Source organism: Erwinia tracheiphila (assembly GCF_021365465.1).
Lineage (GTDB): Bacteria > Pseudomonadota > Gammaproteobacteria > Enterobacterales > Enterobacteriaceae > Erwinia > Erwinia tracheiphila.
Genome location: NZ_CP089932.1, coordinates 4839090 through 4920713, shown reverse-complemented (window position 1 = coordinate 4920713; position 81624 = coordinate 4839090). Strand labels below are relative to the sequence as shown.

The window sequence follows — 81624 nt, the reverse complement described above, 5'->3', positions numbered from 1 at the left end:
GGCGAACTCCACTCGAAAAAATTCGACAAGAAAAAAAGACGCTGAAGCGATAAATTCATCATTGTTGACGCATGCAGATGAAGCACATACGAACCGCTGTCTGCGGTTTCTCCGCCGCTGACCGATCGGGAGGATCGCTAACGGGAGGGCGGATCATAGCGCAAAGCGCAGCAGAGATCTTCACTTTCTGGCCTGTTTTGATCCAATTTATCCACAGGCCCATAATCGCAGGATACCTTTCTGACCACTTCTCTGCGGCAGGCATGAATATCTCCCCTGTCGACGTCCTCTGATAACACGCCCCGGCGTTTTATCGCACCTGCGCGAGAAGATCACAGGAAGATCGCGCGCGATCCTTGCGCTTTATCTCATAGTTCGTATAATTCGTGCCCCGGCGTGTTGCGCTCTGGCCCAGATCGGCTGGTTTTGCAGTCGAAAGGGATATACCAGACGCGGTTTATAACGCGAAGTAAATTGACTCCGGACTGTACACTTATTACAATCCCGCCTCTTTATTAAAGATACACTGAGGCGTCGGTCGGTTTACTGACCATCCAGCGCGTCAACAAGTGAAATTTTCCAGGTTTAGGTAAAAATCGCCATGAAACGCACTTTTCAACCGTCCGTACTGAAACGCAACCGTTCACATGGTTTCCGTGCTCGTATGGCAACAAAAAATGGTCGTCAGGTTATTGCACGTCGTCGTGCTAAAGGCCGTGCACGTCTGACCGTTTCTAAGTAATAAAAGCTAACCGCTGAGTGGTTAAGCTCGCATTTCCCAGGGAGTTACGTTTGTTGACTCCCACTCATTTCACTTTCGTCTTCCAGCAGCCGCAAAGAGCCGGTACGCCGCAAATCACCATTCTCGGCCGCCTTAACTCGCTGGGGTATCCCCGCATCGGTCTTACCGTCGCCAAGAAAAATGTTAAACGCGCACATGAACGCAATCGGATCAAACGATTGATCCGAGAGAGTTTTCGTCTGCGGCAGCATGATCTACCCGCCATGGATTTTGTGGTGGTAGCAAAAAAAGGCGTCGGCGACCTGGATAACCATGGACTGACGGAAGCGTTGGAGAAATTATGGCACCGTCACTGTCGCTTGGCTCGCGGTGCCTGATTGGGCTAATCCGCGTGTACCAGCGCGTTATCAGCCCACTTCTGGGACCACACTGTCGCTTTCATCCAAGCTGCTCGCAATATGGTATAGAAGCATTGCGCCGCTTTGGGTTGATAAAAGGCAGTTGGTTGACAATAAAACGCGTATTAAAATGCCATCCTTTAAACACGGGTGGCAATGATCCAGTGCCGCCAAATAACCCTTGATACCAGAGAACATTAACGATGGATTCGCAACGCAATCTTTTCCTCATCGCTTTTTTGTTCGTGTCTTTTATGCTCTGGCAAGCCTGGCAGACGGACCATGCTCCGCAGCCTCTGCAGACCCAGACCACGCAAAACACGACAGCAGCCGGTGATACCGTCAATCAGGGCGTCCCTGCCAGCGGACAAGGCAAAATGATCACCGTTAAGACTGATGTCCTGTCTTTACAAATCAACACCCGCGGTGGCGATATCGAGCAGGCGCAGCTGCTGACCTACCCGGATAAACTTGGTTCCGATCAGCCTTTCCAGCTGCTGGAAAACACGCCGGGCTTTTTGTACCAGGCACAAAGTGGTCTGACCGGACGCAATGGTCCTGATAATCCGGCCAATGGCGCACGTCCACTTTTCACCACGTCTCAGGACAACTTTGCACTGGCTGACGGTCAGAGCGAACTGCGTATTCCGATGACCTATACCGCAGAAAACGGCGTGACCTGGACGAAAACATTCGTTCTGAAACGCGGTGAATATGCGATCGGTGTCAATTACCAGATTAACAACACCACCCAACAACCGCTTGAAGTGGCGATGTTTGGTCAGTTGAAACAGACTATCGACCTGCCCAAGCACCGTGATACCGGCAGCAATAACTTTGCATTGCATACTTTCCGTGGTGCGGCTTACTCCAGCGGTGAGGCTAACTACGAGAAGTATAAATTCGACAAAATCAGCAGTGATGAGAATCTGAATGTCAGCACCAACAATGGTTGGGTTGCGATGCTTCAGCAATATTTCGCGGCGGCATGGGTGCCACGCACCAGCGGAAGTAACACGCTTTATACGGCTAATCTGGGTAACGGCATTGCCGCTATTGGCTACAAGTCAGCACCAGTTACGGTTGCCCCAGGCGCACAGCATAATCTGGCGGCCACCCTTTGGGTCGGCCCGGAGATTCAGGATAAAATGGCCGCGATTGCGCCTCATTTAGACCTGACCGTTGATTACGGCTGGCTATGGTTTATCTCTCAGCCACTGTTCAAGCTGCTGAAGTTTATCCACAGCTTTATTGGTAACTGGGGCTTCTCGATTATCATCATCACCTTTATCGTACGTGGCATCATGTACCCGCTCACCAAGGCGCAGTACACCTCAATGGCGAAGATGCGCATGCTGCAACCTAAAATTCAGGCAATGCGTGAGCGTCTGGGTGAAGATAAGCAGCGTATGAGCCAGGAGATGATGGCACTTTACAAGGCTGAGAAGGTCAATCCGTTGGGTGGCTGCCTGCCGCTGGTTATCCAGATGCCTATCTTCCTGGCGCTTTACTACATGCTGATGGGCTCCGTTGAACTGCGCCACGCGCCTTTCGCTTTATGGATCCATGACCTGTCAGCACAGGACCCATACTATATTCTGCCGATCTTAATGGGCATGACGATGTTCTTCATTCAGAAGATGTCTCCGACTACCGTCACCGACCCAATGCAGCAGAAGATCATGACGTTCATGCCCGTCATTTTCACGGTGTTCTTCCTGTGGTTCCCATCCGGTCTGGTGCTGTATTACATCGTCAGTAACCTGGTGACCATTATTCAGCAGCAGCTTATCTACCGTGGACTGGAAAAACGTGGTTTACACAGCCGGGACAAGAAGAAAGCGTAATTTGTGACGCGTTAATACAATCGTTATCATAAGGCGGTCTGTTGGCCGCCTTATTTTTTTACCTTAATAAGAGAGCTATTCATGAATCACAGCGAAACCATCGTCGCCCAAGCCACACCGCCAGGACGCGGCGGTGTGGGTATTCTGCGCGTTTCCGGGCCGCAAGCGGCCGACGTGGCTCGCTTAGTACTGGGAAAACTACCGCGCCCACGCCATGCCGATTATCTGCCCTTTATGGACAACCATAATGTGAAGCTGGATCAGGGAATCGCGCTCTGGTTTCCAGGACCGAACTCTTTTACCGGCGAGGATGTGCTTGAGTTACAGGGACACGGTGGCCCGGTCATCCTCGACTTATTGCTTAAGAGAATCACCTCTATTTCTGGTGTGCGTATTGCGCGACCGGGTGAATTTTCTGAGCGTGCCTTTCTCAACGATAAACTCGATCTTGCCCAGGCAGAGGCCATTGCCGATTTGATCGATGCCAGTTCAGAACAGGCGGCCCGCTCTGCGCTCAACTCATTACAAGGGGCGTTTTCACTGCGGATCAATGAGCTGGTGGAAGCACTTACTCACCTTCGAATCTACGTTGAGGCGGCGATCGACTTTCCAGATGAAGAAATTGACTTTCTGTCAGACGGTAAAATCGAAGCCCAGCTAAACCAGGTGATAGCGCGTGTTAATGACGTTCGGGCTGAAGCACGCCAGGGCAGCTTATTAAGAGAAGGCATGAAGGTGGTCATCGCCGGTCGCCCGAATGCAGGTAAATCCAGCCTGCTCAATGCGCTGGCAGGCCGGGAAGCGGCTATCGTTACCGACATTGCCGGAACTACCCGGGATGTACTACGAGAACATATTCATATTGATGGTATGCCACTGCACATTATTGATACAGCCGGGCTGCGCGAGGCAAGTGATGAAGTCGAGCGTATCGGCATAGAACGGGCGTGGCAGGAAATAGAGCAGGCCGATCGGGTTCTTTTTATGGTAGACGGCACCACCACCCGCGAAACGGAACCTGCCGTAATCTGGCCGGACTTTATCACGCGGCTTCCGGCTTCATTACCTGTTACCGTCGTTCGTAATAAAGCCGATATTACGGGTGAAGAGGCGCGTATCGAGAAAGTGAATGGTCACTCACTTATTCGGCTTTCCGCCCGCTCTGGCGAAGGAATTGAGGTACTACGCAATCATCTTAAAGCAAGCATGGGCTTTGCGGGAAACACAGAAGGTGGGTTCCTGGCCCGCAGGCGCCACTTGCAGGCTTTAGCGTTAGCCTCGACTCATTTACTTCAGGGAAAAGAACAGCTGACTGGCACCAAAGCGGGAGAATTACTGGCTGAAGAGCTTCGTGCCGCCCAGCTGGCGCTAAGTGAAATAACCGGAGAGTTTACTTCTGACGATCTACTGGGGCGCATTTTTTCCAGTTTTTGTATTGGCAAGTGATACGCCCACGTACAAGTATCACACTGGATAAAAAGGTCGACGATCTTTGCGTGGGCAGTGGCGGCCACCTGCCACTTTCCCCCTCATACGGGCGATAAATCATTCTTTATAAAATATTTCCTTGTGACCAGTAAGTGATAAAGCCAGTACGCTCTGCGCTAATATAACCTGTCGAAATTAACTCAATATTTTTAAACCCGCAAAGATATGCATTACTCGTCTTAATAAAAATCACCTGGCAATATATCCTTCAGAGGATACATCTCAATATCCTCCCTGAAATAACCAGAAATAATCAATCCTATCATCTGTTCACAGACATTGCGCCACTGTATTATCCTTCTCGAAAAATAATATACTGGCACTGAAATAATAATCTTGATGATTAAATTTTCTCATCTCACGGGAAGCAATTGTGACATTAAAAATTGCGCCATCAGAAAAAATTGGTCGTGACGCAGATTTATTGATAATGATGAAGAGTAAGATACCAACCGATGATCTTATCGTGCATTTCCTCTGACTTCGAAAAGCAAATTGTTCTGCGGGTCAGTCGTTTGATATGTGTGCGAAGATTAAGATTATGTCGTTCTGTCCGTTGGGTATATTTCTTGCTCACCACGTGGCCTGTTGCACTTAACAGAACTTTATAAACCGGCCACGCATCTGTCATATAAAAGGCAATGTTAAATTTGCTTAACAGGGCCAGCAATCGTCGCAGGGTCGGGGCATTTCTCGGGCCGAAGACGTGGGCCAGAGCACGTTTGCGGATACGGTCATAAGCATAGAACAACCACCGGGGATTGCTTTTACACCGCACGTAAGACCATTGTTCACCGGCTTCACAGCAGATAACAATCTCCGTTTCGGGGTCGATATTCTCAGCTACCTGCTTTGGCGAAATTTTTTTACGTGCCGCAGAACCGTATTGAGGCTGATACCGAGAACCCGTGCGGTATCGCGACATCCGTAACCATTCATGGCCATATTAACAATGGTCTGGTGTGTGTCTGGTTTGGCACCGGAGTAGCTAAAGTTGAGCTGAAAGGTCTTTGAACATAGCGCCCTTACAGGGCGAGCGTCACGGCTCTGCCGTTCCGAGGGTGTTCATGACCGGCTCACAGCTTTATACTCTGCGGTATGTTAATTTCTCAGGAAATCATTCACATGGCCCGTAGCAAAGCCCCCAGAAAGCGTAAACCCACGCCCTCGTCCCGACGCGCTATACCCGGATATCCTAAGCGTTTTCTGGTGTCCATTCCGCCCCGGAGCGATTATGACGACCCCGACGAGTTTTTTACGACACTCCGCAGGATGCCATTCGTCACTGTGTCCACCTGGGGCCACAGTTTTTCCTCGATACACACTTCGACCCGCCTCTCGTCTGCATCATCCGCGGCTTTGAGCCGCCTGACTCACCCGACGGCGATGTCGTCCTTGAGTCCATGCCAGCCGATGTGTTTATTATCGCCACAGAATCCGGCATGCTGCCGGTGACCTTCGCTCCCTGGGATAAACACACCGACAACTGGGCCGATGACTGTGACGACTGGCACTATAATACCGGTGCCACTGCAGAGCGATAATCCGCCGCATGTATATCCCGCGCCCGGCAAAACTGCTGTTCACCACTGATGACGCCTGGAACCGGTATATGGATAAACACGGGGACACCCTCAGCCCCTGGACCGTACTCTGCGTCGAGCGCATGCTCGCCTGCGGCACTGCTGCCATGGGGGTGAAGCGATACTGCTGCGCCTCCCCGGACTGCACCCACACCCGCTTCTTCTGCCAGACCTGTAAATCAAAAGGCTGCAGCTCCTGCGGACATAAGGCCACGGAGCAGTGGATTACAGAGCAACAGCAAATTCTGCCCGACTGCGACTGGCAGCATATCACCTTCACCATGCCCCATCTGCTGTGGCCCTTTTTCAACAATAACTGGCCTCTGCTCAATGCCCTGTTCCGCGCAGCCACCCGCGCCATGCTCCGCTGGGCCAGAAAACAGGGTGTGGAAGTCGGTATCTTCTGCGCCCTGCACACCTACGGTCGCCAGCTCAACCAGCATCCCCACATTCATCTCTCCGTCACCCGCGGCGGGCTTGATATTAAACACGGCGTATGGCGCGACCTCTTCTTTAAAAAGCATGCCGTGGAGGAAATCTGGCGCGGAGCCGTCATCCGGCTGCTGCGCCACAGCTATGACCTGATTAACCCCGGCAGGCTGCCGGGGCTGGGGCATATCCACGACAAAAAACAGTGGCTGCGCTATCTGCAGGCGCAGTACGGGCGCCGCTGGAAGGTCCACTTCGCGAAGAAGACCCGGGGGGCCTGGCGGAGCGTCAAATATCTGGGCCGGTACCTGAAACGGCCCCCCGTGTCGGCGGCGAAGCTGAGGCACTACAGCGGCGGCGCGGTGGTGCACCACTATTACGACCACCGTACGCAGCAGTACCGGCAGCAGACGCTGACGCAGGAAGATATGATCGGACGTTATATCAGCCATATCCCGGCGAAGCATTTTAAGATGGTGCGTTATTACGGTTTTTTATCAAACCGTAAACGGGGTAGCCTGCTGCCGAAGGTGTATGAAGCCCTGGAGATGGAAGCGCGGAAAAAACCGGAGAAGCCCGGCTTCGCCGCGCTGATGAAAGAATTTCTGCGCACGGATCCGTACAAATGCATTCTGTGCGGCAACCGACTGCGCTTCAGCAGTGCGCAGGCCGGGAGGCACGCGTCGGAGTTGGTGGCAGAAAGACTGCATAACATCGACCGGAAACGATGGCTTCTGGCACAGACTGCGGGATAAGTGCGTCTGAAAAACAGCTTTCAGGTTAAAAACGCGCCGCAAATGCCATTTTATGACCATAACGTTCCCGATGGCACATCATTACTGCATTACAGACACTGCTGCTCATGGTCAGGAAATTTTTAAAACGATGATTCAGTTTCCTAACCATGAACGATTTAGCCGCAGGGCCAGCCTCTGACCGCTCACAGACAAAACGCATTTTCGTCTGACAAATAACCTTGTCGTTCCGCCCCTGCCCATACCTGTATTTCCGGCGAACAACCTTAATTATACACAGGTAGATCCCATACTATTCACAGCGTACAATAGCTAACTTTATGAACAGGGATTTTACATGGCCGACATAACCTTAATCACCGGTAGTACCTTAGGTAGCGCAGAATATGTTGCAGAAATGCTCGCTGAAAAGTTAGAAGAAGCAGGTTTTTCAACGGAGCTACTACACGGCCCGGAGCTGGACGAACTAAAAACAGAAGGAATCTGGTTAGTAGTAACCTCAACGCATGGAGCAGGTGAACTTCCTGATAACCTGCAACCGTTTTTCGATGCTATCGAAGAGGACACCCCTGATTTAAGTAAGGTACGCTATGGTGCCATAGGCATCGGCAATAGGGAATACGATCTGTTCTGTGGCGCGATTGATAAACTGGATCGTCTGTTGAGCGCCTGTGGAGCAAAGCGGCTTGGTGATCGTCTTGATATTGATGTCCTTGAGCATGAGATCCCGGAAGATCCCGCAGAAGTCTGGCTTGCAAGCTGGAAAACGCTACTCAGGTAAGTGAACAGCAAAACGGCGGTTGATCGGTGCCGTCACCCCGGCCTTTTGTAAATTTTTATATTATTTGTCGATGTTTTAAGCAAAAGAATGTGTATAACTATGCTGTAAACCCGGTAATAACCGGTAGTTATCATAATAATAACGGTGATGGCTGCCAGTGCCTGTGAATAAAAGTGCATTTTGATCCCAGATTATACGCGACAGGATCACCGATCTTTCACAGCTAACGAGCCAGCTCAATTCAATGATCATTCTTAAGAAAAAGAGGTTATCCACAGAGATCGTGGATCCTAATAGAAGATCATATAAAGAGATCTTTAAATAAAAAAGATCTTCTTTTTAATACATGCCAGGCCCTGTGCTTTTACCTTCACGTAAAGTTAAGTAGAATCCTCGTCCCGGACAATTCAACCGCACAACCGCGAGGTTCAGTACCATGTTTTATCCAGATCCTTTTGACGTCATCGTGATCGGTGGTGGTCATGCGGGCACGGAAGCCGCTATGGCAGCAGCCCGAATGGGTCAACAAACTCTGCTTTTAACCCACAATGTTGATACGCTGGGACAGATGTCCTGTAATCCCGCGATCGGTGGTATTGGCAAAGGGCATCTGGTTAAGGAAGTGGACGCACTGGGCGGATTGATGGCACTGGCAACTGACCAGGCTGGCATACAGTTCAGGATACTAAACGCGAGTAAAGGCCCTGCTGTCAGAGCAACGCGTGCACAGGCCGATCGGCAGCTGTACCGCCAGGCTGTTCGTACCGCTTTGGAGAATCAGGCCAATCTGATGATCTTCCAACAGGCCGTTGAGGATCTGATTGTTGAGAATGATCGTGTTGTCGGTGCCGTTACCCAGATGGGATTGAAATTCCGTGCAAAGTCCGTGGTGCTGACCGTTGGTACTTTTCTGGATGGTAAAATTCATATTGGACTGGACAACTACAGCGGTGGACGTGCAGGCGATCCGCCATCCATACCCCTTTCCCGTCGTCTGCGGGAGCTTCCTCTGCGCGTCAGCCGCCTAAAGACCGGAACGCCACCGCGTATAGATGCCAGAACCATTGATTTTAGCGTTCTGGCACCCCAACACGGCGACGTCTCATTGCCCGTGTTCTCGTTTATGGGAAATGTAGCGCAGCACCCAAAACAGGTGCCTTGCTATATCACATACACCAACGAAAAAACCCATCAGGTGATCCGCGATAATCTCGATCGCAGCCCGATGTATGCAGGCGTCATTGAAGGGATTGGGCCACGTTACTGCCCTTCGATAGAAGATAAGGTGATGCGTTTTGCTGATCGTGATGCCCACCAGATATTTCTTGAACCGGAAGGGCTGACCAGTAACGAAATTTATCCTAACGGTATTTCGACCAGCCTTCCTTTTGATGTACAGATGCAGATTGTGCGTTCCATGCAGGGCATGGAAAATGCAAGAATCATTCGACCCGGCTATGCCATTGAGTATGATTTTTTCGATCCTCGCGATCTTAAACCTACCCTTGAAAGCAAATTTATTCAGGGCCTGTTCTTTGCAGGTCAGATTAATGGCACCACCGGCTATGAAGAAGCGGCCTCTCAGGGGTTGCTGGCTGGACTTAATGCAGGCAGATTTTCTGCTGAGAAAGAGGGATGGGCACCCCGTCGCGACCAGGCGTACCTTGGTGTGCTGGTGGACGATCTCTGTACGTTGGGCACGAAAGAACCCTACCGCATGTTTACTTCCAGAGCGGAATATCGGCTAGTGCTTCGTGAAGACAATGCCGATTTGCGTCTGACTGAAGCTGGCCGGGAACTCGGCCTGGTTGATGATGCTCGCTGGGCACGTTATAACGAAAAACGTGAAAGTATCGAGCAGGAACGCCAGAGACTACGTGATATCCGGGTTCATCCAAAATCGACCTCCATTGAGGAAATCAATAGCGTGCTGAGTACTGCGCTGACAAAAGAGGCAAATGGTGAAGATCTGTTGCGTCGTCCGGATATGACCTATCAGCAGCTGATGACGCTTGAGGTCTTTGCTCCAGCACTTTGCGATGCTGAGGCAGCAGAGCAGGTAGAAATTCAGGTTAAGTACGAAGGTTATATCGCTCGTCAACAGGAAGAGATCGCGCGCCACCTTCGTAACGAAAACACGTTATTGTCTTTTGACCTTGATTATCGACAGGTGAATGGTCTTTCCAATGAGGTGATTGCCAAATTGAACGATCACAAACCAGGATCAATTGGCCAAGCTTCGCGTATTTCTGGCATCACGCCTGCGGCCATTTCAATTTTATTAATATGGCTAAAAAAACAGGGACTTTTACGTAAAAGTCCCTGACCGTAAGGCCGTCCGCTGGCTGTGTATATTCGGAGGCAAGATGACTTGCCTCTTCTCTTAAGATAATCGGAATTTATTGTGATTACCGAACTTTCCTCTTTGCTTGAACAGGCTGGGCTCTCTCTGTCTGATCGACAGATTGCCCAGCTTGCTGGCTATGTAACTTTGTTATATAAATGGAATAAAGCCTATAACCTGACCTCTGTGCGGGACCCGCAGCAGATGCTGATTCGCCATATTCTTGACAGCATTGTGGTTGAGCCGCATTTGCAGGGAAATCACTTTATTGATGTGGGTACAGGACCTGGGCTGCCTGGGATACCGTTAGCGATTGTGCGTCCTGGTGCCCACTTTACCCTGCTGGACAGTTTGGGGAAACGGATACGCTTTTTGAAACAGGTACAGCATGAACTACAAATCGGTAACATTACCCTGGTGCAAAGTCGTGTAGAGGGTTTTCACGCTAACCCCCTTTTTGATGGGGTGATCAGCCGCGCATTTGCCTCACTTAATGATATGCTGAACTGGTGTCACCATTTGCCCGCGCAAAGAGGCGTATTTTACGCGCTAAAGGGAATGCTGCCCGAGGATGAAATCTCCGCGTTGCCTGCTGGATTTATCCTTAATCGCGTCATTAAGCTCTCTGTTCCTCGCCTGGAGGAAGAGCGGCATCTGGTGGCAATCAATCCTCCAGCCTGATTGCAGGCGTCCCTTCAGGCGGATTTATGCTGAGTTGAGTAATGGTGGAATCTTCGTCGGTAGTCAGTGACTTTTGCCACGAAGTAAGGAGTTATTAAGCATAACTATTTATTTTCAAAATATTCTGTGATGGATCTCACTCATCAGAGCCAGAAGAAAATTGGGCTTTCGTGCTTTTTTTTAACTTATTTTTACATTCAATATTCATAAATATCACGTATCAGGGACATTATCTTTTCTTCAGTAATCACGTAGGTAAATATTAATGCTTAATAAACCTGAAAACAGTCGTGCCATTAAAAAAGCGAAATAATTGTCAACACTGTCAATATGAATATAAACATGCATATAATAGTATTTTCATAAACTTAATATTATTAACTTTATGAAAAAATTTATCTTTATCAGATGCTTTTTCCTGTTTATAAGATTATTCTCAATTAATCGTGTGCACTGATATTGCTGGAAATGTGATCTTTGACACGCTTTGATTCCCGGATTTATCAAGGTTTGCCTTCGATTTTCTTCCGCTCCAGCGTAATGACTGTTTTGTAAAACAGTCATTACGAAAGAAATTTAAATAATTGTTCACCTTTTCGCTACTTATCCATTGAAATCGCAGGGGCGCACCGTATAATTTGCACGTTTTTTGCTGCTTGACTCTCATGAGCAAAGGCAGTTTTATACGACACTCGACACGTCCCCTAAGGGCAGGAGAGTTTCAGCATCATGTCAGTGTCTCTTTATAGTGTGAAATTCGTCAGAACCATGTTGCTGCTTCAGCTGGTGACTTTTGTCGTAATCGGCGCATTTTTTGCCTTTAAAGATCTGACCTGGAGCTTGTCCGCTCTTATCGGCGGACTGGCAGCATGGCTGCCAAACGTGTTTTTTATGATTTTTGCCTGGTGCCATAGAGCAGGACATGAAGTAAAAGGGCGGCTCGCATGGACTTTTGTGTTGGGCGAAGCGCTGAAAGTTATCGTCACTGTTCTCGTTCTCATCGTCGGGCTAAGTGTATTTAAAGCGGCGTTTTTTCCGCTGGGACTGACCTGGTTATCGGTGTTGATGGTTCAGATCATTGCACCGACTGTAATTAACAATAAAGGGTAAGAGGCATCATGGCTGCAGGAGAAATCTCTACGCCGCAGGAATACATAGGTAATCATCTGCATAACCTTCAGTTGGACCTGCGTACCTTCGAGCTGGTGAATCCAAACGACGCGCCCGCGACGTTCTGGGTATTAAATATTGACTCCATGTTCTTCTCTGTCGTCCTGGGGCTGCTGTTTCTGGTGTTGTTTCGTAAAGTCGCGAAATCAGCAACCAGCGGCGTTCCTGGCAAACTTCAGGCCGTCGTTGAACTGGTTGTCGGTTTTGTCGACGCGAACGTCCGTGATATGTATCACGGTAAAAGCAAAGTTATCGCACCGCTGGCACTAACGATTTTTGTCTGGGTTTTCCTGATGAACTTCATGGACTTACTGCCTATCGATTTGCTGCCTTATATTGGTGAGCATGTTCTGGGCCTGCCAGCATTGCGTGTTGTGCCTTCTGCTGACGTGAACATCACGTTGTCGATGGCACTCGGCGTATTTATTTTGATTCTGTTTTACAGCGTCAAGATGAAAGGCATTGGCGGCTTTACTAAAGAGCTGACTTTGCAACCCTTCAATCATCCTGTTTTCATCCCGATTAACCTGATTCTTGAAGGTGTAAGTCTGCTGTCCAAACCTGTTTCTCTTGGTTTGCGACTGTTTGGAAACATGTATGCGGGTGAATTGATTTTTATCCTGATTGCCGGTCTGTTGCCGTGGTGGTCACAGTGGGTTCTGAATGTGCCATGGGCCATTTTCCACATCCTGATCATTTCGCTACAGGCTTTCATTTTCATGGTCTTAACGATTGTCTATCTGTCGATGGCATCTGAAGAACATTGATTTTTTCTCAACACTACTGCGTTTTAACTGAAACAAACTGGAGACTGTCATGGAAAACCTGAATATGGATCTGCTGTACATGGCTGCCGCTGTGATGATGGGTTTAGCGGCAATCGGTGCTGCGATCGGTATCGGCATCCTAGGAGGTAAATTTCTGGAAGGTGCCGCGCGTCAACCGGATCTGATCCCTCTGCTGCGTACGCAGTTCTTTGTTGTAATGGGTCTGGTGGATGCTATCCCGATGATCGCCGTTGGTCTGGGTCTGTACGTGATGTTTGCTGTCGCGCAGTAATCGATTGTTCATCGTTAAACCTGTTGTTTGGCGATGAACGGCTTTTGCCAGTTTACTGGCAGAAAAAATTTAACTTAACAAGAGGCATTGTGCTGTGAACCTTAACGCAACAATCCTCGGTCAGGCTATCGCGTTCATCCTGTTTGTCGCGTTCTGTATGAAGTACGTATGGCCGCCTCTTATGGCCGCTATCGAAAAGCGCCAGAAAGAAGTTGCCGAAGGCCTTGCTTCCGCTGAACGTGCCAAGAAAGATTTGGATCTCGCGCAGGCTAATGCGACCGATCAGCTGAAGAAAGCGAAAGAAGAAGCTCAGGTAATCATCGAACAGGCTAACAAGCGTCGTTCGCAGATCCTGGACGAAGTGAAAGCTGAAGCTGAGGCTGAACGTAATAAGATCGTCACGCAGGCGCAGGCTGAAATTGAAGCCGAACGCAAACGTGCACGTGAAGAGTTACGGTCGCGCGTCGCGATGCTGGCAGTTGCCGGTGCCGAGAAAATTATTGAACGTTCCGTGGATGAAGCTGCTAACAGCGACATCGTTGATAAACTGGTCGCTGAACTGTAAGGAGGGAGGGGCAGATGTCTGAATTTACTACTGTAGCTCGCCCCTACGCCAAAGCAGCTTTTGACTTTGCTGTTGAGCATCAGAATGTCGATAGCTGGCAGCAGATGCTGGCGTTCACTACTGAGGTAGCCAGCAATAAACAGGTAGCAGAACTTCTTTCCGGCGCACTTGCGCCGGAAGCGTTGGCTGAACGGTTTATCGCTATCTGCGGCTCGCAACTGGACGAACCCGGTCAAAACCTCATTAAGGTCATGGCCGAAAACAAACGTTTACCAGTACTGAAGGATGTTTTGGCTCAGTTTATCCAGCTCCGCGCCGCATATGATGCGACCGCAGATGTTGAGGTAATCTCTTCCACAACATTGAGTGACGAACAGCTGACCAAAATCAGCGCCGCTATGGAAAAACGTCTGTCACGCAAAGTTAAGCTGAATTGCAAAATTGATAAGTCTGTAATGGCAGGCGTAATCATCCGTGCGGGTGATATGGTCATTGATGGCAGCGTACGCGGCCGTCTTGAGCGCCTTGCAGACGCCTTGCAGTCTTAAGGGGACTGGAGCATATGCAACTGAATTCCACCGAAATCAGCGAACTGATCAAGCAGCGCATTGCTCAGTTCAATGTCGTGAGCGAAGCTCACAATGCAGGTACTATTGTTTCTGTCAGTGACGGTATCATCCGCATAAACGGCCTGGCCGATGTTATGCAGGGTGAGATGATTTCACTGCCGGGTAATCGCTACGCCATTGCACTGAACCTGGAGCGTGACTCTGTTGGTGCCGTCGTTATGGGTCCGTATGCGGACCTCGCCGAAGGCATGAAGGTGAAATGTACCGGTCGTATTCTGGAAGTGCCGGTTGGCCGTGGCCTGTTGGGCCGTGTGGTGAACACCTTGGGTGCACCTATCGATGGTAAGGGCGCAATCGACAACGATGGTTTCTCGCCAATCGAAGTGATCGCCCCGGGGGTTATCGACCGTCAGTCCGTTGACCAGCCTGTGCAGACTGGTTACAAGTCGGTGGATGCGATGATCCCAATTGGCCGTGGCCAGCGTGAGCTAATTATCGGTGACCGTCAGACCGGTAAAACCGCTATGGCCATTGATGCTATCATCAACCAGCGCGATTCCGGCATCAAATGTGTGTATGTAGCTATCGGGCAGAAAGCTTCTACCATTGCTAACGTGGTTCGTAAACTGGAAGAGCACGGCGCACTGGCTAACACCATTGTGGTTGTGGCTACCGCGTCTGAATCTGCTGCGTTGCAATACCTTGCGCCCTATGCGGGTTGTGCCATGGGCGAATACTTCCGTGACCGCGGTGAAGACGCGCTGATTGTTTATGACGATCTGTCCAAGCAGGCTGTTGCCTACCGTCAGGTTTCGCTGCTGCTGCGCCGTCCACCGGGTCGTGAAGCGTTCCCTGGCGACGTATTCTACCTCCACTCCCGTCTGCTGGAGCGTGCTTCCCGCGTGAGCGCCAACTACGTTGAGCGCTTCACCAATGGCGAAGTGAAAGGTAAAACCGGTTCACTGACCGCGCTACCCATTATCGAAACTCAGGCTGGCGACGTTTCCGCATTTGTTCCGACTAACGTAATTTCGATTACCGATGGTCAGATCTTCCTGGAAACCAACCTGTTCAACTCCGGTATTCGTCCGGCTGTTAACCCGGGGATCTCAGTATCCCGTGTTGGTGGCGCTGCACAGACCAAGATCATTAAGAAACTGTCCGGTGGTATTCGTACCGCTCTGGCACAGTATCGTGAACTGGCGGCGTTTTCACAGTTCGCTTCCGATCTGGACGAAGCAACCCGTAAGCAGCTGAACCACGGTCAGAAAGTGACTGAGTTATTGAAACAGAGACAGTATGCGCCGATGTCCGTTGCGCAACAGGGTCTGGTTTTGTTTGCAGCCGAGCGTGGCTTCCTGAACGACGTTGAACTGGCAAAAATTGGTAGCTTTGAAGCTGCTTTGCTTGCTTTCGCTGATCGCGATCACGCCGAGCTGATGGCCGAAATCAACCAGTCTGGTAACTACAACAACGAAATCGAAGAAAAGCTGAAAGGCCTCCTCGAAACGTTCAAGAAAACCCAGTCTTGGTAATGTCTGGCGGCTTGTCTCTCACGGGGCAAGCCGCAAGGCTTTGAGGAGAAGCTTATGGCCGGCGCAAAAGAGATACGTAGTAAGATCGGAAGCGTCCAGAATACGCAAAAGATCACCAAAGCGATGGAAATGGTCGCCGCCTCCAAAATGCGGAAATCGCAGGAACGCATGGCGGCCAGCCGTCCTTATGCAGAAACCATGCGCAAAGTGATAGGTCACATTGCGTTAGGAAATCTGGAATACAAGCACCCTTACCTGGATGAGCGTGACGTTAAGCGCGTTGGCTATCTGGTCGTGTCTACCGACCGCGGGCTTTGTGGTGGTTTGAACATTAATCTGTTCAAAAAATTACTGGCTGATATGAAAGCCTGGTCTGACAAAGGCGTCGAAAGCGAACTGGCTATTATTGGTTCGAAAGGCCTGTCGTTTTTCAGTTCTGTTGGCGGCAATGTGATTGCACAGGTTACCGGCATGGGGGATAAACCTGCCCTGTCCGATCTGATCGGTCCGGTAAAAGTGATGCTGCAAGCCTATGAAGAAGGTCGTATCGACAAGCTTTATGTCGTAAGCAACAAGTTTATCAACACCATGTCCCAGTCGCCGCAAATCGTTCAGCTGCTGCCGTTACCGCCAGCGGATGAAAATGATGGTGCAGTTAAGAAAAGCACCTGGGATTACCTGTACGAACCAGATCCGAAAGCGCTGCTGGATACATTGCTGCATCGCTACGTCGAGTCTCAGGTTTACCAGGGGGTTGTGGAAAACCTGGCCAGCGAGCAGGCTGCACGTATGGTGGCGATGAAGGCGGCGACCGACAACGGAGGAAACCTGATCAAAGAACTGCAGTTGGTATACAACAAGGCGCGTCAGGCCAGCATCACCCAGGAACTTACTGAGATTGTCGGTGGTGCTTCTGCGGTTTAACCAGGTATACCCGGGCAATTGAAGTAGCGGGAAGACAGTAAGTGAATGGAGCCAACGTTATTGTGATGGCTAAATTACGGCAGTCAGCACCGCTAAATCTTTAAGTGTGCAGGGTGTAAACGAATTAGGTAGAGGATTCAAGATGGCTACTGGAAAGATTGTCCAGGTAATCGGCGCCGTAGTGGACGTCGAATTCCCTCAGGACGCAGTACCACAAGTGTACAGCGCCCTTGAGGTTAAAAATGGTGATGCTCGCCTGGTGCTGGAAGTTCAGCAGCAGCTGGGTGGCGGCGTGGTTCGTACCATCGCTATGGGTTCCTCAGACGGCCTTAAGCGTGGTCTGGAAACTGTCGATCTTGAGCACCCCATTGAAGTCCCGGTAGGGACGGCAACACTAGGCCGTATCATGAACGTGCTGGGTGAGCCAATCGATATGAAAGGCGATATCGGTGAAGAAGAGCGTTGGGCCATCCACCGTTCTGCCCCTTCATATGAAGATCAGTCCAACTCGCAAGAGCTGCTGGAAACCGGCATCAAGGTAATCGACCTGATGTGTCCTTTTGCGAAAGGCGGTAAAGTCGGTCTGTTCGGTGGTGCAGGTGTGGGCAAAACCGTAAACATGATGGAGCTTATCCGTAACATCGCGGCCGAGCACTCAGGTTTCTCCGTGTTTGCCGGTGTGGGTGAGCGTACCCGTGAAGGGAACGACTTCTATCATGAGATGACCGACTCCAACGTTATTGACAAAGTGTCGCTGGTTTATGGTCAGATGAACGAACCACCGGGAAACCGTCTGCGCGTCGCGCTGACCGGTCTGACCATGGCAGAGAAATTCCGTGACGAAGGCCGTGATGTTCTGCTGTTCATCGATAACATCTATCGTTACACCCTGGCCGGTACGGAAGTTTCGGCACTGCTGGGTCGTATGCCTTCTGCGGTAGGTTATCAGCCAACGCTGGCGGAAGAGATGGGCGTTCTGCAGGAACGTATCACCTCAACCAAAACCGGTTCAATCACCTCTGTTCAGGCCGTTTACGTCCCTGCGGATGACCTGACTGACCCATCACCCGCTACCACCTTTGCTCACCTTGATGCAACCGTGGTACTGAGCCGTCAGATTGCGTCTCTGGGTATCTACCCGGCAGTTGACCCATTGGATTCCACCAGCCGTCAGCTTGATCCTCTGGTTGTGGGTCAGGAGCACTATGATGTTGCCCGTGGCGTTCAGTCACTGTTGCAGCGTTATCAGGAACTGAAAGACATTATTGCTATCCTTGGTATGGACGAATTGTCTGAAGAAGATAAGCTTGTGGTCGCACGTTCTCGTAAGATGCAGCGCTTCCTGTCCCAGCCGTTCTTTGTGGCAGAAGTATTTACTGGTTCTCCAGGCAAATATGTGTCATTGAAAGACACTATCCGTGGCTTTAAAGGCATCATGGATGGTGAATTTGACCATATGCCAGAGCAGGCTTTCTACATGGTGGGTTCCATCGAAGAAGCCGTGGAAAAAGCGAAGAAACTGTAATAACGGTTTCCCCGGAGGTTAATCATGGCTACGACTTATCACCTGGATGTTGTCAGCGCAGAACAGCAGATGTTCTCAGGTCTGGTACAGAAAATTCAGGTGTCAGGCAGTGAAGGTGAGCTGGGTATTTTTCCAGGCCACGCACCGTTGCTGACTGCCATTAAGCCTGGTATGGTTCGTATCGTCAAAGAGCAGGGCGAGGAAGAGTATATTTATATATCCGGCGGCGTGCTGGAAGTGCAGCCGGGCGCAGTCACTGTGCTGGCTGACACGGCGATCCGCGGCACTGATCTTGATGAAGCCCGCGCACTGGAAGCAAAACGCAGAGCCGAGGAGCACATGAACAGTTATCATGGCGATGTGGATTTTGCTAATGCGTCGGCCGAACTGGCCAAAGCAATCGCTAAATTGCGCGTGATTGAGTTGACCAGAAAAGCGATGTAATTCAGGTTTTAGTTAGAAAAGCCGATCAGAACGCGGATCGGCTTTTTTTTACTCTTTTATCGCCCTTTGCCTTGATGGTTAAAAGATTGAATCGCTTCTTTTGATATCGCCTGACCATGAAAAATGACACTGTCTACTCCATTGCTGCTGCTGATCTGTGTGGGTCTTGATATAAAAATGCCATCTTCGCTGTATTTTCAACCTGAAACCCATTTTTCAGGCGCACCGATCCAGTTCCGGCATCCGCAGCCATCGTTTTTTCGCCATCTGATGCAGCCTGTCAGAGAGCATTTTTGTGGCGTGTTCACCCGCCACGGCTCCGGAAAAATGCAACCGGCCTTTACAGAGGATGCACTGATACGGATCTGTGCCCAGGAAGCCTTTCATCAGTACCGCGAACCCGGGGCGTTTAGGTTTTTCCCGTACCGTCATCTCAAGCGCTTCGTAAACCTTTGGCAGCAGCGTGCCCCGCTTTCGGTTGGCCAGAAAGCCGGAGTAGCGCACCATCTTAAAATGCCGCGCCGGAATGTGGCTGATATAGCGCCCGATCATCTATTCCTGACTCAGCGTCTGGCGTTTATGTTTTCCCGTGCGGTGATCGAGGTAGTGGTGGACTACCGCGCCTCCGCCGTAGTGTCGCAGACGGGAAGCCGACACCGGCGGGCGCTTCAGGTAGCGTCCGAGGTATTTAACGCTGTGCCAGGCTCCCCGGGTCTTCTTCGCGAAGTGTACCTTCCAGTGTCGGCCATATTGTGCCTTCAGGTAACGCCGCCACTGGCGCTCATCGCGGATGTGGCCCAGACCCGGCAGCATGCCGGGCATGATCCGGGCGTAGCTGTCGCGCAGCAGTCGGATAACAGCACCACGCCAGATTTCCTCAACGGCCTTCTTTTTAAAGAAAGAGGCTGCGCCAGACGCGGTGCTTAACGTCGAGACCGCCCCGCGTGACGGAGACGTGGATATGCGGATGCTGATTGAGCTGGCGACCATAGGAGTGCAGGGCGCAGAATATGCCGACCTCAATGCCCTGTGTACGTGCCCACTTCAGCATGGCGCGGGTGGCGCAGCGGAACAGGTCGTTGAGCAGCGGCCAGTTATAGTTAAAGAACGGCCAGAGCAGGTGTGGCATAGTAAAAGTGATGTGTTGCCATTCGCAGTCGGGCAGAATGTGCTGCTGCTCAGCAATCCACTGCCCAGTGGACTTCATGCCGCAGGCGCTGCATGCCTTTGACTTGCAGCTCTGGCAGAAGAAGCGGGAGTGGGTACAGCCCGGCGAGGCACAGCAGTAGCGGCGAACGCCCATTGCGCAGGTTCCACAGGCGAGCATGCGCTCAACACAGAGGCGGTTCCACTGGCTGACGCTGTCACCGTGCTTCCCGAGGTAGTAGTTCCAGCCGTCATAGACGGTGAACAGGAGTTTGGCGGGACGCGGGATATACATGATGCTGAGTATAAAGCGGTGCTCCGGCCATGCAAAGCATCGGAACGGCGAAGCCGTGACGCTCGCCCTGTAAGGGCGCTACGTTCATGGTTAGGAAACTGAATCATCGTTTTAAAAATTTCCTGACCATGAGCAGCAGTGTCTGTAATGCAGTAATGATGTGCCATCGGGAACGTTATGGTCATAAAATGGCATTTGCGGCGCGTTTTTAACCTGAAAGCTGTTTTTCAGACGCACTTATCCCGCAGTCTGTGCCAGAAGCCATCGTTTCCGGTCGATGTTATGCAGTCTTTCTGCCACCAACTCCGACGCGTGCCTCCCGGCCTGCGCACTGCTGAAGCGCAGTCGGTTGCCGCACAGAATGCATTTGTACGGATCCGTGCGCAGAAATTCTTTCATCAGCGCGGCGAAGCCGGGCTTCTCCGGTTTTTTCCGCGCTTCCATCTCCAGGGCTTCATACACCTTCGGCAGCAGGCTACCCCGTTTACGGTTTGATAAAAAACCGTAATAACGCACCATCTTAAAATGCTTCGCCGGGATATGGCTGATATAACGTCCGATCATATCTTCCTGCGTCAGCGTCTGCTGCCGGTACTGCTGCGTACGGTGGTCGTAATAGTGGTGCACCACCGCGCCGCCGCTGTAGTGCCTCAGCTTCGCCGCCGACACGGGGGGCCGTTTCAGGTACCGGCCCAGATATTTGACGCTCCGCCAGGCCCCCCGGGTCTTCTTCGCGAAGTGGACCTTCCAGCGGCGCCCGTACTGCGCCTGCAGATAGCGCAGCCACTGTTTTTTGTCGTGGATATGCCCCAGCCCCGGCAGCCTGCCGGGGTTAATCAGGTCATAGCTGTGGCGCAGCAGCCGGATGACGGCTCCGCGCCAGATTTCCTCCACGGCATGCTTTTTAAAGAAGAGGTCGCGCCATACGCCGTGTTTAATATCAAGCCCGCCGCGGGTGACGGAGAGATGAATGTGGGGATGCTGGTTGAGCTGGCGACCGTAGGTGTGCAGGGCGCAGAAGATACCGACTTCCACACCCTGTTTTCTGGCCCAGCGGAGCATGGCGCGGGTGGCTGCGCGGAACAGGGCATTGAGCAGAGGCCAGTTATTGTTGAAAAAGGGCCACAGCAGATGGGGCATGGTGAAGGTGATATGCTGCCAGTCGCAGTCGGGCAGAATTTGCTGTTGTTCTGTAATCCACTGCTCCGTGGCCTTATGTCCGCAGGAGCTGCAGCCTTTTGATTTACAGGTCTGGCAGAAGAAGCGGGTGTGGGTGCAGTCCGGGGAGGCGCAGCAGTATCGCTTCACCCCCATGGCAGCAGTGCCGCAGGCGAGCATGCGCTCGACGCAGAGTACGGTCCAGGGGCTGAGGGTGTCCCCGTGTTTATCCATATACCGGTTCCAGGCGTCATCAGTGGTGAACAGCAGTTTTGCCGGGCGCGGGATATACATGCGGCGGATTATCGCTCTGCAGTGGCACCGGTATTATAGTGCCAGTCGTCACAGTCATCGGCCCAGTTGTCGGTGTGTTTATCCCAGGGAGCGAAGGTCACCGGCAGCATGCCGGATTCTGTGGCGATAATAAACACATCGGCTGGCATGGACTCAAGGACGACATCGCCGTCGGGTGAGTCAGGCGGCTCAAAGCCGCGGATGATGCAGACGAGAGGCGGGTCGAAGTGTGTATCGAGGAAAAACTGTGGCCCCAGGTGGACACAGTGACGAATGGCATCCTGCGGAGTGTCGTAAAAAACTCGTCGGGGTCGTCATAATCGCTCCGGGGCGGAATGGACACCAGAAAACGCTTAGGATATCCGGGTATAGCGCGTCGGGACGAGGGCGTGGGTTTACGCTTTCTGGGGGCTTTGCTACGGGCCATGTGAATGATTTCCTGAGAAATTAACATACCGCAGAGTATAAAGCTGTGAGCCGGTCATGAACACCCTCGGAACGGCAGAGCCGTGACGCTCGCCCTGTAAGGGCGCTATGTTCTGAAACTGAAGTGTGTGATGGTATTGCCACGTGATACTCCTAGTGTGCCAGTTGGCTGAAACGTAGATATGACTATAGCAAATAAACATTGCCACATTATTGCTGTAGAAAACTATCGCTGCCAGCGGCGGAGCAGGCGGTTTTTTAGGCCAGTATCAAAGCGCCAGATATGGTCGAAGATACGCATAATGGCGGGTTTTCCATGATCGGACAGCGCAACGGCATGAAAGCGCTGCTGCTGTAGTGACTGGTGTTGTTTAATATTGTTCACCACTTCATCGGGCAGGCGCTGGGCAATAAAATCAGAGATAATTACCGCATCGGCATCAAACCACAGCGGGGTGGCCAGTTTTTTCAGTACCACGTCCACACAGGCTGCCAGATCGGTTCCGCCGCGAAAACGCTGGCTGAGAAAGCGAATGGCCTGAGCGATACCGTCAGCCGCGGTCAGCTCATAGCCCACCACGTCATGGGCAAACAGCATGGTGTAACAGCGGCGATTATCCGCCAGCGCCACTTTCAGCAGGGCCAGACAAAATGCTTTGGCGCAGCGTTCGTTAAATCCGCCCATTGAACCGGAGGTGTCGACGCAAACAATAAAGGGTCCGCGCGGCTGCTCATCATGCTGTTGGTGACTGACCGGACGCTGGGTGATTTTCTCGTGCCAGCCTTCCCCTTGCAGGCGGTAAGTGACCAGCCGTTTTTCCACCAGTCTGCGGTAAAACTCCATCTCCAGCTCGCTCATTCCCAGGGTTGCCAGCTCAGACGGCAGCAGGCGCAGAATGTCATCACTCTGATGCAGCCCGTCCACCTGCTCGGGTACGTTGGAAGGCTCGCGCACCAGCTGGTGGAACGCTTCCAGCGGTGCCTCTTTTGCCCGTACCGCTTTTGCTTCCCTGCTGTGTCCAAGCTGTTCGGCCAGTTTCTGCAACATGGGCTGTTGCACCAGAAAATCACCGTACTCCACCATCAGCTGATAGTCGCTGCGTTGTAGTGGACTGCGGGTTAAATCCCACAGTCGACCGACTGCAGTGTCATTATCCTCTGATAGCACGGGGACAAGCTGCCCGCTCATTGCCAGACGCTGCTGTAATTCCGCCAGCAGCGCTTCCCGTTCGTCGTCCAGCAGTTGCTGATTCAGCGACAAGGTTTGCAGCGTCAGACTCAGCCGCCAGCGTTGTAAAAACAGGATATGCTGCGGTGCACTGAGCGAATAAGCGGGAGCGCTATCTGCCAGCAGATCGCGGGCTTTTTCGGCAAACGGAGAAGCGTGATGATCCAGGTAGTCCATCACCTCGGGTAGCTTTATGCAGAATGCGTTCAGATCCAGTTTCTGGCACTGCTGAAACAGGGAAAATTCCCCGGCCATATTGTCCGGCACCGGGGTGGTTTTAAACTGTTGCTGAATTCTGGCTTTCCAGTTCGGCAGATCCTGCATTAGCGCTTTTTTCAGGCTGGGGAATTTTTCAAAGAAGATCGCCAGCTGTGGACTGGCCAGCAGCGCCAGCATCAGCTCCTCAATCAGATCGTTCTCGCTGACCGCCAGAAAAGCACTTAACGTATCCAGTGAGATCACTTACGAGCCTGCTTCAGCTGTTCCGCAACCTGTTGCAGGCTTTCTTCAGTTTTTGCCAGCCACTCATCACTGATAAACAGGCAGCGCTGATACTGACTGAACAGCGTGCGTTGATGATGCAGCTGACTTTCCACCTCATCCAGCGCCTGCACGATCTCGCCGGGCAGCTCGTTCACCTGCTGGTTGCCGGGCAGCGCCAACCGTGAAGCCTGCAGGCTGACATCCCGCACTGTCAGGCAGTCGTTGCTATCAATATGCAGATCGAGCGGCTGGGCAAACCCAATGCTGTTCAGTTTGCCGCGTATCTCACCACCTTTCTGTAACCAGTGCTGTAGCGGTTCTTTGGCGATAACCACATGGGTCACCTGCATATCATGCAGCAGCAGATTTTTTTGTAGCATGAGCGTCAAGGTTTCGCCTGAAAGGGTCGCGGGCAATTCGTAATGCGGTTTGCGGCTGAACATGCCACCATGTTTTTTCAGTCGTATGGCCTGCGCCATGCTTTTTTCCTGCTGAAGTGCGATACGGCGTGAACCAATCTGTTGCAGGGCGATAAGCATGGGTTGCTGTTGCCAGGCTTGCTGGGTGATCAAATTATCAATTTCAGTATCAAGAAGCTGCATGGATGCTACATCGTGCCACAGGCAGTCTTTCAGCAGAATCACATCGATAGGCGCGATGGCCTGGCGACCGCTGTAAAATGCACAGGCCTGCAACAGATGGATAGCTTTTTTCCAACGGCGATCAGAAATATAAGGCGCACCGGGTTTGTCTTCGAGCTGCTGGCGCAGATGGAAAATCAGTTCAAAAACATCATCCGGCAGGGCAACCTGCACAATACCCTTCTGCCATTCTTCATATTCTTCATCGCTAATACAAAGCGAATCCGTAACCGGATTACTGTCGTCCTGCTGGTGGGTCAGCATGCTTTTAAAGTTTTGTTTTTCGTGGATGTTATCCAGCCACAGGCGGATCAGCATGCGGTCATACAGCGCCTCAAGGCCACTTTCCGCTTCGGGTAGCTCGTTGGACGCGGTAACCAGCAGCCGCATGGGGATTTTTTCTTCAACATCACCGTTGCGGAAACGTCGTTCATTAATAGCCGTCAGCAGCGTGTTAAGAATAGCGGGGCCGGCTTTCCATATCTCATCGAGAAACACGATTTCCGCGTCCGGCAGATAGCCCCTGGTCAGGCGCTGATAGCGCCCCTCATCTTTCAGCGCCTGAATGGAAAGTGGGCCAAACACCTCTTCAGGCGTGGAGAAACGGGTCATCAGATACTCAAACGCGCGCGCGTGCCGGAAAGCAAACTTCAGTCGCCGGGCAATAAGGCTTTTGGCAATGCCGGGAGGGCCAAGAAGGAAAACGCTTTCACCACTGAGCGCTGCCAGCAGGCAGAGACGAATGGCGTGATGCCTTTCGTAAAGTCCCTTTTCTAACGCATTGCTGAGGCGAGCGATTCTTTCCGCAAGTAAGTGGGACTGAGACATGGTTAATCATTTATCCTTTTGACAGCAACAGTCTGACCGTGAATTAACAGGCAAGTGCCAACACCGCCGTTTATGATGCTTGAAAGTGCTGATCGGCGTCAGCTTTTTTCTTTACAAAGGGTGACGCAGGCTATTGAAGTTTGATTTGTCAGCGTAATTAAAGATAGGTATTCGTCATGAATCGTGCATACTGTGCGGTTTTGATGTGCAGTCCGGCGGTAAATAATCCGGCAATATCCAGTTCCAACAAAAGACTAGTCTATGAGTTCTGAAAAAAAGCAATCTCTTGGTACCGTCACCTTAGCCGCTATCGGTGTGGTGTATGGCGATATAGGCACCAGCCCGTTGTATACCCTGCGTGAATGCCTTTCCGGGCAGTTTGGTTTCGGTGTTGAGCACGACGCGGTATTTGGCTTTCTTTCACTGATCTTCTGGCTGCTGGTGGTGGTGGTTTCGCTGAAATATATCAGTTATGTGATGCGCGCTGATAATGCCGGTGAAGGCGGGATTCTGACGCTGATGTCTCTGGCGGGACGTAATACCGACGCCACGGCGACGGCGGTGCTGGTGATTATGGGGCTGGTAGGCGGCAGTTTTTTTTATGGTGAAGTGGTGATTACCCCCGCCGTATCGGTACTTTCTGCTATTGAAGGGCTGGAGATCGCAGCGCCTAATCTGGATGCCTATATCGTCCCGATGGCGATAGCGGTGCTGACTCTGCTGTTTATCATTCAGAAACATGGAACGGGTATTGTCGGTAAGCTGTTTGCGCCAGTAATGCTGCTGTGGTTTCTGGTGCTGGCGTTGCTGGGTGCCCGGGGCATTATGGATAATCCTCAGGTCCTTCAGGCGCTCAATCCTTACTGGGCGATGAATTTCTTTTTTGAATACAAAGAAGTGTCCTTTTTTGCTCTCGGCGCTGTGGTGCTGGCGATCACCGGGGTGGAAGCATTGTATGCGGATATGGGCCATTTTGGTAAGTTGCCCATTCGCCTGGCGTGGTTTTCCGTGGTGGTGCCGTCGCTGGTGCTGAACTATTTTGGCCAGGGTGCGCTGTTGCTGAAGAACCCCGAGGCTATCAAAAACCCGTTTTTCCTGCTGGCTCCCGACTGGGCGTTAATTCCGCTGTTGATCCTTGCTACGCTGGCAACGGTCATCGCCTCGCAGGCGGTCATTTCCGGCGTCTTCTCCCTGACGCGTCAGGCGGTTCGCCTCGGCTATCTGCCGCCCATGCGCATTGTGCATACCTCTGAAGAAGAATCAGGTCAAATCTACATTCCGGTAATTAACTGGCTGCTGTTTTTCTCGGTGGTGATCGTCATTGTCGGTTTCAGGCACTCCAGTAATCTGGCCGCCGCCTACGGTATTGCGGTGACCGGCACCATGGTGCTGACCTCTATTCTTTGTACGACGGTGGCGATTAAAAACTGGCACTGGAACCGCTATCTGGTGTTGTTGATTCTGGTGGTGATGCTGTGCATCGACGTTTCTCTGTTCTCAGCAAACCTGGTGAAAGTGTTTTCGGGCGGCTGGTTGCCGCTGACGCTGGCGCTGATGATGTTTATCGTCATGACCACCTGGAAAAGCGAACGCTTCCGCCTGCTGCGTCGCATGCACGAACACGGCAACTCCCTTGAGGCGATGATAGCCTCGCTGGAAAAATCGCCGCCAGTGCGCGTACCGGGTACGGCGGTGTATATGTCTCGCGCGCTAAATGTGATTCCCTTCGCCATGCTGCATAACCTGAAGCACAACAAAGTGCTGCATGAGCGCGTGGTGTTGCTGACCCTGCGCACGGAAGACGCGCCTTATGTTCACAACGTTCGTCGCGTCACCATTGAGCAGCTTTCACCCACTTTCTGGCGGGTAGTGGCGAACTACGGCTGGCGTGAAACGCCCAACATGGAAGAGATATTTCATCGTTGCGGGCTGGAAGGGTTGAGCTGCCGGATGATGGAAACCTCGTTCTTTATGTCGCATGAGTCGCTGATTATCGGCAAGCGGCCCTGGTATTTGCGACTGCGCGGCAAGCTGTTCCTGATGTTGCAGAAAAATGCCCTGCGCGCCCCCGACCAGTTTGAAATCCCGCCCAACCGGGTAATAGAACTGGGAACTCAGGTAGAAATTTGACCTGAACATAGCGCCCTTACAGGGCGAGCGTCACGGCTCTGCCGTTCCGAGGGTGTTCATGACCGGCTCACAGCTTTATACTCGGCGGTATGTTAATTTCTCAGGAAATCATTCACATGGCCCGTAGCAAAGCCCCCAGAAAGCGTAAACCCACGCCCTCGTCCCGACGCGCTATACCCGGATATCCTAAGCGTTTTCTGGTGTCCATTCCGCCCCGGAGCGATTATGACGACCCCGACGAGTTTTTTACGACACTCCGCAGGATGCCATTCGTCACTGTGTCCACCTGGGGCCACAGTTTTTCCTCGATACACACTTCGACCCGCCTCTCGTCTGCATCATCCGCGGCTTTGAGCCGCCTGACTCACCCGACGGCGATGTCGTCCTTGAGTCCATGCCAGCCGATGTGTTTATTATCGCCACAGAATCCGGCATGCTGCCGGTGACCTTCGCTCCCTGGGATAAACACACCGACAACTGGGCCGATGACTGTGACGACTGGCACTATAATACCGGTGCCACTGCAGAGCGATAATCCGCCGCATGTATATCCCGCGCCCGGCAAAACTGCTGTTCACCACTGATGACGCCTGGAACCGGTATATGGATAAACACGGGGACACCCTCAGCCCCTGGACCGTACTCTGCGTCGAGCGCATGCTCGCCTGCGGCACTGCTGCCATGGGGGTGAAGCGATACTGCTGCGCCTCCCCGGACTGCACCCACACCCGCTTCTTCTGCCAGACCTGTAAATCAAAAGGCTGCAGCTCCTGCGGACATAAGGCCACGGAGCAGTGGATTACAGAGCAACAGCAAATTCTGCCCGACTGCGACTGGCAGCATATCACCTTCACCATGCCCCATCTGCTGTGGCCCTTTTTCAACAATAACTGGCCTCTGCTCAATGCCCTGTTCCGCGCAGCCACCCGCGCCATGCTCCGCTGGGCCAGAAAACAGGGTGTGGAAGTCGGTATCTTCTGCGCCCTGCACACCTACGGTCGCCAGCTCAACCAGCATCCCCACATTCATCTCTCCGTCACCCGCGGCGGGCTTGATATTAAACACGGCGTATGGCGCGACCTCTTCTTTAAAAAGCATGCCGTGGAGGAAATCTGGCGCGGAGCCGTCATCCGGCTGCTGCGCCACAGCTATGACCTGATTAACCCCGGCAGGCTGCCGGGGCTGGGGCATATCCACGACAAAAAACAGTGGCTGCGCTATCTGCAGGCGCAGTACGGGCGCCGCTGGAAGGTCCACTTCGCGAAGAAGACCCGGGGGGCCTGGCGGAGCGTCAAATATCTGGGCCGGTACCTGAAACGGCCCCCCGTGTCGGCGGCGAAGCTGAGGCACTACAGCGGCGGCGCGGTGGTGCACCACTATTACGACCACCGTACGCAGCAGTACCGGCAGCAGACGCTGACGCAGGAAGATATGATCGGACGTTATATCAGCCATATCCCGGCGAAGCATTTTAAGATGGTGCGTTATTACGGTTTTTTATCAAACCGTAAACGGGGTAGCCTGCTGCCGAAGGTGTATGAAGCCCTGGAGATGGAAGCGCGGAAAAAACCGGAGAAGCCCGGCTTCGCCGCGCTGATGAAAGAATTTCTGCGCACGGATCCGTACAAATGCATTCTGTGCGGCAACCGACTGCGCTTCAGCAGTGCGCAGGCCGGGAGGCACGCGTCGGAGTTGGTGGCAGAAAGACTGCATAACATCGACCGGAAACGATGGCTTCTGGCACAGACTGCGGGATAAGTGCGTCTGAAAAACAGCTTTCAGGTTAAAAACGCGCCGCAAATGCCATTTTATGACCATAACGTTCCCGATGGCACATCATTACTGCATTACAGACACTGCTGCTCATGGTCAGGAAATTTTTAAAACGATGATTCAGTTTCCTAACCATGAACAATGCTTGCAGATGTAACGTTGGGCACCGGATGCTGAATGTCCGTTACATCGTACAGCATGAGTTTCATTGCACTGAGGGCAGACGACATCAACTTTAGCCATATGTTACATCCAAAGCGCAAAGCATACGTTATCAGCAAGTCTGCGTCACGACCGAATTTTTTATTACATCAGAGCATTTTGACTTATCAACCGATACAGCGTTATATAGGACAACTATTTTTAACTTATCCACTACCGCTCTATTGCATTCATATTCAATGTAGATTTTATTATCTATACTGTGTCCTCTTGCACAATATTGACAACGACCACTCCGCGCCGTTTTTGTGTTGGAGCAAACTATTAGGACAAATGTCTTTGATACGTTAGACCTTGTATTTAATGATGATTTAATACTGCAATTTAAGCTACCATCTCGTGCCTGGGTAAGATCGTGTGCATCTGTAAATGATAAGCTCAAATGTTTACTATCATTCCAGTCATGTAGTTTCTGAATGGCGTCCTTATCACCCTCCCCCTGCAATATAGGTTTTTGTACGATAATTCATTCTTTTTACTCTTTTAAATTATAAAAAATGAATTATCACTAAAATGAGATTTTATATACCCAAGTTTAACCTGGCAGTAATACAGGACTTTCTGGTGCCGTTCCAGATCGGCCTGTTTCCCCCGGTATTTGCCCAGCGTATGAACCCGTTCAATTCCCTGCTTCTGGCGCTGGCGGCGGTTCAGCCAGTCCTTATGCAACATCGCGGCCATCAGATCGATAAGCATGTTATTAATGGCAGTTATCACTGCGCGGGTAATCGGGTCGGCCTGCGAAGGGTCTTTATCTGACAGCGCCTGCCATGAGGTGGGAACATCCAGGCGGTCTATCTGCTCGACCAGTAAAATATCATTGCGGTGACTGTCCATCACTAAGCGGCCCAGTTCCGGGCGGTCAAGTTTTGTACCACTGGTATTCTCCCGGTAGTAACTGGCGATTTTATGCCCCCCGCTCCTGAACGAACTGCTCCAGCATCTCTTTTGCCCGATCAGCGAACTGATCTTCCATCGATGCCCTTAAACAAGCCCTGATGAACATTTTTTCACCATGTTATCGCATTTAGGTTCTTGCATTTATCCTATCGCATATAAGTTAATGTCATTCATCGTGTGCCGTCACGTTTTGGTTATGGCGTCAAGGTGTACCCCATTGCTATAGGTAAGCCTATTCAAAAAACAGGCTTACCGGACAATAATTCTCTATATCCAAACTGACCCCTATTACTACCATCCAGTACTGTGACAGACCAGCCAACCAGCCATGCGCATCAAGTGATGAGAGTAACCTGTTGAAAATAATGTTAATGACACCTGTTTTAAACCACCGATTAAAGCGCTTGTAAACGGTCTTCCACGGCACGTATCTCTCAGACAAATCGCGCCATGGAGCCCCGGATCACAGCACCCAGAACATGCCATTGATGATCTTACGATGCTCAACCCATGGGCGTCCGACCTGTGGTGCTGCGGGTTCAGCAGCGGCTAGCGGGGGTAGGCACTGTGCAAAATGCCGGCCAGTGCGCGATTAAGCTGAGTACAGTTTTCCGTTATGTCGCGATTGCTGACCAGATTTCCATAAAAAGACTCGCTGCGTTCGGTCAGTTGCGACTGATTGAGGTGCGCCACGTCCCATCCCTTGCGCTGGGCAAGGCTGACCACGGCGTTAAAGATATCTTTGTTCTCCCCCAGATCGCTGCGGTTGCAGTAGTTTTTCAGGTAGGTTGCGCCGGAAATGGTCGACGCCAGCTGCTCCAGCTGCTCGGAGGGCAGTGGCACCTTGCGCATGCTGGCTTTGGGTGACTGGTGGCTGCCGCATCCCAGCAGCGCGGCGGAGAGGCCAATTGCGGTAACTATTTTCCAATACATAGGTCGTGCCACACTCTCATCTTATGAACTGTGAGTCCCGGACCATTACAGCTGGACGGGATAATAGAGAAACACCAGCCCCGCAAGTGCCAGGCCGGGACCGAACGGAAACTCACTGCCCCTGTGTGCGCGCTTGCGGACAATGTGCCACAACGCCAGAGCCAGCGTAAACAGAGAAGCTAGCAGGAGCACCGAGGGCAGCGCCTGCCAGCCGAGCCAGGCACCAAGCGCGGCCAGACACTTCATGTCGCCCTGGCCCATGACCTCAAAACCATAGCGCCAGCGGCCCAGCCAGTAGATCAGAGCCAGGGTCAGGTAGCCAGCAATCGCGCCCACCACAGCATCCTCCAGCAGTACCCGATCGTCAACCAGGTGCCACAGCAGCCCCATCCACAGCAGCGACTGAGTCAGCAGATCGGGCAGCAGCCGATGCAGATAATCAATCCACGCCATCGCCATCAGCAACGCGCCGTACATCATAAAAGCCGCCCAGCTGAGACCCGGCGGCAGCCACCACGCGCAGAGCACTCCCCACCCCCCCAGGCTCAACTCCAGCAAGAGGTAGCGTCGGCCGATGGGCGCACGGCAGCTGCGGCAGCGTCCGCGTAACGCCAGCCAGCTAAACATCGGAATATTGTCATACCAGCGAATCCTGTGGTCGCAGCGCGGACAGTGAGAAGGCGGCCAGAATAAATTAAGCGCCGGTGCTGCGTGCAGCATGGCGGGTAGTCGGTAGACCACCATGTTCATGATGCTGCCGAGGCACAGGCCGATCAGCAGCGACAGGATAAACCAGCTCATTGTAGGCACAGGCATCTACTGCACCCGGGGCGGACGCCCCAGAACCAGCCGGGGCACGTTGACTTCGCCAACGGCGGCCGAGGTCAACTCCAGCTCCAGCACCTTCGTGCCATAGGTCTGCTGCAGCTGCTGCAACCACAAAATCAGCCGGTTAAACTCGACACTGGTGAGGGTAATTTGCACCGTCTCGCCGCCGCTAACCGGCGACGGCAGCGCAATCCCTGCCGAACTGGCGCTCTCCGTGACCGCCTCGACCAGCGGCATGCTAAAAGCGACGCTGTCGGGCTTGTGGTTTATCCAGTTCACAACATCCTGCTGCTTTTGCATCCACGCCAGCTGGCAGCGGGCGATCTGTGCATCGCCGCTGACGGTGGCGAGTAGCCAGAAGGCCGCGCCCTGCAGCACGATAAAGACGCAGAGGACGATAAGCGGCGTGCGCCAGCGGTGTAGATCAATTATCATTTGGCCCCCGCAGCGTAAAAGTGACGGTAATTCTTCCCTGCGCCGCCGCTCCGAATTTTACAGCAATGTTCGCCTGCTTCGCCTGCTCTGCGGCGCGCTTCGCGTCGGCTTCGCTCAGGTTCACTTCCACGACCAGTGCGCGCTTATCGTCAAATGCCAGCTTCTGCACTTTGGGAGCTTGCCACTGTCTCTGAAACTGGACGTACTGGCAGAAGGCGTTGAAGAAATTGATGCTACCGAACTGCTGTATAAAGCTGCGCCGATAGCGCCGGAGGCGATCCACTTCGTCTGTGTCTTCGCGCTTGTCCTGTGGTAACCAGTGCTTATATAGCGCGCTTATCTTCTGCTTGTCCTGGCTAGCCTGCAGGTGCAGGTGCAGGGCAGACGTAAGCGTTGCGCCCAAGGCCAGCACCATTGCTGCTGCGGCCAGCCCAACGGTCCAAGGCCAGTAGCGCGTGCGGCTGCGGGGCTGCAGCGATGTAGGCAGCTGCGAAAGCAGGTTTATGGCGCAGTCTGCGCTGCGGCGTGCGAGCAACGCCTCCCCGCAGTCGTCATGTTGAGCCGCCCAGCTGACACCAGCTATCGGTGCCGGGCCGTACAGCGTCAGCTGGGCAGGATCGCGCCACTGAGGCAAGATGTTGGCCACCCAGCTCGGATGCAGCCAAGCTCCCAGCCCGTCGCGCTCACGGTACAACCAGCGGCCGCCGGCGAAGGTTATCACCGCGTCGTCGTCAGGCAGGGCAGCCAGCTCCGGCAGCAGCTGCACGATGTGCAGGCCGCAGGCGTTTATCGCGTTCAGCACCTCGTTCAGCCACGCAGCAGGACACCCCAGCAGCAGCAGCCGGGATGCTTTTGTCGGTAGGCGCCACCATAGCCAGCCATCCAAATCTTCGCCGAGGCTTTCACCCAGCAGCTGTGCCAGCTGCGCCGGGCGCAGCCGCGATTTACCGCTGAAGGTTACCGGCTCCAGTACGCACTGTTCGGCAGGCAGCCACAGCACGGCAGGAAGCGAACGCATGCTATCCGGCAGTTCATTCAGCGCAGCGGCACTGGACAGTTCGCCGGACTGCGCCTCGTGCGGCGTCTGAGGATCACCACACCACCACGCCATCGGGCCGTCGTCCGTCAGCGGCAGGCGTAAAAAGAGGCGTCTGCCCGGCGGACGAGCTAGCAGAAAGCGCATCTTCATTCTGTGTTGTCATCAAACTGACGATAAACTACGTGCATTTTTTGTTTCTCATAATGAAGGTACGTGCGCAAAATCCAGTTGCCGCCCGGCGCTGCGCTCTCCAGCGAAAGCTGGTAATCATTGCTGCTGTAGCGAAACAGCGCCGTGATCGGCAGACCATCAAGCAGGGCCACCGGGATCTCTTTCTGATCTTTCCAGCCCTTATCGGGACGGCTGGCCAGCAGCTGTCGCAGTCGCCCATCGTCTACCGGCTTTTTAAGCGCCGCCTGCAGCAGCGGCAACTGATCGGATGTCAGGCCGTTGACGTTCAGCTTCGGGTTCTCGGCGAGCCCGCTGACGACACAAATCTGCCCCAACAGACGCTGCCAGGGGGCCGGGGGGATCACGGCAACTGCCAGCAGCTGGCTATCATCGCGAAACAAATATCCCTGCAACATGTCCCGCAGCCTCTGAACGCTGAGGCTTTGGCCAGCGCCGATGCGCACGAGCAACTGCTGAAACCAGGCGTCTGGCATCAGTATATCTTGGTTGCCTTCCTGTCCTTTTTTTACGCTTGCCAGCAGCCAGTTGAGATTGAAGCATGCGCCGAGATCGCGCAGGACGTAGCGCACATCGCCGCCGCTTACCCGCACCGAGCGCGACCGCAGCCAGCTGGCGGCGTCGGGCAGAATACCGCCGTTGCCGTCCAGCTGGAGCTGGAGCTCGGCGGCCACCGCCGCTTCCGCCCCCAGCAGCTGCCATTTGGCCTGCAGCCGTTGCTGTGCGCTGCTCACGCTCTGGCGCGTGGTTTGTCCTGTGCGGGAAAGGCTGGCGATCATCACCATGATCAGGCTGATGACCAGCAGGACCATCAGCAAAATCATGCCGCGCTCGCCAGCAGGGGCGGACGGGCGCACTACTGTTCTCCCATCAGCGTCAGCCGCTGTACTTCGCCCAGCCCGTTCACCGCCAGGGTGATTTCAACCGCCTGCGGTAGCGTATCGCCACTTAACAGCTGAGGTTGCCACAGCCCCTGTTGGTAAAAGCGCAGGTGAAATACGCTGACGCCGGCGAGCTGGCGCTGGTTAATGACCTGCACGCCTGGTGCCAGCAGCCAGCTCCGGCGATAGAGGGTGTTGTTTTGAAGATACCACTCCACCTGCTCCAGCTGTACTCCTGCGCTGCGCGGCTCTTTGCGCAGCAGGCGAACCAGTGAAACATCGCCGGTTTGCAGCTGAAGATCCGTCGCGCCTGCTTTTGCCCTGGTGCGCATCACCGCGTGGGAGAAGTCGTCCGACAGGATGTTGAACACTCGGTTAATGGCCTTGAGCTTTCCCCCCTTCGATAGCATCATCTGCTGGCTGCGGCTCATGCCGGCCAACAAATACCAGGCGCTGAGGGAGACAATGGCGATAAGTGTCATGCCGAGGAGCATCTCCAGCAGGGTAAAGCCGCGCTGGCGGTTCATTGTGCCACTACCAGCGTGTTGACAGAGACCAGCGAACTGCGATCACCGGGGCGAAAAACCTCAATTTCCAGCGTGTCCACGCCGCGCACGGAGCTGTCGGCGTAGCGGTAGCGCCAGCGCCAGCTGCGGCCGCCCATCAGGTTTTCGCCCTGAACCCACTCGCGGGTCCGAGGGCCGGGGGAGAGATGCAGCTGCACCAGCTGGTTATCCGCCACCCAGCCCGCGTACAATGTCGCTTTAAGCTGGCTTATAAGGGTAAGTTGCTGGGCAGCAAAGAAAATCACCTCACTGCCGGTGACCGCGAGGATCACCAGCGCCACCAGAATCTCAAGCAGCACAATGCCGCGCTGACCGGAGGCCAGCGTCGCTGTCGTGGCTGAACATTCCGTCACCCTAGGGTGACTCCGCGGCCCAGTTGCCGATATCATCTTCGGTATCTTCTTTACCGTCCGACCCAATGGAGTAAACGTCGATGCTGCCGTGCTTGCCCGGGTTCAGCAACTGGTAATCGTGGCCCCACGGATCTTTGGGCAGGTGCTTGATATAGCCACCGTCGTCATAATGGGCCGGGAGTGGATCGTCTACCGGCTTTTTCACCAGCGCCTGCAGCCCCTGCTCGGTGGTGGGGTAGCGATTGTTATCGAGATGGTACATCTCCAGCGAACTCTCGAGCATACTGATATCGGCTTTCGCCTTCTGCTGGTCGGCTTTGGCCTTGCTGCCCATAATGTTGGGAATAACCAGCATTGCCATCAGCCCTATAATCACAATGACTACCATCACTTCGAGCAGTGTGAAACCTTTTTGTCCACGACGCAGATAGCGCGAATGTGCCATACAGAGTACTCCTGTTAGGTTGTTATCCTACCATAGTATTGAGTTTAAGAATCGGTTGCAGAATCGACATGATGATGAACAGCACTGCCGAGGCCATCACGATGATCAGCGCCTGTTCAAAAATGCCCAGCGACAACGTCAGCCTGTGGTTGAGGATCTCGTCCTGCAGATCGGCGGCGTGCTCCAGCATCTGGTTCAGCTCGCCGCTGCGCTCGCCGGCGGCGATCATGTGGTTCATCATCGGTGAAAACAGACGAGTGGCGGACAGCGCTTGGTGCAGGCTTTTGCCTTCGTATACCTGCTCACAGGCGTCGGTCAACTGCTGGCGGGCATAGCTGTTGGCCAGCACTCGGGCGGCGATGCGCATCGACTCCAGCAGCGGCACGGCGCTGGCGGTAAGAATGCAGAGCGTTTTGGCGTAGCGCGCAGCATTAATCTCCCGCGCCAGCCGACCAGCGATGGGAATCCTGAGCATCCGCCGGTGAAAGCACAGCATATTTTCCGGCTTGCGCAGCGACCAGCGCCAGGCCATCAGACCGCCCATCAGAACCGCCACCACCGGCACACCGAAGTCGCGAATTGAGTCGCTGAGGGTCAGCAGCAGGCGGGTAGTCCACGGCAGCTCAACTTTCATCTGGATAAACTGGCTCATTACCTGCGGCACCACCGAGGTGAGCAGAATGGTCACGACGCCGATAGTCACCAGCGTCAGCAACGCAGGGTAGAGAAGCACCTGCACCAGTTTATTCTTCATGATCTGGCGCTTTTCGATGTACTGGGCAAGACGCAGCAGAACCACGTTGAGATAGCCGCTGGCTTCTCCGGCTGCTACCATTGCGCAGTAAAATCGCTCGAAGGTGTGGGGAAAGCTGAGAAGCGCCTGCTCGAAGCTCAGGCCGGATACGACCATTTCCCGTAACTGCTGGACCACGCGGGCCACGGCGGGCTTTTCCGACTGATGGGCCACTGCGTGAAGCGCTTCGTCCAGCGGCATCGACGAGGCGACCATGGTCGCTAGCTGGCGGGTCATAAGCGACAGATCGGCATCGCTTATGCGCTGCTGGCGGCGGCGCAGGCCTGTGGCGTTTTCCCGCTGCCGGGCAGCAAGCAGGGTCATTTTTTTCTCGCGCAGCAGGTCGCGCAGGTGTGATTCTGAATTCGCCTCAAGGGTGCCGCGGATCTCCTGCCCCTGCGAGTCGGAGGCCAGAAAGCTATATCTCATTGCCTTCAACCTCGCCGGTGGCGCGCAGCACCTCTTCAACGCTGGTAACGCCAACCAGGATCTTGGCAAAGCCGTCCAGGCGCAGCGACATGAAATTGTCGCTCAGGGCCACCAGCTCCGCCTCGTTGACATTCTGATGGATCCTGCTGCGCATGGTGCCATTGAGCACCAGAATTTCATGCAGCGAGGTGCGCCCCCGGTAGCCCGAGTGGTGGCAGTGTTCACAGCCGCCGGGCACCCACGCCGCGAGGCCGTCGCGCCAAGGGACACCCAGCGACTGGCACTCTTCTTTGATCAGGGTCACCGGACGGCGGCAGTGCTTGCACAACCGCCTCACCAGCCGTTGAGCCAGCACGCCGCTCAACGAGCCGGATAGCAAAAAAGGCTCTACCCCCATGTCCTGCAGGCGGGTGATTGCCCCCACGGAGGTGTTAGTGTGCAGGGTCGCAAGCACCATGTGGCCGGTCAGGGAAGCCTGCACCGCAATTTGTGCCGTTTCGTGATCGCGAATTTCGCCAATCAGAATCACGTCAGGGTCCTGGCGCAGGATGGCCCGCAGCCCGTGTGCAAAAGTCATCTCAACTTTCGGGTTTACCTGGGTCTGGGATATGCCGGCGATGTCGTACTCCACTGGATCTTCGATGGTCATGATATTGCGCTCGGCGCGGTTGAGCGCCGAGATGACCGCGTACAGCGTGGTGCTTTTCCCGGATCCAGTGGGGCCAGTGACCAGAAAGATGCCGTTAGGACGGTTTGCAAGCATCATTACCCGCTTGCACAGCGCCTCTGACATTCCCAGGTGGGAAAGTGATAGCGGCACCACATTTTTATCCAGCAGGCGCATGACCACCCGCTCACCATGGCTACAGGGGATCACCGAGACGCGTACATCGATAGCCTGATGGCCGAGGCGCAGGCTGATACGCCCGTCCTGCGGCATACGTTTTTCTGCGATGTCCAGCTTGGACATCACCTTAATACGTGAAACCAGCATAGAAGCCAGCCGCCGCTCGGGCTCCAGCATTTTGTGCAGCACGCCGTCGATGCGAAAACGCACCGCGATGAGCAGCCCGAATGGCTCAATATGCACGTCCGACGCGCGTTCTTTGATCGCCTGGCTGAGAATGGCGTTAATCAGCCGGACGATGGGCGCATCGCTGTCTTCGTTCATCAGCTCTTCGTGGTTCGGCAGGGCATCTGCCAGCTGATACATATCCAGCTCGCTGCCCAGCTCGGCCATCACTTCGCTGGCACCAGAGCTGCTATGCTGAAAGCGGCTAATTAGTCGGCTGGAGAAACTCTCATCGTCCAGATGCAGCAGTGGCGTTTCGCTCCCGATGCTGCGCATCGCGCTCATCAGCGCCAGAGGGGCAACACCGGAGCGGTAGAACAGCGCCGGGGTGCCATCCTGCTCGCCCAGCAATATTCCATGCTGCTGCGACCACTCGAGACTGAGCAGTTTCCCCTTCATTATTCCGCTACTTCCCGGGCAAATTCGGCAATATTGCTCTGGATATGAGCGATAGACTCACGGCTACTTGCGCTCCTGCCGGAGAGGTGAGGTTCCAACGATTTCACCAGCTCGGGGTTGTCTTTCTGCTGATCTTCCTTAAAGCTGGCATACTGACTGGCGGTGAAATCGTTATAGCGATCCTGAACACGAATAATGTGTGGGCGAATGAACAGCATCAGGTTGCGTTTGGTATCATTGTGGGAGGTATAACGGAACAGTCCACCGATCCACGGAATGTCCCCCAGCAGCGGCACTTTGCTGACTCGGTTGTTCTGCTCTTTGTCCAGCAGGCCACCGATCACCACAGTTTCGCCGTTTTCAACCTGCACCACGTTGTTGACGGTGCGGATATTAAAGACCGCGCCCAGCTTGCTGTCGATGTTGGCGGTGTTGGCATCGGTCAGGCTGGAGATCTCCTGGCTGATGTACAGCTGTACTGTATTACCCTGGTCAATCATTGAGCGAATTTTAAACTTGAACCCCACCGTGCGGCGCTCAACGGTGTTGAAGATGTTATCGCTGTTGGTGGTTTGAGAGCCAGTGAGGATCGGAATATCTTGGCCGACGTTGAACTCTGCCTGGCGGTTGTCGAGGGTTACGATGCTCGGTGTAGCCAGAATGTTGTTGTGCTTGTTGCTTTCCAGTGCGCTGAACAGAAAACCCCAGTTGCCGTGATAGAAACCTGCCACCAGCCCGCCGGACTCCTTCAGCGCCGAGGCAATCGGTTGGTTTTCGCCAAAGCCATTAGCCGCCCTGGTTACACGGTTGGAGTCGCCGTCGCTGTTATAGCCGAAGCCGCCGCCCAGGGCGTTGGCCCACGAAACACCTAGATTCAGGCCATCGGCATCCTGTATTTCAACAATGATTGCTTCCACCAGCACCTGATTGCGGCGGATGTCCAGCTTGTTTATGATGGACTCGATCTCACGCATCTCCTCTTCGGGGGCATGAACCACCAGCGCGTTATTGGCTTTGTCCGCGTGCACACTGGCTCCTTCAAATATCGGGCTACCACTGTTGAGCGAAGAGCCGTAGTCGCTGCTGAACTGGGTGCTGTTATTGGACAGGAACTGGTTCTGCTCGCCGAAGTTGCTGCTGCTATCGTTCTGAGCATGCTCACCATCGCTACTGCCAGTGCCAGTGCCTACATCACCTGCGTTTTGTACATTGTGATCGCTGTCGTTGTTTGTTCCTCCGTAGGAAGAGAGGAGTTTTGCCATGTCTACCGCATCGGTGTATTTCAGGAAGATAACCTTGGAATTGTCTTTCGCATTGGCGACCTTATCCAGCCGGGCAATAATGCTGCGCACCGTCTGGCGTGCCTTATCGGTGCCATTGACCAGCAGCACTTTTGCCTGATCCTCCGCCACCAATTTCGGACGCGAGAATTCACTGTCGGCGCTGCTGTCGTCGCTGCTGCTGTAGATATCGGTGACCGCTTTTTTAATGACGGAAGGTTTGGTATTGCGAACCGGAATAATGTCGACCGAGGTGCGGTTGCTGCTGTTTTTATCCAGATCCAACACGATGGCCTCAAGGGTCCGTACTTCATCGGCACGGCCGGTTATCAGCAGCGAGTTGCCTGGCTTATAGTAGCGGACGCTGCCCACACCCATGTTGTTGTTGAACTTGTCGAGGATCGGCGCAAGCGAATCGCCTGAGAGGTTTTGCATCGGCACGATGCGGACCACGATTTCTGCGCCATTGAGTTTTTTTTTCTGCGCGGTCAGAGCCGCGCGCTCGCCTTTTTCAGAAGGTACCACTTTCAGAATGTTATCGCTGTTGGTAATTACTGTATAGCCGTACACCTCCAGCACGTTGAGGAAAAACTGATAGTACTGATCGGCCGTGAGCTGCTCGTAGCTGTGCACCGAGACTTCACCTTGCACATGCGAATCAATGATAATGGTTTTATGCAGGTTTTTACTGACAATATTGATGAATTCACGAATATCGGTATTTTTAAACGCCGCCGTAAAGCGGGGAGTAACCACACTGTTTGCTGTGTTATCTGGCGATGGCCCGATCTCCATGGAGGCAGCTGCAGCTTCATTGCAAGCAAAATGCGTAAATAAAAAACATGAATAAAAGACAACGGATAAAAGACCGCGATTCTTTGAAGATATAATATTATCCATAAAAATCATATTCTTATACTGATATTGTGTATTAAATTTACTCGACAAAAATTAACGCAGTGCAGTGACCATCTTTTCTGATTATCACCCGATCGGAGAGGATCCTGGCAATTTTCTCACCACTGCTGTTAAAAGTGTCACCCTGGCTAAATAACTGCTGATGCCCAGAAATATCTATGATGGCAACTGAAAAACGTACCTGTGTACTGATTACCAGCGCGCGCACGCTGGCAACGCTCTCTGCTCTCGGTACAGTGAAATAGAATGTATCGGGTTCAGCGATGCGGCAAGCTACTTGCTTGTCGTTACCACTGGGTTTGATTGTCGGTGTCGCTTTGATGCCAAACAGATGCATCTGCGTAATGTGATTGACATCCTGTACCATCGGCCAACGCTTCTCATGCCCGGTTAAGACTGAAAAATTATTGGAAGTTGTCCGTAAAATTGATACGCCGATGCATGTTAAAACAATCAAAAAAGAAGCCAGCGAAATAAAAAAATTTTTTTTTCTGTCAAAAAGTATTAGCCATGTAAAACGTACCATATACCGTATAAATCGGTCGTGACTCATATTGAGTGTTGTTGAACACATTTAGTTTAATGTGGGCGTGTGCTAATTTTCTTTGCAGCTGCAATAGTAAGATTTTTATCCTCTGCGACCATTGCCACTGTAGCAGGAAGATACCGAACATAAAATAAACAGTGAAGAAAGATAAATTACCATAAAGGGCATAATTAATAAGCTCCGCCGGATTAAAAACTGGCATTAATCTACACTACGAAAGATAACCATGGTGTGATTATTTTGTTTACAAAATGTAAATATCCGTGATCTGTTGCAAAAACCTGTAGGTGATAAACTTATCGCCACCTTAATGCTGACGGAGCAGCACATGAACCCATTCAAAGGCCGGCATTTTCAGCGTGATATTATCCTGTAAGCCGTTCGCTGGCGGCCACCGAACCACTGATTTGTTCATGGTTAGGAGATTGAATCACTTCTTTTTTAAGGCTCTGTCGTATTAACAACGACAGACTGGCTAAAAGTCAACCTGGTGATTTTTTATGCAACCAGAAGATAAAACTGTTCTGCCGGGGACAAACCGTCCCCATGCGGATGCTGTAGCTGTCCCTTGCGCAACATGTGCATGATTTCGATGCCAGCAAGAATAGCCTGTGCCCGACGGGAGGATTTAAATCCTGTCATCAGTTTTATCCTCCGCTTGATATTACGGTGGCCCTGCTCAACGAGGTTATTCAGATATTTACTCTGTCTGCTCTTAATGCAGTCATCTTTCTCCCTACCAGCGTTCAACTCTGCAAGCGCGGCGGTGTTTGCACCGCTTTTATCAATGGTCACCACTTCAGGCTCACCATGCAGGCGGATAGCCTTGCGGAAGAAACACAGAGCGGCTGACGCGTCGCTGTCAGCAGGAAGTCGATGGTTTGCCAGTCGAGAGTCCACAGCCCGTTACAGGTATTTCTACCTGTCCCTCCACTCTGATGTATGTTTCGTCCATTCGCCAGCGCCCGCAGGAACGGTGTTTATTCCGGCGGAATACCTTATCCAGCAACGGCACCATGCGAATAACTCACCAGTGCAGGGTGGCATAGTCAACAGCAAGGACACGCTCAACCATGAGTTCTTCCAGATTGCGCAGACTGAGGGAATACGCCAGATACCAGCGGACACACTGAGCAGTAACAGGGGCTTTAGGGCCAACGGAACGAAAACGCACGCCTAAAGAGTAACTGACTGTTATTACGATTTTTTTTGATCTGACGACCTGTCGAAAGGGAACTCATGTTTAGATATGCTCAGATTCTACATTTTCAGTCAGTGCATCACATATCTGGTGAAATTTTTCCCTGCGAAGGGGAAGTTACTTAACATGAGCATGTCTTCTTCAGGAAAAGAAAGAGGGAGCAAATGAGTCAGATTTTTCCAAGTTAACGTTTGCAGGGGAGGACTGGCTGCCGTTACCTACCGTGTTAAATCCTTTGATGACAAAATATTCAGCCCCTGCCTTATCTGCGGATTTTGATATTTTGTCCATGTAGCTGTTAACCGTATCTTCCGTGACGGTAATGGTCTTTATGTAGTGGCACACTAAACCTGTCCACCTGAAAAGAGGTGATATCATCACCTCACAGTCAGAACAGGTGACATTATGACCGGACGAACCAGAAGAACTTTCAGCCCTGAGTACCGTCCTGAAGCTGCACAGCTCGTACTCGACCAAAATTATTCTGTTGCCAATGCTGCCAGAGCTATGAACGTCGGTGTTTCCACGATGGATAAATGGGTTCGCCAGCTCAAGGACGAACGGGCAGGGAAATCGCCTGATGCAATGCCCATGACACCGGAACAACTCGAGATGCGTGAGCTAAAAAAACAGATACAACGCATTGCAATGGAAAACGATATCTTAAAAAAGGCTACCGCTCTCTTGATGTCAGACTCCCTGAAAAATTCTCGTTAGTTGAGAAACTCAGGAAGCGGTTTCCTGTTGCCATTTTATGCAACGTGTTCGGGGTTCATCGCAGCAGTTATAAATACTGGCGTAAGCCGAAAACTCCCGATGCCTCACGTGTGGCATTACTGAGTCTTGTCCGGGAAGTTCACCACGCCAGCAATGGCTCTGCGGGTGCACGTAATATCGCTGCCATGGTCACGGCGAAAGGTACGCGTCTTAGCCGCTGGCGCGCAGGAAAACTGATGAAAGAACTGAATATTATCAGTTGCCAGCAGCCCGGACACCGCTATAAAAAGACATCAAAAGAACATGTTGAGATCCTGAACAACCTGCAACGTCAGTTTGCCGTGACTGAACCAAATCAGGTCTGGTGCGGCGATGTGGCCTACATCTGGACGGGCAAACGGTGGGCTTATCTGGCCGTGGTGCTGGCTCTGTTTGCCCGTAAACCGGTGGGCTGGGCGCTGTCGTACTCACCAGGCTCAGACCTTAATGCTGGTCACTTAAGGTGACCAGCAACCTTTTTATCCGGATATTTCCTGCTCTTTACCCTCAACTCTCTCGGGTAACTTCGCTCTCTTCTACCCGGTAACACAAGCCATTTCGCCTGTTCATACAGGGTTCTCAGTTCTCCCGGCATTTTTCCCGGCGAAGCCCAGGGCAGGGTTATCAGCATCCGGATTATTTCGCTTATCGCTCCACTGAAGCTCAGCTGGTAAGGCAGGTAATCTCCTTTCAGATGGAACGCCATCTGCACCATCTGATATCGCACCAGGTTATAAGCCAGCAGTACCCCCCATAGCTCCTGTCTCACCAGCTCCGGCAGGCGACTGCGTAATGTCCACCGGCTGTCCAGCATACCCTGCTTTGCTTCCCGGTAGCCCAGTTCTGTTTCCCAGCGGTGGCGATATAGCTCGCTGATATCTTTACCCGGATAGCGATTCGGGTCTGTCAGTGACGTCAGCACCTGCCTCTCTTTACCGTCTACCCTGCGGGTCAGCAGTCTTGCCACCATTTCTTCCGGGACCCCTGGCCATTGCTTCCTGGCTCGTGGACTGGTTTTCAGGCATATCAGTTCATCTCCACGCCCCAAACGGCGAACCACCTGATACTGTACGTGTTTTTTCAACGGCAACAACCAGTGACGGTGTTCTCCTGCTGTCTGCCAGTGATGAAGCAGACCCATCGAATAAAATCCCTTATCGAACAGGGTGATACTGTTATTCGGGGTTTTCTCCGTCAGGTGCTCAGCCAGCCGCATTTCACTGACTTTTTCACTGTCGAATGCACTGGCGGCGATCAGATGGCTGCTCAGCTCCATCAGACAAACCATTCGCACCTGAGGATAGCCGCCTTCGCCGTACTGGCTGCTGTGTTTACTGAAGACGGCTCTGTTTTCCGGCGTATCGGCGGTACGCCAGACCACGCCGTCGACAGCAAACAGATTCAGACCGTGCCATTTTGGATGTGCAGCCTGCTGATTCCAGTGCTGCTGTGTGATATCAAAAAGCTCCCGCACTGCATTTTCACCCAGAGTCTTACGGCGCTGAATGACAGCGCTGCGTGCGGTAAAAGGAGCTCCGGTCCGGTCAGTAATATCCATCAGATTGACGATTTCGGTCATCGGACGATCGCAAAAAATGGACATCCCAACGACAAGCCAAATCATGGATTCGAGGGAAAGTTTACGTTTACGCAAAGTAACGGTATCGGTCAGGGTGAGCGCCTGCTGAATAAGCTCGGGAGGAATAAGGTCGGCGAGACTACGGGCGCGCTCAGGAGTGGCGGCATTGATGATGCCGAGGGCCTGGGAAAGTTCCATTTAAAAAGGGTTCCATGATGAACATAGAACCCTTTTTACCGCATAAACCGGATCGGTCAACCGATCCTTAAATGATCGGCATTAGGCTCAGACCTCACTATAAAAGCACTTCAGATGGCATGGGAGCTACGGGGGCGGCCATCAGGCGTGATGTTCCACAGTGTTCAGGGGAGTCATTATACCAGTCGTCAGTACCGGCAGATGCTGTGGCGCTAACGGAGCACACAGAGCATGAGTCGCCGGGGAAACTGCCGGGATAACAGTCCGATGGAGCGGTTCTTCCGTAGTCTGAAGAGTGAATGGGTACCAACGACGGGCTACGAAAGCTTAGGGGAAGCACGGTTATCGATAATCCGATATATCACGGGGTACTACAGTGCTCTCAGGCCTCACTGGAATAACGGCGGCTTAACGCCAAATGAATCAGAGCGGCTGTTCCACGAACAGTCAGGTCGTGTGGACAAAATTAGTTGACCACTACAAATCACCCGATCCGGGTGGAGAGACTGCATCTCCGACAGGGTTTTAATCCACCCCTGACGACTGGCTTCCGTCTGGGTATCTGCGGCCCATACGTGAATACCCCAGGAGACACCTGTGCCGCCCAGAACAGGGCAGGCTGACGGCCGCAAATTGAAAACCGTGCCGTCAGCCTGACCCGGAGTTGCCATTCACTGGTTCGAATATGTATGATCTGGCTACATATTTTGCTCAGAGACCACCACCATGATGACACGTAAAAGTATCGACACCGTCCTGCTCTCCGTTGCCGCTGATAAGCTTTCCCAGCGTGAATGGGACTGGATTAAGCTGATGAAGCCCATGGCTCCACCTCCGGCAATGGTCGCCAGCGCCATACTTGAGCATCGTCACGATGCAGCAGCACTCACCCGACTACAGGAAGCCGGAAATTAATCTGTCCCGTGGTTTCTGATTTCAGCCCCCGTCCGCTCAAAAAGCTCTTCACCACCAACCAGTGCTGGGCTTCCTTTCTGGATACCGGCGGCCTGCGTGATATCGAAGTTGAAGCCGTCACAAAAATGCTGGCCTGCGGCACCCGCATCAGCGGCGTGAAAGAGTATGCCTGCGACAACGCGCAGTGTCCTCACGTCAGGTACATTACCAACGCCTGTCACAGCCGTGCCTGTCCGTCCTGCGGTAAAAAGGCCACAGACCTGTGGATTGCCGCGCAGCTTAACCGCCTGCCGGACTGCGACTGGCAGCATCTGGTCTTCACCCTGCCCGACACGCTGTGGGCCCTGTTTGAAGCCAACCGCTGGCTGCTCAACGACCTCTGCCGCCTGGCCGTCGACAACCTGCTGTATGCGGCAGGAAAACGCGGGCTGGATATCGGTATATTCTGCGCCATTCATACGTACGGCCGCCGCCTTAACTGGCATCCCCATGTCCACGTCTCCGTCACCTGCGGCGGTATTGATGAGCACGGAAAGTGGCGAAAAATCAGCTTCCGTAAGGACGCCATGCGCACCCGATGGATGTGGAATGTCCGGCAGCGCCTGCTGGATGCCTGGTCAGAAGGCATTGCGCTTCCTGTGGAGCTGATGCATATCACCACAGACTCACAGTGGCGGACGCTGATACTGACTGCAGGCGGACAATGCTGGTACGTATACATGTCGAAAAAGACGGCGGGAAGTAAAAACACCGTAAGATACCTGGGCCGGTATCTGAAAAAGCCCCCGATAGCCGGTTCCCGGCTGGCGCACTACGCCGGCGGCGCCACGCTGAACTTCCGCTATCACGACCACAATACGGGTCAGCAGGCCACGGAAAGGCTGACGCAGCATGAAATGGTAAGACGTCTGAAGCAGCATATCCCGGAGAAACACTTCAGGATGGTGCGCTATTTTGGTTTTCTGTCCAACCGGGTGTGCGGTGAAAGACTGCCGCAGGTATACAGCGCGCTGGGTATGGATAAACCGGATCCGGCGGTGAAGATATGTTACGCGCAGCTGAGTAAGCAGTTCCTGCGGCGAGACCCGTTCGAATGCGTGCTGTGCGGCGGGCGAATGGTTTACCGTCGTGCGGTAGCTGGTCTGAATGTGCAGGGGCTGAAAATCCACGCACGGGATATCAGTCTGATGAGGTATATCCCGGCCTGACGCAGGGAAGATCCGCCCCGAGCACTCTGATAGCCTGAAAAACAACCAGAAAGAGCGCAAATCATCACCAGTCAGTGGCTCGCCGACGCCCTCGCGGACACACAAATCAAAAATGATTAAATTTCAACCAATTCATTCCGGCGCTGAAATGGTTTCAATTTCCTATACGTGAACGCTGATATTAAGTCGGATCCAGCATAATTTTTACAGAGACGGCAAGCAGCTTTCCTCGCGCTTTGACTATGCGCCTTCAATCATCAAAATGACACTCCAATACGAAAAAGGTTGAGAGTTCATCGTTACCCTGCACACACAAGCAATGAATGATGACATGCACGTTTTCCCGATTTTCTAAATCGCTGCCACGCACCAGCGTCCGTATAAAAACAGGGACCAGAATACAAAAAAGCCGACGATTGTCGGCCTTGATGGTTAGGAAACTGAATCATCGTTTTAAAAATTTCCTGACCATGAGCAGCAGTGTCTGTAATGCAGTAATGATGTGCCATCGGGAACGTTATGGTCATAAAATGGCATTTGCGGCGCGTTTTTAACCTGAAAGCTGTTTTTCAGACGCACTTATCCCGCAGTCTGTGCCAGAAGCCATCGTTTCCGGTCGATGTTATGCAGTCTTTCTGCCACCAACTCCGACGCGTGCCTCCCGGCCTGCGCACTGCTGAAGCGCAGTCGGTTGCCGCACAGAATGCATTTGTACGGATCCGTGCGCAGAAATTCTTTCATCAGCGCGGCGAAGCCGGGCTTCTCCGGTTTTTTCCGCGCTTCCATCTCCAGGGCTTCATACACCTTCGGCAGCAGGCTACCCCGTTTACGGTTTGATAAAAAACCGTAATAACGCACCATCTTAAAATGCTTCGCCGGGATATGGCTGATATAACGTCCGATCATATCTTCCTGCGTCAGCGTCTGCTGCCGGTACTGCTGCGTACGGTGGTCGTAATAGTGGTGCACCACCGCGCCGCCGCTGTAGTGCCTCAGCTTCGCCGCCGACACGGGGGGCCGTTTCAGGTACCGGCCCAGATATTTGACGCTCCGCCAGGCCCCCCGGGTCTTCTTCGCGAAGTGGACCTTCCAGCGGCGCCCGTACTGCGCCTGCAGATAGCGCAGCCACTGTTTTTTGTCGTGGATATGCCCCAGCCCCGGCAGCCTGCCGGGGTTAATCAGGTCATAGCTGTGGCGCAGCAGCCGGATGACGGCTCCGCGCCAGATTTCCTCCACGGCATGCTTTTTAAAGAAGAGGTCGCGCCATACGCCGTGTTTAATATCAAGCCCGCCGCGGGTGACGGAGAGATGAATGTGGGGATGCTGGTTGAGCTGGCGACCGTAGGTGTGCAGGGCGCAGAAGATACCGACTTCCACACCCTGTTTTCTGGCCCAGCGGAGCATGGCGCGGGTGGCTGCGCGGAACAGGGCATTGAGCAGAGGCCAGTTATTGTTGAAAAAGGGCCACAGCAGATGGGGCATGGTGAAGGTGATATGCTGCCAGTCGCAGTCGGGCAGAATTTGCTGTTGCTCTGTAATCCACTGCTCCGTGGCCTTATGTCCGCAGGAGCTGCAGCCTTTTGATTTACAGGTCTGGCAGAAGAAGCGGGTGTGGGTGCAGTCCGGGGAGGCGCAGCAGTATCGCTTCACCCCCATGGCAGCAGTGCCGCAGGCGAGCATGCGCTCGACGCAGAGTACGGTCCAGGGGCTGAGGGTGTCCCCGTGTTTATCCATATACCGGTTCCAGGCGTCATCAGTGGTGAACAGCAGTTTTGCCGGGCGCGGGATATACATGCGGCGGATTATCGCTCTGCAGTGGCACCGGTATTATAGTGCCAGTCGTCACAGTCATCGGCCCAGTTGTCGGTGTGTTTATCCCAGGGAGCGAAGGTCACCGGCAGCATGCCGGATTCTGTGGCGATAATAAACACATCGGCTGGCATGGACTCAAGGACGACATCGCCGTCGGGTGAGTCAGGCGGCTCAAAGCCGCGGATGATGCAGACGAGAGGCGGGTCGAAGTGTGTATCGAGGAAAAACTGTGGCCCCAGGTGGACACAGTGACGAATGGCATCCTGCGGAGTGTCGTAAAAAACTCGTCGGGGTCGTCATAATCGCTCCGGGGCGGAATGGACACCAGAAAACGCTTAGGATATCCGGGTATAGCGCGTCGGGACGAGGGCGTGGGTTTACGCTTTCTGGGGGCTTTGCTACGGGCCATGTGAATGATTTCCTGAGAAATTAACATACCGCAGAGTATAAAGCTGTGAGCCGGTCATGAACACCCTCGGAACGGCAGAGCCGTGACGCTCGCCCTGTAAGGGCGCTATGTTCTGGATAGCCGATCTTCTCCTGGCGGTCATAGTACGCATCAGTGCGCCAGCGGAGGATCAAATTGTAGACGAAACGGGTCGTGACGCAGATTTATTGATAATGATGAAGAGTAAGATACCAACCGATGATCTTATCGTGCATTTCCTCTGACTTCGAAAAGCAAATTGTTCTGCGGGTCAGTCGTTTGATATGTGTGCGAAGATTAAGATTATGCCGTTCTGTCCGTTGGGTATATTTCTTGCTCACCACGTGGCTTGTTGCACTTAACAGAACTTTATAAACCGGCCACGCATCTGTCATATAAAAGGTAATGTTAAATTTGCTTAACAGAACCAGCAATCGTCGCAGGGTCGGGGCATTTCTCGGGCCGAAGGCGTGGGCCAGAGCACGTTTGCGGATACGGTCATAAGCATAGAACAACCACCGGGGATTGCTTTTACACCGCACGTAAGACCATTGTTCACCGTCTTCACAGTAGATAACAACCTCCGTTTCGGGGTCGATATTCTCAGCTACCTGCTTTGGCGAAATTTTTTTAAGTGCCGCAGAACCGTATTGAGGCTGATACCGAGGACCCGTGCGGTATCGCGACATCCGGAACCATTCATGGCCATATTAACAATGGTCTGGTGTGTGTCTGGTTTGGCACCGGAGTAGCTAAAATTGAGCAGAAAGGTCTTTGAACAATGCTTGCAGATGTAACGTTGGGCACCGGATGCTGAATGTCCGTTACATCGTACAGCATGAGTTTCATTGCACTGAGGGCAGACGACATCAACTTTAGCCATATGTTACATCCAAAGCGCAAAGCATACGTTATCAGCAAGTCTGCGTCACGACCATTATCTGCTGCATTGACATTTGAACGTCCTCAATATGTTTAGTGTCATAGGTATCAGGCTGTTCCAGCAACCTGATACCTCTCCAATCAAATCCTTTTTTCCTCCCCGGTTAATGCTGATATTATTTCATTTTTAGCCTTCTCCTGTTCCGCCGGACAATAAGCAAAATCAAACCAGTTTTTCACATTACTGATAACCTGCTCGTTATTGCACCCACAACATTCAAACCAGAATTTCACATTCCGTTTCAGGGAAGCCACTGCGCTAAATTCTCTTTCCATTGTTCTTCCGTTCTCTCCGATAGATGGAGGGGCATCCCCCTCCATTTAGTTTCAATAATAAGAAGTAAAGCGGTGTTTTTTTCCTTGTGCTGTTTTATAAGCAGTTTCAAAATCTTCAATTTTAATCGCTAACTCATCGCCACAATCTTTAATCTGGCGCTTAAAACACTCACCTGTAAAATCATTTAAAACAGGTGTCTTAAAGCCTACCATTGAATCTGTATATTCTGAATTAGCGCGGATTTCACGAACAGTGACAGTTTTCTTTCCATGTACAGAAAGAACCTGGTAGAAGGTAACATTGGTTTGCTCATAGCCCCAGGATGACGCAAATACATCACCGACAGTATCATTTTTAAAAGTTAATACGTTCATTAAAAGCTCCCGCCCAATTTTGGCTTTGGAAGGAAGAGAACCCATTTCCCTTTCAATAATTATATTATACCTGCATTTGCAGGTATGGCAACTATTTTTTCACTATCTTATATTCTGGATGTTGATTCGCTAACAGCAGTAAATACTCGTATTCTCCAATAGATAAAGAACGACTTGCTTTACCTGCACTTTCTTTCATTTGCCATGAATTTAACTGATAACCAAAAGTATCAGCGGCTTCTTTTAAAGAAAGGCCAGCAGCAATGCGAGCGGCTTTAACCTGTTCTGGCGTTGGTTTACTCTTCATTATTTATACCTTTCAGAAAATCCAGTAAACGCGCTTTCAAAACCTCGCCATCGAGAGCAAAAGCCTGGTCTCTGGTTAGGTTTTCATCAAATACAACTTCTCGTTTCGTTTTACCTGTTGTATATTTATTCCTTGTTTTTACGTACTTGACCACCTGTAACAGTTCATTGTTAATTACCGTTATAGTATATGAATAGTTACCCTTGTTCACTTTCACAACATTGTCAGTCATGACAGTAATTTCCTAAATTTAAAAATGACAATAGCGCACAAGGCGCTATTAATAAATTTAACACTTTTAATATGTCATACATTTATTTATTCCCTCCCAACCCTGGAACCTGGTAAATCTCTGCTGTACGTTCCTGGTTCCCTTGGTCAAAAAGCACATCTTCACAAATACCTTCCTGAGCCTCACATTCCTGTTGATAAGCTTCTTCCTTCGCTAAGCGATGCGCCCATCCTTCAGGATCTAAACCACATTGCATGTTTCCGCCTTTTCATTGCAATATTTAACCGTTTCGTTAACTTCACAAAGAGTTATATATGCACCATGTTTCTTAAAAACATCTAATACCAGCTCTGCATTAATGATGTTGTTCGCCATTTTTCCCCTTATACTCTATAATTTATTTTGTTATCGCCCCTTTCGGGGCGACTCCTTCACTTATCAAAGGTATGTATATAGTCCGGTTGTTTCGGTGAAGATATCCTGAAGTTGGTCACAATAAATCATCGTATATGATGCAATGCTTTTTAATGATGTACCTCTGGATTTAAAAAATTCCACATTGTAGGTATCTGATGGATCCAGTTCAATTTTAACAAGGTTAATACCATTACAAGCGAAATTCGATGGAAGTTTAAAAATGAGTCCACCATTTTCAAGCCAAACAAAATTTTTGGCTCCAGTCATTGTAATAAATTTATTTCCACCTAATTGATTCAAAATTTCTACAGCGATTTCTTTACTCATCTGGAACTCCCGCCCAATTTGGGCTTTGGAAGAAAGAGAAACCATTTCCCTTTCGATGATTAAATTATACCTGCACTACTGCTTTTGAAAAGAGGCGCGAACAGTGGTTACGTTCTGCCTGGTAGCTGCATCGCGCCGGGGACGTTCGCCAGTTATGGCGAACTAACCAGGCAGATTTAAGCACTCCCCCTTCCCCGCCCTGCAAAGCCCATTACAGCACTTACAACGCACAATTAGTCTTTCGCAGTTAGCGCGTGAGCTTGCGAACGGTACGCCGTGACGGTGCGTAGCATCGGCGCGGGGCGCTGTATCTGCGCGTTTGAGCGGCTGAAGCCGCGAATTACGGGGCGGGTAACTGAAACGGTCAGTGACAAAAATTCCCCCGCTTATGGGGGGAACTTGAGAAATTAGTGGCTGGATTTGCTGAGAGTGAACTGTAACCCGGCCACTGCTGCAAGTTGTGCCAGTGTTGTGATGGTCGGGTTCCCGTTCGGGGATAATGCACGGTAGATACTCTGACGGGCAAGGCCAGATTTTTTAGCGGCTTCGGAAATCCCCCCTCGCGCCTCTATTACCTGACGTAACGCAACAAGAAAACCGCCTAAGCCACCAGACTCGTTAATTTCTTCCAGGGCATTAGCAAGATAAGCGTTTGCATAATCAGGATCAGCGCGTAGTTCTTCAATCATGGCGGCGTTGTGATCAACTGCTGCCGGATAATCATTTTTGCTAATCAGCGACTTCACATTTTTGGTGGCTGTCATTTTTTTGACCTCTTTTTAAAATCTTGCAGATAACCAACGGCTTTATCTAAATCGGCTGTTTGCGTTTTTTTGTTCCCGCCAATTAGCAGGAGAATTATTTCACCATCTTCGATTGAATAATAAACCCTGTAGCCGGGACCATAATCAACTCGTAATTCCCAGACACCATCCCTTTCGAATTTATGATCTCCAAAATTACCGCCCATAGCGCGGGCAATTCTGGAATCCATTTTTAACGCAGCGGTCTGATCTTTACGTCTTAATTTTTTCATCCAGTCGGTGTATGGAACCTCACCGTTTTCTGTCTGGTATCGTTTCGCCGTGTAAGGCATCTTGCCGCCCTCGCTCCCTTAACCTGTATACATTGTCTCTTATAAGTGACAAATAGTCAATATAAACCGTCTCTTATAAGGGTCGTGACGCAGATTTATTGATAATGATGAAGAGTAAGATACCAACCGATGATCTTATCGTGCATTTCCTCTGACTTCGAAAAGCAAATTGTTCTGCGGGTCAGTCGTTTGATATGTGTGCGAAGATTAAGATTATGCCGTTCTGTCCGTTGGGTATATTTCTTGCTCACCACGTGGCTTGTTGCACTTAACAGAACTTTATAAACCGGCCACGCATCTGTCATATAAAAGGCAATGTTAAATTTGCTTAACAGAGCCAGCAATCGTCGCAGGGTCGGGGCATTTCTCGGGCCGAAGACGTGGGCCAGAGCACGTTTGCGGATACGGTCATAAGCATAGAACAACCACCGGGGATTGCTTTTACACCGCACGTAAGGCCATTGTTCACCGGCTTCACAGCAGATAACAACCTCCGTTTCGGGGTCGATATTCTCAGCTACCTGCTTTGGGGAAATTTTTTTAAGTGCCGCAGAACCGTATTGAGGCTGATACCGAGGACCCGTGCGGTATCGCGACATCCGGAACCATTCATGGCCATATTAACAATGGTCTGGTGTGTGTCTGGTTTGGCACCGGAGTAGCTAAAGTTGAGCTGAAAGGTCTTTGAACAATGCTTGCAGATGTAACGTTGGGCACCGGATGCTGAATGTCCGTTACATCGTACAGCATGAGTTTCATTGCACTGAGGGCAGACGACATCAACTTTAGCCATATGTTACATCCAAAGCGCAAAGCATACGTGATCAGCAAGTCTGCGTCACGACCTAATTTTTGGTAGAATATTTTTTGAAGTAATAGTTTATAAAATAAAAAACTCAGTCAATGATCAATAAAATCGGATGAACGTAGCGCCCTTACAGGGCGAGCGTCACGGCTTCGCCGTTCCGATGCTTTGCATGGCCGGAGCACCGCTTTATACTCAGCATCATGTATATCCCGCGTCCCGCCAAACTCCTGTTCACCGTCTATGACGGCTGGAACTACTACCTCGGGAAGCACGGTGACAGCGTCAGCCAGTGGAACCGCCTCTGTGTTGAGCGCATGCTCGCCTGTGGAACCTGCGCAATGGGCGTTCGCCGCTACTGCTGTGCCTCGCCGGGCTGTACCCACTCCCGCTTCTTCTGCCAGAGCTGCAAGTCAAAGGCATGCAGCGCCTGCGGCATGAAGTCCACTGGGCAGTGGATTGCTGAGCAGCAGCACATTCTGCCCGACTGCGAATGGCAACACATCACTTTTACTATGCCACACCTGCTCTGGCCGTTCTTTAACTATAACAGGCCGCTGCTCAACGACCTGTTCCGCTGCGCCACCCGCGCCATGCTGAAGTGGGCACGTACACAGGGCATTGAGGTCGGCATATTCTGCGCCCTGCATTCCTATGGTCGCCAGCTCAATCAGCATCCGCATATCCACGTCTCCGTCATGCGGGGCGGTCTCGACGTTAAGCACCGCGTCTGGCGCAGCCTCTTCTTTAAAAAGAAGGCCGTTGAGGAAATCTGGCGTGGTGCTGTTATCCGACTGCTGCGCGACAGCTACGCCCGGATCATGCCCGGCATGGTGCCGGGTCTGGGCCACATCCGCGATGAGCGCCAGTGGCGGCGTTACCTGAAGGCACAATATGGCCGACACTGGAAGGTACACTTCGCGAAGAAGACCCGGGGAGCCTGGCACAGCGTGAAATACCTCGGCCGCTACCTGAAGCGCCCGCCGGTGTCGGCTTCCCGTCTGCGACACTACGGCGGAGGCGCGGTAGTCCACCACTACCTCGATCACCGCACGGGAAAACATAAACGCCAGACGCTGAGTCAGGAAGAGATGATCGGGCGCTATATCAGCCACATTCCGGCGCGGCATTTTAAGATGGTGCGCTACTCCGGCTTTCTGGCCAACCGAAAGCGGGGCACGCTGCTGCCAAAGGTTTACGAAGCGCTGGAGATGACGGTACGGGAAAAACCTAAACGCCCCGGGTTCGCGGTACTGATGAAAGGCTTCCTGGGCACAGATCCGTATCAGTGCATCCTCTGTAAAGGCCGGTTGCATTTTTCCGGAGCCGTGGCGGGTGAACACGCCACAAAAATGGGTTTCAGGTTGAAAATACAGCGAAGATGGCATTTTTATATCAAGACCCACACAGGTCAGCAGCAGCAATGGAGTAGACAGTGTCATTTTTCATGGTCAGGCGATATCAAAAGAAGCGATTCAATCTCCTAACCATGAACGTAGCACGCCTGTGGCGTGAGCGCCGCTACTTCGGGAGTTTGCATGACTGGCGCTGCGCTTTATACCCGGTCTTATGTATATACCCCGCCCCACTAAACTCCTCTTCACCGTCGATGACGACTGGAACCGCTACCTCGAAAAACACGGCGACAGCATCAGCCAGTGGACCCTCCTCTGTGTTGAGCGCCTGCTCGCGGGCGGGACCTGCGCCAGCCTCTTCTTCAAAAAGAAGGCCGTTGAGGAAATCTGGCGGAGCCGTTATCCACCTGCTGCGTGCCAGCTACGATCGCGTAAATTCTGGCAAGCTGTCCAACCTCGGCCATATCCGCGATGAGAAGCAGTGGAAGCGCTACCTGCAGGCGCAATATCAGCACCACTGGAAGGTCCACTTCGCCAAAAAGACCTGCGGCACTTGGCGCAGAGTAAAATACCTGGGCCGCTATCTTAAACGGCCCAGGTCGCGGCTTCGCAGTTACGCCATTACCGCGGCAGCTCGGTGATGCATCAGTACTACGACCACAACACGCAACAGCACAAACGTCAGAAACTGAGTCAGGAGGAGATGCTGTGGCGTTACGTCAGCCATATCCCGTCCCGACACTTTAAAATGGTGCGTTACTACGGCTTTTTGGCCAACCGTAAACGCTGCACGTTACTGCCAAAAGTCTACGAAGCGCTGTCGATGACGCCACGAGAAAAACCTCAGAAGCCGGGGTTCGCGGTGCTGATGAAAGTGTTCCTGGGCACCGACCCTTACCAGTGCATCCTGTGTAAGGGCCGCCTGCGTTTTGCCGGCGCCGTGGCAGGCGATCACACCACCAAAATGCTCTCTGACAGGCTGCATCGGATGGTGAAAAAATGATGGCTTCAGACCCCGGTTTTGGATAAGTGCGCCTGAAAAATGGGTTTTAGATTATAAATACAGCAAACACAGTGTTTTTACATATTATCATGCGACAGCACTCACCATATGGGAAGTTCCTTAACCATCAAGGGGATCTTTATCTGCATCCAGCTTATTGGTTTGAGTATAAACGCCGATAGATCTGCACAAACACCCCTTTTTGAGAGTGAATATTACCTACAGTGACTTCATCATTAGTCGCTCGACTTTTCCAGCACTCTGCTTCAACTTCACAAGAAGTCTGGAGTTTATATCCCTCTGATTGTAGGTAGTTCCTAATACTCCGGGTTTCAACAGTACCATAAAATTTCACAGTAAAGACATTAGCTTCAGTGCCTGTAATTCTTCCAAATTCAAATTCATAATTATTTGATAATCTTGGTATTTTTTTTAATAGCTCTGGGGTATAATATTCGTACGCCTGTTTATCTTGCTCGGTATAATATGCGCTGCTGGCAAACTCCATCCTCATATACGGCCAGCCGACAACCATCGCAATACCCGCGATGACAACCACACCTATTAGGGCGACGATCGCTTTCCTCATAATCCCATCCTGCCATTGCTGGCACCAAATATCACAAACGTCTCATCATGGCGCGGCAGAATCACGTTCCCGGACAAAAAATCGTTATAGGGGACTACTGTTCGCATAAATTGCGGTAAAAACCCTCTACGGGGACGTGAGTGCGGGAACTTTTCCGGGTCAGGGAACAATAGGGGCTGAAACGTATAATTTTTCCAGCTTCCGATTTTACCGTAGTAGTCCCAGCGTTTTAGGGCTTCTTCTTTACTCACAGGACGGAGCATGCCGAAGGGGTTCTGAACAGACACCTCGCGATAAAAACCCAACAGATCTGACACAAGATCCTCACCACTGAAACCGCTGTCCGTCACCAGATTATTAGGAAATAATCCCTGAAATGCCTCGAACTTGCGAGCCATAGTCATCATCATAGCCAGAGCAATGCTTTTCTGTTCCCAGTAAGGCCGCCCTCTACGAATGCGCCAAGTCATCACCTTACCTGATCGCAGTAATCCAAAGGGTGACGTCATTCCCTGTGCATACCTGACATCATAAAATTCATTTTTCGATGATTCACCCTGCGACATTAATCTTAAAAGTTCTCGAATGTCCGTCCCTTGGGCATGCCCCAAGTCCACCCAGCCAAGTACTTCCGTATAAACTATCCCGTACTTAGCTGTGCTTGCATCTCTACCATCAATAATTTCTGATCGCTTACTCATCCTGAATATCCCATCCCTTATTGATCACTGTGGCCTGATTTACTATAACATCCCTTTACCGCACCGCCTGTGTAGCACCAATATAGTAATGTCACTTTTCACGGCATAAAGGATCAAATCTTTTTGCTGCAAGGATAAAGTCAGCTACGTTGGCGGTAATAGCAAAAGTTCGGTGCTGTTTATCAGTCTGCTTAAGCACCTGAAGGCAGTTAGCGGTGTGCAAAAACAATCACACTGATCGTTGATAACGACATCATCCACAAGAGCCGTGAAGCTCAACGCTGGCTGAAAGCGAGCACGAAGTTCCGCGTGACTTACTCGCCGTGGGTGAGCCATGTTAAACGGTTAGCGGAGAGACAGCGACAGATTAAGGAAGAACGATCGCGTCAGCGTTAATATCATGGGCCGAGCTTATGAGCACAGGGATTAAAAATCCCCATATTTAGGTATATGTACTGATTCTCAAAGATTTTTTGTTCGTGAGACTGTAATTAAAATTGTGTAATTGCCTGTTTTTGATATGTTCACTCCAACAATGGAGACAGGCAAATTATGGACGAGAAGAAACTTAAGGCCCTTGCTGCTGAACTGGCCAAAGGCCTCAAAACTGAGGCCGGCCTTAATCAGTTTTCCCGCATGCTCACGAAGCTGACCGTTGAAACGGCACTCAATGCAGAACTGACTGACCACCTCGGGCATGAGAAAAATGCCCCTAAAACCGGTACCAATACCCGCAACGGCTACTCTTCGAAAACGCTGCTGTGCGACGACGGTGAAATCGGGCTAAACACGCCGCGCGACCGGGAAAATACCTTTGAACCTCAGCTGATTAAGAAGAATCAGACGCGTATCACGCAGATGGACAGCCAGATTTTATCCTTGTATGCCAAAGGCATGACCACGCGGGAAATCGTCGATACGTTCAAAGAGATGTACGATGCTGATGTGTCACCGGCCCTGATATCAAAAGTCACGGATGCCGTTAAAGAGCAGGTCGCCGAATGGCAGCGTGATTAACAAAGCGGTGTTCCTGGCACCGGGCATCAATACCGAAGGCCGGAAAGAGCTTCCGGGGATGTGGCTGGCTGAAAATGAAGGTGCAAAGTTCTGGCTGAACGTGCTGACGGAACTTAAAAATCGCGGCCTTCAGGACATCCTGATTGCCTGCGTGGATGGCCTGAAGGGCTTCCCGGATGCGATAAACAGCGTCTATCCGCAGACTCACATCCAGCTGTGCATCATCCACATGGTGCGTAACCGCCTGAAATACGTGGCGTGGAAGGACTACAAAGCGGTCACGGGCGGGCTGAAAACCGTTTATCAGGCACCAACAGAAGCGGCCGCACGGATGGCGCTGGCTGCGTTCGCCGAAGAATGGGATGACAAATATCCACAAATCAGCAAAAGCTGGCGTGCGCACGGGGAAAACCTCAATACGTTCTTCGGCTATCCGTCTGACATCCGAAAAGCTATCTACACCACGAATGCCATTGAGTCGCTGAACAGCGTGATCCGTGCCGCCATTAAGAAACGCAAGGTATTCCCGACGGATGACTCAGTGCGAAAGGTTATTTACCTGGCAATCCAGTCGGCATCGAAAAAATGGAGTATGCCGGTCCAGAACTGTCGGCTGGCGATGAGCCGCTTTATTATTGAGTTCGGTGACCGCCTGAGCGTTCACCTTTGACGTGGTGGCAGTTACACAGAATTATTTACAGGGTCTTGTTCGTAGTTGTTTGTGATATCCCGAACTCGGAAAACTTTCCATATCCCTGATATCCTGTTCTAAATAGGCTTCCAGGTGCTTATGTTTCCCATCCTTAATGCCTAAATAACGGATCCTAATACCGCTACACTTTAGCCAGCCCATGTTTTCCACCGGGGAATGGCCTGACGGTATCCATAAAGTGACGAACCATAATCTGCTAAACCCTTAGCTGATTATTTACTTTGACCTCCCGGATTTATCAACATGCTGAACGTATTATCTCCCCCACTAAATCATTTTTTATGCGGCCATGTCACGTAATAATGGTAAAAGCGTGCTTACAATAGCCCAATGTTTTTGACCTGTTTTCATGGAGCGGCCGATGGCAAGTCATTTTGCGCGCTGGACCCTCATTGATGCGAATATCCCTGTCTATCGGCTACCTTATGCGATCCTGGATACTGCTCAAACACTGATGGAACGCAGACAAACCAGATATCTGGCCTCGCACGCATTACTCGCAGAACAGATGTGGCGGGTTTATGGTTTCTCTCAGCTTCCTGCTCTGGCGACAACCAGCAATGGCCGTCCCTGCTTTAGCGATCCTTATCTACCGGATTTCAGCATTGCCTATGCTGGTAATATCGTGGGGGTTTTACTGGCCGAAGAACAGGGTAAAGCCGGGCTGGATATGGAGATTGTTCGCTCATACAGTCGCCACACCAGGGAACAACAGTCCCACAAGTTTTCATCAGGAGAAACAGCCTGGATTAAAGCACAGTCAGATCCCAACGAAGCGGCGATTCAATTGAGAGCGCTCCGACAAAGCGTGCTGAAACTCACCAGAGTAAAAACTTTGGAAAACAGTGAATTGCAATTACATCCCGCTTCAGGAAGATTACGTTTACTCACCTCTGACAATATTGAAATCATTTCCGATGTGGAACCCCTCATCATCTGGGCCTGTGCACTGTCTGCGGGGGATGGATTACTGCATCTTTGGGAATTTAACGGGTTGGAAAGCTGGAAGCAGCTAAAAGAAATTCAGATATCAGCGAGAAATATGGAACCACAAATGCTACACCTGACCAATCTGTACAAATAATTCCCGCCCGGAATCTCACAGGCCGGAAAAATCTGGCCTGGATAATCATTATTATCAGTGTGCGTCGATAAAAACGATTTTAAGTACAAAAAGCAGCGCCACCAACACCACACAAGGGCTGATCTCTCGACAGCGGCCGGGAAGGTTGGCCACCAGACCCATCAGAATACTGCCGCCAGCGGCAATCAGGCAGGTCGTGACAAACACCGCCTGGGTGTTCATTCCGGCAACGCCCAGAATCTGAGGATTAACAAAAACGATATAGACCATGGTCAGGAAAGTGGTAAAACCCGCAATGATTTCAGTGCGGACCGTCGTGCCATGTTCTTTTTATTTAAAGATTCGCTGTAGTAGAGCAGAATTTTGCATTATTCAATTCCAAATAATGGATAAAGGTAACGTCGACTATCCTAACCTATAACTTTTGATTTGGTAGAGAATTCGGTAATTTTTCGCAATCGATTGCGTCTGTCAGACCGGTCGCTTTTCATAGCCTGATAATGATCATTGCGCGATTAAATGCATGTCCGATTTATTTTTTTAGGTTGTTTTTAAACTAAACAGAAATTCTGGTTCACGTCGGGTCAGTATCGATATTTAAAAGAGGATTTTTATCTGCAGGAAAAAGGGTAGTGACGCAGATTTATTGATAATGATGAAGAGTAAGATACCAACCGATGATCCTATCATGCATTTCCTCTGACTTCGAAAAGCAAATTGTTCTGCGGGTCAGTCGTTTGATATGTGTGCGAAGATTAAGATTATGCCGTTCTGTCCGTTGGATATATTTCTTGCTCACCACGTGGCTTGTTGCACTTAACAGAACTTTATAAACCGGCCACGCATCTGTCATATAAAAGGCAATGTTAAATTTGCTTAACAGGGCCAGCAATCGTCGCAGGGTCGGGGCATTTCTCGGGCCGAAGACGTGGGCCAGAGCACGTTTGCGGATACGGTCATAAGCATAGAACAACCACCGGGGATTGCTTTTACACCGCACGTAAGACCATTGTTCGCCGGCTTCACAGCAGATAACAACCTCCGTTTCGGGGTCGATATTCTCAGCTACCTGCTTTGGCGAAATTTTTTTACGATACCGAGAACTCGTGCGGTATCGCGACATCCGGAACCATTCATGGCCATATTAACAATGGTCTGGTGTGTGTCTGGTTTGGCACCGGAGTAGCTAAAGTTGAGCTGAAAGGTCTTTGAACAATGCTTGCAGATGTAACGTTGGGCACCGGATGCTGAATGTCCGTTACATCGTACAGCATGAGTTTCATTGCACTGAGGGCAGACGACATCAACTTTAGCCATATGTTACATCCAAAGCGCAAAGCATACGTGTTCAGCAAGTCTGCGTCACGACCTACACGCGCTTTATTACGCGACCAGATGTGTAACTGTATTCAGAGGTATTGTTAGCAGGATCAAATCCATCCATTGCATAGGATTGTTCTGTATAAGTGTCTTTTTGTATTAATTTGCTCATTATGATTCTTCATATTTTCTTGTGTAAATTAATCATTAATAAATGATTTTTGATGACATATTTAATTTCACATACAATCCGTAATACATCTAATCAGTAACAAAGAATAATCACAGAGAAATAAAAAATATTATAAATAATTCTTTAAAATGACAATAACAACCTATAGCAGCCTGTTAATTAAAAAACCTCACAAATAAAAATGGCACTAAATAGCCACATCTAATATCACTACACTTGACATTTATTGACATGCGACAGCTACGCGCCAGCGCCACTTAGCAGAGGTAACAGCACCAATTCCTTTTCCCACAAAGACTTAAAAAAGTGCAGTACTATTCCGTGCAGCTATTTAGTCAACGCGTTAGTTTGAGTAATAAACATCAATCTGTCATAAACCAAACATTAAAAAACACACATTAAACAGTGCATTATAATTAAAAATGGTATTTTTTACGATCAGGCCTGCAATAATTAACACACCCTACAGAGGTAAAAATGATATATTTTATCTATACTATTAATAAATATAAAACACAGAGCACTCAAATAAAATACGATATCTCTGTTATTTTCCTGATGGTTATCATAGCTTTAGTTATATCTGTTTTTCACATAGTAAACACTGAATTTTTGTTACAATTTGATAACTAAAATATCAATAAGGTGAAGAAATGAGTGAAAATATTGAGATAGGCAATAACATTTTTCTCTCAGAAGAGGATAATTACTTAACAAATAAAAGCATCAAGTTACCCATCGGGGAGAAAGAAAAAAAGCTAATTAGTTATTTCCTCAGACACCCACATATTGAACTTACCAAAAAAGAACTAATCAATTCTATTTGGGAAAACCGCGCCGAAACGATCGATGATGCAAACCTGACTCAACTCATCTATAAAATACGCCGAAATTTAGCCGCAGTTAATATGAATAACTGCATTAAAACCATTCCCGGAAAAGGGTATATTTATATCCCGAGAAAGAAGAATAAAGGAGAATCAGTCCCCTTTTCATCATCGGTGAAAAAAAGAAAATCTTCTCTTTTTTATTCAATTCTTACTGTAATTACCTGCTTTATTCTGTGTTCAGCAATTTATTTCTTAGTATCACGGCATTAAAATAAAGTCGTCATAAAAGAGTAGAACGTAGCGCCCTTACAGGGCGAGCGTCACGGCTTCGCCGTTCCGATGCTTTGCATGGCCGGAGCACCGCTTTATACTCAGCATCATGTATATCCCGCGTCCCGCCAAACTCCTGTTCACCGTCTATGACGGCTGGAACTACTACCTCGGGAAGCACGGTGACAGCGTCAGCCAGTGGACCCGCCTCTGTGTTGAGCGCATGCTCGCCTGTGGAACCTGCGCAATGGGCGTTCGCCGCTACTGCTGTGCCTCGCCGGGCTGTACCCACTTCCGCTTCTTCTGCCAGAGCTGCAAGTCAAAGGCATGCAGCGCCTGCGGCATGAAGTCCACTGGGCAGTGGATTGCTGAGCAGCAGCACATTCTGCCCGACTGCGAATGGCAACAAATCACTTTTACTATGCCACACCTGCTCTGGCCGTTCTTTAACTATAACAGGCCGCTGCTCAACGACCTGTTCCGCTGCGCCACCCGCGCCATGCTGAAGTGGGCACGTACACAGGGCATTGAGGTCGGCATATTCTGCGCCCTGCATTCCTATGGTCGCCAGCTCAATCAGCATCCGCATATCCACGTCTCCGTCATGCGGGGCGGTCTCGACGTTAAGCACCGCGTCTGGCGCAGCCTCTTCTTTAAAAAGAAGGCCGTTGAGGAAATCTGGCGTGGTGCTGTTATCCGACTGCTGCGCGACAGCTACGCCCGGATCATGCCCGGCATGGTGCCGGGTCTGGGCCACATCCGCGATGAGCGCCAGTGGCGGCGTTACCTGAAGGCACAATATGGCCGACACTGGAAGGTACACTTCGCGAAGAAGACCCGGGGAGCCTGGCACAGCGTGAAATACCTCGGCCGCTACCTGAAGCGCCCGCCGGTGTCGGCTTCCCGTCTGCGACACTACGGCGGAGGCGCGGTAGTCCACCACTACCTCGATCACCGCACGGGAAAACATAAACGCCAGACGCTGAGTCAGGAAGAGATGATCGGGCGCTATATCAGCCACATTCCGGCGCGGCATTTTAAGATGGTGCGCTACTCCGGCTTTCTGGCCAACCGAAAGCGGGGCACGCTGCTGCCAAAGGTTTACGAAGCGCTGGAGATGACGGTACGGGAAAAACCTAAACGCCCCGGGTTCGCGGTACTGATGAAAGGCTTCCTGGGCACAGATCCGTATCAGTGCATCCTCTGTAAAGGCCGGTTGCATTTTTCCGGAGCCGTGGCGGGTGAACACGCCACAAAAATGGGTTTCAGGTTGAAAATACAGCGAAGATGGCATTTTTATATCAAGACCCACACAGGTCAGCAGCAGCAATGGAGTAGACAGTGTCATTTTTCATGGTCAGGCGATATCAAAAGAAGCGATTCAATCTCCTAACCATCAAGCCGCAGTACAAAAAACAGCCTTAACGTACAATAATTTCCGAAATCCAAACCAGCCTCCCTTTTTGAATGGCGGATTTTTCGGCGGTTCCGGCGTAGCCGTCCACAACTGCTGTATAGCTTGTGGGTAAGTGATAATGAAGTGCAAACGAGATGGCGAAATTACTCTTTTTGTTTATCTTTTAATTGCTTACGTATTAAAAGATAAACCAATAAATAAAAAACATTACTGTTATCCCCTTTAAAAAGTGGATAACCGAACAGCATCGGCGCAAGCGCCTCAGAAGTAGCTCCTCACGCTAAAGCGCGGGGCATTCAGATCGGAATCCCTCGAGGGATTGGACAAATCCGGCCACGCCGGATGCGTCAGCAAATATCGCTGAACGTTTTGCTTACACGCTCGTAAGCGGCTCTCACGACCCGCTAACGCGGAGATACGCCCCAACTGCGGTGACCACTCCGACCGCGCACAGAAGCCCCTGAGCCGCTTTTAGTGGGTTATGGCTTTGCAGGGTAAGGGATGGATAGGCGATCCCTTTCGATCCCTCATTGGTATCGGCGGATAATCCTCAGTGCTACCTGTCATTTCATCCTGCCGCCTTACATGCGCTGACGCACATAAATCCCCGTTCCTCAGTGGAACGAAAACTCACGCTAAACGCGAAAGCTACGCCGGAAGCCCATATTTTTCCGCTACATTGCATTTTGGTGTTATGCTACGTCTAATGAGCCGTGTTTGTTACACGGCATTTGACGCGAGGTATTTATGTCAACAACACAACGATCAACGCAAAGCGTTACTATGACCGTAGAACGTGCCTTACTCAGCCGTGCGCGCGAGGCTGGAATTAACCTCAGTGCCACTCTGACCGCAGCCTTTGACGCTGAACTACGCCAGTATGAAGCGAAAAAATGGCAGGAGGAAAACAACGAAGCGCTGGAAGCTCTTAATCGTTTTCACGATGAACATGGTTGTTTCAGCGATGAGGGCACTGTTGCAAAAATCTGGAGGTGATAAACTCATCGTCACCTTTTGCTGACGGAGCAGCACATGAATCCATTCAAAGGCCGGCATTTTCAGCGTGACATCATCCTGTGGGCAGTGCGCTGGTACTGTAAATACGGCATCAGCTATCGTGAGCTGCAGGAAATGCTGGCCGAGCGCGGTGTCAACGTTGATCACTCCACGATTTACCGCTGGGTTCAGCGTTATGCGCCTGAAATGGAAAAGCGGCTGCGCTGGTACTGGCGTAACCCTTCAGGGTTCTGCTCCTGGCATCTTGATGAAACGTATATCAGAGTTAACGGCCGATGGGCATACCTGTACCGTGCTGTTGACAGCAAAGGCCGCACCATCGATTTTTATCTTTCCCCGCGCCGTAACAGCAAAGCGGCATACCGTTTTCTGGGAAAGATTCTGAACAACGTGAAAGGCTGGCAGAGCCCCCGCCTCATCAACACCGATAAAACCCCCACCTATAGTCGCGCCCTGGCGTTACTGAAGCGGGAAGGCCGGTGTCCGCCTGATGTTGAACACCGGCAGATTAAGTACCGGAATAACGTCATTGAATGCGATCACGGCAAACTGAAACGGATAATCGGCGCCACGCTGGGATTTAAATCCATGAAAACGGCATATGCCACCATCAGGGGGATTGAAGTCATGCGGGCATTGCGTAAAGGACAGGCGGAAAACTTTTACTACGGCCATCCTCTGGGCGAGATGCGTCTGGTGAGCAGGGTTTTTGAAATTTAAGGCATTTCTGTAATACAAAAGGTACAGCATCAAGAAATTTGCAACAGTGCCCTTAAAGACGCAGGGATGACGGACGCGGCCTGTGACGCCGCGAAAATGAAGAAGGGAGATGCGGCAGAACATGCACAGCGTGTTCTGGCAGATACCCGCTGGGTGCCTGTCTGGATGCGCTCAGGGCCGTCGGCTGAAGCCGACATCCATGACCCTTCTGAATCCGATGCTGCCTGATATCGCTGTGCCGCCCCGCAGGGGCGGCAATACGATGAAATGACCCGGAAAAGTCACGATGAAAATGCAATACAGCAGAGAGTGCCTGGCACGAATGCAGCCAGACGAGTTTGAAGCCTGCCGCGAAGCGGGGGCTGAATACCGGCGTGGGCTTACCCATGCAGTCATGGCAGCGGTCGCGCTTCCCGCTACATGGATGATGAACGGTTTATACAGCGGCCTGTTTCCGGTGCAGGTGCGCTTTGCACCTGCATACGGACGTTTTCGCATGGCACTGTGCAGCCCCGGCGAAATCAGCGACCGCTGGCTGTTGTTGATGATGTCATCGGACGGTTTCAGACTGACATGTATACGCAGCCGCCCGCGCTTTGAACCGGAAACCTTCAGTGCTGCACTGAGCCTTGCTGCTGTAATGGACGGCGAAGGTTACAACGTGCGACACATTATGGACACACTCACGGGAGATGACATATGAAGACCCACGGCAACGTTATACCTCGCCACCTCGCTCTGGTGCCTCACTGCCCTTATGCCAGCGCAATTGCCCTGGCAACGGCAGAGGTGGAAGCACGCAGCCTGAGCAGGGGGACCGTTGGTGAGTCCGCCTATGCCCACGCCTTTCTGCGTCATCTCTGTGGCTGCAAAACCGTCCGCGCTGGCCACCTGCGGAGGGTGGTCCCGTTGTACGTTCCCTCCAGCCGTTCAGCCCCGCCAATGAGTGTGTGGCGTAAGGCGCTTGACGTGCTGATCGCCTCGCGGGGCGAAATATGCCCTCTGCCGCTGCCCTCAGACACGGCCAGCCTGTTGTTCCCGGCGGTCTACACCGCATGATGGAGCGGCGTGACGGAGAGTTGTTGATGCGGATACAGAAAAGGGATGCCCGTGACGTGCGCACGCGCCAGCAAAAACGCAGGCGCTATCAGAACCTGCAGGCACAGGCCCAAATCGATCTGGCCTTTCACACCCCCTCTACGGTAAGCCGTTGGTACAGCCACTGGCAGCACCGGGTAACGGACGCGAATGACCTGTCAGACTGCGTGCTGGCCTGGCTGGGCCGATTTCCAACGGGCAGGGCCATTGATCCGGACGCAATCAAAGGACAACCGTTATGGCGCATGATGTGGGAAATCCGCTGTGCAGCAAAGGAATCAAACCACGCCCGGCGCTGGGCTGACCGGCTGGCACTTCCTGACCTGTTACCGGACAAAGGACAGGAATAAAAGTGTGACTTTGTGTCACACTGTGATACATTAGGTGTAACTAATGTCACACCAGAGGCAGGTTCATGACACAGACAAAACTCAGGAAACAGGGCGGCGCGGTCGTCCTGACCATTCCCGGCGACATCGCTGCCAGGGCTGGCTGGAGCGTCGGCACGCTGCTTGACGTGGCCGCAGACGGCGACGCTGTCAGCATCCGGCCTGCCGGGCGCGTGGCGCGGGGAAGGAAAACGGTCGCACAGCTGCTTGCCGGAATTGATCAAGGCGAAATCTGTGAGTTTAACGAGGCCATAGCCGACGGGCTGCATGATCCCGCTCAGGGCAAGGAAGCTATCTGATGGTGACGCGCAGGGTGCCGCAGAAAGGTGAAATCTGGCACGTTAACGGTGACCCCGTAGAGGGCCGCGAATTCAGGGGGCCACATTACTACCTGGTCATTTCCCCACGTGAGCTGGTCGCCGCACTGGGTACGGCGGTCTGTATTCCCGTCACCAGCGGCGGCGGGGCCGCCCGTTCACAGGCCGTCACCGTGTGTCTTGACGGTAACAGCACCGACAATGGCAGGGTGACGGGCGTGGCGCTCTGCTATCAGCTTCGCTCGCTCGACCTGACCGCACGAAAGGCCAGTTATGCCGCCAGGGTAGCTCCACATATCATGGACGAAATTATTTCAATGGTGATTGACCTTATTGACCCCCGCTGAACTTCCCGGTGAGTCCTGGTTAAGGCGGTTAACGCAGATCAGGATAAAATCCCCTTAATCTGTTTTATGGCTGGCCTTGGTCTGGATATCTTTACAACAGGACACAGCAGGAAATCACGGCCCTTACGGGCCAGGGAATGCCGGTGCTGACGCACCCGCATTTTCCTCACGTGTGCTTTTATTATCCTGCCGCCAGTTGTTCTCCTCTCTCAGGCTTTTCCTGTGATTCCTTTTCTGACGTCTTCTTTTCTCTCTGTAGCCCTTTACCAGAATAACCTTTTTTTCTCACCGGGCGTCTGCCCCGTTGGGGCACCACGCTGTCATGCTATGTACAGAGCCGCTTCGCGTCTCTGCCCTGGCCCGGAAAAGACCAGGGACGTTCCGGGCCGACGGGTTTCCATCGCATGACGCAACCCCCGCAGCCAGCCGCAGGCTGGCGCATCTCACTGGCCCCGTTCCGGTGCCGCTGAGGCGCAACGACGTTTCGCGCCCGCGCGCGCCCTCGTTGCCTCGTGCCCCTGCCCATCCCTTGTGCTTTTCACCCGTCTGATGCGTTCACCGGGCTGAGAAAAGCACACCCCTTTTCTGACTCTGTCCAGGGTAAATGCACTCGCAGGCTCGCCCTGGACAGGCTCAGGGGGCGCGCTCTTTCACGCCCAGTGCGGCGAACGGCTCTCAAACGGGTGAAGGTAACAATCACAGGGAGCATCAGGCAGGTTCCCGCAAAACGTCAAGACCGCGGCCCCGACAACTCAACGGGTGATGGTTTTTAAAAGCAAAAAACAACCTATTAAGGGACATGAACATGCATACACAGAACGATATCATCAACACATCAGAATCAGCCGGAGACAGTAGCGAGGCTCTCTGTAACGATCTTAACGCACAAAGCTACACGGCGACCTATTCCCCGGATGATAACAAGTTGCGTCTGTATGCGCTGCATCGCCTTGATGATGAAACCTGGCAGCGTTTGAAAGAGGCCGGGTTTAAGTCTGCCCCGAAACAAAAACTGTTTGTTGCACCGATGTGGACTCCGGCCCGCGAGGATCTGCTGATCGGGCACTGTTGCAAATTTCTTGATGCTGTACCTTTTGTATTACAGAAATGCCTTAAATTTCAAAAACCCTGCTCACCAGACGCATCTCGCCCAGAGGATGGCCGTAGTAAAAGTTTTCCGCCTGTCCTTTACGCAATGCCCGCATGACTTCAATCCCCCTGATGGTGGCATATGCCGTTTTCATGGATTTAAATCCCAGCGTGGCGCCGATTATCCGTTTCAGTTTGCCGTGATCGCATTCAATGACGTTATTCCGGTACTTAATCTGCCGGTGTTCAACATCAGGCGGACACCGGCCTTCCCGCTTCAGTAACGCCAGGGCGCGACTATAGGTGGGGGTTTTATCGGTGTTGATGAGGCGGGGGCTCTGCCAGCCTTTCACGTTGTTCAGAATCTTTCCCAGAAAACGGTATGCCGCTTTGCTGTTACGGCGCGGGGAAAGATAAAAATCGATGGTGCGGCCTTTGCTGTCAACAGCACGGTACAGGTATGCCCATCGGCCGTTAACTCTGATATACGTTTCATCAAGATGCCAGGAGCAGAACCCTGAAGGGTTACGCCAGTACCAGCGCAGCCGCTTTTCCATTTCAGGCGCATAACGCTGAACCCAGCGGTAAATCGTGGAGTGATCAACGTTGACACCGCGCTCGGCCAGCATTTCCTGCAGCTCACGATAGCTGATGCCGTATTTACAGTACCAGCGCACTGCCCACAGGATGATGTCACGCTGAAAATGCCGTCCTTTGAATGGATTCATGTGCTGCTCCGTCAGCAAAAGGTGACGATGAGTTTATCACCTCCAGATTTTTGCAACAGTGCCTTTGTATGCGCGCTTCATGTACTTACAAAATACGCCGAAATTTGTAAGTTACATTGATAAAGGTCAAATAATGTTACGCAGTTACCGCGCTTATATCCCCTCCCGATTGGGCGAGGCTTTACGCGCAACGTCTGTAATTTTGAGCCGCTACAACTACTGAATGGTATGAGTGACTAGTGATAGTGCGAAAAATGTACTTAGCGTACCTTTCCGTACGATTGGGCTTCAGAACCCACATACAAGGAAGGGGGGTATCTGCTCTCTGCACCTTAGCAGTTCCGGCGATTCCCGATCATCGTTTCCTTTCCGTTTCGTGTCATCGCCTTACATGCCCAAAAGGGCATAAGGGCAAAAACAGGGCCGGAAAGTGGATCTTTTCGGATCATAAGTAACGCTTTTTTCCCAAATTTTTGCCACGACTCTAGTGTTGTTTTTATATTCCAGATAAATAATGTAATAACCGGAAAATCATTTAAACCTGACAGGGCTTAAAAATTCAACATATCCAACCTCAGTAAAATACCCCTGTGAGGGTATTTTGCTTAAAGTAAGAATCCATTTACTTAAATCGTCCCCATTACCATCACTTGGCTGACGAAAGGTAAATTCAGTGTTTTTATCTGTAAAAACAAAACCTCTTAAGTTAGAGCCATAACCGATATTTATTGTTTTACCATGTTTAATAACAAAATCCTTTTTGTTTTTTTTATCATAAAAACTACCAGTGACATCATCACAGACTGAAACATCATCACAATTGCTAGCAATATAAACCGTATATACAGATCCATGAAAAGAGAAATTACTATGTTCCTCGTCAATATGAGAAAAACAAAATGGTGAAAACAAAACAGATGTAAGGATAAAAATAAATTTAGTCATTTTTGTTTTCCATTCATAAGGAAAAGAAGCCTTTTCCTTCCTGGTTCGTATTTTTTTAAAAGAGGTCTACTGTTGATTAATCTCACTACTGTGCTTATATCATTACCCTCAAAATATTTCACAGTTTCAGCAAACATATTCCCTTGATATTTCATATCAACAAAGACTTCACGCAATCTATAATCTAGTTTATCCCATATTACAGAGTCATTCTTCTTGTATTTATTATAAAAACGTATCGAATCAATTAAATAATCTCGATACACTTCTTCAAATAATATTAATTGCTGTGTTTCGGTTATTTCACCAATATCATCTTTATTTTTTTTAACGAAATCAGAGGCAGTACATCCAGTTAATCCAGCGCCTTCAGATATTTTTTCAGCCTGTTTCTTTGTAATACCGGAAGATAACATTGCATGAAAAACCTCCCCTTTTGATCTTCTGCCTAAATCATAACCGCGGCCAATAGTAACACCTGAGTTATCTTTATAACAATAATGTATAATGCCGGGCCAATGTATTTCCCTACTATAAAATATGCTTTTTGGAATATTATTACCTTCAGCCCTAAATGTAAGCAGACCTTCCTTTGGCTCCAACATGTTAAACCTCATTCCATTTAATTTATGTCATTTAACAACTTAATGTATAAAAAGAATTATAACTCAATTCTAGTTCACATAATTTTTCAGGCCCGGCACCCAGCGATAAATCCAGTGCGACATTGCGCGTATCTGTTCCGATTCACCGCCCGTATCCACCAAGTCAACATTCCGGCCTTCTGCATCTGCCAGTTCCAGTCGCTTCCTGATTTTATCCAGTTCACCGCCCCAGCCTATCAGCCGCTTACCCTTCAGCGCATGTGCAAGAAGATTAACGACAGAACCATTAGCAACATAAAAATCCTTTCCCTTTTTCGTCACGTAGTCAGATGGCTTGGTGGCGTATTTCCCAACTTCAGCGGCTGCACTCGCTATCGGGTTCTCTGTCACCTCTCCGGTATCCATATCAATATGCTCACGCGCCTTTATCCGGCGAACATCCACCTGTGTTATTTCAGGCTGTCCGGTTACCTCGCGCCACAGTTCCAACCATCTGGACTGAGAAAGATAATTTCGACTGTTGACTGCTCCCCGCCGTAAACGGCGAGTATTCCCACTTCATCGCAACCTACCTAAGCCACATTAAGAAGCTTTAGGATTTACAGTCGCTCCGTGGGCTAACGCGGTCAGCCCGACCGCTTTTATATTCTTCGCGGCGTTTACGTCACGATCGTGGTTAGCCCCACATTCAGGACAGATCCACGAACGAACGTTAAGCGCCATTTTTGAAATGGTATAGCCGCAACAGCTACAGCGTTTTGAGGACGGGAAAAACTGGTCAATTGCGACCACGGATCGCCCCGCCCATTCACCCTTGTATTCAAGCTGGCGCACGAATTCGCCCCAGCTCGCGTCTGTTATCGCTTTGGATAGTTTCGGGTTGCGGATCATGTTCTTCACTTTTAGGGATTCGACGCAAACGACTTGGTTTTCGTTAATTAGTTTGCGGGACAGCTTGTGCAGGTTATCCATGCGGCAATCGGCGATTTTCGCGTGGAGCCGGGCGACCTTCAAGCGTGCTTTGGCGCGATTCCTTGAGCCTTTTTGTTTCTTGCTCAAACGGCGCTGTAGCAGTGCAAGACGTTTCGCATATTTAGCGGTGTGGCGGGGATTGCCTGTTTTGAATCCGGTATCGGTGACGAACAAATCTTTTAAACCTACATCAATGCCGACCGTTTTAGCGGAGATCGGCAGTGATACAGGTTCAAACTCGCAGAGGCACGAAACGAAGTAGCGCCCGACGGCATCTTTGCTAATGGTGATGGAGGATGGCACGGACGGTAAAGGGCGACTCCAGCGCACGTCTAAAGGCGTTTTGCTCTTTGCCATGTACAAACAGCTGTCTTTGTATTTAAACGCCGAATTCATGAAGGTAGCCGCCTGTTTATGGCGCTTGCTTTTGAATGTCGGATATTTCGCCCGACCTGCAAAGAAGTTGGCAAAAGCGGTTTGTTGATGGCGGATCGCTTGCTGGAGCGGCACGGCGGAAACATTACCTAACCATGATCTGGCATGGCTTTGATTGCTGTCAGGCGCTTATCGGCTTGTGGATAGCCGATCTTCTCCTGGCGGTCATAGTACGCATCAGTGCGCCAGCGGAGGATCAAGTTGTAGACGAAACGCACGCAGCCGAATGTTTGAGCTAAAAGCTCAACCTGATCGGGGGTCGGATAGAATCTGTATTTGTATGCGCGTTTCATGTACTTACAAAATACGCCGAAATTTGTAAGTCACATTGATAAAGGTCAAATAATGTTACGCAGTTACCGCGCTTATATCCCCGCCCGATTGGGCGAGGATATAAGCGCAACGTCTGTAAATATAGCTGCGTACTTAGACTGTGTTGGATGGGCTTTGTTGCTCGCAGGTGTAGGGTGCTGGTTCGCAGGCTGGATCGCCGTAATGGGCATCATATTTGTCGTTGGGGTGCTTTTTCTTCTTGTCGGTTCGTCCTTATAAAGTGTACTAGCTCAGACCTGATCTGACAGTTACCGGTTATTTATACAGGTGTCTGTCAGATTACATCTGGTTCAGATTTTTTTCTGCCCAGACTCGTTTACCATCAAGTAACGTGGCCATTGGCGTACGCCCGCAGCACATTTTTCCCTGATGAGTTCGCTCATTATTGTAATGCCACAACCCGTTGTCCAGATCCGTTTGCAGGCTCTCCAGGTCTTCGTATAACTTCTTACGGAACGTAACCTGATAAAAATCCTGCAAAATAGTTTTATGGAAGCGCTCGCAGATGCCGTTCGTCTGCGGAGACATCGCCTTCGTTTTTGTATGGTCGATATCGTTGATGGCCAGATACAGCTGGTAATCATGCTGCTCCACCTTACCACAGTACTCCGTTCCCCTGTCGGTCAGGATCCTCAGCATCGGCAGTCCCTGAGCCTCGTAGAACGGCAGTACGCGATCATTGAGCAGGTCTGCGGCGGTGATCGGCGTTTTACTCGTATACAGCTTGCAGTGTGCCACTTTCGAGTACGTATCCACGAACGTCTGCTGGTAGATACGACCCACACCTTTCAGATTGCCCACGTAGAAGGTGTCCTGCGACCCGAGATAACCCGGGTGAGCAGTTTCGATTTCTCCGCTGGCCTCGTCATCGTGGGCCTTCTTCTCCAGCGCTGCGATTTGAGCGTCGGTAAGCACGATGCCTTCTCTGGCGACCTTTTCCTCAAGTGCCTTCAGGCGTTTACGGAAGTTCTCCAGGTCGTGCCGTTGCCAGATGGAGCGCACGCCGCTACCGGAGATAAACACGCCTTTTTTACGCAGCTCATTACTGGTCCGGTGTTGCCCGTGGGCCGGGAACTCAACGGCATATTCAACAACAGCGCGTTCAGTGGCTTCGTCGGCGCGGTTCTTCAGGTTGGGGACGCGGCGGTTCTGGTTAATCAGCGCATCGATGCCGCCTTCAGCAGCCAGTTCCTGATAACGGTAAAACGTGTCGCGTGACACGCCCATGATCTTGCAGGCTTTTGATACGTTACCGAGTTCTTCGGCGAGATTGAGCAGGCCGGCTTTGTGTTTGATGATGGGATTGTTAGTATGAATCATGAGAGTTACCTCGCGTTTTGTTTAAGGATTAGACACCCATATCAAAACCGGTAACTCTCAACCTTTCAAGGTCCAGTGTCAGATCAAGTCGCGACTAATACATATAAAGCGACGCTTTGGCGGCCTTTTGTCTTCGACCGGAAGCTACAGCATCGCGGCAGATCTGCAAAAAAAACGCCTGGCAGGGTAGGGGATTGTCACGGCTAACGCCGTAACGCTTTTTTAGTCCTCGCTTCGCTGCGGGGCTTCCGGCGCGTTGCGCCTCCCATGCCCTTTACAGGGCATAAAAAAAGGGGCTGTTACGCCCCTGTGAAGTGAAGTTTTAAGCCTAGCGCTTTTGTGATTTTAGAAACAGTCTGGAATGATGGATTCCCTTCACCGGATAACGCCTTGTAAATTCCCTCTCTGGACATGCCAACTTCTTTAGATAGCTGACTCATGTTTCTTGCTCTGGCTATGTTACCTAATGCTTTAAAAAGGTATTTTGTATCATCTTCTTCAATTGCAGCATTAAGATATTCCTGAATATCTTCTTCATCTTCAAGAAATTCAACAACATCAAATTTTTTAAGTTCTTCTTTCATATTAAAAACCCCACTGTTTGGCTAATTGTTTTGCCTTTCTGATATCTGCCTGCTGTGTGCTTTTATCTCCACCGCAAAGCAAGAGAATAATTTTATTATTTTTGTTCCCAAAATACACACGGTAGCCTTTACCCTGATGAACTCTCAATTCAGATAAGCCATCACCAATAGGCTCTACATCTCCAAAATTCCCGTCCTCCATCCGTTCAAGTCGCATTAATATTTTTGCTTTTGCCGTTCTGTCTTTCAAAGACTTGAGCCATTTTTCAACTTCCGGCGTCCGTTTTATCTCGATCATTATCTCCCCTCCTGACAATGGTCAGTATATTACCACACGGCAATACTGTTAAACTGTAGTTAACAGATGGTTTCCCGTTATCGTTCCATTAAAAAAAGGGGCAATCGCGCCCCTTTAATTAACATTAAAACATTTCGTACCCTTGCAGGTAGTTTAGCCGGCACTGTTGCAAATTTCTTGATGCTGTACCTTTTGTATTACAGAAATGCCTTAAATTTCAAAAACCCTGCTCACCAGACGCATCTCGCCCAGAGGATGGCCGTAGTAAAAGTTTTCCGCCTGTCCTTTACGCAATGCCCGCATGACTTCAATCCCCCTGATGGTGGCATATGCCGTTTTCATGGATTTAAATCCCAGCGTGGCGCCGATTATCCGTTTCAGTTTGCCGTGATCGCATTCAATGACGTTATTCCGGTACTTAATCTGCCGGTGTTCAACATCAGGCGGACACCGGCCTTCCCGCTTCAGTAACGCCAGGGCGCGACTATAGGTGGGGGTTTTATCGGTGTTGATGAGGCGGGGGCTCTGCCAGCCTTTCACGTTGTTCAGAATCTTTCCCAGAAACCGGTATGCCGCTTTGCTGTTACGGCGCGGGGAAAGATAAAAATCGATGGTGCGGCCTTTGCTGTCAACAGCACGGTACAGGTATGCCCATCGGCCGTTAACTCTGATATACGTTTCATCAAGATGCCAGGAGCAGAACCCTGAAGGGTTACGCCAGTACCAGCGCAGCCGCTTTTCCATTATCAGGCGCATAACGCTGAACCCAGCGGTAAATCGTGGAGTGATCAACGTTGACACCGCGCTCGGCCAGCATTTCCTGCAGCTCACGATAGCTGATGCCGTATTTACAGTACCAGCGCACTGCCCACAGGATGATGTCACGCTGAAAATGCCGTCCTTTGAATGGATTCATGTGCTGCTCCGTCAGCAAAAGGTGACGATGAGTTTATCACCTCCAGATTTTTGCAACAGTGCCTAAAAAAGCCGCTGAGCGGCTTTCTTTGATGAAATAGACATCGCTATGCCATGAACACCTGTGGCCCTTTAGCATCGATGATGTTGATGATCCGCAGAGCAGCCTTATTCGGTTTGCTTTCGTTTCGCTCCCATTTGGAGACGCTTTCTACAGACATGCCGGTTGTTATAGCTAATGCGGCTTGCGACATGTTGTAGCGAGTGCGGACTTCCTTTATCTGGCTTCCGGTCATAACTCGGATCGCCGGGATATTACGGGCTGCGACCGCTGCATCAATTGCAGCTACGGTTTCATCTTTTACCACGCCTAGTTTGTTATAGCGTTCAGCCATACCTTGAATGCGTTTCAGACGTTCAGTCATCACAATTTACCTCGATCAGTTCTTTATCAGACAGAAGCTTATTTATAGTTGCCGGACTCATTGAGATAAAATCTTTTGCGATATTGCAGTAAGCATCAATTTCATCATCTTCAAGCTCTTTTCCTTTCTTTTTTGAAAGCCCACTTTTCAGATACATATCAAAAAAGAAGATGTTGTCGCCATCATTGAAAAAAACGATTGATCGTGCTCCATCTCTGGCTCCTACTCCGGGCAAGCCGAGGCGCTTTTTAAAGGTGAATTTTCCAAGTGGATCACCCGGCAGACCAGAAAAAATAGCCTTAGCCGCTCTGTCTCAAATTCAGGTGTTAAATAAATTCCCATGACACTCAATGCATCCATGTTGCCGTAAAAATTACTATAGTCCTAGTTACGGGTTTGTGCAAGTTGCATGGCATACAAACGCTGGTGAAACCCTCCTATATAATGATTTTTAGAGCAAAAATTTAAGCCGAGTGTGTCCGGTTCCTGGTTTAGCAATAGCTCTCTTCCGCTTCCTCGCTCACTAACTCGCTACGCTCGGTCGTTCGGCTGCGGCGAGCGATGTATGCTTTATCTGAATGAGCATCTTATATACCCCCATTTGACTGCTCCCCGCCGTAAACGGCGAGTATTCCCACTTCATCGCAACCTACCTAAGCCACATTAAGAAGCTTTAGGATTTACAGTCGCTCCGTGGGCTAACGCGGTCAGCCCGACCACTTTTATATTCTTCGCGGCGTTTACGTCACGATCGTGGTTAGCCCCACATTAAGGACAGATCCACGAACGAACGTTAAGCGCCATTTTTGAAATGGTATAGCCGCAACAGCTACAGCGTTTTGAGGACGGGAAAAACTGGTCAATTGCGACCACGGATCGCCCCGCCCATTCACCCTTGTATTCAAGCTGGCGCACGAATTCGCCCCAGCTCGCGTCTGTTATCGCTTTGGATAGTTTCAGGTTGCGGATCATGTTCTTCACTTTTAGGGATTCGATGCAAACGACTTGGTTTTCGTTAATTAGTTTGCGGGACAGCTTGTGCAGGTTATCCATGCGGCAATCGGCGATTTTCGCGTGGAGCCGGGCGACCTTCAAGCGTGCTTTGGCGCGATTCCTTGAGCCTTTTTGTTTCTTGCTCAAACGGCGCTGTAGCAGTGCAAGACGTTTCGCATATTTAGCGGTGTGGCGGGGATTGCCTGTTTTGAATCCGGTATCGGTGACGAACAAATCTTTTAAACCTACATCAATGCCGACCGTTTTAGCGGAGATCGGCAGTGATACAGGTTCAAACTCGCAGAGGCACGAAACGAAGTAGCGCCCGGCGGCATCTTTGCTAATGGTGATGGAGGATGGCACGGACGGTAAAGGGCGACTCCAGCGCACGTCTAAAGGCGTTTTGCTCTTTGCCATGTACAAACAGCTGTCTTTGTATTTAAATGCCGTATTCATGAAGGTAGCCGCCTGTTTATGGCGCTTGCTTTTGAATGTCGGATATTTCGCCCGACCTGCAAAGAAGTTGGCAAAAGCGGTTTGTTGATGGCGGATCGCTTGCTGGAGCGGCACGGCGGAAACATTACCTAACCATGATCTGGCATGGCTTTGATTGCTGTCAGGCGCTTATCGGCTTGTGGATAGCCGATCTTCTCCTGGCGGTCATAGTACGCATCAGTGCGCCAGCGGAGGATCAAATTGTAGACGAAACGCACGCAGCCGAATGTTTGAGCTAAAAGCTCAACCTGATCGGGGGTCGGATAGAATCTGTATTTGTATGCGTGTTTCATGTACTTACAAAATACGCCGAAATTTGTAAGTCACATTGATAAAGGTCAAATAATGTTACGCAGTTACCGCGCTTATATCCCAGCCCGATTGGGCGAGGCTTTACGCGCAACGTCTGTAAATATAGTTGTATCATGTTAAAGATATTTTTAATATTTAATCAATGAGGTATAGGTATATGAAAAGCATAACATATAATTCACATTCTCGCTTGGTGGAAATTGAAAAAACGCTCAAGCTTGAAAAGCCACGTCAAATAAACCCTTTTTTTTCATCTTTTTTGGGCGGTAAGATTCTCAAAGTTACAAATAATAATGGTAGTAGTTTTGTTATGCCTATGCCTCGCGGTGATTCCCCTATTATTGAGGGGCTGGCGGCTCGAAAAGCAGAAGCAAATTCATTTAATAAAGCTTTTTCACATTTAGTGATTAAGTGAAATTTATCTTTTGACACGTAAATCATGTGAAAATCTCCTGGATGTTTAAATTGCGCAACCAAGGTCTGTAATGAAAATAACCTCCACCATTATTCAAACACCTTTTCTATATGAGAATCATAATTCTCATACTGACATAGTAACAGAGCCCATTCTAGGTAAGTTAATAGGGGAGGGTTCTACAGCAGAAGTATTTGAAGATGTGAATGATTCATCCGCTTTATACAAAAAGTATGATCTTGCTGGTAACCATTACCATGAAGTACTGGAAATGGCAAGGAAAGAATCTGACCTTTTTAATGCTTTTTATGGCGATGATGCATCAGTTGTCATACGGCATGGCGGTGATGTATACCTCCGAATGCTACATGTGCCTGGAACTCCTCTTAGTGAAATTGATACGGCAGATATTCCTGATAACCTAGAGAGTCTTTATTTGAGGTTGATATGTGAACTGAATGAATTAGGTATAATCCATTACGATCTTAATACAGGTAATATGCTGTACGACAAAGAAAGCGAAAGATTATTCCCAATAGATTTTCGTGATATTTATAATGAATATTACTCTGCAACAAAAAATGATAAAGAGATTATCGACCGACGCTTACAAATGCGTACGAATGATTTCTATTCACTATTAAACAGAAAATATTTATAGGTAGTGGGTAGAGGATGAAGTGGTCACCATGATCAGAGAAGAATCATTCGCATGGTAAAAAAACCGGCACTGTTGCAAAAATCTGGAGGTGATAAACTCATCGTCACCTTTTGCTGACGGAGCAGCACATGAATCCATTCAAAGGCCGGCATTTTCAGCGTGACATCATCCTGTGGGCAGTGCGCTGGTACTGTAAATACGGCATCAGCTATCGTGAGCTGCAGGAAATGCTGGCCGAGCGCGGTGTCAACGTTGATCACTCCACGATTTACCGCTGGGTTCAGCGTTATGCGCCTGAAATGGAAAAGCGGCTGCGCTGGTACTGGCGTAACCCTTCAGGGTTCTGCTCCTGGCATCTTGATGAAACGTATATCAGAGTTAACGGCCGATGGGCATACCTGTACCGTGCTGTTGACAGCAAAGGCCGCACCATCGATTTTTATCTTTCCCCGCGCCGTAACAGCAAAGCGGCATACCGGTTTCTGGGAAAGATTCTGAACAACGTGAAAGGCTGGCAGAGCCCCCGCCTCATCAACACCGATAAAACCCCCACCTATAGTCGCGCCCTGGCGTTACTGAAGCGGGAAGGCCGGTGTCCGCCTGATGTTGAACACCGGCAGATTAAGTACCGGAATAACGTCATTGAATGCGATCACGGCAAACTGAAACGGATAATCGGCGCCACGCTGGGATTTAAATCCATGAAAACGGCATATGCCACCATCAGGGGGATTGAAGTCATGCGGGCATTGCGTAAAGGACAGGCGGAAAACTTTTACTACGGCCATCCTCTGGGCGAGATGCGTCTGGTGAGCAGGGTTTTTGAAATTTAAGGCATTTCTGTAATACAAAAGGTACAGCATCAAGAAATTTGCAACAGTGCCACCTTGAGTCGTATGGATGCTGCTGGCTATACTAGCACGCTGTTATTTCTTTCCCCCTGTCATTTCACCGAGCGAATCCTTTATGCGTCTTAATCCTGGTCAGCAACATGCCGTTGAATTTGTTACCGGTCCTTGTCTGGTGCTGGCCGGTGCGGGCTCAGGCAAAACGCGCGTCATTACCAACAAAATTGCTTATCTTATTCGCGAATGTGGCTATCAGGCGCGCCATATTGCTGCGGTGACCTTTACCAATAAGGCTTCGCGTGAGATGAAAGAGCGCGTGGCGCAGACCCTTGGGCGTAAAGAAGCCCGTGGTCTGATGATTTCCACATTCCACACGCTGGGGCTGGAGATTGTCAAAAAAGAGTATGCGGCGCTGGGAATGAAGTCGAATTTCTCACTGTTTGACGATCAGGATCAGCTGGCGTTGTTGAAAGAGCTGACCGAGCCGTGGCTGGAAAACGACAAAAATCTTCTTCAGCAGCTTATTTCG

Annotated in this window: 78 protein-coding genes and 22 pseudogenes (1 of these 100 cut by a window edge); 45 read left to right on the top strand and 55 right to left on the bottom strand. The window is 51.1% G+C overall.

Going from position 1 to position 81624, the window contains the following annotated elements; genetic code table 11:
- Window positions 1–601: 601 nt before the first annotated feature.
- From rpmH to mnmE, 5 genes and pseudogenes are all read left to right on the top strand, one after another.
- Window positions 602–742, top strand: a complete 141-nt coding sequence (rpmH, locus tag LU633_RS25500; RefSeq protein ID WP_016192423.1) for a 50S ribosomal protein L34 — start codon at window positions 602–604, stop codon at window positions 740–742.
- Between the two features lie 17 nt (window positions 743–759).
- A complete protein-coding gene (gene rnpA, locus LU633_RS25495) occupies window positions 760–1119 on the top strand; it encodes a ribonuclease P protein component (RefSeq protein WP_016192422.1) in 360 nt (119 codons plus the stop codon).
- A pseudogene (gene yidD, locus LU633_RS25490) lies at window positions 1083–1341 on the top strand (membrane protein insertion efficiency factor YidD). Before rnpA ends, yidD begins: the two are co-directional and overlap by 37 nt.
- A gap of 2 nt (window positions 1342–1343) precedes the next feature.
- Window positions 1344–2987, top strand: coding sequence for a membrane protein insertase YidC (gene yidC / locus LU633_RS25485; protein WP_016192420.1), 1644 nt, complete (start codon window positions 1344–1346; stop codon window positions 2985–2987).
- An 81-nt stretch (window positions 2988–3068) separates the two neighbouring features.
- On the top strand, window positions 3069–4433 hold the full coding sequence (gene mnmE / locus LU633_RS25480; RefSeq protein ID WP_016192419.1) for a tRNA uridine-5-carboxymethylaminomethyl(34) synthesis GTPase MnmE: 1365 nt from the start codon (window positions 3069–3071) through the stop codon (window positions 4431–4433).
- Between the two features lie 463 nt (window positions 4434–4896).
- Here the strand turns inward: mnmE and LU633_RS25475 are convergent.
- Window positions 4897–5495: pseudogene (locus LU633_RS25475) on the bottom strand (IS1 family transposase); the annotation flags it as partial.
- A gap of 383 nt (window positions 5496–5878) precedes the next feature.
- Here LU633_RS25475 and LU633_RS25470 point away from each other — a divergent pair.
- From LU633_RS25470 to LU633_RS25405, 14 genes are all read left to right on the top strand, one after another.
- A complete protein-coding gene (locus LU633_RS25470; RefSeq protein WP_161796965.1) occupies window positions 5879–6019 on the top strand; it encodes a hypothetical protein in 141 nt (46 codons plus the stop codon).
- Window positions 6020–6027: 8 nt separating this feature from the next.
- Complete coding sequence (locus LU633_RS25465) at window positions 6028–7242, top strand: IS91 family transposase (RefSeq protein ID WP_046371879.1); 1215 nt, start codon at window positions 6028–6030, stop codon at window positions 7240–7242.
- Window positions 7243–7579: 337 nt separating this feature from the next.
- Window positions 7580–8023 (top strand): FMN-binding protein MioC, encoded by a 444-nt coding sequence (gene mioC / locus LU633_RS25460; RefSeq protein WP_016192418.1) that lies wholly within the window; start codon window positions 7580–7582, stop codon window positions 8021–8023.
- 436 nt (window positions 8024–8459) lie between these two features.
- Window positions 8460–10349, top strand: a complete 1890-nt coding sequence (gene mnmG / locus LU633_RS25455) for a tRNA uridine-5-carboxymethylaminomethyl(34) synthesis enzyme MnmG (protein WP_016192417.1) — start codon at window positions 8460–8462, stop codon at window positions 10347–10349.
- Window positions 10350–10427: 78 nt separating this feature from the next.
- Window positions 10428–11048, top strand: a complete 621-nt coding sequence (gene rsmG, locus LU633_RS25450) for a 16S rRNA (guanine(527)-N(7))-methyltransferase RsmG (RefSeq protein ID WP_016192416.1) — start codon at window positions 10428–10430, stop codon at window positions 11046–11048.
- Between the two features lie 729 nt (window positions 11049–11777).
- Window positions 11778–12158 carry a F0F1 ATP synthase subunit I gene (gene atpI, locus LU633_RS25445; RefSeq protein ID WP_016192415.1) on the top strand — a complete coding sequence of 127 codons (381 nt, stop codon included), beginning with the start codon at window positions 11778–11780 and terminating at the stop codon, window positions 12156–12158.
- 8 nt (window positions 12159–12166) lie between these two features.
- A complete protein-coding gene (atpB, locus tag LU633_RS25440; protein ID WP_016192414.1) occupies window positions 12167–12985 on the top strand; it encodes a F0F1 ATP synthase subunit A in 819 nt (272 codons plus the stop codon).
- 49 nt (window positions 12986–13034) lie between these two features.
- Entirely contained in the window at window positions 13035–13277 is a 243-nt protein-coding gene (atpE, locus tag LU633_RS25435; RefSeq protein WP_016192413.1) for a F0F1 ATP synthase subunit C, read from the top strand.
- 94 nt (window positions 13278–13371) lie between these two features.
- Window positions 13372–13842, top strand: a complete 471-nt coding sequence (gene atpF, locus LU633_RS25430) for a F0F1 ATP synthase subunit B (protein ID WP_016192412.1) — start codon at window positions 13372–13374, stop codon at window positions 13840–13842.
- A 14-nt stretch (window positions 13843–13856) separates the two neighbouring features.
- Window positions 13857–14390, top strand: a complete 534-nt coding sequence (gene atpH / locus LU633_RS25425) for a F0F1 ATP synthase subunit delta (RefSeq protein ID WP_016192411.1) — start codon at window positions 13857–13859, stop codon at window positions 14388–14390.
- Between the two features lie 14 nt (window positions 14391–14404).
- Window positions 14405–15946 (top strand): F0F1 ATP synthase subunit alpha, encoded by a 1542-nt coding sequence (gene atpA, locus LU633_RS25420; protein ID WP_016192410.1) that lies wholly within the window; start codon window positions 14405–14407, stop codon window positions 15944–15946.
- 54 nt (window positions 15947–16000) lie between these two features.
- Complete coding sequence (atpG, locus tag LU633_RS25415; protein WP_016192409.1) at window positions 16001–16870, top strand: F0F1 ATP synthase subunit gamma; 870 nt, start codon at window positions 16001–16003, stop codon at window positions 16868–16870.
- Window positions 16871–17012: 142 nt separating this feature from the next.
- Window positions 17013–18395: a F0F1 ATP synthase subunit beta gene (gene atpD, locus LU633_RS25410; protein ID WP_016192408.1), complete on the top strand. Its 1383-nt coding sequence runs from the start codon at window positions 17013–17015 to the stop codon at window positions 18393–18395.
- 24 nt (window positions 18396–18419) lie between these two features.
- Window positions 18420–18839, top strand: a complete 420-nt coding sequence (locus LU633_RS25405) for a F0F1 ATP synthase subunit epsilon (protein WP_016192407.1) — start codon at window positions 18420–18422, stop codon at window positions 18837–18839.
- A gap of 216 nt (window positions 18840–19055) precedes the next feature.
- Here the strand turns inward: LU633_RS25405 and LU633_RS25400 are convergent, their stop codons facing one another.
- The 6 genes and pseudogenes from LU633_RS25400 to ravA form a co-directional block, all read right to left on the bottom strand.
- On the bottom strand, window positions 19056–19391 hold the full coding sequence (locus LU633_RS25400; protein WP_072052843.1) for a transposase: 336 nt from the start codon (window positions 19389–19391) through the stop codon (window positions 19056–19058).
- Window positions 19392–20280 (bottom strand): annotated as a pseudogene (locus tag LU633_RS25395) (IS91 family transposase).
- Between the two features lie 237 nt (window positions 20281–20517).
- Window positions 20518–21732 (bottom strand): IS91 family transposase, encoded by a 1215-nt coding sequence (locus tag LU633_RS25390; protein WP_046371879.1) that lies wholly within the window; start codon window positions 21730–21732, stop codon window positions 20518–20520.
- 8 nt (window positions 21733–21740) lie between these two features.
- Window positions 21741–21881, bottom strand: a complete 141-nt coding sequence (locus LU633_RS25385) for a hypothetical protein (protein ID WP_161796965.1) — start codon at window positions 21879–21881, stop codon at window positions 21741–21743.
- A gap of 503 nt (window positions 21882–22384) precedes the next feature.
- Window positions 22385–23848: an ATPase RavA stimulator ViaA gene (viaA, locus tag LU633_RS25380; RefSeq protein WP_016192406.1), complete on the bottom strand. Its 1464-nt coding sequence runs from the start codon at window positions 23846–23848 to the stop codon at window positions 22385–22387.
- Entirely contained in the window at window positions 23845–25338 is a 1494-nt protein-coding gene (gene ravA / locus LU633_RS25375; RefSeq protein ID WP_016192405.1) for an ATPase RavA, read from the bottom strand. Before ravA ends, viaA begins: the two co-directional genes overlap by 4 nt.
- A 261-nt stretch (window positions 25339–25599) precedes the next feature.
- Between ravA and kup the strand changes: the two genes are divergently transcribed.
- From kup to LU633_RS25360, 3 genes are all read left to right on the top strand, one after another.
- A complete protein-coding gene (kup, locus tag LU633_RS25370; RefSeq protein WP_016192404.1) occupies window positions 25600–27468 on the top strand; it encodes a low affinity potassium transporter Kup in 1869 nt (622 codons plus the stop codon).
- A gap of 394 nt (window positions 27469–27862) precedes the next feature.
- The gene (locus LU633_RS25365; protein ID WP_161796965.1) at window positions 27863–28003 is read left to right on the top strand and encodes a hypothetical protein; all 141 of its coding nucleotides are present in this window, start codon (window positions 27863–27865) and stop codon (window positions 28001–28003) included.
- A gap of 8 nt (window positions 28004–28011) precedes the next feature.
- Window positions 28012–29226, top strand: coding sequence for an IS91 family transposase (locus tag LU633_RS25360; protein ID WP_046371879.1), 1215 nt, complete (start codon window positions 28012–28014; stop codon window positions 29224–29226).
- A gap of 153 nt (window positions 29227–29379) precedes the next feature.
- Here the strand turns inward: LU633_RS25360 and LU633_RS25355 are convergent.
- From LU633_RS25355 to LU633_RS25275, 18 genes and pseudogenes are all read right to left on the bottom strand, one after another.
- Window positions 29380–29484 (bottom strand): annotated as a pseudogene (locus LU633_RS25355) (IS1 family transposase); the annotation flags it as partial.
- 31 nt (window positions 29485–29515) lie between these two features.
- Window positions 29516–29845: a hypothetical protein gene (locus LU633_RS26405; RefSeq protein WP_407646978.1), complete on the bottom strand. Its 330-nt coding sequence runs from the start codon at window positions 29843–29845 to the stop codon at window positions 29516–29518.
- A gap of 101 nt (window positions 29846–29946) precedes the next feature.
- Window positions 29947–30469 (bottom strand): annotated as a pseudogene (locus LU633_RS25350) (recombinase family protein).
- Between the two features lie 181 nt (window positions 30470–30650).
- A pseudogene (locus LU633_RS25345) lies at window positions 30651–30919 on the bottom strand (transposase); the annotation flags it as partial.
- Window positions 30913–31296, bottom strand: a complete 384-nt coding sequence (gene gspS / locus LU633_RS25340) for a type II secretion system pilot lipoprotein GspS (protein ID WP_016192389.1) — start codon at window positions 31294–31296, stop codon at window positions 30913–30915. The gene gspS and the pseudogene LU633_RS25345, both read right to left, overlap by 7 nt.
- 45 nt (window positions 31297–31341) lie before the next feature.
- A complete protein-coding gene (locus LU633_RS25335) occupies window positions 31342–32112 on the bottom strand; it encodes a prepilin peptidase (protein WP_016192390.1) in 771 nt (256 codons plus the stop codon).
- Window positions 32113–32559 carry a type II secretion system protein GspM gene (gspM, locus tag LU633_RS25330; protein ID WP_016192391.1) on the bottom strand — a complete coding sequence of 149 codons (447 nt, stop codon included), beginning with the start codon at window positions 32557–32559 and terminating at the stop codon, window positions 32113–32115.
- Window positions 32549–33670, bottom strand: coding sequence for a type II secretion system protein GspL (gspL, locus tag LU633_RS25325; protein ID WP_233485077.1), 1122 nt, complete (start codon window positions 33668–33670; stop codon window positions 32549–32551). Before gspL ends, gspM begins: the two co-directional genes overlap by 11 nt.
- 74 nt (window positions 33671–33744) lie before the next feature.
- Window positions 33745–34644, bottom strand: a complete 900-nt coding sequence (locus LU633_RS25320; RefSeq protein WP_016192393.1) for a type II secretion system minor pseudopilin — start codon at window positions 34642–34644, stop codon at window positions 33745–33747.
- On the bottom strand, window positions 34644–35195 hold the full coding sequence (gene gspJ / locus LU633_RS25315) for a type II secretion system minor pseudopilin GspJ (RefSeq protein WP_016192394.1): 552 nt from the start codon (window positions 35193–35195) through the stop codon (window positions 34644–34646). The genes LU633_RS25320 and gspJ overlap by 1 nt, the downstream gene beginning before the upstream one ends.
- Entirely contained in the window at window positions 35192–35587 is a 396-nt protein-coding gene (gene gspI / locus LU633_RS25310) for a type II secretion system minor pseudopilin GspI (RefSeq protein WP_016192395.1), read from the bottom strand. The genes gspJ and gspI overlap by 4 nt, the downstream gene beginning before the upstream one ends.
- Window position 35588: 1 nt before the next feature.
- Window positions 35589–36032 (bottom strand): type II secretion system major pseudopilin GspG, encoded by a 444-nt coding sequence (gspG, locus tag LU633_RS25305; RefSeq protein ID WP_016192396.1) that lies wholly within the window; start codon window positions 36030–36032, stop codon window positions 35589–35591.
- Window positions 36033–36054: 22 nt separating this feature from the next.
- The gene (gspF, locus tag LU633_RS25300) at window positions 36055–37254 is read right to left on the bottom strand and encodes a type II secretion system inner membrane protein GspF (RefSeq protein WP_016192397.1); all 1200 of its coding nucleotides are present in this window, start codon (window positions 37252–37254) and stop codon (window positions 36055–36057) included.
- On the bottom strand, window positions 37244–38725 hold the full coding sequence (gspE, locus tag LU633_RS25295) for a type II secretion system ATPase GspE (RefSeq protein WP_016192398.1): 1482 nt from the start codon (window positions 38723–38725) through the stop codon (window positions 37244–37246). Before gspE ends, gspF begins: the two co-directional genes overlap by 11 nt.
- Window positions 38725–40905, bottom strand: coding sequence for a type II secretion system secretin GspD (gene gspD, locus LU633_RS25290; protein WP_233481967.1), 2181 nt, complete (start codon window positions 40903–40905; stop codon window positions 38725–38727). The genes gspE and gspD overlap by 1 nt, the downstream gene beginning before the upstream one ends.
- Before the next feature lie 37 nt (window positions 40906–40942).
- Window positions 40943–41449 carry a type II secretion system protein N gene (locus tag LU633_RS25285; protein WP_233479593.1) on the bottom strand — a complete coding sequence of 169 codons (507 nt, stop codon included), beginning with the start codon at window positions 41447–41449 and terminating at the stop codon, window positions 40943–40945.
- 519 nt (window positions 41450–41968) lie between these two features.
- Window positions 41969–42644: pseudogene (locus LU633_RS25280) on the bottom strand (IS6 family transposase).
- A 168-nt stretch (window positions 42645–42812) separates the two neighbouring features.
- Window positions 42813–43016 (bottom strand): YdgH/BhsA/McbA family protein, encoded by a 204-nt coding sequence (locus tag LU633_RS25275; RefSeq protein ID WP_052734718.1) that lies wholly within the window; start codon window positions 43014–43016, stop codon window positions 42813–42815.
- A gap of 60 nt (window positions 43017–43076) precedes the next feature.
- Here LU633_RS25275 and LU633_RS25270 point away from each other — a divergent pair.
- Window positions 43077–43873 (top strand): annotated as a pseudogene (locus LU633_RS25270) (IS3 family transposase); the annotation flags it as partial.
- Between the two features lie 8 nt (window positions 43874–43881).
- Here the strand turns inward: LU633_RS25270 and LU633_RS25265 are convergent.
- Window positions 43882–45204, bottom strand: a complete 1323-nt coding sequence (locus LU633_RS25265; protein ID WP_046371900.1) for an IS4 family transposase — start codon at window positions 45202–45204, stop codon at window positions 43882–43884.
- Window positions 45205–45291: 87 nt separating this feature from the next.
- On the opposite strand from LU633_RS25265, the pseudogene LU633_RS25260 reads away from it, so the two are divergent.
- Window positions 45292–45678: pseudogene (locus LU633_RS25260) on the top strand (integrase core domain-containing protein); the annotation flags it as partial.
- Between the two features lie 8 nt (window positions 45679–45686).
- On the opposite strand, the pseudogene LU633_RS25255 reads toward LU633_RS25260, so the two are convergent.
- Window positions 45687–45830: pseudogene (locus LU633_RS25255) on the bottom strand (MBL fold metallo-hydrolase); the annotation flags it as partial.
- A gap of 100 nt (window positions 45831–45930) precedes the next feature.
- On the opposite strand from LU633_RS25255, the gene LU633_RS25250 reads away from it, so the two are divergent.
- Window positions 45931–46119: a hypothetical protein gene (locus LU633_RS25250; protein WP_020322936.1), complete on the top strand. Its 189-nt coding sequence runs from the start codon at window positions 45931–45933 to the stop codon at window positions 46117–46119.
- An 8-nt stretch (window positions 46120–46127) separates the two neighbouring features.
- Entirely contained in the window at window positions 46128–47327 is a 1200-nt protein-coding gene (locus LU633_RS25245; RefSeq protein WP_046372110.1) for an IS91 family transposase, read from the top strand.
- A gap of 579 nt (window positions 47328–47906) precedes the next feature.
- Here the strand turns inward: LU633_RS25245 and LU633_RS25240 are convergent.
- The 12 genes from LU633_RS25240 to LU633_RS25185 form a co-directional block, all read right to left on the bottom strand.
- Entirely contained in the window at window positions 47907–49121 is a 1215-nt protein-coding gene (locus LU633_RS25240) for an IS91 family transposase (protein WP_046371879.1), read from the bottom strand.
- Window positions 49122–49129: 8 nt separating this feature from the next.
- Window positions 49130–49270, bottom strand: a complete 141-nt coding sequence (locus LU633_RS25235; RefSeq protein WP_161796965.1) for a hypothetical protein — start codon at window positions 49268–49270, stop codon at window positions 49130–49132.
- 481 nt (window positions 49271–49751) lie between these two features.
- A protein-coding gene (locus tag LU633_RS25230; protein ID WP_232426908.1) for an IS1 family transposase occupies window positions 49752–50449 on the bottom strand; the annotation gives its coding sequence in 2 pieces (ribosomal slippage) (window positions 49752–50188 and window positions 50188–50449; 699 coding nt in all).
- A gap of 140 nt (window positions 50450–50589) precedes the next feature.
- A complete protein-coding gene (locus LU633_RS25225; protein WP_233481964.1) occupies window positions 50590–50829 on the bottom strand; it encodes a hypothetical protein in 240 nt (79 codons plus the stop codon).
- Window positions 50830–50835: 6 nt separating this feature from the next.
- A complete protein-coding gene (locus tag LU633_RS25220) occupies window positions 50836–51159 on the bottom strand; it encodes a hypothetical protein (protein WP_016192384.1) in 324 nt (107 codons plus the stop codon).
- Between the two features lie 91 nt (window positions 51160–51250).
- Window positions 51251–51466 (bottom strand): helix-turn-helix domain-containing protein, encoded by a 216-nt coding sequence (locus LU633_RS25215; RefSeq protein ID WP_016192383.1) that lies wholly within the window; start codon window positions 51464–51466, stop codon window positions 51251–51253.
- Window positions 51456–51698, bottom strand: coding sequence for a hypothetical protein (locus LU633_RS25210; protein WP_016192382.1), 243 nt, complete (start codon window positions 51696–51698; stop codon window positions 51456–51458). The genes LU633_RS25215 and LU633_RS25210 overlap by 11 nt, the downstream gene beginning before the upstream one ends.
- 82 nt (window positions 51699–51780) lie before the next feature.
- Window positions 51781–51954 (bottom strand): hypothetical protein, encoded by a 174-nt coding sequence (locus tag LU633_RS25205; protein WP_016192381.1) that lies wholly within the window; start codon window positions 51952–51954, stop codon window positions 51781–51783.
- 182 nt (window positions 51955–52136) lie between these two features.
- A complete protein-coding gene (locus tag LU633_RS25200; RefSeq protein WP_040465786.1) occupies window positions 52137–52442 on the bottom strand; it encodes a hypothetical protein in 306 nt (101 codons plus the stop codon).
- Window positions 52443–52849: 407 nt separating this feature from the next.
- Window positions 52850–53206, bottom strand: a complete 357-nt coding sequence (locus tag LU633_RS25195; protein ID WP_006122339.1) for a helix-turn-helix domain-containing transcriptional regulator — start codon at window positions 53204–53206, stop codon at window positions 52850–52852.
- The gene (locus LU633_RS25190) at window positions 53203–53538 is read right to left on the bottom strand and encodes a type II toxin-antitoxin system RelE/ParE family toxin (protein ID WP_046372108.1); all 336 of its coding nucleotides are present in this window, start codon (window positions 53536–53538) and stop codon (window positions 53203–53205) included. The genes LU633_RS25195 and LU633_RS25190 overlap by 4 nt, the downstream gene beginning before the upstream one ends.
- Before the next feature lie 95 nt (window positions 53539–53633).
- Window positions 53634–54331, bottom strand: a protein-coding gene (locus LU633_RS25185; RefSeq protein ID WP_233481963.1) for an IS1 family transposase whose coding sequence is annotated in 2 segments (ribosomal slippage) — window positions 53634–54070 and window positions 54070–54331 — 699 coding nt in all. Because the reading frame shifts where the segments join, the coding sequence is not laid out codon by codon here.
- 215 nt (window positions 54332–54546) lie between these two features.
- On the opposite strand from LU633_RS25185, the pseudogene LU633_RS25180 reads away from it, so the two are divergent.
- A pseudogene (locus tag LU633_RS25180) lies at window positions 54547–55698 on the top strand (IS91 family transposase); the annotation flags it as partial.
- Between the two features lie 340 nt (window positions 55699–56038).
- A pseudogene (locus LU633_RS26555) lies at window positions 56039–56701 on the top strand (IS91 family transposase); the annotation flags it as partial.
- A gap of 154 nt (window positions 56702–56855) precedes the next feature.
- On the opposite strand, the gene LU633_RS25170 reads toward LU633_RS26555, so the two are convergent.
- Window positions 56856–57290, bottom strand: coding sequence for a hypothetical protein (locus LU633_RS25170; RefSeq protein ID WP_016192378.1), 435 nt, complete (start codon window positions 57288–57290; stop codon window positions 56856–56858).
- Window positions 57287–57991, bottom strand: a complete 705-nt coding sequence (locus LU633_RS25165; protein ID WP_016192377.1) for a hypothetical protein — start codon at window positions 57989–57991, stop codon at window positions 57287–57289. The genes LU633_RS25170 and LU633_RS25165 overlap by 4 nt, the downstream gene beginning before the upstream one ends.
- A gap of 136 nt (window positions 57992–58127) precedes the next feature.
- On the opposite strand from LU633_RS25165, the pseudogene LU633_RS25160 reads away from it, so the two are divergent.
- The 3 genes and pseudogenes from LU633_RS25160 to LU633_RS25150 form a co-directional block, all read left to right on the top strand.
- A pseudogene (locus tag LU633_RS25160) lies at window positions 58128–58339 on the top strand (IS630 family transposase); the annotation flags it as partial.
- 204 nt (window positions 58340–58543) lie between these two features.
- Window positions 58544–59678, top strand: a pseudogene (locus LU633_RS25155) (IS256 family transposase).
- A 403-nt stretch (window positions 59679–60081) separates the two neighbouring features.
- Window positions 60082–60804 (top strand): holo-ACP synthase, encoded by a 723-nt coding sequence (locus LU633_RS25150; RefSeq protein ID WP_016192375.1) that lies wholly within the window; start codon window positions 60082–60084, stop codon window positions 60802–60804.
- A 138-nt stretch (window positions 60805–60942) separates the two neighbouring features.
- Here the strand turns inward: LU633_RS25150 and LU633_RS25145 are convergent.
- Window positions 60943–61173 (bottom strand): annotated as a pseudogene (locus LU633_RS25145) (NCS2 family permease); the annotation flags it as partial.
- Window positions 61174–61447: 274 nt separating this feature from the next.
- A pseudogene (locus LU633_RS25140) lies at window positions 61448–62121 on the bottom strand (IS1 family transposase).
- An 849-nt stretch (window positions 62122–62970) separates the two neighbouring features.
- Between LU633_RS25140 and LU633_RS25135 the strand changes: the two are divergent.
- The 10 genes and pseudogenes from LU633_RS25135 to LU633_RS25090 all read left to right on the top strand — a co-directional run.
- Entirely contained in the window at window positions 62971–63417 is a 447-nt protein-coding gene (locus LU633_RS25135) for a winged helix-turn-helix domain-containing protein (RefSeq protein WP_016192372.1), read from the top strand.
- 109 nt (window positions 63418–63526) lie between these two features.
- A pseudogene (locus LU633_RS25130) lies at window positions 63527–64678 on the top strand (IS91 family transposase); the annotation flags it as partial.
- Window positions 64679–65581: 903 nt separating this feature from the next.
- Window positions 65582–65830: a type II toxin-antitoxin system CcdA family antitoxin gene (locus tag LU633_RS25125; RefSeq protein WP_046372103.1), complete on the top strand. Its 249-nt coding sequence runs from the start codon at window positions 65582–65584 to the stop codon at window positions 65828–65830.
- Between the two features lie 36 nt (window positions 65831–65866).
- Window positions 65867–66571 carry an IS6 family transposase gene (locus tag LU633_RS25120; RefSeq protein WP_046371935.1) on the top strand — a complete coding sequence of 235 codons (705 nt, stop codon included), beginning with the start codon at window positions 65867–65869 and terminating at the stop codon, window positions 66569–66571.
- Window positions 66572–66637: 66 nt separating this feature from the next.
- The gene (locus LU633_RS25115; RefSeq protein ID WP_157275261.1) at window positions 66638–66799 is read left to right on the top strand and encodes a hypothetical protein; all 162 of its coding nucleotides are present in this window, start codon (window positions 66638–66640) and stop codon (window positions 66797–66799) included.
- Between the two features lie 58 nt (window positions 66800–66857).
- Window positions 66858–67274: a conjugation system SOS inhibitor PsiB gene (gene psiB, locus LU633_RS25110; RefSeq protein WP_016192369.1), complete on the top strand. Its 417-nt coding sequence runs from the start codon at window positions 66858–66860 to the stop codon at window positions 67272–67274.
- A pseudogene (locus LU633_RS25105) lies at window positions 67271–68019 on the top strand (plasmid SOS inhibition protein A). The gene psiB and the pseudogene LU633_RS25105 overlap by 4 nt, the downstream one beginning before the upstream one ends.
- Window positions 68020–68084: 65 nt before the next feature.
- Complete coding sequence (locus tag LU633_RS25100) at window positions 68085–68357, top strand: AbrB/MazE/SpoVT family DNA-binding domain-containing protein (RefSeq protein WP_016192366.1); 273 nt, start codon at window positions 68085–68087, stop codon at window positions 68355–68357.
- A complete protein-coding gene (locus tag LU633_RS25095; protein WP_016192365.1) occupies window positions 68357–68722 on the top strand; it encodes a type II toxin-antitoxin system PemK/MazF family toxin in 366 nt (121 codons plus the stop codon). The genes LU633_RS25100 and LU633_RS25095 overlap by 1 nt, the downstream gene beginning before the upstream one ends.
- An 805-nt stretch (window positions 68723–69527) precedes the next feature.
- A pseudogene (locus LU633_RS25090) lies at window positions 69528–69782 on the top strand (hypothetical protein); the annotation flags it as partial.
- A gap of 52 nt (window positions 69783–69834) precedes the next feature.
- On the opposite strand, the gene LU633_RS25085 reads toward LU633_RS25090, so the two are convergent.
- From LU633_RS25085 to LU633_RS25030, 12 genes and pseudogenes are all read right to left on the bottom strand, one after another.
- Entirely contained in the window at window positions 69835–70539 is a 705-nt protein-coding gene (locus LU633_RS25085) for an IS6 family transposase (RefSeq protein ID WP_046371935.1), read from the bottom strand.
- A gap of 531 nt (window positions 70540–71070) precedes the next feature.
- Window positions 71071–71484: a hypothetical protein gene (locus tag LU633_RS25080; protein WP_016192363.1), complete on the bottom strand. Its 414-nt coding sequence runs from the start codon at window positions 71482–71484 to the stop codon at window positions 71071–71073.
- Window positions 71481–72089, bottom strand: a complete 609-nt coding sequence (locus LU633_RS25075) for a pesticin C-terminus-like muramidase (protein ID WP_016192362.1) — start codon at window positions 72087–72089, stop codon at window positions 71481–71483. The genes LU633_RS25080 and LU633_RS25075 overlap by 4 nt, the downstream gene beginning before the upstream one ends.
- A gap of 69 nt (window positions 72090–72158) precedes the next feature.
- Window positions 72159–72578 carry a protein rep gene (locus LU633_RS25070; protein WP_016192361.1) on the bottom strand — a complete coding sequence of 140 codons (420 nt, stop codon included), beginning with the start codon at window positions 72576–72578 and terminating at the stop codon, window positions 72159–72161.
- Between the two features lie 93 nt (window positions 72579–72671).
- Window positions 72672–73789: pseudogene (locus LU633_RS25065) on the bottom strand (RNA-guided endonuclease InsQ/TnpB family protein).
- A 319-nt stretch (window positions 73790–74108) separates the two neighbouring features.
- Window positions 74109–75149 (bottom strand): IS481 family transposase, encoded by a 1041-nt coding sequence (locus LU633_RS25060; RefSeq protein ID WP_046371791.1) that lies wholly within the window; start codon window positions 75147–75149, stop codon window positions 74109–74111.
- A gap of 299 nt (window positions 75150–75448) precedes the next feature.
- Window positions 75449–75733 (bottom strand): addiction module antidote protein, encoded by a 285-nt coding sequence (locus LU633_RS25055; RefSeq protein WP_013583077.1) that lies wholly within the window; start codon window positions 75731–75733, stop codon window positions 75449–75451.
- Between the two features lies 1 nt (window position 75734).
- Window positions 75735–76031, bottom strand: a complete 297-nt coding sequence (locus LU633_RS25050) for a type II toxin-antitoxin system RelE/ParE family toxin (RefSeq protein WP_016192358.1) — start codon at window positions 76029–76031, stop codon at window positions 75735–75737.
- A 210-nt stretch (window positions 76032–76241) separates the two neighbouring features.
- A pseudogene (locus LU633_RS25045) lies at window positions 76242–76947 on the bottom strand (IS6 family transposase).
- 106 nt (window positions 76948–77053) lie between these two features.
- Window positions 77054–77371, bottom strand: a complete 318-nt coding sequence (locus tag LU633_RS25040; RefSeq protein ID WP_016192357.1) for a helix-turn-helix domain-containing protein — start codon at window positions 77369–77371, stop codon at window positions 77054–77056.
- Complete coding sequence (locus LU633_RS25035) at window positions 77364–77654, bottom strand: type II toxin-antitoxin system RelE/ParE family toxin (protein ID WP_232426910.1); 291 nt, start codon at window positions 77652–77654, stop codon at window positions 77364–77366. Before LU633_RS25035 ends, LU633_RS25040 begins: the two co-directional genes overlap by 8 nt.
- A 380-nt stretch (window positions 77655–78034) precedes the next feature.
- Window positions 78035–79152 (bottom strand): annotated as a pseudogene (locus LU633_RS25030) (RNA-guided endonuclease InsQ/TnpB family protein).
- A gap of 176 nt (window positions 79153–79328) precedes the next feature.
- Here LU633_RS25030 and LU633_RS25025 point away from each other — a divergent pair.
- The 4 genes from LU633_RS25025 to rep form a co-directional block, all read left to right on the top strand.
- Window positions 79329–79586, top strand: coding sequence for a hypothetical protein (locus tag LU633_RS25025; protein WP_016192353.1), 258 nt, complete (start codon window positions 79329–79331; stop codon window positions 79584–79586).
- Between the two features lie 70 nt (window positions 79587–79656).
- Window positions 79657–80247 (top strand): OspG family effector kinase, encoded by a 591-nt coding sequence (locus LU633_RS25020; RefSeq protein WP_016192352.1) that lies wholly within the window; start codon window positions 79657–79659, stop codon window positions 80245–80247.
- Between the two features lie 128 nt (window positions 80248–80375).
- Window positions 80376–81080: an IS6 family transposase gene (locus LU633_RS25015; protein ID WP_046371935.1), complete on the top strand. Its 705-nt coding sequence runs from the start codon at window positions 80376–80378 to the stop codon at window positions 81078–81080.
- Window positions 81081–81213: 133 nt separating this feature from the next.
- A protein-coding gene (rep, locus tag LU633_RS25010) for a DNA helicase Rep (protein ID WP_016192351.1) crosses the window boundary here: on the top strand, window positions 81214–81624 show its beginning. Its footprint extends 1620 nt past the window's final position; only the first 411 of its 2031 coding nucleotides appear in the window; its start codon is at window positions 81214–81216; its stop codon lies beyond the right edge, outside the window.

Coding starts and splice junctions, on each gene's coding strand:
- LU633_RS25360 (WP_046371879.1), top strand. CDS start 28,012: ATGTATATCCCGCGCCCGGCAAAACTGCTGTTCACCACTGATGACGCC.
- gspJ (WP_016192394.1), bottom strand. CDS start 35,195: ATGAACCGCCAGCGCGGCTTTACCCTGCTGGAGATGCTCCTCGGCATG.
- LU633_RS25465 (WP_046371879.1), top strand. CDS start 6,028: ATGTATATCCCGCGCCCGGCAAAACTGCTGTTCACCACTGATGACGCC.
- LU633_RS25200 (WP_040465786.1), bottom strand. CDS start 52,442: ATGAGTAAAGAAATCGCTGTAGAAATTTTGAATCAATTAGGTGGAAAT.
- LU633_RS25075 (WP_016192362.1), bottom strand. CDS start 72,089: ATGTTGGAGCCAAAGGAAGGTCTGCTTACATTTAGGGCTGAAGGTAAT.
- LU633_RS25400 (WP_072052843.1), bottom strand. CDS start 19,391: ATGATCGGGCGCTATATCAGCCACATTCCGGCGCGGCATTTTAAGATG.
- psiB (WP_016192369.1), top strand. CDS start 66,858: ATGAAAATGCAATACAGCAGAGAGTGCCTGGCACGAATGCAGCCAGAC.
- LU633_RS25100 (WP_016192366.1), top strand. CDS start 68,085: ATGACACAGACAAAACTCAGGAAACAGGGCGGCGCGGTCGTCCTGACC.
- LU633_RS25215 (WP_016192383.1), bottom strand. CDS start 51,466: ATGAAGAGTAAACCAACGCCAGAACAGGTTAAAGCCGCTCGCATTGCT.
- gspL (WP_233485077.1), bottom strand. CDS start 33,670: ATGGCGTGGTGGTGTGGTGATCCTCAGACGCCGCACGAGGCGCAGTCC.
- mnmE (WP_016192419.1), top strand. CDS start 3,069: ATGAATCACAGCGAAACCATCGTCGCCCAAGCCACACCGCCAGGACGC.
- atpI (WP_016192415.1), top strand. CDS start 11,778: ATGTCAGTGTCTCTTTATAGTGTGAAATTCGTCAGAACCATGTTGCTG.
- atpG (WP_016192409.1), top strand. CDS start 16,001: ATGGCCGGCGCAAAAGAGATACGTAGTAAGATCGGAAGCGTCCAGAAT.
- LU633_RS25190 (WP_046372108.1), bottom strand. CDS start 53,538: ATGCCTTACACGGCGAAACGATACCAGACAGAAAACGGTGAGGTTCCA.
- yidC (WP_016192420.1), top strand. CDS start 1,344: ATGGATTCGCAACGCAATCTTTTCCTCATCGCTTTTTTGTTCGTGTCT.
- LU633_RS25235 (WP_161796965.1), bottom strand. CDS start 49,270: ATGCCAGCCGATGTGTTTATTATCGCCACAGAATCCGGCATGCTGCCG.
- atpD (WP_016192408.1), top strand. CDS start 17,013: ATGGCTACTGGAAAGATTGTCCAGGTAATCGGCGCCGTAGTGGACGTC.
- LU633_RS25015 (WP_046371935.1), top strand. CDS start 80,376: ATGAATCCATTCAAAGGCCGGCATTTTCAGCGTGACATCATCCTGTGG.
- LU633_RS25085 (WP_046371935.1), bottom strand. CDS start 70,539: ATGAATCCATTCAAAGGACGGCATTTTCAGCGTGACATCATCCTGTGG.
- ravA (WP_016192405.1), bottom strand. CDS start 25,338: ATGTCTCAGTCCCACTTACTTGCGGAAAGAATCGCTCGCCTCAGCAAT.
- LU633_RS25170 (WP_016192378.1), bottom strand. CDS start 57,290: ATGAGGAAAGCGATCGTCGCCCTAATAGGTGTGGTTGTCATCGCGGGT.
- gspM (WP_016192391.1), bottom strand. CDS start 32,559: ATGATAATTGATCTACACCGCTGGCGCACGCCGCTTATCGTCCTCTGC.
- LU633_RS25115 (WP_157275261.1), top strand. CDS start 66,638: ATGACGGACGCGGCCTGTGACGCCGCGAAAATGAAGAAGGGAGATGCG.
- rpmH (WP_016192423.1), top strand. CDS start 602: ATGAAACGCACTTTTCAACCGTCCGTACTGAAACGCAACCGTTCACAT.
- LU633_RS25125 (WP_046372103.1), top strand. CDS start 65,582: ATGTCAACAACACAACGATCAACGCAAAGCGTTACTATGACCGTAGAA.
- kup (WP_016192404.1), top strand. CDS start 25,600: ATGAGTTCTGAAAAAAAGCAATCTCTTGGTACCGTCACCTTAGCCGCT.
- LU633_RS25265 (WP_046371900.1), bottom strand. CDS start 45,204: ATGGAACTTTCCCAGGCCCTCGGCATCATCAATGCCGCCACTCCTGAG.
- LU633_RS25285 (WP_233479593.1), bottom strand. CDS start 41,449: ATGGTACGTTTTACATGGCTAATACTTTTTGACAGAAAAAAAAATTTT.
- mnmG (WP_016192417.1), top strand. CDS start 8,460: ATGTTTTATCCAGATCCTTTTGACGTCATCGTGATCGGTGGTGGTCAT.
- LU633_RS25020 (WP_016192352.1), top strand. CDS start 79,657: ATGAAAATAACCTCCACCATTATTCAAACACCTTTTCTATATGAGAAT.
- LU633_RS25240 (WP_046371879.1), bottom strand. CDS start 49,121: ATGTATATCCCGCGCCCGGCAAAACTGCTGTTCACCACTGATGACGCC.
- atpA (WP_016192410.1), top strand. CDS start 14,405: ATGCAACTGAATTCCACCGAAATCAGCGAACTGATCAAGCAGCGCATT.
- LU633_RS25205 (WP_016192381.1), bottom strand. CDS start 51,954: ATGCAATGTGGTTTAGATCCTGAAGGATGGGCGCATCGCTTAGCGAAG.
- LU633_RS25055 (WP_013583077.1), bottom strand. CDS start 75,733: ATGAAAGAAGAACTTAAAAAATTTGATGTTGTTGAATTTCTTGAAGAT.
- LU633_RS25150 (WP_016192375.1), top strand. CDS start 60,082: ATGGCAAGTCATTTTGCGCGCTGGACCCTCATTGATGCGAATATCCCT.
- LU633_RS25470 (WP_161796965.1), top strand. CDS start 5,879: ATGCCAGCCGATGTGTTTATTATCGCCACAGAATCCGGCATGCTGCCG.
- LU633_RS25120 (WP_046371935.1), top strand. CDS start 65,867: ATGAATCCATTCAAAGGCCGGCATTTTCAGCGTGACATCATCCTGTGG.
- LU633_RS25365 (WP_161796965.1), top strand. CDS start 27,863: ATGCCAGCCGATGTGTTTATTATCGCCACAGAATCCGGCATGCTGCCG.
- LU633_RS25405 (WP_016192407.1), top strand. CDS start 18,420: ATGGCTACGACTTATCACCTGGATGTTGTCAGCGCAGAACAGCAGATG.
- LU633_RS25250 (WP_020322936.1), top strand. CDS start 45,931: ATGATGACACGTAAAAGTATCGACACCGTCCTGCTCTCCGTTGCCGCT.
- gspD (WP_233481967.1), bottom strand. CDS start 40,905: ATGGATAATATTATATCTTCAAAGAATCGCGGTCTTTTATCCGTTGTC.
- gspG (WP_016192396.1), bottom strand. CDS start 36,032: ATGGCACATTCGCGCTATCTGCGTCGTGGACAAAAAGGTTTCACACTG.
- LU633_RS25095 (WP_016192365.1), top strand. CDS start 68,357: ATGGTGACGCGCAGGGTGCCGCAGAAAGGTGAAATCTGGCACGTTAAC.
- LU633_RS25385 (WP_161796965.1), bottom strand. CDS start 21,881: ATGCCAGCCGATGTGTTTATTATCGCCACAGAATCCGGCATGCTGCCG.
- LU633_RS25220 (WP_016192384.1), bottom strand. CDS start 51,159: ATGAACGTATTAACTTTTAAAAATGATACTGTCGGTGATGTATTTGCG.
- atpE (WP_016192413.1), top strand. CDS start 13,035: ATGGAAAACCTGAATATGGATCTGCTGTACATGGCTGCCGCTGTGATG.
- gspE (WP_016192398.1), bottom strand. CDS start 38,725: ATGAAGGGGAAACTGCTCAGTCTCGAGTGGTCGCAGCAGCATGGAATA.
- LU633_RS25050 (WP_016192358.1), bottom strand. CDS start 76,031: ATGATCGAGATAAAACGGACGCCGGAAGTTGAAAAATGGCTCAAGTCT.
- atpB (WP_016192414.1), top strand. CDS start 12,167: ATGGCTGCAGGAGAAATCTCTACGCCGCAGGAATACATAGGTAATCAT.
- atpH (WP_016192411.1), top strand. CDS start 13,857: ATGTCTGAATTTACTACTGTAGCTCGCCCCTACGCCAAAGCAGCTTTT.
- mioC (WP_016192418.1), top strand. CDS start 7,580: ATGGCCGACATAACCTTAATCACCGGTAGTACCTTAGGTAGCGCAGAA.
- gspS (WP_016192389.1), bottom strand. CDS start 31,296: ATGTATTGGAAAATAGTTACCGCAATTGGCCTCTCCGCCGCGCTGCTG.
- LU633_RS25225 (WP_233481964.1), bottom strand. CDS start 50,829: ATGGAGGGGGATGCCCCTCCATCTATCGGAGAGAACGGAAGAACAATG.
- LU633_RS25025 (WP_016192353.1), top strand. CDS start 79,329: ATGAAAAGCATAACATATAATTCACATTCTCGCTTGGTGGAAATTGAA.
- LU633_RS25165 (WP_016192377.1), bottom strand. CDS start 57,991: ATGAGTAAGCGATCAGAAATTATTGATGGTAGAGATGCAAGCACAGCT.
- LU633_RS25390 (WP_046371879.1), bottom strand. CDS start 21,732: ATGTATATCCCGCGCCCGGCAAAACTGCTGTTCACCACTGATGACGCC.
- LU633_RS25135 (WP_016192372.1), top strand. CDS start 62,971: ATGAGTGAAAATATTGAGATAGGCAATAACATTTTTCTCTCAGAAGAG.
- LU633_RS25210 (WP_016192382.1), bottom strand. CDS start 51,698: ATGACTGACAATGTTGTGAAAGTGAACAAGGGTAACTATTCATATACT.
- LU633_RS25040 (WP_016192357.1), bottom strand. CDS start 77,371: ATGACTGAACGTCTGAAACGCATTCAAGGTATGGCTGAACGCTATAAC.
- gspF (WP_016192397.1), bottom strand. CDS start 37,254: ATGAGATATAGCTTTCTGGCCTCCGACTCGCAGGGGCAGGAGATCCGC.
- LU633_RS25080 (WP_016192363.1), bottom strand. CDS start 71,484: ATGACTAAATTTATTTTTATCCTTACATCTGTTTTGTTTTCACCATTT.
- LU633_RS25335 (WP_016192390.1), bottom strand. CDS start 32,112: ATGCCTGTGCCTACAATGAGCTGGTTTATCCTGTCGCTGCTGATCGGC.
- LU633_RS25060 (WP_046371791.1), bottom strand. CDS start 75,149: ATGATTCATACTAACAATCCCATCATCAAACACAAAGCCGGCCTGCTC.
- LU633_RS25195 (WP_006122339.1), bottom strand. CDS start 53,206: ATGACAGCCACCAAAAATGTGAAGTCGCTGATTAGCAAAAATGATTAT.